This window comes from Micromonospora sp. NPDC049662, assembly GCF_040675055.1.
Classification (GTDB): Bacteria; Actinomycetota; Actinomycetes; order Mycobacteriales; family Micromonosporaceae; genus Micromonospora.
The window spans coordinates 1-115,343 of record NZ_JBFAOC010000015.1 but is presented as its reverse complement, the minus strand read 5'-3'; the positions used below and the strand labels follow the sequence as shown (position 1 = coordinate 115,343).

The 115,343-nt window shown below is 69.9% G+C and carries 99 protein-coding genes and 3 pseudogenes (1 of these 102 running past the window's edge); 56 read left to right on the top strand and 46 right to left on the bottom strand.

Features of this window, described 5'->3' with window-relative positions; translation table 11 throughout:
* Positions 1-1,164, top strand: partial view of a DUF6297 family protein gene (locus AB0J36_RS14730; protein ID WP_357392700.1) — the 3' portion only. 267 nt of this gene lie to the left of the window's left edge; only the last 1,164 of its 1,431 coding nucleotides appear in the window; its start codon lies beyond the left edge, outside the window; it ends in the stop codon at positions 1,162-1,164.
* An 11-nt stretch (positions 1,165-1,175) separates the two neighbouring features.
* Here AB0J36_RS14730 and AB0J36_RS14725 read toward each other — a convergent pair whose 3' ends face one another.
* Positions 1,176-2,207 (bottom strand): PHB depolymerase family esterase, encoded by a 1,032-nt coding sequence (locus AB0J36_RS14725; RefSeq protein WP_363660725.1) that lies wholly within the window; start codon positions 2,205-2,207, stop codon positions 1,176-1,178.
* Positions 2,208-2,452: 245 nt separating this feature from the next.
* Positions 2,453-3,169 (bottom strand): SDR family oxidoreductase, encoded by a 717-nt coding sequence (locus AB0J36_RS14720; RefSeq protein WP_363660724.1) that lies wholly within the window; start codon positions 3,167-3,169, stop codon positions 2,453-2,455.
* A gap of 70 nt (positions 3,170-3,239) precedes the next feature.
* Here AB0J36_RS14720 and AB0J36_RS14715 point away from each other — a divergent pair, with 70 nt between their 5' ends.
* Positions 3,240-4,055: a helix-turn-helix transcriptional regulator gene (locus AB0J36_RS14715; protein ID WP_363660723.1), complete on the top strand. Its 816-nt coding sequence runs from the start codon at positions 3,240-3,242 to the stop codon at positions 4,053-4,055.
* 29 nt (positions 4,056-4,084) lie between these two features.
* Here the strand turns inward: AB0J36_RS14715 and AB0J36_RS14710 are convergent, their stop codons facing one another.
* Both AB0J36_RS14710 and AB0J36_RS14705 read right to left on the bottom strand, forming a co-directional pair.
* A complete protein-coding gene (locus AB0J36_RS14710) occupies positions 4,085-4,687 on the bottom strand; it encodes an MBL fold metallo-hydrolase (protein ID WP_363660722.1) in 603 nt (200 codons plus the stop codon).
* A gap of 54 nt (positions 4,688-4,741) precedes the next feature.
* Positions 4,742-5,350, bottom strand: coding sequence for a hypothetical protein (locus AB0J36_RS14705; RefSeq protein ID WP_363660721.1), 609 nt, complete (start codon positions 5,348-5,350; stop codon positions 4,742-4,744).
* 163 nt (positions 5,351-5,513) lie between these two features.
* Between AB0J36_RS14705 and AB0J36_RS14700 the strand changes: the two genes are divergently transcribed.
* The 3 genes from AB0J36_RS14700 (at position 5,514) to AB0J36_RS14690 (ending at position 7,952) form a co-directional block, all read left to right on the top strand.
* Positions 5,514-6,605: a hypothetical protein gene (locus tag AB0J36_RS14700; protein ID WP_363660720.1), complete on the top strand. Its 1,092-nt coding sequence runs from the start codon at positions 5,514-5,516 to the stop codon at positions 6,603-6,605.
* A gap of 76 nt (positions 6,606-6,681) precedes the next feature.
* Positions 6,682-7,545: a pentapeptide repeat-containing protein gene (locus AB0J36_RS14695; protein WP_357121647.1), complete on the top strand. Its 864-nt coding sequence runs from the start codon at positions 6,682-6,684 to the stop codon at positions 7,543-7,545.
* 164 nt (positions 7,546-7,709) lie between these two features.
* Entirely contained in the window at positions 7,710-7,952 is a 243-nt protein-coding gene (locus tag AB0J36_RS14690) for a preprotein translocase YidC (protein ID WP_357121644.1), read from the top strand.
* Here AB0J36_RS14690 and rnhA read toward each other — a convergent pair.
* A complete protein-coding gene (gene rnhA, locus AB0J36_RS14685) occupies positions 7,949-8,422 on the bottom strand; it encodes a ribonuclease HI (RefSeq protein WP_357172202.1) in 474 nt (157 codons plus the stop codon). The two genes, AB0J36_RS14690 and rnhA, sit on opposite strands and share 4 nt — an antisense overlap.
* A gap of 82 nt (positions 8,423-8,504) precedes the next feature.
* Between rnhA and AB0J36_RS14680 the strand changes: the two genes are divergently transcribed.
* Positions 8,505-9,233: a tyrosine-protein phosphatase gene (locus AB0J36_RS14680; RefSeq protein ID WP_363660719.1), complete on the top strand. Its 729-nt coding sequence runs from the start codon at positions 8,505-8,507 to the stop codon at positions 9,231-9,233.
* Between the two features lie 56 nt (positions 9,234-9,289).
* Complete coding sequence (locus AB0J36_RS14675; protein ID WP_357392692.1) at positions 9,290-10,399, top strand: serine hydrolase domain-containing protein; 1,110 nt, start codon at positions 9,290-9,292, stop codon at positions 10,397-10,399.
* Between the two features lie 10 nt (positions 10,400-10,409).
* On the opposite strand, the gene AB0J36_RS14670 is transcribed toward AB0J36_RS14675, so the two are convergent.
* On the bottom strand, positions 10,410-11,708 hold the full coding sequence (locus tag AB0J36_RS14670; protein ID WP_363660718.1) for a lycopene cyclase family protein: 1,299 nt from the start codon (positions 11,706-11,708) through the stop codon (positions 10,410-10,412).
* A gap of 72 nt (positions 11,709-11,780) precedes the next feature.
* Between AB0J36_RS14670 and AB0J36_RS14665 the strand changes: the two genes are divergently transcribed.
* The 4 genes from AB0J36_RS14665 to AB0J36_RS14650 all read left to right on the top strand — a co-directional run bounded on the left by AB0J36_RS14665 (position 11,781) and on the right by AB0J36_RS14650 (position 15,349).
* Positions 11,781-12,608 carry a metalloregulator ArsR/SmtB family transcription factor gene (locus AB0J36_RS14665; RefSeq protein ID WP_357121630.1) on the top strand — a complete coding sequence of 276 codons (828 nt, stop codon included), beginning with the start codon at positions 11,781-11,783 and terminating at the stop codon, positions 12,606-12,608.
* 334 nt (positions 12,609-12,942) lie between these two features.
* The gene (locus AB0J36_RS14660; RefSeq protein WP_357172197.1) at positions 12,943-13,437 is read left to right on the top strand and encodes a hypothetical protein; all 495 of its coding nucleotides are present in this window, start codon (positions 12,943-12,945) and stop codon (positions 13,435-13,437) included.
* Positions 13,438-13,525: 88 nt separating this feature from the next.
* Positions 13,526-14,137 (top strand): class F sortase, encoded by a 612-nt coding sequence (locus AB0J36_RS14655; RefSeq protein ID WP_357392691.1) that lies wholly within the window; start codon positions 13,526-13,528, stop codon positions 14,135-14,137.
* Positions 14,138-14,242: 105 nt separating this feature from the next.
* Complete coding sequence (locus AB0J36_RS14650) at positions 14,243-15,349, top strand: magnesium and cobalt transport protein CorA (RefSeq protein ID WP_363660717.1); 1,107 nt, start codon at positions 14,243-14,245, stop codon at positions 15,347-15,349.
* A gap of 89 nt (positions 15,350-15,438) precedes the next feature.
* On the opposite strand, the gene AB0J36_RS14645 is transcribed toward AB0J36_RS14650, so the two are convergent.
* Positions 15,439-16,152: an MBL fold metallo-hydrolase gene (locus tag AB0J36_RS14645; protein ID WP_357121618.1), complete on the bottom strand. Its 714-nt coding sequence runs from the start codon at positions 16,150-16,152 to the stop codon at positions 15,439-15,441.
* 97 nt (positions 16,153-16,249) lie between these two features.
* On the opposite strand from AB0J36_RS14645, the gene AB0J36_RS14640 reads away from it, so the two are divergent.
* On the top strand, positions 16,250-16,669 hold the full coding sequence (locus tag AB0J36_RS14640; protein WP_357121615.1) for a YchJ family metal-binding protein: 420 nt from the start codon (positions 16,250-16,252) through the stop codon (positions 16,667-16,669).
* 56 nt (positions 16,670-16,725) lie between these two features.
* Here AB0J36_RS14640 and AB0J36_RS14635 read toward each other — a convergent pair.
* Positions 16,726-17,298 (bottom strand): annotated as a pseudogene (locus AB0J36_RS14635) (MFS transporter); the annotation flags it as partial.
* Positions 17,294-18,754 (bottom strand): annotated as a pseudogene (nhaA, locus tag AB0J36_RS14630) (Na+/H+ antiporter NhaA); the annotation flags it as partial. The pseudogenes AB0J36_RS14635 and nhaA, both read right to left, overlap by 5 nt.
* 139 nt (positions 18,755-18,893) lie before the next feature.
* On the opposite strand from nhaA, the gene AB0J36_RS14625 reads away from it, so the two are divergent.
* From AB0J36_RS14625 to AB0J36_RS14610, 4 genes are read left to right on the top strand one after another with little or no spacing between them, the layout of a single operon-like run.
* Entirely contained in the window at positions 18,894-19,292 is a 399-nt protein-coding gene (locus AB0J36_RS14625; protein WP_357392688.1) for a YbaB/EbfC family DNA-binding protein, read from the top strand.
* The gene (locus tag AB0J36_RS14620; protein WP_357392687.1) at positions 19,279-19,599 is read left to right on the top strand and encodes a type VII secretion target; all 321 of its coding nucleotides are present in this window, start codon (positions 19,279-19,281) and stop codon (positions 19,597-19,599) included. The genes AB0J36_RS14625 and AB0J36_RS14620 overlap by 14 nt, the downstream gene beginning before the upstream one ends.
* 56 nt (positions 19,600-19,655) lie before the next feature.
* Positions 19,656-20,879, top strand: a complete 1,224-nt coding sequence (locus tag AB0J36_RS14615; RefSeq protein ID WP_363660716.1) for a WXG100 family type VII secretion target — start codon at positions 19,656-19,658, stop codon at positions 20,877-20,879.
* Between the two features lie 3 nt (positions 20,880-20,882).
* Positions 20,883-21,113, top strand: coding sequence for a hypothetical protein (locus tag AB0J36_RS14610; protein ID WP_357392685.1), 231 nt, complete (start codon positions 20,883-20,885; stop codon positions 21,111-21,113).
* A gap of 185 nt (positions 21,114-21,298) precedes the next feature.
* Here the strand turns inward: AB0J36_RS14610 and AB0J36_RS14605 are convergent, their stop codons facing one another.
* Entirely contained in the window at positions 21,299-21,865 is a 567-nt protein-coding gene (locus AB0J36_RS14605; protein WP_357392684.1) for an SMI1/KNR4 family protein, read from the bottom strand.
* A 219-nt stretch (positions 21,866-22,084) separates the two neighbouring features.
* Here AB0J36_RS14605 and AB0J36_RS14600 point away from each other — a divergent pair, with 219 nt between their 5' ends.
* Positions 22,085-22,342, top strand: a complete 258-nt coding sequence (locus AB0J36_RS14600; RefSeq protein ID WP_357133142.1) for a hypothetical protein — start codon at positions 22,085-22,087, stop codon at positions 22,340-22,342.
* Positions 22,343-22,387: 45 nt separating this feature from the next.
* Here AB0J36_RS14600 and AB0J36_RS14595 read toward each other — a convergent pair whose 3' ends face one another.
* Together AB0J36_RS14595 and AB0J36_RS14590 are read right to left on the bottom strand one after the other, a co-directional pair.
* The gene (locus tag AB0J36_RS14595; RefSeq protein WP_363660715.1) at positions 22,388-22,639 is read right to left on the bottom strand and encodes a hypothetical protein; all 252 of its coding nucleotides are present in this window, start codon (positions 22,637-22,639) and stop codon (positions 22,388-22,390) included.
* Positions 22,636-22,938 (bottom strand): DivIVA domain-containing protein, encoded by a 303-nt coding sequence (locus tag AB0J36_RS14590; RefSeq protein ID WP_363660714.1) that lies wholly within the window; start codon positions 22,936-22,938, stop codon positions 22,636-22,638. Before AB0J36_RS14590 ends, AB0J36_RS14595 begins: the two co-directional genes overlap by 4 nt.
* A 230-nt stretch (positions 22,939-23,168) precedes the next feature.
* On the opposite strand from AB0J36_RS14590, the gene AB0J36_RS14585 reads away from it, so the two are divergent.
* The 3 genes from AB0J36_RS14585 (at position 23,169) to AB0J36_RS14575 (ending at position 25,024) form a co-directional block, all read left to right on the top strand.
* On the top strand, positions 23,169-24,056 hold the full coding sequence (locus AB0J36_RS14585; RefSeq protein ID WP_357392683.1) for a helix-turn-helix transcriptional regulator: 888 nt from the start codon (positions 23,169-23,171) through the stop codon (positions 24,054-24,056).
* The gene (locus AB0J36_RS14580) at positions 24,049-24,252 is read left to right on the top strand and encodes a DUF397 domain-containing protein (RefSeq protein ID WP_357392682.1); all 204 of its coding nucleotides are present in this window, start codon (positions 24,049-24,051) and stop codon (positions 24,250-24,252) included. The genes AB0J36_RS14585 and AB0J36_RS14580 overlap by 8 nt, the downstream gene beginning before the upstream one ends.
* 268 nt (positions 24,253-24,520) lie before the next feature.
* Entirely contained in the window at positions 24,521-25,024 is a 504-nt protein-coding gene (locus AB0J36_RS14575; protein ID WP_357392681.1) for a hypothetical protein, read from the top strand.
* 358 nt (positions 25,025-25,382) lie between these two features.
* Here the strand turns inward: AB0J36_RS14575 and AB0J36_RS14570 are convergent, their stop codons facing one another.
* The 4 genes from AB0J36_RS14570 to AB0J36_RS14555 form a co-directional block, all read right to left on the bottom strand.
* Positions 25,383-25,637 (bottom strand): hypothetical protein, encoded by a 255-nt coding sequence (locus AB0J36_RS14570; protein WP_357133130.1) that lies wholly within the window; start codon positions 25,635-25,637, stop codon positions 25,383-25,385.
* A 65-nt stretch (positions 25,638-25,702) separates the two neighbouring features.
* On the bottom strand, positions 25,703-26,980 hold the full coding sequence (locus AB0J36_RS14565; protein ID WP_357133128.1) for a serine/threonine-protein kinase: 1,278 nt from the start codon (positions 26,978-26,980) through the stop codon (positions 25,703-25,705).
* A gap of 50 nt (positions 26,981-27,030) precedes the next feature.
* Entirely contained in the window at positions 27,031-29,214 is a 2,184-nt protein-coding gene (locus tag AB0J36_RS14560; RefSeq protein ID WP_357133126.1) for a UvrD-helicase domain-containing protein, read from the bottom strand.
* Positions 29,211-35,639: a DEAD/DEAH box helicase gene (locus tag AB0J36_RS14555; protein ID WP_357392680.1), complete on the bottom strand. Its 6,429-nt coding sequence runs from the start codon at positions 35,637-35,639 to the stop codon at positions 29,211-29,213. Before AB0J36_RS14555 ends, AB0J36_RS14560 begins: the two co-directional genes overlap by 4 nt.
* 255 nt (positions 35,640-35,894) lie before the next feature.
* Here AB0J36_RS14555 and AB0J36_RS14550 point away from each other — a divergent pair, with 255 nt between their 5' ends.
* Both AB0J36_RS14550 and AB0J36_RS14545 read left to right on the top strand, forming a co-directional pair.
* Positions 35,895-38,423: a DUF262 domain-containing protein gene (locus tag AB0J36_RS14550; protein ID WP_357392679.1), complete on the top strand. Its 2,529-nt coding sequence runs from the start codon at positions 35,895-35,897 to the stop codon at positions 38,421-38,423.
* A 62-nt stretch (positions 38,424-38,485) separates the two neighbouring features.
* On the top strand, positions 38,486-39,454 hold the full coding sequence (locus AB0J36_RS14545) for a hypothetical protein (RefSeq protein WP_357133120.1): 969 nt from the start codon (positions 38,486-38,488) through the stop codon (positions 39,452-39,454).
* A gap of 1,039 nt (positions 39,455-40,493) precedes the next feature.
* Here the strand turns inward: AB0J36_RS14545 and AB0J36_RS14540 are convergent.
* Complete coding sequence (locus tag AB0J36_RS14540) at positions 40,494-40,937, bottom strand: NUDIX hydrolase (protein WP_357133118.1); 444 nt, start codon at positions 40,935-40,937, stop codon at positions 40,494-40,496.
* 26 nt (positions 40,938-40,963) lie between these two features.
* The gene (locus AB0J36_RS14535) at positions 40,964-41,377 is read right to left on the bottom strand and encodes a hypothetical protein (protein ID WP_357392678.1); all 414 of its coding nucleotides are present in this window, start codon (positions 41,375-41,377) and stop codon (positions 40,964-40,966) included.
* 58 nt (positions 41,378-41,435) lie between these two features.
* Here AB0J36_RS14535 and AB0J36_RS14530 point away from each other — a divergent pair, with 58 nt between their 5' ends.
* Complete coding sequence (locus AB0J36_RS14530) at positions 41,436-41,786, top strand: hypothetical protein (RefSeq protein ID WP_357133114.1); 351 nt, start codon at positions 41,436-41,438, stop codon at positions 41,784-41,786.
* Here AB0J36_RS14530 and AB0J36_RS14525 read toward each other — a convergent pair.
* The 4 genes from AB0J36_RS14525 to AB0J36_RS14510 form a co-directional block, all read right to left on the bottom strand.
* Positions 41,781-42,809, bottom strand: a complete 1,029-nt coding sequence (locus AB0J36_RS14525; protein WP_357392677.1) for a hypothetical protein — start codon at positions 42,807-42,809, stop codon at positions 41,781-41,783. The two genes, AB0J36_RS14530 and AB0J36_RS14525, sit on opposite strands and share 6 nt — an antisense overlap.
* A 15-nt stretch (positions 42,810-42,824) precedes the next feature.
* Positions 42,825-43,532 (bottom strand): TauD/TfdA family dioxygenase, encoded by a 708-nt coding sequence (locus AB0J36_RS14520; RefSeq protein WP_357133110.1) that lies wholly within the window; start codon positions 43,530-43,532, stop codon positions 42,825-42,827.
* Between the two features lie 19 nt (positions 43,533-43,551).
* Positions 43,552-43,884, bottom strand: a complete 333-nt coding sequence (locus AB0J36_RS14515; protein ID WP_357133108.1) for a hypothetical protein — start codon at positions 43,882-43,884, stop codon at positions 43,552-43,554.
* Between the two features lie 272 nt (positions 43,885-44,156).
* Entirely contained in the window at positions 44,157-47,204 is a 3,048-nt protein-coding gene (locus AB0J36_RS14510) for a type ISP restriction/modification enzyme (protein WP_357392676.1), read from the bottom strand.
* Between the two features lie 524 nt (positions 47,205-47,728).
* Between AB0J36_RS14510 and AB0J36_RS14505 the strand changes: the two genes are divergently transcribed.
* The 3 genes and pseudogenes from AB0J36_RS14505 (at position 47,729) to AB0J36_RS14495 (ending at position 49,293) form a co-directional block, all read left to right on the top strand.
* On the top strand, positions 47,729-47,944 hold the full coding sequence (locus AB0J36_RS14505) for a hypothetical protein (protein WP_357133104.1): 216 nt from the start codon (positions 47,729-47,731) through the stop codon (positions 47,942-47,944).
* A 278-nt stretch (positions 47,945-48,222) separates the two neighbouring features.
* Complete coding sequence (locus tag AB0J36_RS14500) at positions 48,223-48,795, top strand: Scr1 family TA system antitoxin-like transcriptional regulator (protein ID WP_357133102.1); 573 nt, start codon at positions 48,223-48,225, stop codon at positions 48,793-48,795.
* A gap of 303 nt (positions 48,796-49,098) precedes the next feature.
* A pseudogene (locus AB0J36_RS14495) lies at positions 49,099-49,293 on the top strand (DUF397 domain-containing protein).
* 64 nt (positions 49,294-49,357) lie between these two features.
* Here the strand turns inward: AB0J36_RS14495 and AB0J36_RS14490 are convergent.
* The 8 genes from AB0J36_RS14490 to AB0J36_RS14455 all read right to left on the bottom strand — a co-directional run bounded on the left by AB0J36_RS14490 (position 49,358) and on the right by AB0J36_RS14455 (position 63,023).
* Complete coding sequence (locus AB0J36_RS14490) at positions 49,358-49,801, bottom strand: hypothetical protein (RefSeq protein WP_357133100.1); 444 nt, start codon at positions 49,799-49,801, stop codon at positions 49,358-49,360.
* Positions 49,802-49,839: 38 nt separating this feature from the next.
* On the bottom strand, positions 49,840-54,747 hold the full coding sequence (locus AB0J36_RS14485) for a class I SAM-dependent DNA methyltransferase (protein WP_357392675.1): 4,908 nt from the start codon (positions 54,745-54,747) through the stop codon (positions 49,840-49,842).
* A complete protein-coding gene (locus tag AB0J36_RS14480; RefSeq protein ID WP_357392674.1) occupies positions 54,744-57,545 on the bottom strand; it encodes a helicase-related protein in 2,802 nt (933 codons plus the stop codon). Before AB0J36_RS14480 ends, AB0J36_RS14485 begins: the two co-directional genes overlap by 4 nt.
* Before the next feature lie 13 nt (positions 57,546-57,558).
* Positions 57,559-58,611: a serine/threonine-protein kinase gene (locus AB0J36_RS14475; RefSeq protein WP_357392673.1), complete on the bottom strand. Its 1,053-nt coding sequence runs from the start codon at positions 58,609-58,611 to the stop codon at positions 57,559-57,561.
* A gap of 198 nt (positions 58,612-58,809) precedes the next feature.
* Positions 58,810-59,220, bottom strand: a complete 411-nt coding sequence (locus AB0J36_RS14470; RefSeq protein ID WP_363660713.1) for a hypothetical protein — start codon at positions 59,218-59,220, stop codon at positions 58,810-58,812.
* Positions 59,220-60,593: a WXG100 family type VII secretion target gene (locus tag AB0J36_RS14465; RefSeq protein WP_357392709.1), complete on the bottom strand. Its 1,374-nt coding sequence runs from the start codon at positions 60,591-60,593 to the stop codon at positions 59,220-59,222. Before AB0J36_RS14465 ends, AB0J36_RS14470 begins: the two co-directional genes overlap by 1 nt.
* Positions 60,594-60,598: 5 nt before the next feature.
* Complete coding sequence (locus AB0J36_RS14460; protein WP_357133090.1) at positions 60,599-60,931, bottom strand: hypothetical protein; 333 nt, start codon at positions 60,929-60,931, stop codon at positions 60,599-60,601.
* Positions 60,932-61,124: 193 nt separating this feature from the next.
* The gene (locus tag AB0J36_RS14455) at positions 61,125-63,023 is read right to left on the bottom strand and encodes an N-6 DNA methylase (protein WP_357392671.1); all 1,899 of its coding nucleotides are present in this window, start codon (positions 63,021-63,023) and stop codon (positions 61,125-61,127) included.
* 102 nt (positions 63,024-63,125) lie between these two features.
* Here AB0J36_RS14455 and AB0J36_RS14450 point away from each other — a divergent pair, with 102 nt between their 5' ends.
* The 14 genes from AB0J36_RS14450 to AB0J36_RS14385 all read left to right on the top strand — a co-directional run bounded on the left by AB0J36_RS14450 (position 63,126) and on the right by AB0J36_RS14385 (position 77,808).
* The gene (locus AB0J36_RS14450; RefSeq protein ID WP_357392670.1) at positions 63,126-63,686 is read left to right on the top strand and encodes a DUF4352 domain-containing protein; all 561 of its coding nucleotides are present in this window, start codon (positions 63,126-63,128) and stop codon (positions 63,684-63,686) included.
* A 276-nt stretch (positions 63,687-63,962) separates the two neighbouring features.
* Positions 63,963-64,880, top strand: a complete 918-nt coding sequence (locus tag AB0J36_RS14445) for a hypothetical protein (protein ID WP_357133084.1) — start codon at positions 63,963-63,965, stop codon at positions 64,878-64,880.
* Positions 64,881-64,962: 82 nt separating this feature from the next.
* Positions 64,963-67,413, top strand: coding sequence for an AAA family ATPase (locus AB0J36_RS14440; RefSeq protein ID WP_357392669.1), 2,451 nt, complete (start codon positions 64,963-64,965; stop codon positions 67,411-67,413).
* The gene (locus AB0J36_RS14435) at positions 67,410-67,802 is read left to right on the top strand and encodes a hypothetical protein (RefSeq protein ID WP_357133080.1); all 393 of its coding nucleotides are present in this window, start codon (positions 67,410-67,412) and stop codon (positions 67,800-67,802) included. The genes AB0J36_RS14440 and AB0J36_RS14435 overlap by 4 nt, the downstream gene beginning before the upstream one ends.
* Positions 67,803-67,919: 117 nt before the next feature.
* On the top strand, positions 67,920-68,615 hold the full coding sequence (locus AB0J36_RS14430; protein WP_357392667.1) for a DUF6218 family protein: 696 nt from the start codon (positions 67,920-67,922) through the stop codon (positions 68,613-68,615).
* A 9-nt stretch (positions 68,616-68,624) separates the two neighbouring features.
* On the top strand, positions 68,625-69,839 hold the full coding sequence (locus tag AB0J36_RS14425; protein WP_357392666.1) for an exonuclease domain-containing protein: 1,215 nt from the start codon (positions 68,625-68,627) through the stop codon (positions 69,837-69,839).
* Positions 69,840-69,898: 59 nt separating this feature from the next.
* Positions 69,899-70,585 (top strand): hypothetical protein, encoded by a 687-nt coding sequence (locus AB0J36_RS14420; protein ID WP_357133074.1) that lies wholly within the window; start codon positions 69,899-69,901, stop codon positions 70,583-70,585.
* A gap of 233 nt (positions 70,586-70,818) precedes the next feature.
* A complete protein-coding gene (locus tag AB0J36_RS14415; protein ID WP_357133072.1) occupies positions 70,819-71,295 on the top strand; it encodes a hypothetical protein in 477 nt (158 codons plus the stop codon).
* Between the two features lie 28 nt (positions 71,296-71,323).
* Positions 71,324-73,126 (top strand): glycoside hydrolase family 15 protein, encoded by a 1,803-nt coding sequence (locus AB0J36_RS14410; protein WP_363660712.1) that lies wholly within the window; start codon positions 71,324-71,326, stop codon positions 73,124-73,126.
* A gap of 46 nt (positions 73,127-73,172) precedes the next feature.
* Positions 73,173-73,841, top strand: a complete 669-nt coding sequence (locus AB0J36_RS14405; RefSeq protein ID WP_363660711.1) for a response regulator transcription factor — start codon at positions 73,173-73,175, stop codon at positions 73,839-73,841.
* A 43-nt stretch (positions 73,842-73,884) separates the two neighbouring features.
* Entirely contained in the window at positions 73,885-75,036 is a 1,152-nt protein-coding gene (locus AB0J36_RS14400; RefSeq protein WP_363660710.1) for a HAMP domain-containing sensor histidine kinase, read from the top strand.
* A gap of 92 nt (positions 75,037-75,128) precedes the next feature.
* Complete coding sequence (locus AB0J36_RS14395) at positions 75,129-75,623, top strand: DUF2231 domain-containing protein (protein ID WP_357133064.1); 495 nt, start codon at positions 75,129-75,131, stop codon at positions 75,621-75,623.
* Between the two features lie 66 nt (positions 75,624-75,689).
* Positions 75,690-76,526, top strand: coding sequence for an aldo/keto reductase (locus AB0J36_RS14390; RefSeq protein WP_363660709.1), 837 nt, complete (start codon positions 75,690-75,692; stop codon positions 76,524-76,526).
* A gap of 46 nt (positions 76,527-76,572) precedes the next feature.
* Positions 76,573-77,808: a hypothetical protein gene (locus AB0J36_RS14385; RefSeq protein ID WP_357392662.1), complete on the top strand. Its 1,236-nt coding sequence runs from the start codon at positions 76,573-76,575 to the stop codon at positions 77,806-77,808.
* Positions 77,809-78,098: 290 nt separating this feature from the next.
* On the opposite strand, the gene AB0J36_RS14380 is transcribed toward AB0J36_RS14385, so the two are convergent.
* On the bottom strand, positions 78,099-80,168 hold the full coding sequence (locus AB0J36_RS14380; RefSeq protein ID WP_357169322.1) for a phosphocholine-specific phospholipase C: 2,070 nt from the start codon (positions 80,166-80,168) through the stop codon (positions 78,099-78,101).
* Positions 80,169-80,285: 117 nt separating this feature from the next.
* Here AB0J36_RS14380 and AB0J36_RS14375 point away from each other — a divergent pair, with 117 nt between their 5' ends.
* Positions 80,286-81,299 carry an SEC-C domain-containing protein gene (locus AB0J36_RS14375; protein ID WP_357133056.1) on the top strand — a complete coding sequence of 338 codons (1,014 nt, stop codon included), beginning with the start codon at positions 80,286-80,288 and terminating at the stop codon, positions 81,297-81,299.
* Between the two features lie 100 nt (positions 81,300-81,399).
* Positions 81,400-81,885 (top strand): DUF2231 domain-containing protein, encoded by a 486-nt coding sequence (locus AB0J36_RS14370; RefSeq protein ID WP_363660708.1) that lies wholly within the window; start codon positions 81,400-81,402, stop codon positions 81,883-81,885.
* Positions 81,886-81,934: 49 nt separating this feature from the next.
* Here AB0J36_RS14370 and AB0J36_RS14365 read toward each other — a convergent pair whose 3' ends face one another.
* Positions 81,935-85,279 (bottom strand): S8 family peptidase, encoded by a 3,345-nt coding sequence (locus AB0J36_RS14365; protein WP_363660707.1) that lies wholly within the window; start codon positions 85,277-85,279, stop codon positions 81,935-81,937.
* Positions 85,280-85,601: 322 nt separating this feature from the next.
* Between AB0J36_RS14365 and AB0J36_RS14360 the strand changes: the two genes are divergently transcribed.
* Positions 85,602-87,485, top strand: coding sequence for a Xaa-Pro dipeptidyl-peptidase (locus AB0J36_RS14360; protein WP_357133050.1), 1,884 nt, complete (start codon positions 85,602-85,604; stop codon positions 87,483-87,485).
* Positions 87,486-87,494: 9 nt separating this feature from the next.
* Here AB0J36_RS14360 and AB0J36_RS14355 read toward each other — a convergent pair whose 3' ends face one another.
* A complete protein-coding gene (locus tag AB0J36_RS14355; RefSeq protein ID WP_357392658.1) occupies positions 87,495-88,379 on the bottom strand; it encodes a helix-turn-helix transcriptional regulator in 885 nt (294 codons plus the stop codon).
* A 189-nt stretch (positions 88,380-88,568) separates the two neighbouring features.
* Between AB0J36_RS14355 and AB0J36_RS14350 the strand changes: the two genes are divergently transcribed.
* From AB0J36_RS14350 to AB0J36_RS14340, 3 genes are all read left to right on the top strand, one after another.
* Positions 88,569-89,330, top strand: coding sequence for an SDR family NAD(P)-dependent oxidoreductase (locus AB0J36_RS14350; protein WP_363660706.1), 762 nt, complete (start codon positions 88,569-88,571; stop codon positions 89,328-89,330).
* Between the two features lie 292 nt (positions 89,331-89,622).
* On the top strand, positions 89,623-90,510 hold the full coding sequence (locus AB0J36_RS14345) for a DUF1996 domain-containing protein (protein ID WP_363660705.1): 888 nt from the start codon (positions 89,623-89,625) through the stop codon (positions 90,508-90,510).
* 80 nt (positions 90,511-90,590) lie between these two features.
* Positions 90,591-91,190 carry a DUF305 domain-containing protein gene (locus tag AB0J36_RS14340; RefSeq protein WP_357133042.1) on the top strand — a complete coding sequence of 200 codons (600 nt, stop codon included), beginning with the start codon at positions 90,591-90,593 and terminating at the stop codon, positions 91,188-91,190.
* A 22-nt stretch (positions 91,191-91,212) separates the two neighbouring features.
* Here the strand turns inward: AB0J36_RS14340 and AB0J36_RS14335 are convergent, their stop codons facing one another.
* Together AB0J36_RS14335 and AB0J36_RS14330 are read right to left on the bottom strand one after the other, a co-directional pair.
* Positions 91,213-91,947 carry an alpha/beta hydrolase gene (locus tag AB0J36_RS14335; protein WP_363660704.1) on the bottom strand — a complete coding sequence of 245 codons (735 nt, stop codon included), beginning with the start codon at positions 91,945-91,947 and terminating at the stop codon, positions 91,213-91,215.
* Entirely contained in the window at positions 91,944-92,573 is a 630-nt protein-coding gene (locus tag AB0J36_RS14330; RefSeq protein WP_363660703.1) for a TetR/AcrR family transcriptional regulator, read from the bottom strand. Before AB0J36_RS14330 ends, AB0J36_RS14335 begins: the two co-directional genes overlap by 4 nt.
* A 109-nt stretch (positions 92,574-92,682) precedes the next feature.
* On the opposite strand from AB0J36_RS14330, the gene AB0J36_RS14325 reads away from it, so the two are divergent.
* A complete protein-coding gene (locus AB0J36_RS14325) occupies positions 92,683-93,786 on the top strand; it encodes an aldo/keto reductase (protein ID WP_363660702.1) in 1,104 nt (367 codons plus the stop codon).
* Between the two features lie 61 nt (positions 93,787-93,847).
* Here the strand turns inward: AB0J36_RS14325 and AB0J36_RS14320 are convergent, their stop codons facing one another.
* The 4 genes from AB0J36_RS14320 to AB0J36_RS14305 form a co-directional block, all read right to left on the bottom strand.
* Complete coding sequence (locus tag AB0J36_RS14320) at positions 93,848-94,825, bottom strand: alpha/beta hydrolase (RefSeq protein WP_363660701.1); 978 nt, start codon at positions 94,823-94,825, stop codon at positions 93,848-93,850.
* Positions 94,826-94,903: 78 nt separating this feature from the next.
* Positions 94,904-95,809: an acetyltransferase gene (locus AB0J36_RS14315; RefSeq protein ID WP_363660700.1), complete on the bottom strand. Its 906-nt coding sequence runs from the start codon at positions 95,807-95,809 to the stop codon at positions 94,904-94,906.
* Between the two features lie 155 nt (positions 95,810-95,964).
* The gene (locus AB0J36_RS14310; protein ID WP_357133032.1) at positions 95,965-97,164 is read right to left on the bottom strand and encodes a low temperature requirement protein A; all 1,200 of its coding nucleotides are present in this window, start codon (positions 97,162-97,164) and stop codon (positions 95,965-95,967) included.
* A 53-nt stretch (positions 97,165-97,217) separates the two neighbouring features.
* Entirely contained in the window at positions 97,218-98,126 is a 909-nt protein-coding gene (locus AB0J36_RS14305) for an NAD(P)-dependent oxidoreductase (RefSeq protein ID WP_357133030.1), read from the bottom strand.
* A 119-nt stretch (positions 98,127-98,245) separates the two neighbouring features.
* On the opposite strand from AB0J36_RS14305, the gene AB0J36_RS14300 reads away from it, so the two are divergent.
* From AB0J36_RS14300 to AB0J36_RS14290, 3 genes are all read left to right on the top strand, one after another.
* On the top strand, positions 98,246-98,656 hold the full coding sequence (locus AB0J36_RS14300; protein ID WP_357392657.1) for a VOC family protein: 411 nt from the start codon (positions 98,246-98,248) through the stop codon (positions 98,654-98,656).
* 104 nt (positions 98,657-98,760) lie between these two features.
* Complete coding sequence (locus tag AB0J36_RS14295) at positions 98,761-99,180, top strand: PPOX class F420-dependent oxidoreductase (protein ID WP_357133026.1); 420 nt, start codon at positions 98,761-98,763, stop codon at positions 99,178-99,180.
* 117 nt (positions 99,181-99,297) lie between these two features.
* Entirely contained in the window at positions 99,298-100,623 is a 1,326-nt protein-coding gene (locus tag AB0J36_RS14290; protein WP_357392656.1) for a glycoside hydrolase family 18 protein, read from the top strand.
* A 90-nt stretch (positions 100,624-100,713) separates the two neighbouring features.
* Here the strand turns inward: AB0J36_RS14290 and AB0J36_RS14285 are convergent, their stop codons facing one another.
* On the bottom strand, positions 100,714-101,076 hold the full coding sequence (locus AB0J36_RS14285; RefSeq protein WP_357133022.1) for a hypothetical protein: 363 nt from the start codon (positions 101,074-101,076) through the stop codon (positions 100,714-100,716).
* Positions 101,077-101,244: 168 nt separating this feature from the next.
* Here AB0J36_RS14285 and AB0J36_RS14280 point away from each other — a divergent pair, with 168 nt between their 5' ends.
* The gene (locus AB0J36_RS14280; protein WP_357392655.1) at positions 101,245-104,046 is read left to right on the top strand and encodes a M14 family zinc carboxypeptidase; all 2,802 of its coding nucleotides are present in this window, start codon (positions 101,245-101,247) and stop codon (positions 104,044-104,046) included.
* Positions 104,047-104,099: 53 nt separating this feature from the next.
* On the opposite strand, the gene AB0J36_RS14275 is transcribed toward AB0J36_RS14280, so the two are convergent.
* On the bottom strand, positions 104,100-104,900 hold the full coding sequence (locus AB0J36_RS14275; RefSeq protein ID WP_357133018.1) for an SAM-dependent methyltransferase: 801 nt from the start codon (positions 104,898-104,900) through the stop codon (positions 104,100-104,102).
* A 283-nt stretch (positions 104,901-105,183) separates the two neighbouring features.
* Between AB0J36_RS14275 and AB0J36_RS14270 the strand changes: the two genes are divergently transcribed.
* The 4 genes from AB0J36_RS14270 to AB0J36_RS14255 are packed head-to-tail and all read left to right on the top strand — an operon-like array spanning position 105,184 to position 108,596.
* The gene (locus tag AB0J36_RS14270; RefSeq protein WP_357392654.1) at positions 105,184-106,098 is read left to right on the top strand and encodes an ABC transporter ATP-binding protein; all 915 of its coding nucleotides are present in this window, start codon (positions 105,184-105,186) and stop codon (positions 106,096-106,098) included.
* A gap of 1 nt (position 106,099) precedes the next feature.
* Complete coding sequence (locus AB0J36_RS14265; protein WP_357392653.1) at positions 106,100-106,831, top strand: ABC transporter permease; 732 nt, start codon at positions 106,100-106,102, stop codon at positions 106,829-106,831.
* On the top strand, positions 106,828-107,994 hold the full coding sequence (locus AB0J36_RS14260; protein WP_357169297.1) for a sensor histidine kinase: 1,167 nt from the start codon (positions 106,828-106,830) through the stop codon (positions 107,992-107,994). The genes AB0J36_RS14265 and AB0J36_RS14260 overlap by 4 nt, the downstream gene beginning before the upstream one ends.
* Positions 107,991-108,596: a response regulator transcription factor gene (locus AB0J36_RS14255; protein WP_357133009.1), complete on the top strand. Its 606-nt coding sequence runs from the start codon at positions 107,991-107,993 to the stop codon at positions 108,594-108,596. The genes AB0J36_RS14260 and AB0J36_RS14255 overlap by 4 nt, the downstream gene beginning before the upstream one ends.
* 44 nt (positions 108,597-108,640) lie before the next feature.
* On the opposite strand, the gene AB0J36_RS14250 is transcribed toward AB0J36_RS14255, so the two are convergent.
* The 4 genes from AB0J36_RS14250 to AB0J36_RS14235 are packed head-to-tail and all read right to left on the bottom strand — an operon-like array spanning position 108,641 to position 112,894.
* Positions 108,641-109,657: a LacI family DNA-binding transcriptional regulator gene (locus tag AB0J36_RS14250; RefSeq protein WP_357392652.1), complete on the bottom strand. Its 1,017-nt coding sequence runs from the start codon at positions 109,655-109,657 to the stop codon at positions 108,641-108,643.
* 54 nt (positions 109,658-109,711) lie between these two features.
* Positions 109,712-110,551, bottom strand: a complete 840-nt coding sequence (locus AB0J36_RS14245) for a carbohydrate ABC transporter permease (RefSeq protein ID WP_357133006.1) — start codon at positions 110,549-110,551, stop codon at positions 109,712-109,714.
* On the bottom strand, positions 110,548-111,546 hold the full coding sequence (locus AB0J36_RS14240) for a sugar ABC transporter permease (RefSeq protein ID WP_357133004.1): 999 nt from the start codon (positions 111,544-111,546) through the stop codon (positions 110,548-110,550). The genes AB0J36_RS14245 and AB0J36_RS14240 overlap by 4 nt, the downstream gene beginning before the upstream one ends.
* Before the next feature lie 52 nt (positions 111,547-111,598).
* Positions 111,599-112,894, bottom strand: a complete 1,296-nt coding sequence (locus AB0J36_RS14235) for an extracellular solute-binding protein (protein WP_357133002.1) — start codon at positions 112,892-112,894, stop codon at positions 111,599-111,601.
* Between the two features lie 253 nt (positions 112,895-113,147).
* Between AB0J36_RS14235 and AB0J36_RS14230 the strand changes: the two genes are divergently transcribed.
* Positions 113,148-114,773 (top strand): glycoside hydrolase family 43 protein, encoded by a 1,626-nt coding sequence (locus AB0J36_RS14230; protein WP_357133000.1) that lies wholly within the window; start codon positions 113,148-113,150, stop codon positions 114,771-114,773.
* Between the two features lie 14 nt (positions 114,774-114,787).
* On the opposite strand, the gene AB0J36_RS14225 is transcribed toward AB0J36_RS14230, so the two are convergent.
* Positions 114,788-115,343: hypothetical protein (locus AB0J36_RS14225; RefSeq protein WP_363660699.1), on the bottom strand; the 556-nt coding region annotated here is incomplete at its 5' end.

The window sequence follows — 115,343 nt, the reverse complement described above, 5'->3', positions numbered from 1 at the left end:
GGCGCCGGGCTCGTCTGGCGCGGCCTGCGCGCGTTCGGCCCGCTGCTGGTCACCCCGGCCACCCAGAGCTGGGTGACCAGCGCGCCGATCGATCGGCGGGCCTGGCTGGCGCCGCGCCTCGCGGTCCTGGTGGCGGGCGCGGCGGTGGGCACGGCCGCGCTCGGGGTGGCCGTAGCGGCGCTCGGCGGTGTCAGCGACCCGGCGACCCTGGGCTGGGCGGCCGCCGCCGGCGCGGGATGGGGCGCCGCCACGCTGGCGTTCAGCGTCGTCGCCCAGAGCAGCCGGACGGGACGGCGGTGGCCGGCCCTGGCCGGCGCGGTCCCGATGGTGGCCGCGGCGGTCATCACCGCCGTCGTGGTGCTCACCGGCCGCCTCGGCGAGGGACTGCCCCGGCCGTCGTCGACGCCGACCATCGCGCTGGTCGCCGTCGCCGTGCCGCTCGCGGTCGTCGCCACGGTGTTGGCGGTACGCGCGCTGCCCGTCGTCGACCGGGCCACCCTGACCACCGGCGCGCAGTTCGCCAACGCCGCCGCCACGGCCACGATCCTGCTCGACCCGAGCCTGCTGACCGGCCTGGTGGAGAGCCGTCGTTGGCGGCGGGTCGGCCGGGTCCGCAGCAGCCGGTTCCTGCCCGGTCCGGGCTGGTGGGCGTTGCTCCAGGCGGACGTCCGACGACTGCGCCGGCACCCCAGCGCGCTGCTGATCTGGGCGGGTCTCGTCGGTGTCCAGTACGCCGCCGCGCTCGCCCTGCCCGGCCTGGCCGGGGCCGCGCAGGTGGTGTTCGCCTATCTCGCCGTCAACCGGCTCACCGGCGGGCTGCGCGCGGTCAGCCGGTCGGCCGGGCTGCGCCGGGCGCTCGGCGGCAGCGACGCTCTCCTGCGCGGCGTCCACGTGGTGGTGCCGGCGATCGGCGCGGGCCTGTGGTGGCTGCTGACCCTGCCGAGCCTGCCCAGCGTCGACGCCGGCCCGACCTGGCTCGCGCCGACGCTGGTGCTCGGGGTGGTGGCCGCCGCCTTCCGGGCCGGCACCCGCCCGCCGATCGACTACGGCGGCGCGACGGTCAACACGCCGTTCGGAATGGTCCCGGTCGACCTGCTGCGGCAGGGTTCCCGGGGGCCGGCGCTGCTCGCCGTGGTCGTCCTGCTCCAGCTGTTCCTGGGCTGAGGCCGTCGCCGTCAGCCGTCCAGACGGCGGACCATGTTCATGATCGTTTCGAGCTGGGCGCCGCCCTTGATCGGGAAGTTGGTCGCGCCCAGGTAGCCCCACCAGTCCCAGCAGCCGTTGGGGTTGCTCAGCGCCGTGCCGGCCTGCGGATAGAGCACGACCAGGTTGTTGGTGTCCGCGTACTGGTTGAGGTTGGCCCGGTCGACGAACGCCGTACCCACCGACCCGGCCCCCTGCACACAGCCGTGCAGCGCGACCAGCAGCCGGCACGACTGGCCGACCGCGCACGCCGACGGGACGTACGCGTAGCCGTTGGCGTCCATGCTCAACCCGTTGGCCCAGCCGTTGACGGCGAACGTGTTCTGGTCGAAGCGCACGAGCGTGCCGCCCAGCGCTCCCGTGTTGCGCGCGTTGACTCCGCCGAGCAGTTTGCGCAGCAGGGCGTTCTGCGGGTCGGTGCCGCAGTCGTTCAGGTAGGGCGACGCGGTCGCCGTACATCCCAGCGTGCCGTACGGGGTTACCCACGCGTGACCGGCGGCCGAGCCGCTGTCGTACTGCACGCTGGCGCCGAAGCGCTGGTAGTAGCGGACCAGGTCGTCGGTGACGGACTTCTTGACGGCGGTGTCGTTGTTGCCGTGGAACACGTACACCGGGTCACCGGAGAGGTTGCCGACCGGGTCGACCCAGCCGTACGACGCCCAGGTGCGGGTGTACGTCTCCAGCGCCGACACGTTCGTCGGGTAGATGTTGTCACCGCAGCCGTAGAGCGCCTGGGCGACGGTGTTCTGGGAGCAGTAGTAGGGCCCGGCGGCGAAGACGGCCGCGCCCCGGATCCGGGACGAGTAGGCGACGTGCAGCTGGGTGGCCAGGTAGCCACCGGAGGACACCCCGGCCACGTACACCCCGGAGATGTTGTAGCTGCCCAGCGCCCCGGACACCGGTGGCGTGGTGGCGGGGGTGGCGGCCTGGGCGGGGGCCGCGACGGTCAGGATCAGCAGCAGGACGGCGGTCAGGGCGGTGGCGGCTCTGCGCGGTGTGGTCATGGACGCTCTCCTCGGCAGCGCCGGCGGGGGCGTCGACGCGCGCCGAAGCTACCGTGACGTGGACCACACCCGACATGAGCCCGACCGACACGCTTGTCGATGCCGGTGTGTGCGCGGCCCACCCACGAGGGTCGTGGCGACGCGCCTGCCGAGGTTCCATCCGGGCCCTGTCGAGCTGCCCCGGAAATGGGGCATCAGGACCCCCGCGCGGACGGCGTCGGCGAGCGGGCGGCGGCGCCAATGACTCACCAGGGCACGGGCGTTCCGTCCCAGGAGAAGAAGCCACCGGTGGGGCCGTCGTCCGGCAGCAGGGCCAGGCGGAGGGCACCCTGCGCGGCCTCGGCCGGGTCACCGCCGGCAGCGGCGGCCCGGGGGTTGAGATCGGTGGCCCGCAGGCCGGGGGCGAGCGCGTTGACCTTGAAGCCGTCCTCCGCCAGCGTCTGGGCGTACAGGACGGTGAGGGCATTGAGAGCGGCCTTGGACGACCGGTAGGCGGCGGCGGCCCCGCTTCCCGGGGTGAACTGGGGGTTGGGGGTGGTGCTCCAGGTCAGCGACGCGGTGCCGCTGGAGATGTTGACGATGCGCGGACTCGGGGACCGGCGCAGGGCGGGCAGGAAGGCATTGGTCACTGTCACCACCCCGAACACGTTGGTCTCGTAGGTGTGCCGGTACTCCTCGATGCCGGCGCCGGTCGGCGGATCGAGGGACGGCGAGATGCCGGCGTTGTTGACCAGCACGTCCAAGCTGTCGATCTGAGCCGCGGCCTCGGCGACGGCGTCGGGATCCGTCACGTCCAGGATCAGCAGACGGGCTCCGGCTCCGATCTCCTCGACGGCCCGCTGCCCGCGCCCGGGGTCACGGGAGCCCACGTACACGGTGAGACCCTCGGCCGCGAGCAGTCGGGCGATATCCTTGCCGATGCCCTTGTTGGCACCGGTGACCAGAGCTGTGCGTTCATCCATGACGCGAGTCTTCCCTGGTCGGGGGGTGCTCTGTCAGGGACAGCCGGTACCAGGCAGTTCAGGAGGCGACATGGCGAGGCAGGAGCTGGCGCACTACCTGCGGGACCGCCGGGCGGCCCTGCGTCCGGGCGATATCGGCCTGGCGGTGACGGGCACCGACCGCCGCACACCGGGTCTGCGCCGCGAAGAGGTGGCGGAGCTCGCCCACATGTCGGTCGACTACTACACGCGGCTGGAGCAGGCGCGGGGGCCGCGGCCGTCGGCCCGGATCCTGGACGCGCTGGCCCGCGCGCTGCGGCTCACGCCGGCCGAGCGCAGCCACCTGTTCCGCCTGGCCGGTTCGAGCGCGCCACCTGGCGTCAGCGCCGTGCGGCGGGTGCGCCCGCACGTGGCCCGGATGCTGGAGCGGCTGCCGGAGACCGCTGCCATCGTCACGGACGCGGCGTACGACATTGTCACCTGGAATCCGCTGGCCCGAGCACTGCTCGGCGCCGACCCTGGAGGCGGGACGACGAACCTGGCCCGACGCCGTTTCCTGGGCCAGGGGCGGATGTACGAGAGCTCCAGCGCCGAGGAGTTCGGGCACATCGTGGTGGCACGGCTGCGCCGCGCCGCGGACCGCTACCCGCGTGACGCGCAGCTGGCCGCGCTGCTGGCCGAACTGCACGCCGGCAGTGCGGAGTTCCGGCAGATCTGGGCGGCGCGTCCGGTCCACGCTCCCGGGCATCGCACCAAGACCCTGGACCATCCAGCGGCCGGTGCGCTGCGGTTGAACTGCGACGTCCTGCTCGTGCCCGAGGATGACCAGGAAGTCGTCCTGATGACGGCCGACCCCGGATCACCTGCTGCGCGGGCCCTGCGCGGGCTGGCCACACAGGCGATCTGAAACGACGGACGCGCGGACGGCCGCGTCGCTCAGGCGGTGTCGCCCGGGGCGAGGTGGCGGTAGCCGGGGATGGTCTCGGCGAACCAGCCGGCCACACTTGCCAGGCCACGATCGTTGAGCTGCGCGTCGTGGATGGGGTACGCGGCCTCGGCGCCCACCGCGCGGGCGAAGCGGATCGCCTCGTCGAGGCGGAGCCACGACCCCTGGGCGGGCACGAGCAGGGTGTGCACCGGCTCGTCCGGCACGTGCACCGAGTCGCCCGGGTGGTAGAGCCCGTCACCGACCAGATAGCCGAGGTTGGGACAGTCGGGCTGACCCTCGTGGATCACGGTGTGCCGGCCGCCGTGGGCGCTCACCGGGATGCCGGCGGCGGTGAAGCGTTGCCCCGGACGTACCCGGGTGACCGGCAGCGGGGCGAGGTCGGGCAGCCGGGCCCCCTCGGGGGCGTACACCGGCACGCCGAGCCCGGCCAGCCGCAGCACGTCCACGTGGTCGGTGTGCTCGTGAGTGACCAGGACGGCGTCCGCGCCGACCAGCGCGCGCGGCTCGCTCCAGGTGCCCGGGTCGATCACCAGCACCGCGCCGTCCTGCTCGACGCGGACGCAGGAGTGCGTGAATCGGGTGATCCGCATCCGACGACGGTACCCGCGCCCTCGCCCCGGAGTTGACCGTCGACGGCAGCACCGTCACCGCCGTCGCCCCGGTGACATGCGGACGATGTAGAGGAACTGCGCTCCGAACGCCGCGAGCGCGACCGCCACCCCGGCGACGACCATCAGCCAGTGCCAGCCCCCGACCATGCCGAGCGCCAGGGCCACGCCCGACCCGACCAGTGCCGCGTTGACCGCGCCCACGAGCGCGGCCGTGGTGAGCAGGAACTCCCAGCGTCCGGGCCGGGTGCCCACCAGCATCCGCGCCGTATCCGCGCTGTCGTCGGACGCCACGGCGTCGGCGAAGAAGTCGTGCTCACTGGCGAGACGGTGGTGGTAGTAGGCGCGGATGCGCTGGATGCGCTTCATGTCCAGCGAGTTCTCCACGGTGGTCTCCACCAACCGCAGGAACGTCAGCCCGCCGATGATCACCAGGGTCGGCAGCACCGCGCCCAGATAGGGCCGCACCACCTGGTCGTTGCCGGCGGCGAAACCGAGGCCGATCAGGGCCGCCGACAGCACGGACAGGAAGATGGTGGCACGCCCGGTGGCCTCGTCGATCGTGCCGGCGCGGGACGTCTGCAGGGCGTAGTGCTCGGTGTTGAGGACGCTCAACAGCGCCTTCTCGCGTTCCGCGTCGTCCACACCGTCACCTTCCGCGCTCGCCCGACTCCGATACCGTCACCCTACGAGTGGCACAGCGGGCCCGACCGACGAAACCGCCGGTCGCGAACGGGACAGCGAGCGGCAAAGCCGGCACGTATCCTCCGCATCTCGGCGGGCATGGGCCACGACGGAAGGGGACCGGATGCCCAAGTGGGCGGGGCGGGGCCGCCAGCGACGCGCCTTCGTGGTCGGTGGGCCGTTGCTCGGTGTCGCGCTGGTGATGCTGGTGGCCGCCTGGCGCAGTGCCGGCTTCCTCAGCGACCTGCTGCTCAACCTCGGGTCCAGCGTCGTGCTCGCGGCCATCTCGTACGTCATCTTCGATCCGCTGTTCGAAGAGGCCCGCAAAGCCCGGGTGCAGGAGCACCTGAGCTTCGACCAGGCGGCGTTCGTGACGCGCCTGCGCCGCTCGGCGCGCCGGGTCCGCATCCTCGACACCTGGACGATCCTGCTGGAGCAGCGGCACCGCGAGGAGACCTTCGACGCCGTACGCGCGGCGCTCAGCAACGGCGCCCACGTCCAACTGCTCCTGCTCGATCCCGACTGCACGGCCGCGCAGCAACGCTCCGAGGAGTTGGAGCGGCAACGGGTGGACGTGCCGCGCCAGATCCGTACCAACCTGCGGCACCTCGCCGCGTTCTCCGACGGCCTCGATCCGGCGGTGCGACACCGGTTACAGGTACGGCTCTACGACGCGTCCCCGTCGATCCAGCTCTACCAGTGGGACAGTCGGGCGCTGATCTCGTTCTTCCCGATCGGGAAGCTGTCGTTCAACGTGCCCCAGCTCGAGGTCGACATGGACAGCCCGTGGGGCGGATTCGTGCACTCCCGCTTCGAGGAGCTGTGGGAGCACCAGCGGGAGACCTCGAACCTGGACCAGTACTGGTCGGTGACCGTGACTCTGCGCCACGAGGACTCCGACGTCGTCGAAGTGCGCGTGCCCTACGTGACGGTGGAGGGGCAGCACTACGTCGACTGCCGGGCGTTCCGGGTGACCGGCCCGCTGACCGTGCGCGCCGTCCTGCCGCCCCGCCCGGGAGCGATGCCAGCGGTGTTCGCGCTGGCTGAGCCGGCCGACGGCGACCGGACGCCGGCCGCCGTCGTGGCCCGGCACTTCGACCAGAAGTACGGGCACGGCGACGGGCAGCGGGCAGTTCGCCGACTGGTGCCGCCGCCGCAGGGTCCGCGTACCCCCGTTCCTCGTGCCGCGGCGGCCGGCGACACGCACGGAGGGTGACCCGGCTTCGACTCGTCGGGTGCCGGGCGGGACACTGGTGACCGCCCGCGTGCCACCGACCAGGAGGAGTGTGCCCGTGCCGCCCAGCCCCGGGCCGACGCCGCTGCGGGCCGACTGCGCGCGCTGCTTCGGGTTGTGCTGCGTGGTGCCGGCCTTCGCCGCGTCGGCCGACTTCGCCATCGACAAGCCGGCCGGGCGGGCCTGCCCGAACCTGCGCCCGGACCACCGCTGCGGCATCCACCCGGAGCTGCGGGAGCGCGGATTCGCGGGCTGCACCGTCTTCGACTGCTTCGGCGCGGGGCAGCAGGTCGCGCAGGTCACCTTCGGTGGGCGGGACTGGCGGGACGCTCCGGAGACCCTGCCGGCGATGGCCGAGGCGTTCCGGGTGCTGCGTCCGCTGCACGAACTGCTCTGGTATCTCACCGAGGCGCTGTCGCTGGGCCCCTCGGCCGGGTTGCGCGCCGAGCTGGACCGCGCCCGCGTCGAGATCACCGGGCTCACCGAGGGCGATCCGACTCGCCTGCGCGCGGTGGACGTCGACGCGCACCGGGCCCGGGTCAACCCGCTGCTGTCGCGGGCCAGCGACGCGGCGCGCGCTCCCGGGGGCATCGACCGTCGGGGCGCCCACCTCTTCGGCGTGGACCTGCGTCGGACGGACCTGCGCCGGGCCAATCTGCGCGGCGCGCTGCTGATCGGCGCCGACCTGCGGGGCGTGGACCTCACGCTGGCCGATGTCACGGGTGCGGACCTGCGCGGGGCCGACCTGCGCGGCGCGGACCTGCGGACGACGCTGTTCCTGCACCAGGCGCAGCTCGACGCCGCGCGTGGTGACGCGCGCACGGCCCTGCCGGCGACGCTGACCCGGCCGCCGCACTGGACGGCGCTCGCGCTCACACCGGTGCGCGCCCCGGCTGCGAGCCGCCGTGGGCGGCGACGCTGACGACGGTACGAGGTCCGCGTCCGCCGGCTGATCCCGCGCCGGCCGGACACCCCGTCGCCGACAACCCCGGCCGCCGAGCCGGCAGCGGCCGGCGGACGAGGTTTCGTGGGTGACCCGCCGGGTAGCCACCGCCGACGCGGACCGGCACCGACGGGAGGCACGGCGTGGGCTACCGAAAACGCGACGGTGAGCTGCCGGGCGACCCGCAGCACAGCGAGGACGAGGCCGGCCAGGTGCCGTTGGTGCAGGTCGAGACGGACACCGAGGTCCCCGCGCCGGCCGACACCGACGAGCGGCCGGACATCGTGACCGAGGGCGACAATTCGGGTGTCGCCGGGGGCTCGTCCGGCAGCAGCGGCGGCGGGTCGAGCATGCCGGGACACCCCGACGCGACCCGCCGGGGCTAGCGGCTCGCCAGCGCGGCGCGCGCCTCGGTCATGCCCTTGTTGGCCAGACCGTCCGCGCGCTCGTTCTCCGGGTGGCCGTTGTGCCCCTTGACCCACAGCCAGGTGACCTCGTGGCGCTCGCAGGCCGCCTCCAACCGCTGCCACAGGTCGGCGTTCTTCACCGGCTGCTTCGCGGCGGTCCGCCAGCCGTTGCGCTTCCACGACGCCAGCCAGCTCGTGATGCCGTTGCGCACGTACGTGCTGTCGGTGTGCAACTCGACGGTGACCGGCCGGTTCAGGCTCTCCAACGCCTGGATGGCCGCCATCAGCTCCATCCGGTTGTTGGTCGTCGGCGTGGCCTCGCCGCCGCACAGCTCGCGCTCGTGGTCGCCGTAGCGCAGCAGCGCCCCCCAGCCGCCCGGCCCGGGGTTGCCACTGCACGCCCCGTCGGTCCAGATCTGCACGCCCCTGCCGGCCGCCACGTCCACCATGGCAGGCAACCTACCGGGCGGCGACCGTGCGCCGGCCGTTCGGGGCCGGCGCGGCGACATCGAAGGCACTAGGGTCGGCCGGATGGAGCGGCACGTGGCGTTCGACCGTCTGCACAACTTCCGCGATCTCGGCGGTTACCGCACCGACGACGGGCGTACGGTCCGCTGGCGGCTGCTCTACCGCTCGGACTCGCTGGGCAAGCTGGCGGGCGCCGACCTGGACCGTTTCCACGCCCTCGGCGTCGGCACGGTGATCGACCTGCGATATCCGTCGGAAATCGCCGCACGGGGTCGCGCGCCGCAGGTTGACGGGTTGGCCTGGCACAACCTCAGCGTGGAGCACCGCCCCTACAACCAGGCCACGATCGACCCGACGGTGGATCCGTGGCGCCACCTCGCCGACCGGTACGCCGAGGTCGCCGAGGACGGGGCCGCCGAGCTGCGCCAGGCGTTGGAGGTGATCGCCGCCGCCGAGGCACCGCTGGTCTTCCACTGCGCGTCCGGCAAGGACCGCACCGGTCTGCTGGCCGCGCTGCTGCTCGCCCTGCTCGGCGTCGACGAGGAGCAGACCGCCGCCGACTTCGCGCTCACCGAGCTGGCCACCGCGCGCCTCATCGCCGACTGGAAGGCGCTGAACCCCGACCGTGAGCTGCTCTGGCCCGGGTACGGTCGCGCGCCCGAGGCCATCATCCGGCACTTCCTGGCCGATCTGACCGACGCGTACGGATCGGTTGTCGGTTACGCCACCGACCGGCTCGGCGTGGACGAGGCGTTGACCGCCCGGCTGCGTGACCGCCTCCTCACCGGGTAGGACGGTCGCCGAAAATCGCGCGCCGACCGTGGCCCGGTCTGTCAGAGTCGACCGTCGTGGACGGAAACTGGGACGGCCTGCGAGCCGACGTATTAAGCACGATCGACGAGCTGATTGCCGCCGGGCGGGAGTCCGGGGTGCAGGTCGCCGCTTACCTCGACGGCGAGCCGATCCTCGAGGTGCACGCCGGGCCCGCCGACCGGGCCACCGGCCGGGCACTCGCCGCCGACACCCCGATCTGGAGCGTGTCGACCGGCAAGGCCCTCACCGCCACCGTGGTGCACGTGCTGGTCGAGCGTGGCGAGCTGGACTACGACCTGCGGATCGTCGACGTGTGGCCGGAGTTCGGCCGGCACGGCAAGGACGGGGTCACCCTGCGGCACGCGCTCACCCACACCGCGGGTGTGCCCGCCCTGCCGGTGGACGTGACGCCGGAGGACTTCACCGACTGGGACCGGATGTGCGCGATCGTGGCCGACGCCGAACCGATCGCCGCGCCGGGCGCGGTGAAGGCGTACCACGCGTGGACGTTCGGCTGGCTGGTCGGTGAGGTGGTGCGCCGGGTGACGGGCCGGCGCGTCTCGGCGGTGCTCGCCGAGGACGTGGCCGGGCCGCTCGGCGTCGCGGACGAGCTGTACCTCGCGGTACCGGCCGCCGACCTGGACCGGCTGGCCCGGGTCGAGGACCGCAACCTGTCGGCGCTGTTCGACTTCGCGAGCGCCAACCTGCCGAACTTCGACCGGGTCGCCCCGCCCGGCGTCCGTCCAGGCGCGCAGGTCGGCGGCCGGGCCGACGTCCTCACCGCCGAGGTGCCGGCGACCGGCACCATGACCGCCCGCGCCGCGGCGCGGATGCTCGCCGCCCTGATCGGTGAGGTGGACGGCGTCCGGCTGATCTCGCCGACCCGGCTCCGGGCCGTGACGACGCCAGACGGGCCGCCCGGCCCGGAGTGGGTGTTCGGGCAGGAGACGACCTGGGGCCTCGGGTACGCGGTGGACGACGACGGCTCGTTCGGCGCGGCCGGCAGCGGCGGCAGCCTCGCGTACGCCTACCCGGAGCTGGGGTTGACGGTCGCGGCGACGAAGACCCTGCTGGGGGCCGGCGACGGTGACCCGATGGAGGACCTGCGGGTGCTGATTCGCGACGCGGTGTCGGCCCGACGCTGACCGGGTCGGGTCAGTTCTCCGGGTCGGGGACGGGTCGCTGCGGACCGCCCACCACGGCCGCCGGGATGGCCGGAGCCGGACGGGCGGGCCGCAGGCGGTCGCGGAGGCGTAGCGCGGCGTCGCCGGCCGTGGCGGCGATCATCGGCAGGAGCCGGGTCGAGTTCATGATCGCGATCTCCTCGGCCGGGGTGGTGACGCCGTCGAGGAAGCGCAGGACCCGCTCGGCCGGGTTGCGGTCGAAGAGCCGGTCGAAGAAGTCGGGCCCGCCCACGCCACCGGAATCCAGCGCGCGCAGCGCCACCGCGTCCATCCAGCGGTGCCGGGCCGGATAGGCGGGGGCCGGCACCGGCGGCCGGCCGGCGGCGAGCGCGCGGGCCACCTGGTCGGCCTGGCGGTACATGGCGGAGAAGGTGAAGCCGGTGGAGGGCCGGGTCGCGCCACCGGCCGTGCCGAGACGTACGACGCGCGGGGAGGGCCGGGCCGGGAACGGCGCGTCGGTCATCGGGATCACCCCGTTCTCGACCTCGCGGACCCGCAGCCCGTCCGGGTCGAGCCCGAGCAGGTCGCGGTAGCCGGCCAGCGCCGTGTCATAGCCGGCGTCGGTGAGCAGGTCGGGCGAGAACTCGGTGTACTCGACGAGGGCGTACCGGTCGCTCACCGGGAGCACGTAGCCGAAGGAGACACCCCGGGCGGGCTGCGGGGTGCGGAAGTCCATGAGCACCGCCCGCCGCGGGTCGAACACCGGCCGGTCGGCCTCCAGCCACCAGCCACGGAAGTGCTGCAACCAGGTCGTCCGCCCGGCGCGGGCCGGTGGCAGGGGGCGGGAGTCGAGTGCCCAGCCGGCCCGGATCTCCCGCCCGTCGCCGGTGCGCACGACCACCCCGGTCCCGTCGTCGCGGACCACGTCGGCGGGTGCCGCGATCCGCGTCACGTCCAGCCGGCGCTCGGCCTCGGCAGCCCGGTCGTAGACCGGGCCGGAGCGCAGCATGGCGTACCGCAGGGGGGTCAGGTCCAGGACGCGACGCCGCGCGGGCGTGACCACCTCGACCTGGTGCCAGCTCGCGCTGAGCAGCGGGTCGAGGTCGATGTCGGGGTGGCCCCAGAACGCCCAGGTGCGGTCCTGACCGCGCCGACGGACCGGGTCGACGACGGCGATCCGCGGGCCCCGGACGCCGTGCCGGTCCAGCGCGGCGAGCAGCAGCGAGGCGGCGCCCCCGCCGCCGAGCAGCGCGAGGTCGACGTCGAGCCGGGCGGGATCGGTCACCCGCCCCACGCTGCCACACGGTGCGATTCGACCACGCGCCGCCATCGCGTTGACACGCAACCATTTGGTTGCCTATGGTGCACAGGTAACTGTTCGGTTCCCTGTCGAGGGAGAGTCGTGGACGACGCGTTCCGGGCCTTGGCCGACCCCAGCCGGCGTCGACTGCTGGACCGGCTCAACGACCGCAACGGCCAGACCCTGCGGGAGCTCTGCGAAGGGCTGTCCATGACCCGTCAGGCCGTCAGCAAACACCTGTCGGTGCTGGAGGCGGCCGACCTCGTAGCGACCGAACGACGCGGCCGCGAGAAGGTCCATTACCTCAACGCCGCTCCGATAAACGCGATCGCGGACCGCTGGCTCAGCCGCTACGACCGGGAGCGTGCCGCCGCGCTCGCCGACCTGACCACAGCATTGGAGCAACAGCCCATGGAGAGCCCTACGTTCGTCTACACCACGTATGTCGCCACCACGCCGCAACGTCTCTGGGCCGCGCTCACCGAACCGGCGTTCACCCGCCGTTACTGGGGCGGAGTCGCGCTGGTGTCCGACTGGACGGTCGGCGCGCCCGTGCTCTGGCAGGACGCGCCCGACGTCGAACCCCGGGATCTCGGCCAGCGCGTGTTGGTCGCCGAGCCCTACCGACGCCTCTCCTACAGTTGGCACGGCTTCCAGCCGGAACACGCCGAGCACTTCGGCTGGTCCCCCGAGGAGTTGGCCGTCCGACTGGGCGAGCGCCGATCGACGGTCACCTTCGAGATCGAGCCGCACGGGGAGTCGGCCGTCCGGTTGATCGTCCGCCACGACGGCTTCTCCCCGGACAGCGAGATGCACCGGGCCATCAGCGGCCAACTTGACGGCAGCGGCGGCTGGCCGGAGTTGCTGGCCAGCCTGAAGACCCTCGTTGAGACCGGCGAGCCGATCGCCGCGCCGACCCAGGCCGGCTGACGCCTCGCTGATCCAGGCCCCGCCCTCGCCGATCCACGCGCGCGCGATGAGGAGCATTGGCGCCGCCGGAGCCGATACCTCGCCATCGGCCCAGGGGTGACAGCCCGACCGCAGCGGACATCGACCGGAGCACCGACGCCGGTCGGTCCGTGCAGGCCCAAGGGCTGCTCTCCCCCGTCTTCGGGTGGACACGTGACGGCAACGAAGGTTTCTCATTTTCACCTGATCGGGGTCCCAACCCACCTAGTGTTGGGCACACCGGTGCTAGTCACGGAGTTGGCCACCCGAACGACGTCCCACGCAGTCAGCGGACGAAAAGTGAGGGAAGACGCGTATGAAGGTCTCAACAGCACTCTGCTCGGCGGCGCTCGGCGTGGGTCTCGGCACGCTCCTGCTGCCGGGCGCCGCACTGGCCGACACCGTCGTGTCACCGGCCACCACCCCGGTCGGAGGAACCGTCGTGCTCACCGCGACGACCTGCAACCCGAAGTCGGGTGACGTCATCTTCCGGGTCACCGGACCCAACCGCGACGAGAACGTCCGATCCACCACGGCCGCCGCGGGCGGCGGGCTCAGCGCCGAACTGTTCACCGCCGGGTTCACCCTCGGCACGTACACGGTGGCCGCGACCTGCGGCGACGGCAGCTCGGCGGGCAGCGCCACCTTCGCCGTCACCCCGATCGGCGGCGCCCCGGCCGGCTCGGGCGGCGACAACCGGGACGGACGCGACGCGGGCGCGCTCGCCGCCGGAGGCACCCTGCTCGGCACGGCCGCCGCGGGCGCGGTGCTGCTGGTACGCCGACGCCGCCCGGTGTCGACCGTCGCCTGACCGGCGACCGCTCCATCCCAAGAGGTCGGGTGCCCGTGCCGGTACGACCGGCGCGGGCACCCCGACGAGCCCTTACGGAGGTGCGCACGTGTGGTGGCGGCGAAGCCTGCCGGCCGTGGTCGCCCTCCTCGGCGTCAGCGGGCTGGGGCTGATCACGGTTGGCCTCACCGCTGACCCGGAGCGGCCACCCGGGCCGTCGGCTGACGCGCCGACCCGCACCCGTCCCGCGCCGGACCTGGCCCCCCTCCCCCACGCAGCGCCCGTCCGGGTGCGGATCCCCGCCATCGACGTACGCGCCGAGATCGTCGCCGTCGGTGCTGACTCCGCCGGGGTGCTGGAGGTACCGCCCCTGGACCGGCCGACCCTCGCCGGCTGGTACCGGTACGGAGTGAGCCCCGGCGAGACCGGCAACGCCGTCCTGGTGGGACACGTCGACTCCCCCGCCGGCCCGGCGGTCTTCTTCGACCTCGGACGCCTGCGCGCCGGCCAGGAGATCCAGGTCACCCGGGCCGACGCGCGGGTCGCCACGTTCACCGTGGACGGCGTCCACGCGTACCCGAAGGACCGCTTCCCCAGCGGCCTGGTCTACGGCCCGGCGGACGTCGCCGGACTGCGCCTGATCACCTGCGGCGGCCGGTTCGACGACGCGACCGGCAACTACGTGGACAACATCGTCGTCTTCGCCACCCGTACCGCCTGAGGTAAGCGCCCCACTGTCGGGGGCCGGACGCCGCTGGGCAGAGTCCGGTGGCACCATGCCCTGCGAGCGCCGTGGCCGCGACGGTGCGCGGGGAGGGGGCGCGTCGTGGATCAGCGAGCGGTACGGGACCGGGCCGGTCGGGGCGTACGCGCCCTGGCCCGTCGACTGCTCGGCCGTCCCGGAGGCGAGACTCCCGCCCCCCGGCGGTCCAATCCGGACGCCGTGGTCGACTGCGCCGTGTACGTCAAGGGTCGCCGCGAGCCGGGCCGACCGCACTACGACGACGCGTACGCGAGCGCCCGGCGCACCCGCGACGCGTTCGTGTGGCTCGGACTGCACGAGCCGGGGCCGGCGGTGCTCGCCGCGGTGGGGCGCACCTTCGGGTTGGACGAGCTGACCGTCGAGCAGGCGCTCGCCGACGGGCACCGGCCCACGGTGCAGCGGCACGGGCCGGTCACCCTGCTGGTGCTGCGGACCGCCGGGTACGTGGAGCACGCCGAGCTGACCGACACGTCCGAGGTGATCGACACCGGTGACGTGATGGTGCTGCTCGGTGACCGCTTCGCCGTGACCGTGCGGCACGGCGCGGCCGGGGCGCTGCGCGACGTCCGCGCCGACATCGAACGCCGGCCGGCGCTGCTGGCCGCCGGTCCCTGGGCGGTGGCGTACGCGGTCTGCGCCCGCATGGTCGACACGTACCTGGAGGTGGCCGGGCACGTGGAGCGCGATCTGGAACGCGTCGAGGAGGCGGTCTTCGCCCGCGAACGGTCGGCCGACATTCAGCACATCTACCAGCTCAAGCGGGAGGTCGTGGAGTTCAAGCGGGCGGTGCTTCCGCTCCAGACGCCCCTGCGGACACTGCTCGACCCGACCGGCGACGGACCGCCGCGCGCCCTGCACCGCTGGTTCGTGGACGTCGACGGCCGGCTGGCTCGGGCCGTGGACCGGGTGGCCGCGTACGACGATCTGCTCACCTCGATCGTGCAGTCCCGCCTGGCGCAGCTCGCCGTCGAGCAGAACAACGACATGCGAAAGATCGCCGCGTGGGCCGCGATCGCCGCCACGCAGACCGGCATCGCCGGCGTCTACGGCATGAACTTCGATCACATGCCCGAGCTGGCCTGGCGCTACGGTTACGCGGGCGCGCTGGCCCTGATGGCGGTGGCCGCGCTCGCCCTGTACCGCCTGTTCCGCCGCTCGGGCTGGCTCTGACCCCCTCCCCCGCGATCTTGCACTTCCGGTCGCCGACATACACCCTTTGCCGGCAATGCGGGGACAGCAAGTGCAAGATCGGCGAGGGGTCAGGATCGGCGGCGGGCGAGGAAGGCGCGGATCCGTTCCCGGGGCCGGTCGGTCAGCTCCGGGCCGTGGGTGAACGCCGCGATGTCGTACTCCAACTCCCCGAAGACGTGGGCGGTCTGCCGCGTCATCCGGTAGTCGCTGCACAACAGCTTCGGGGCCCAGCGGACGCCGAGCACGTTGAACAGCGCGTCCCCGGTGATCAGCAGTCGGGTCGGCTCGTGCAGCAGTGACACGTGACCGGGCGAGTGCCCGGGGGTGTGCACCACCCGCAGGCCACCGCCGACGTCGAGCACGTCGCCGTCGGCGAGCGGCTGCGCCACCTGGACAGCCGGAAACCGGCCGCCGGCCATCCGGGTGAAGAACCGGCCGCCGGTCACCGCCGGGTCCACCGGTGGGTTGTGGCCGCCCTCGGCGTACGGGACGTCGGCGGCGTGCGCGGCGATCGGCGCGCCGGTACGGCGGGACATCTCGGCCGCCCCGCCCGCGTGGTCGGGGTGCGCGTGGGTGAGCACGATGCGGGTGACGTCCGCCGGCGTCTTGCCCATCGCGGCCAGCCCGCGCACGATCCGGGCCGGGGCCTTGGCCAGCCCGCAGTCGACGAGCGTCACGCTGCCGTCGTCGTCGACGAAGGCGTACGAGTTGACGGCCGAGCGCCCCACGGTGGGGATGCGCCAGACGTTCGGAGCGAGCGACACCGCCGGGGAACGCGTCATGTTGGGGATTCTAGGGGCGATCGTCGACCATCACTGTCCGTCGACGCGTGGGCGACCGGTTCTCACGGCCGGCCGGCGGGTACGGCAGGATGGGCCGGTGGGCAGAGCGGGACGAGGCCGGCGGGCGGACGCGACGACCGGCGGGCGCTGCCCGTGCGGGTCCGGCGGGGCGTACGCCGACTGCTGCGCCCCCGTGCACGGCGGCACCGCCGAGGCGTCGACCGCCGAGGCGCTGATGCGCTCCCGGTTCAGCGCGTTCGCGCGGAACGACACCGGCTACCTGCTGCGCAGTTGGCACTCCGACACCCGGCCGGAACGGCTGGAACTGGACCCGGCACAGCGGTGGACCCGGCTGGAGATCGTCGAGACCGAGCGCGGTGGTCTGCTCGACGCCACCGGCACGGTCACGTTCCACGCCCACTACCGCGAGGCCGGTCGGCCGGGCACGCTGACCGAACGCAGCCGCTTCGTCCGCGCGGACGGTCGCTGGGTCTACCTCGACGGCGAACTGTCCTGACGGCCCCGCCGACCTACGACGACGTCGGACGGCGGGACCGCCGCCGGGCCACGACCTCACCCCGGGCCGCGCGCACCGGCCGCGGCGACGTCGTCACGCACGGCCGCGGGGCGGCGTCGGCGACCCCGCACCACCAGCGCCACCACGAGGTACGCCCCGGCGGCCACCGCGAACGCGACCGCGTTGCCGGCCGCCGTGGCGACCAGCCCGTACCCGGCGTACGTCCCGATGATCAGCACGTCGGTGAGCATCCCGGCCAGTGAGGTGACGGTGGCGCGGCTGCCACCGGTGATCCGGGCCTGTAGTCGCGCGTCGGCCAGGACAGTCGCCAGTTGCGCGGCCGCGAACGCCACCGCGAGCAGCACGAAACCGGCCGGATGCCGGACGAGTGCGCCCCCGGCCAGCGCCAGCGCGACGAGCCCCAGCAGCGCGGCGTAGCCCCGACGGCCGAGCCGTTCGCCCACCGGGGCGAGCAGCCCGCCCACGGTCACGCCGGCCCACAGCAACAGGAGCAGCAGCGGCACCGCCCGCGCGTCAGCGCCGGTGTCCAGGGCCAGCAGCGGCGTGTACTCGTCCAGCGCTCCCCAGTCGGCGGCCACCACGGCGACCAGCAGCACGGCGGCCCGCACGCCCGCAGTAGGGGCACTCGAAGTCGCCGTACTCCACCACCGTCACCGGCGCGTCGAGCGACCCGCGCAGGTGGTCGCGCTCCGGATCCACCGGAAGTTTCAGGTCGACGATGCCCATGGCCATGCCGAGCAGCGCACGGGCGCGGCGGGTCGGCGAGAGCCGGGCGACGATCCGGAACAGCAGCCAGGTGAGGACGGACGCGCCCACCGTCGCGACGAGGATGCCGAGCTTCGCCTCGTCCAGCGCCGGGCCGTGCAGGGCGTGGTTGGCGATCAGGAGCGCCACGGTGAACCCGATACCGGAGACCGTGCCGACCCCCACCACGGCGACCCAGCCGACCGGCGGCCGGAACCGCTCGCCGCTGAGCCGGGTCACCAACCACGAGGTGATCAGGATGCCGACCGGCTTGCCGACGACGTACGCCGCCACCACGCCGAGCGTCACCGGAGACGTCACGGCCCGGCCCAGCAGCTCGCCGTCGATGACGATCCCGGCGTTCGCCAGCGCGAACAGCGGCACGATCACGTAGCTGGCCCACGGATGGTAGAGGCTCTGTAGTCGTTCGTTCGGCGACAGCGCCGCGGTGAGCCCGGCCTGGGCCATCCGGGCGAGCTTGGGGGTGGGCTGCTCCCGGAAGAGGCGGAACTGGTCGCTCGCCCACTGCAGGTCCTTGCGGCCCGGGTCGTACGCGTAGGTCAGCAGCCCCATCAGCAGGCCCACCACGACCGGGTCGACGCCGGACTCCGACACCGCGAGCCAGGCCGCCACCCCGAGCAACGTGTAGAACCACCCGTGCCGGATCTTCCAGACCCGCAGGAGCAGCACCACGGCGAAGATCAGAGCCGCGACGAGCAGCGCCCTCGGCGAGGAGTGCGACGGGTAGGCGACCGCCAGCACCGCGATCGCCACCAGGTCGTCGACGACCGCGACCGTCAGCAGGAAGGCCCGCAGCCGGTCCGAGAAACGCGGCCCGAAGACGGCCAGCGCGCCGAGCGCGAGGGCCGTATCCGTGGCCATCACCGCACCCCAGCCCACGGCGGTCGACCGTCCGGCGTTGATCGCCAGGTAGATCCCGATCGGCAGCAGCATGCCGCCAAACCCGGCCAGCATCGGCAACCACAGCCGACGCCGCTCACGCAGCTCACCGATGTCGAACTCGCGGCGCAGCTCCAGGCCGGCGACCAGGAAGAAGCACGTCATGAGGCCGCTGTTGACCCAGGTACGCAGGTCGTGGGAGACGGGCCAGTCGCCGAGCCGGACCGACAGGCTGGTGCGCCACACCGACTCGTACGACGACGGGTGCAGGTTGGCCCAGAGCAGGGCCACCACGGCGGCGAGCAGCACCACCCGCGCGCCGCCCGTCTCGGTGCGCAGGAACGCGCGCAGCGGGGCGTTGATCCGCCCCTGCCAGGCCGTCCGGGCGGACCACCCCCGGTGCGCGTTGTCGCTCGTCACGGAGGCAATCTTCCTCGGCCGGACCGTCTCCCGGCGCGGATTCGCGATCGTCTCGGGCGTGCACAGAAAGCGACTGGTTGGTAGCGTACCGGTGATCTCGCTGGCGGTGGCCGGCGATGGTCCCCTGGGGAGGGTCAGCATGTGGGCGGACGACGCCGCGCTCGACGCGGCGGAGCGCCGGCTCGACGAGTGGGAGTCGTCGCTCGCCGAACGGGCGGAACGGGCCAAGACGCTGTCGACGCGGATGCGGGAGCTGACCGGCACCGCCCACACCCCCGATCGGACGGTCCTGGTCACCGTCGACTCGGCGGGCCTGCTGATCGACCTGCGACTCGACGAGCGCACCCGGCACCAACCCGCGGCGCGCACCGCCGAGCAGATCGTGCACACCACGAGAGCCGCCCGCTCCGACCTGCTGCGGCAGGTAGCCGAAGTAACCACGGAGTCCCTCGGCGACGACGCGGGCGCGCGAGCCATCATCGACTCCTACCGCACTCGGCTGCACCACGATCCAGGGCCGAACGATGCCCCGCGGTGACGGCATCCAGGTCGACCCCGACGACCTGACCGCCCACGCCGCGCGCCTCGATCGCTGCGCCGGCAGCCTCGACACCGCCCAACAGGCAGGCCAGCACGTCCGGTTGGGCACCGACGCGTACGGGCAGCTCTGCGCACTGATGCCGACACTGCTCGACGGCCTCCAGCGGACCCTGGTCGACGGCATCGGCGTCGCCGCGGGCTCGGTGCGGGACACCGCCGGAAAGCTGCGGACCAGCGCCGACCGCTACCGACACTCCGACGCCCACGCCAAGCACCTGCTCGACGGGGTGCGGCAACGCCCGTGACGTCCAACCCGCTCGTCGCCGCCGCAGCGGACACCCCGCCCAGCGCCTGGGCGGGAGTGTGGATCTGCGAGGACATCGAACTCATCGCGCAGGGCATCCGCAGCGGCAGTTGGATCGACGGCAGCCTCGGCGTCGTGAGCGCCGGCCTCGACGCGCTCGCCTTCGTCTCCGACCCGGTCGGCGCCCTGCTCCAGTACGGAATCGCCTGGCTCATCGAACACGTCAAGCCGCTCAGCGAGGCGCTCGACTGGCTCGCCGGCGACCCGGCGCAGATCACCGCACACGCCCAGACCTGGCGCAACGTCGCCACCTCGCTCCGCGACGAGGCAGCCGAGCTGACCCGGGCCGTCCGCGACGACGTCGCCGGCTGGGGCGGCAGCGCCGGCCCCGCCTACCGCGCCTGGACCGCCGAACAACACCAGGCCATCACCGGCCTCGCCCAGGGCGCCGACACCATGGCCGCCATCACCGAAGGCGCCGCCGGCCTGGTCGCCGCCGTCCGGCTCCTGGTCCGCGACGCGATCGCCACCTGCGTCTCCCGCCTCATCACGTACGCGGGCGAACTCGTCTTCACCGGCGGACTCGCCACACCGCTGGTCGTGGAGCAGGTGACCACGCTGGTCGCGTCGTGGGGGGCGCGGATCGCGCGGATGCTTCGTGCACTGCTGGCCAGCCTGCGACGGTTGATCCCGGAGGTACGCCGGCTCGGCGACCTCATCGAGAAGCTCAAGCAGGCGCTGGGACGACTGCGCGATTCGCCAACTGCGCGGCCGGGGAACGCGGGAGAGGGGGCATCTGGCTTTCATGGCGGCCATACCACTCGGCCTCGTGATCTGGCGGACTATGGTCGGCAGGATCGTTGGGCAGAAGAGGCATACGACGCCATCCGTAGGCAGGATGATGCTGACCTCGTAGCTCGCCAGGTCGCGGATGCCCCCCGCCTTGACGGTTCCCAAGGGTTTTCACGCGAGGAGATAGAACAGATCCGTCGACACATCTTCGTTGACGAGCACCCGATGGACGACTACGCAGGCGGGATCATCCATCAACGATATGATCCGAGCCCGCCCATGGCTGAGGCATGGTTACGCTTGCGACGAGGCGGCGCGTTACCCGAGGATTACGCCCTACTGGAGCACGAACTGGCGGAGCTGCGGTACTACCGGGCACATCCGCAGGCGGCATACCGCGAAGCACATCTTGCCGCCAACCAGGTGTCCAACTGGGAGTCGTCCATACCCAGGCCGACCTACGAGGACTACGCGGACATGGGAGGCTAGGGCATGGGAATGATGGTGACCGCCCGACGTGTCGAAGCGACTGCCGGCGAGGTCCGATACGAGTTCGGCTTGGATGACAGGTTCGACCGAATTCTGACGATCGATCCAAGCACCCTCGACGCCCGTGTCGAAGATGGCGATTTCAACTCGGCCGCCGGCGCGATCACGGCAAAGATCGTGAAGGCCTGGCGGTCCAGCGGCGAATTCCCGACGCGGATGCTGTTCGCAAGCTGACCCCGTCGGCGTGCGCAAGCGGCGGGTGAGTGTCGCTTCAAGCGAGGTCGGCGGGCACCAGGAGTCGCTGGAACGTCCGCCAGAGCGAGCGGGTACCCGGGCTATGTTCACCAGGTCCGACAAGCTCGCCGTCCGACACCGGGCCACACTCTCGTCGTGGCCAACAACGGATGACTTGAAGAGGCCTACATCTCCTCGGTGATGCTGCCATCCGGGTCTATCCGACCGAAGAACACGCGTCGCTCTGTTGGCGGCTTGGCCCTTTCGGCTTCGTACCAGGGCACTATTCGAGCCCATGCCTGAGTCTGCTGCTCGACCTGCGCCTGCAGCCAGTCGGTGAAGCGTGGGTAGCTGATGACCGGCACGCCAACCGTCGTGCCTTCGCAGTAGGACCAGACCTCGGGATCCGGGCCCGCACCCCGGAGGAAGTCGAACTGATAGCCCTGATGCATCAGGATCACTCGATCCTCTGCCGTCCACACGAACGGGACCCGGTTTTCCTCCAACAGCTCGCGAGCGGCTCGACCCAGACCCAGCGCAGAAGGGTAGAACACGTCACTGCCCTGCAAGAAGTGCCCGGCACTGCGCCCCACCAACTCCAGGAACCGCCGGTAGCTCTGGACGAGCGGCACCGCCTGATCGGTCTCGATCTCATCGATCTCGGACTGCGTCAAACCCTGCAACTGCTCACGGGAGGCCGTGACCCCGTCGGCAATCGCTGCCACCAGCCCGAGAACGCGCTCGCCATCCACGCCCCAGCCTAACCCCCGAGTGGGTTGTCGCCCGTCAGGGGGCATTCTCCTCGACCCGGTCGCCTCCCGGTCCGGATTCGAGCGCACTCCTGCGTCACCCGTTCGGCCCGTACTACGGAGGCCGCCCCAACGGATAGCCTGACACTCACCAACTTCGATGTCCTGGTCTCGACTCGGCGCGGAGCACGTGCACTGTGGACGGTGACGGAAGGAGACTCCATGCGCGGACGCAGATGGGCGACGCTGGCGGTGGCGGCGACGCTCGCAATCGGTGGACTCGTCGGAACCGGCGCCGCCGCGGCGGCAGCCGACCCGCAGGGCGGCACACTCCGCGGCGTCTACTCCGATGGCCAGTTCTGCAACAGCTACGGCAGCGAGGGTGCCCGCACCGGCCAGTGGAGCTGGTACTACTGCGAGTACCGCCAGTACGGTCCCAACGCACCCGGGTTCTACTTCCTCTGGACCTTCACGTACTGAGCGTTGGTTCCGCCGCCGGCCCCGCTCGGCCGGCGGCGGCTCCCCTCATCTGCGTAGGCGGCGGGAGCATTCGCCGTCGTGGCCGTCGCGCAGGAGGCAGCGCCGGCCGCCGGGCAGCCGCAGGTCGCAGAAGACCCGGTGGCGCAGGAACTGCTGGTCCTCCTCGGAGACGGTCGTCTCCCCCGGGTCCGTCATCGGCAGCACCAACATCCATCGACCGATGACCCGGGCCAGGCGTTGCGCGGCGGGCAGGTCGGTGGCGACGACGGGCAGGTGGATGACGTACCGCTGGCTCACTGGGCCTGGTCCCGCTCGTTGCGGGCACGGGCCTGATCAGTCTGCCAGCGACGCAGCCCGGCCTTGATCCGGACGGTCTCGCGGCGACTTTCGGCGAGAGCGGCGTAGACGGCGGCCATGTCGGCGGCGACCCGGTCAAGGAAGGCGTACACGTCGTCGGGGTTCAGACCGCGACGTCCGAGCCCGGCCGGCGTGAAGTGGCGCTCACGCACCTGCCACGGCAAGAGACCGGTGTACGCCCCGGAGCGATCGGTCCCACCACCGCTCGCCGCTCTGGGTCGCTCGTTTCTGGCGTTCATGTCTGCCTGCCTTCCTGACGCGGAGGGGCGAGGGTGTTCGGGGAGCACGGCGGCCGTTCGGGGGGACCGGCCGGCCGCCGTGCTTCGATCAGCCTGCGACAGTCCGCATCGGAAATGCAACGTTCAATACCGCGATTTCCCCGTCGTGCATTGACTTTCTTTGCTGAAACGCGTAGGAGTTGCAGGAGCAGGTAACACAGCGTTGCGCCTTGGAACCAGGGAGTGTGCGAATGTCAGACGACATTGGATCGACCGTGCCGCGCCGGCAACTCGGTCGGCTGCTGCGCCAGTTCCGCAACGAAGCCGGCGTGACCCTCGACGCCGCCGCCGAAGCGCTCGAATACAGCCGGCAGAAGATCTGGCGACTCGAATGCGGCCAGGGCTCGGTCCGAGTGCTCGACGTCAAGGCGATGTGCGAGCTGTACGGGGTGTCGCCCGAGATGACCGAGGCAATGCGCGGGCTGGCCGCCGAGACGAAGTCGAAGGGCTGGTGGCACGCGTACGGCGATGCGGTGCCGAACTGGTTCGAGCTGTACGTCGGCCTGGAATCCGCCGCTTCGCGGCTGAGAGGTTTCGACGAATCCCTGATCCCCGGGATCCTGCAAACCAAGGGCTATGCCGACGCATTGTTCCGGCGCGGCAGGATCCTCAGCGACGAAGATAGGGAGCGCGCCGTTCAAGTGCGGCTTCAGCGACAGGCGCTCCTCTTGCGACGGCTCCCGCCAGCGCCACGGTTGGAGTCGGTGTTGTCCGAGGCGGTGCTTCGACGCACGGTCGGCGACCCCAGCGTCATGATCACGCAACTCGACCTCCTACTCAAGGTCTCGGAGCTACCGAATGTCTCCATCCGGGTGCTGCCGCTAGCTGCGGGACCACAGCCAGGTGCCGTCGCTGGCACCTTCATGCTTCTCGACTTCCCGCCGACCAAGGGCGGCCGAGCAGCCCCAGAACCATCGGTGGTCTACAGCGAGTCGCTGACCGGGGCGCTGTACCTCGATAAGCCCGACGAGCTGGCCGCCTACGAACACGTCTGGCGAGGGCTGGATGCGCTGGCCCTCGACGAGGCAGAATCGAAGGACATGATCAAGCAGATTTCCGGGGAGATGCGGCATGACTGATCTGACCGGCGCCGCTTGGCGCAAGAGCACCCGCAGTGGCGACAACGGCGGCGCCTGCGTCGAGGTCGCCACGAACATCCCCGACATCGTCGCCGTCCGCGACTCCAAGGATCCGGCCGGACCGGCTCTCACCTTCCACCCAACCGCTTGGTCCGCCTTCGTCGGCAGCACCCGTGAGAACGCGCTGATCCACTGAACTCAGATGCAGACGCACCGGCGCTAATGACCGTCGCGGCGCAGAGCCACTGATTGTCGCCACCGGGGACCGGTCCCATGCCATTTGCCTCTGCGGGAATTGCGGATCGAGGATCGCGATTAGTCACGGCTGTCCAAAAAGTCGGCGAATACTTGTCGAACATGCGACCTCGGGAATTCGGGCCGGATAGACGACAGCGTGCTTCTTCGCCCACCGGGCTAACCTCCTCTCGTCCGTCCAATAAGGCAGCGAGCCGGAGGTGCATGTCATGTTCATCGTGGCGACCCAGGACCCGAATACCCGCCGTCAATCGGAAGGGGCCGAATCGGGCGCGGCCGCATGGGGTGCGCTTCTGCCCATCGACGCCGGACTCACGCAGGCCGAGGCGGATCGGCAGTTGGCCACCTACCTGGCTGGGGTGCAGGCAGGGGAGCCGCTGTGCATCCGCGCCCACGGCAACGACGAGGAGATCGGTGACGCCGAGGCAGGTGCCAAGGACTGGGGGTGGACCTACAAGAAGCTGGCCCGGATGCTGGCAACCCACCTGACCGCCACCCCGAGCGTGGTCCTGATCCGGTCGTGCGCCGAGAAGGTGACCAACTTTCCCACTCGGATGGCGGTCCGCCTGGAGTCGGACTGGCCGGGCGCGAACCACCTCGACGGAGTGGCCATCTACGGCTACAACCTGTCTGTCAACATCAGCACGCCTGTCCCCTCGCCTGAGCAGCTGACCAAGAACGTCCAGGTCCAACCGGTCGTCGTCTCGCTGTAACGGGCGATCACACCGCGATATTCATCCCGAAGGGCGCTAGGCCGTGTGTCAAGGTCCTCGGTCGAGCCGAGGGGCGGACGGCGGACACCAGAATGAGCGTGATGCCGGTGAGTCATCTTGATGACCCACAGGCATCACGCTCAATGGAGCGGGCGGCTCCGATCCGGCCGGACCACGGGCCCGCGAGCGGCGGTTCACCAGCGGCCGAAACGGCCGGTCCTCTCGGCCTCCGCAGGCCGGCCAGGGGCTTTGACACACGGCCTAGGGGGACGAGGGCAACCTGCCATGACGCCGGTTCATCTGGCTGCCGCGCTGACGGCTTGGTCCGCCTTCGTCGGCAGCGCCCGCGACAACAGGCTCACCCGCTGAAATTGACAAGGCGGTAGCGTCCACCGTCGCGAGTGAGGTCCGGATAGCGGACGGCATGGTGAGCTGGAGCGTCCACGCACATACGCGAGACGACGTGAGTGCGAATCGTGCTCGCTGCGAAGACGCTTCCCCTGTTGATCAGCAGGCGTACGACGTCCTCGGCGGTGAAGCTGCCGTCGATGCTTCGAGCAGCCAATTCGTGAGCTGCTTCAAGCACCTCATCACGACAGGTCCGTGCGAGCATGGCGTCGACCGTATCTTCCGGTGCGCCAACGGTCCACAGGCCAGCAACAGGAACTTGGATGAGGGCTACAGACGAAGCTTGGGCGGGACGAGGCTGTTGCTGGTGACCTGTCCCATCTCGGCGTCACAAACCAACACCTGATGCCAGCACTCCTCAGCAAGATCCTGCTGGCCGCCTGACTGGTCCAGATCGTGGGCCAACGCCGCGAAGGCGCCTCGGGCCCGTTGGAAATCACCTGCCAGCATTAGGAGATTCGCAATGTCTTCGCGCACCGATACTGCGTCAACAGCTAGGAGCTCGCCCTCGTCTTCCGGCAGCGAGTGAAGGGCTCGCTCCAACACTTCGGCAGCCTGCACGAAGAGCTCATTCTCGGCGAGTTGTTGTGCCCGCGCCCGTGATTCCGCAAGCCCTTCCTGAAAACTCTTGGGCGGTGCCGAGACCGTCCGCGCTGTGGCATTGAAGTTTCTCTTGCCGACTCGCTCGGCCGCAAAGCCTGGCATGTCGTCGCCATGAACGAACGGAGTGAGGAGCCGGTGAACCTCGCCCGCCGACGCCGGCCTCTCCGCCGGATCCTTGGCGAGCAGGCAGTACAAGACATGCGCTAGGTCGTCGGGCACATCCGAGCGATATTCGCCGATGATGGGAATCGGCGAATACAGGTGACGACGCATCATGTCTGGCGCGTTCGCCGCCTCGTAGGGAGGGCGCCCGCCGAGCATCTCGAACAGAATGCAGCCCAAGGCGTACAGATCGGCGGCGGGCCCAACCGGTCCGCCCTGCGCTTGCTCGGGTGCGATGTAGGCAGGGGTTCCGAGCGTGCGGCCAGTCGCGGTGAGGCGGGACGCCTCGGTCGGGCTCAGCAGCGCGGCCACACCGAAATCGAGCACCTTGACCACTCCCGCCGGCGTGATCATGAGGTTTTGCGGCTTCAGGTCACGGTGTACGAGAGAGGCGGCGTGTGCGGCCTCGAGCACCGAACAGACCTGCGCGGCAATGACAACCGCCTCACGAAGAGACAGACGCTCCTGCTCGGCGATGTGGTCGGCGAGGACGATCCCCGGCACGAGCTGCATGACGAGGAAGAGGTCTTCACCGTGCACACCCAGGTCGTGCACCGCCGGAACGCCGGGGTGGTCGAGCCTCGCGGTCGCTCGGGCCTCCCGCCGGAAGCGCTTGGCTGCCGTCTCACGCTCGTCCTCCGGCACCTCCGTCTGCCGAAGAAACTTGATGGCCACCGGCCGGTCGAGTCGCTGATCGAAGCCGGCCCAGACCTGACCCATTCCCCCGCGACCGACGGGATACGTCAACTCGTACCGGTCACCGATGCGATCCCCCGCCTGCACCTACGGCCTCCCCTGCATCGCATACCAACCCGCCTGAGCAGGATCGGCGTTCAGGCTAGCTGCCGCTGCACGAGCCGCGCGGTCAGGAACGGGCTCGGCGTGCCGTGCCAGAACACCGCGAGCTCGTCCCGGGCCCGGGTGGCGGCAACGAAGAGCAATGACCGGTCGCGCTGGCGTTCGCGCTGGTAGCGCTTGGGGTCAGCGTCTCGGTACCGGCTGATCATCTGCCGGGGCATCAAGCCGTCGCTGACCCCAGCGATGATCATGCGCTGGTATTCGAGGCCCTTGAAGCGGTGCATCGTGCCGATGTGCACGCCGTCGGGCCGCTTCGGGCCATCCGGCCCGATCTCCACCACCGCCAGGCCGTCACGTTCCAGCTGGCTGATGACGTCAGCGGCCAGGTCCTTGGTCGGAACGCAGATGGCAACCGAGCCATCGACCGGGTTGCCCCAACCGCGCAACTGCTCGACGATCAGATCCCGCTCCTGCGCCCAGGTCGTGGCGCCACGGAATACCGGTCGGCCGCCACGCAGCAGCGACCGGTAACCGGCCAAGTTCTCCTCGCCGCCATCGAGGTCGTCGTACACCTCCCCCGTCATGATCTGCAGAGCGTCGGCGAGGATCTGCCGGGTAGTGCGGTAGCTCAGCGTGAGTTTGGACGACCGCCCGCGGATGTTGACGCCGAGGCTGCCCAACGTGACGTGGTTGTCGTAGATGCGCTGGTGGGTGTCGCCGGTGAGGAACATGTCGTCCGGACCGGGCGCGACCATGGCGCGCAGCATCTTCCAGTGCGCGGCGCTGAGGTCCTGCGCCTCGTCGACCACGACGTGCCGGTAGCGCGGTCGGTAGAACCCGCCGGATGACTCACCTGCTGCGCCCGGGTTCTGGGCGGTGCGGTCCATTTCCAAACGGGCGGCCCGTTGCGCCACCTGTCGCCAGGTCCAGACGCCACGATTCTCCAGCCAGGTGGCGAAGCGCTCGGTCAGCTGCCAGATCTGGTCCCGCTCTACCCGAGTGAGATTGCGGCCCCGGTTAGGGCGGCGGGCCTTGAAGTAGTCCGTCCGCGAGTTGAGCACCTGACCCAGAATCACCTGGGTCCACTCGGCGGCCAGGAACTCCGCATCCCAACCGGTCTCGCCGGTCTCCAACAGAAACTCGTCCCACAGCTCAAGGACACGGTTGTCGTCGACCATCCGGCGTCCGCCACCCGCTTTTGCTTCCGCCACGACCCGGCTGGCCAGGCGGTCGATGTTGACGATGTCGACGCGCGACACCAACTCCTGTCCGCCCAGAGCCATCAGGCGGGTGCGGAGGTCAGCGGCCAGGTTCCGATTGAAGGTCGTCAGCAGGATCGGCTTGTCCATGCCAGGCGGCAACTGCCGTGCGAGGTGAGCTACCCGGTGCAGAGCGACGATGGTCTTGCCAGTGCCGGGACCACCCCCGACCCGTGCCGGGCCGCTGTAGGTGCGCTCGACCAGCTTCCGCTGGGTGGGGTGCAGGAAGATCTGCCAGCGCTCGAAGGCCTCGCCCAGCATCGCCTGCAACGCCTCGTCGTCGGAGGTCACCTGCGTGGCAGGGCGCTCCACTGCCGCCTCGAAGTCCTCGGGGTCGACCGGTTCGTCGGCCCGGACCGGGTCGGTGACCTGCTGAAGCACGTCGTCGTAGGGGGTGCCGTCGAAGAGGGCGAAGAGCACGTCGGTGGTGAGCTGCGGTGCCCGGTCGAGTAGTTCCAGGAGCTGCGCCTCGGTGGTCAACTCGCGGATCTGTGGCAGCAGCGGCTCCGAGACACCGAGATCCAGCAGTTGCATGTCGGTGTAGGTGTCAAAGAGCGGCTTCTGTGCGGGCTCGGGCTCCACCTCCGGCGGCACCACCCGGCCGATGATGCTGTCACCGACGGGCGCCATGTCGACGACCTCGATGCCCCCGGTGATCCGGTTGATGCGGTAGGCGTACCGGCTGAGGTCGTCGTACACCTCGCCACGGTGCTTGACCGCGACGAGCAGGTAGTCGCGCGCGGCGATGTGCAGCAGCAGCGCCCGGTAGTCCTTGTTGACGCGGGCGGACATCAGCCGGGATTCGCTGTTGAGCGCCTTCAGGTTGAGCCCCGGGTTCTCCGGGTTGTGCCGGAACTTGTGCATGAACTCGTAGACCGCTCCGATGTCGGCGCGGGTGAGCTTCATGACCTCCTTGTCTGCGCGGTCCAGCATCCGCAGAGTCGTTGCTCCGGTGCTCATCGGCGTTCTCCCCCGGTCGTCGCCTTGATCTCTGCCGCCAACTCGTCAACCGACCACTCCCGCGCGGTACGGGCGTGCCAGCCCGCGTCCGCGTACGCCCGATCGCGGTCTTCGGTCTCCGGGTCGTCGGACGGGCCGGTCAGCACGATGGCGATCCGCCGGTCGGGCCAGGCCAGTTCGGCTGGCCAGCCCTGGTCGCCCAGCTCGTAGCCGACGATCGGGGCGGGCAGGTCCTGTTGGGCGAGTTGCTGGACGAGTTGGTCGAGAGTCTTCTCGTCCGGGTCGAGGTAGCGCAGGACTTCCCGCCACGGTGACTCCGTGTCGAGGCTCCCGGGCTCGGCGGCCACCGGCTGCGCGACGACGCCGAGCCAGGTGGCCGTCTCCTCGTCGAGCGGCAGCACGCGGTGGGCCAGCACGAGCCCGGTGCCCTCGGTGACGGCCATCGAGGCCGGCTCGAACGTGTCGAGGGTGGACACGGCGAGCTGACCGGCATCGCCGCCACCGTTGCCGAGAAACTGGATGACGTTGCCCCAGGCGAGCCACGCGGCCCAACGGTCCTTGTGGCCCGCCCCGGTCACGGCGGCTGGCAGGTCATCGAGGACAGTCAGCGCGGACCAGGTCGGCAGCGGTTTGCTGCGCCCGTCGACGACGAGGGTCACCGGGCAGTCAGCATTGTCCCGGGCACGGGCGATCATGATTTTGCCTGCGACCGGACCGGGTAGCGGCTCGCCGCGCAGTGCCGCCACGAGCCGCTCCGCGACGCCACCAGAGTCGGTGGCGGTGTTGTCCCGGGCCTGTTTGATCATGCCGGCCAGGGTGGCTTCCGCCCGCCGCTGCCACCGAGTGAGGTCGGGGTCGGCGAGGAAGCGCATCAGCTGCTCGATCGGGTTGACCCAGATGGTTTCCTCGAGCTCATCGGGGTCGGCGCCGGGGAGGAACTGCCGGTACCGCTCCCGGGCCGCCTGCTTGCTGACCCCGCCGTACGGCGTCCATCGCCCCTGCCCGTCGGTGCTGCCCCAGGTCTTGACGTCGTCCCACGTAGCGGCGAAGACCAGGTAGCCATGCGCGCGCAGCCGGGCCCGCTTCTCCACGTCGTCTGCGAGCCGGTTGTACTGGGACGAAGCGTGGTACTTGAAGCCGTCGAGGTAGACGGCCACCTCGGGCGAAGGGGCATCGAGGCGTGTGAAGTGGACGTCGGGGCGGGTGCCGCGAACGGTGTTCTGCAGCTTCATCTGCCAGTGGGTGACGCTCTGACCGTTGTCGCGGACGAACCGCAGGTCGGCGATGCGGGCACCGTCGTGGTCGGTCCGTCGATCGATCCGCAGGCCCGAGTTGGGTGTCTCGCCAAGCGCCAGCAGCTTGGTGAGAAAACGCATCTCCAACTCGCTCTCCACCTGGTGGATCAGCGAGATCTCGTCCGTCCGGGTGCCCTCCTCGACGTCCCAGTTGTCGAGGAGCTTGTCCAGCATCCCCAAGGCCTCGTCGCGGCTCATCAGGGCGAAGTGCTCATTGCGCGCGTGGCGTAGGAGGCAACGGTGACAGACCGCCCTGCCTTCGTGTCGACACGCGCAGTCGGCGATCCGCTGCCGCGCGAGTTCCAGGACCGCGCGAAACTCCCCAGGTTTGGCGAGGCGGTGCAGGTAGCCGGTGCCTTGCGGCTGAGTGTCGTAGACGACCACGAAGTTGCGCGTCCCGTCGCTCTGCCCGTCCGGCATGGTGGCCGACACCGCCTGAAGATGCGCCGGGTCCCCGCCGTACTGCGCGGCGATGCCAAGTCGGATCGCGGCGGCGAACGACGCGATGCGTTCCTGGACCACGGCGGAGGCGGCCGGGATCAGGATGCGCAGCGCCTCGGTCTCCAACTCATGGGCGAGGATCAGGTCGACGTGGGCGTCCGGGGCGGCGGGAGAGCGCCGGTAGGGGCACCAGGGCCGGTGATGCTCAGCGCCCTTCACGACGGTCGACCCGGAGGCCTCCGCGGCGAGTTGTTGGCTCACCCCAGGGGCGCCATCAACCGTGGTCCCGCCGCAGGAGGTGCAGGTGTGGAAGCGGTTGATCCGCACCTCCTCGCCCGCGAACAACTCGGCCGCCCGGTCGTAGCGCTGCGCGCCCAGGTTGAAGTGCCGGATCATCGCGTGCCGGCTGTAGTCGACGCCGAACGTGGCACGGGCGTGCCGCCAGGACGAATCAACCTTGGCCGGGTCCACGTCGACGGCGACGGTGGTCGCGTAGAAACGCCGGTCCCGGTCGTCGCTGTCGTCGCGGATGCGGGCATCGTCGCGCTTGTCGCGGCTGAGCACCCGGGCCGGTTGGAGCACCTGGAAGAGTCGCCCGTGGTCGGCGATGCCCGGGTCCGCGCAGCGCGGGCAGGCGCTGGTGTCCTCCTTGGCGAGGTGGGTGCGGACATAGCCGCACTGGGCGCAGATTCGCCACTGCTCGTACGCCGGCCGGTCCGCCGGACCGACGTCGAGCCCCGAGATCTCATGCTTGTAGCCCCGGACGTAGTAACTGTTGCCGGGAGCGATCTCGACCAATGCCTGCCTGGCGGGGCGGGCGTACTCGCGGAGTTCGCTGTGGAACCGACGGTCGCCGTCGGCCTTGTCCTCCCAGGTCAGGGTGGCTTCGAGGTCGGTTCGACTGTCGATGAGCGCGTAGTTCGGCAGCAGTCCGAACTCGACCATCGTGCCGTGGGCGGCAGCCGAGCTGACCTCGCGCAGCCGGCGACGGACCGCCCCCTCCTCCGCTTTCAACATCTTGATCTCGCGGGCGTGGTCCGGGTCGCTGGGCACGAGCGCGCCTCGGGCGGTGGCGAGTTCCTGCATCCGGCGACGCAGGTCGGCCAACCGGGAGTCCCAGATCTCGTCGGCTTCCTTGACCCGGTGGACGATGCCATCGGCGGCGAACTCGCGCAGTTGGTCGGCGGCAAGTCGCAGAACCTTGTCGCCGAAGAGGGTGAGGAACTCCTCCACCAGTCGAGCGCCGTCGCGACGCGCGGCCTCGGCGAGGCCGGTCAGCCAGCCGGTCGGACCGAACAGCACGTGCGCCCGCCGTGGCATCGGCAGCACCCCGGCGAGACGGCCACGGGCGGCCAGGTCGATCAGGTGGGCGAGGTACTGACGGCGCAGGATCTCCACGGCGGAGAGGAAGCAACCGGGCGGCACGATCTGGCCGGCGATCATGTCGCGCGGATCGGCCAGGTAGTAACGGTCCCGTTCGGTCCTCCCGACCAGGGTCAGCACCAGTGCATTACCGCTCTTGCGGCCGGCGCGGCCCGCCCGCTGAACGTAGTTGGCCGGGCCGTGCGGGAGTGACGCGAGCACCACCGCCGAGAGGGCGCCGATGTCGATACCCATCTCCAGGGTGGGCGTGCAGGAGAGCACGTTCGGGTCGGTGTAGCGCACGCCGTCGCGGAACTGCTTCTCCACCGTCTCCCGCTGAAAGCGCGTGAGCATGCCGGTGTGTTCGCCGGTGACGACCCGGAACACCGGGCTGTCCAGGTAGAGCCGGCGGTAGTAGTCGTCGGCAGCGGTGTCGTCGCGGGCGGCCTGGAGTTGACCCCGGCAGCGGTACTGCCGGCACGGCTGGCCGATCCAGTCGGCCACCCGGTCGGGGTGCTCGGTCTGCTGCCAGTGGCAGGTGTCGCAGCCGACCCCGGCCATCGCGGCGGACGAGTCGTCGAGTCGGGTCACCCGCAGATGGCCGGGCATCAGCCCGTACACCGTGTTGCCGTCCTCGGTGTCGCCGGCGGCGACCACGTCGGCTACGGCGAGGGCCGGCAACAGCCGGCTGAGGAAGCCGGCAGCGTCACCGGATTCGAGACCGAGGCAGCGCGACGTCCAGTCCTGGTACCAGTTGCCCCGCGCGGTGATCACGTCGAACTCCGTGCGGGACTTCGGCGTGGCGAGGAGGAACGCGGGCGCGGACAGCCCCTTCGGGAACGCGGGCATCCCGGCCGGCCGGCCACCCCAGATCTGCCACCGGGTGCCACCGCGCTTCAGGTACGGCACCAGCCACTCGTGGAACACCGCGCCGCGGACACGCAGCCGTTCCAACAGGCCGCGAACGAAGGCGAGGTAGCGGGCGTCGTCCGGCGGCGCCACGGCGAGGTGGCCGGGACCGGTGAGGTGGACATCCCGGCAGATCGCAGCGGCTCGCGTCCGGTCGTCGAGGGCCACCTCGACGGCGACGCTACGGGTCAACTCCAGGGTGCGGCCCTGGCGGGAACGCAGCCCGGTCTCCATCACGGTGGCGAAGACGAGTCGCTCGCTGATCAGCTCCCAGGTCTCCCGGCTGCCGCCGTGCTCACCGGAGAGCAGGCTGTCGACACCGGGCTGGTCGTGCAGATCCGGCGGCACGACGGTGGAGAGGATCTCCGGCTTGGCCGCCTCTTCAATCATCCTGACGAAGAGGCCGTCGAGCCCGATCGACTCTCCGGCCTTCAACCGACCGGCGAGCAGGGAGCGCAGAGAGAACGAGTAGGACCGGTTGGCGACGAAACCGGCGCGGTGCGCGGCGTCCTGGACCGAGTCGTTGAAGAGCAGCGTCTTCTTCTCAGCCTCGTCGAGCTCCCCACCGGTGAAGAGCTGCGTGATCGCCACCGAGGCGAGGGTGGCCAGGCCGGCGCCGAGGAAGCGGATGCCATGGTCCAGCTCGCAGGACGGGCAGCGGTCCTTCTCGGCACCGTCGATGTCGAGGACGTCACCGAGCACGACGACCGCGTCGTCGGTGGGCTCGCGGTCGCGGTGCTCGTCGAAGGGGCGCACCCGACGCCCGTACTCCAGGACCAGCAGACCGCGGGAGCGCTGGCATACCTCGTCGTCGGTCGCGGCGATCAGCGCGCGGACCCGGCGCTTGTCCCGGCCGACGCTGGCCCGGTAGATCTTGTCCGGGTCGGTCTCCAGCTCCTGCGGATCCTTCTCCGGCGACAACGCCATCCAGCCCGAACGACCGCAGTGCCGGCAGTAGATGGCCGGTAACCGTGGGTAGCGGTTGTCGGCCACGACCACGTCGGCGTCGGTGGCGTACGGGTCCAGCTCGCGCGGCGCTTCGCCGTACCAGCCGAAGGCGGCCTGGTGGGAGGTGCCGCGCAGCAGGCGGGAGACGGCGCGTACCCAGAGGTGGGTTTCGATGTTGAGCAGCGGACGGCCGGGAACGTCCGGGTTCTGCGCGACGGAGAGTAGCCCGACGACCCGGGCGAGAGCCTTCGCGGTGACCTCGGCCGGGGTCTTCATCACGCTGCCCCAGCCGGTCGCGTTCTTGCGCGGCAACACGTCGATGATCTCGTCGAGGGTGCACGGCCGCGTCTGGAGTGAGTCGAGCACCGCCTTCGTCAACGGGTGCTGGCGGAGCAGCTCACCCAGTCGCGTCGGGGCGTCAAGACAGCGCTCGCCGACCACCAGCTCCGCGACCTCGGCCATCATCGCCTCGGGGTCGCGGTCGTCGACGGCCGCGAGCTGCTCCGGGCTGGGCAGCGGCAGGCTGAAGTCCTGGCGGGCGACGAACTCGCCGGCCTCGTACCGGTCCTCCCCCACCAGCGACCCGGCGTCGAAGGCGACGCCGAAGACCTGCTCGGCGACCTCACGGATCGCGGTACGCCCGTCCCGGCCGCCGCCCTCACCGAGCGTCGCGGAGGTCGCCACCGGGCAGATCGGCCCCAACGGCCGCTCCGGCTCGTCGAGGTCGAGCGCCGCGGCGAGCCGGCGCAACAACATCGCCACGTCGGTGCCCTGCGCGCCGTCGTAGGTGTGGAACTCGTCCAACACCACGTACGCCGGTTCGGCGCCCTCCCACAGCGGCAGGTCGTCGGCGCGCTGGAGCAGCAGGTCCAACATCTTGTAGTTGGTGATCAGGATGTCCGGCGGCGTGCGCCGCATCTCCGACCGCTTAGTCAAGACATGCGCGTACTCGATGGCCGCGACGTCGCCGATGTACAGACCGGCGGTGACCTGACTGAGCGCCGGGTCGGAGAGCAACTCGTTGATGCGCTGGGTCTGGTCTGTGGCGAGCGCGTTCATCGGGTAGAGCAGGATCGCCTTGACGCCGGCTTTGCCCTGCTGCTTCTCTCGCCGGCAGTGATCGAGCACCGGGATCAGGAACGATTCCGTCTTGCCCGAGCCGGTGCCGGTGGTGATCAGGGTCGGCGTGGCCGCTTTGCCCTTCGTCGACAACCGGGCGAACGCGTTCGCCTGGTGCAGGTAAGGGGTGAAATCCGCCGGGGCCCAGTCGAGGTGCGCCCGCCAGTCACCCTTCGCCGGGCGAAAGGGAGTGCGGATCCGCAGGTACGGGCCGCGGAAAATGCCCTGATCCGGGTGGGAGAGAAAACCCTCCAGACCCTGGCGTATGCCATCCTCGGTCAAGCCGAAAGTGGTGGTCAGGTACTGGGTGAGGGTCCGACGCAGTGTGTCGGCGGCGATGGTCGGCCTCATGAGCGGATCACCGCAGCATGCTACTGCACGCCTTACCTGGGCTGACCTGCGCGACAGCCCGCCAGCGGGGTGAGTCGGATTCGCGACAAATACATTCCAGAGCGGGCGCTGAGCCCGACTCTCACCACGGCTTACATCCGACCAGGCGCACCTACCACCTCACCGGCAGCGGTGAAAGGGTGTACGGCTCTTTGTGATCCGCCTTATGATCGCGTGCCGGAACGGCTCCGGAACGAATGAGGTGACGGCTACCCAATGGTCGCAGCGGCAGAGACCACCCTGCAAGGACTGCTCGAAGGCACAAAGCAGTATCAGGTGCCCCTCTACCAGCGCACCTACTCCTGGCAGGGTCACCAACTGGAGCGGTTGTGGGACGACATCGTCCGACTCGCCGAGGACCGGGTCGAGAACCCGAAAACGACACACTTCATTGGGTCGCTGGTGCTGGCACCCAGCCCCAACAACGGTCCTGCCGGCGTCGGCGTTTTCTTGGTGGTCGATGGTCAACAGCGGTTGACCACCCTGTCCATTCTGCTCTGCGCCATCCGGGACCATCGGGTAGCCACCGAAGACGACAGCCACCGCGACCGACTCACCGGCCAGTATCTGGTCAACCAGTGGGTGCCCGAGCGCCGTCTGAAGCTCGTCCCCACCCAGGCCGACCTCGACGCTTATCTGGCTTGCGTGGACTCCTCGGCGCAGGCCGGTGGGGGTGAGGTCGGCGCTGCGTACAAGTTCTTCCGTGACAGGCTGGCGGCTTCCGCCGACGCGACACAGGTCAAAGGCCTCGAAGATGCGGTGCTCTTCGGGTTAGCGCTGGTCTCGGTGATCGCGCACCCCGACGACAATGTCTATCGAATCTTCGAGTCGTTGAACAACACCGGCCTCAAACTGACCCAAGCCGACTTGCTGCGCAACTACCTGTTCATGCGTCTGCCCGACCGCAGCAAGACCGTGTACGACGCGCACTGGCTGCCGTTGCAGCAGCGGTTCAACTCAACGGAGTTGGAGACCCTGTTCTGGTTGGACCTGGTGCAGCGCGACCCGCGAATCACACAAGGCGACACGTACGCGCGACAGCAGGCGCGGCTCGACCGGCTCGGCACGGAAGATGACATTGAGGCCGAGGTGCGACGGTTCGGTCGTCTCGGTCGGTTGCTGGAAATCATCCTGCATCCCGACAAGGAGCAGGACTCGGACGTACGTTTCCGGCTGGAGCGATTGCACGCCTGGGGCACGACCACCGTCTACCCGCTCCTGCTGCACTTGCTGGACCGTCGCAGCCTGGGCACTGCGACCAGCGCGCAAGTCGCGTCGGCGATGCGGTACGTGGAGAGCTTCCTCGTCCGACGGCTGCTGATAGGCCGAGCCACCGCGAACATCAACCGCAATCTGCTGTCCATCGTCACCGAGATGAACAAGGACCTGCCGGTCGACCATGCGGTACACGCCTACCTGTCGGCCGGCCGCAAGTACTACGCGACGGACGCCGACGTACGCCACGCAGTACGTTCGCTGCCGTTCTACACCAACGGAAGGGCATCTCAGCGTTCACTGGTGCTGCGCTGGTTGGAGGAATCGTACGACAGCAAGGAGCCGGTCTCTCCAGCAAAGTTGACCATCGAGCACGTCCTGCCGCAGAGCATGGGTCCAGAGTGGCAGCGCATGCTCGCTGCGGATCTCGAACCGCACGAGAACGTCGTAGAGGTGCACGACGCTCTGAAGCACACGTTGGGCAACCTCACGCTGACCGGCTACAACGCCGAGTTGGGCAACAGCCCGTTCGCCGTCAAGCGGGTCGACCTCGCAAGGAGCGGCGTACGCCTCACTCGGGACATCGTCGCCTGTGAGCGCTGGGGGCGACCGCAGATCCATGCCCGCGCCGACGCCCTTGCCGAGCGAATCATCAATCTGTGGCCAGGGCCGACCGGACCTACCGTCGATCAGTCCGAGGTCCGCTGGGACCTCATGGAAGCGGCACTCTCGGCAATGCCGTCCGGCTCCTGGACGACCTACGGAGACCTCGCTGCGTTGATCGGCACCGCGCCCCAGCCGGTCGGCAACCGACTACGCGCCGTCCCGGTACCCAACGCCCATCGGGTGTTGCAGGCCGAAGGAACCAAGGCCGGGGGGTTCCGTTGGCCCGACGGACGCATGGAAGACCCGGTCGCAGTGCTCAAAGCCGAAGGGGTCGAGTTCGACCAGCACGGCCGCGCCGATCAGACCCAGCGCATCGACCTCGACGAGTTGGCACAACTGACCGGGCTGGCCCCCGACGAGTTGCCACGCCGGCTGCCCCAGCCTCGACCCGGTGACGGGCAGTCGCTCGCCGAACGCTTCACCGAGCAGCTCGGGGTACTACAAGGCCCGGTCGTTGCCGGAGCCACGCTGACACTGCTCGACCGATGGACCGAGATGGGCGGCACGCTCCTCTACGGCGGCGGAGCGGAAACATCCTGCTTCCTGATGGCCCGCGAACGTGGTCACCGCGACGGCGACATCTGGCCGGTGACCGTTTACCCCAGCGGGAAAGTTGAGGTGGTCTTCCAACACATGTCCAGCCGTCTGCCGTTTGACGCCTTGGCGCTGCGTGAACAGTTCCGGCAACGACTTAATCAGGTGCCCGGCGTGAACATCGCCGCCGCGAAACTCTCACTGCGACCCGGCGTCCCACTGACCGTCCTCGCGGATCACGCAGCCGCTTCGGCGCTTGTGGAGCACTTGCAGTGGTTCTACGACCAGGCCCACCTGTCCGAGCAGGCGGACGAGACGCTCACGGTCTAGCAGGAGGGCAGACGCCTTATCCGATATGTCGACCTGCCTTCGCGGCAATCAAGGTGGTAGTCGTGTCTGCGTTAACCAATGAGGTAAAGACCGCCAAGAGCCCGGTGGCCCGTTGGCTCCGCGCGACGTTTCCGCACCACCACGGCGTACAGGCCGATTACCGAGAGGCCATCGGCCCGGGCCAGGTACTGCCACCCCCGAGCGTTGCGCTCTGGACGCAGGGTGCTGCTATCGATTGGTGGTTGCGGTTCCTGATCGACCCGGCCCCATCAATCGGGCTCGCAGTGACCGGGCTGAGCACGCGGCGAGCGCCGTGCGAACGAGCTGGCCTGGAACTGCTGCACGACCTGGGTGCGGTCGATAGCGACGGCAATCACGTGGGGCCACTCCACCCGGCCCGGTTCAGAGAGCGGTCTGATGAGTGGTGGGCACGGATGTCCTACGCGCTCGCACTCTTGGTCGAGCTGTACCGGGCGGCTCGGGTAGACGAGTCTCGCCTGATGCAACTTGGTCCGGACAGTCGGGCACCCGACCTGCTGGCACTGGCGAACGCCGACGAGGTCGCCGACCTGATTGCAATGCGCGACCTGGCAGTGGGGCACCTGCTACCAGTGCTGCCGGTCGGGCCCGTGGCCACAGGCGCGACCTTCGAGGGCAGCGCCGATCTCAACGCCGACGCCGATCTCATCGTCGGCGGCGTGCTCGTCGACTTCAAGGCCACCCAGGGAAGGGCCCGGCCGGACGGCAGCCGTGCGGTCGGGCTGACGAGGGCCGAAATCGATCAGTTGCTGGGGTACGTGCTGCTGGACTACTCCGATGCGTTCGCACTGCACTCGGTAGCTATCTACACCGTCCGCTACGGACACTATGCCTCGTGGCCGCTGGAGGACTTGTGCGCAGAGCTCGCCGGAAGGCCAGTTGACCTCCCCGCGATGCGGCAGGAGTTCAAGCATCTGGTACGGGTCGAGCTGCCGGTTCATCGCAGGGCGTCGATCGTCGACAGGATCCGGCGGCAGGTCGCCGCCAGTTAGCCAGTCAGCAGTCGAGGACTCATTCATTGGCGGTATGACGTCGGCGGGTCCAGCGGATTTGAGAGCGCAACGCCTAACTCCGATCTCCGTCGAACTCCCGCAGTAGTCAACCATTCGTCACCCCGGCAGGACGAACGGCTACTTCCGAGGCAACGTCACCGCCAATAGCATCGAGTTCCTCGGATGGAGGGACGAGCTTGCGCTCGGCTTTTCTCTGCCAGATCCCGGTCCGACGGCATCGGAGGCGGCGTGGTAATCAGGCGAACTATCAGCGACTGGTACACCAATGCGGAGGGCCGAGGTTCAGCTGATTCCCGGCATGACTGGGAGAATGACGACCAGCCCGACCGTACGCCTGATGTCTGGCTCGACCGCCTCCAACCTGTAAGTCGCGCAGGCTACACCCGCCCCTCAGGCGGATCCGCCTTCAAGGCCGCTCCGGCCAACGCTGGTCTCCTGACCGAACGCAATAGGCGAGACCTGGCAGACGCCGCCCACGATCTCCGGCACCGAATGCCGAACATCAAGGATTCAACGATTGCTCGGCACCTTCGTCAGGACGGGTGGCCCCAGGTCTCTGTTGACCAGATTCGCGCAGCTCTGCGTGCCTATCCTTCTCCGCGTCACAGGCAGCAGTCCCCTGCTCGTCCTCCGGAGGTCCGGAAAACTGCGACGAAGAAGCCTGGCATCGCTACCGTCAGTAGTTCACCCAGCGCGATCAAGCCAACGGGAAGCCCGGCGGCCGCACGAGGCCAACAGAGCCTCGCCGAGGTGGCGCATGCCATGCGTGCGAAGTTTCCGCACCTCGATATGAAGAAGCTGACCAAACACGTACGCGGGCGCGGCTGGCCGATGGCGACCGTCAAGCAGGTGGAGGCCGCTCTTCAGCGACCGCGACCCAAACAGCCGGTCAGCAGCCGGCCGATTGCATCTCGGGCCGTCCGCTCTCCTCAACCAGACACCTGTTTCGCCTGCGGAGTGGTGCCGTCGCTGCTGGGAACCTGCCGCTGCTCCTGACATCACACGAAGCCCGAACTCGTTACGTCGGCAGCTGGCGCGCGTGCCAGCGCTGGATGGTTCGTTTGTAGGGCTCGGGCATGTGCAGTCGCGGCACCTCGTCGTACGCGAAGACGCTGAGCTCTTTGTGTTCGGCCGAGTAGATGAGCTCCTCATCCCCGACGTACGTCGCGCCGAAGCTCACGATGAACACGTGCCGGACCGGCGTGATCATGTAGATCCAGGAGTCGATGATGTCGACCTCGGTGATGGTCAGCCCAAGTTCTTCGGCAACCTCCCGGCAAACACCGTCCTCCGGTGTCTCACCTACTTCGAGCTTGCCGCCGGGCAACTCCCACTCGTCGCGTTCGTTCCGCAACAGCGGCACGCGGCCGCGGTGGTCGACGACCAGCTTGACCGAGATCGGCAACTGGTACTCGAAATACCCCGGGTTCCGCTCGACGAGGTACGGCGGTCGCTCCGTCATGCGGGAAGTCCTTTCGTGGTGCGGCATCAATTAGCGGTCAGCAGCAGAGCAGCGATGTCGTCGGCCCGCTTGAACCGACCACCGCTGCTACCGGGTTCGCTTTCCGCGTCCCGGATCAACTTCTCCAGGTAGTGCAGCCCTCGATCACGCGCATCGGGAATAACCTGAGCCCACGAGCGGTAGATCTCGTAGTCGGTGACCAGCCGGGCGAAGCCGTCAGTGCACAGCAGCATGCAGTCGACGTGCGTCCACTCGCCGACGGCGCTGTGTGGTCGAAGTTGGCGATTCGGGTGCCCGGAGAAGATCGATTCGACATCACCGGCGGTCATCGTGTGCAGCCGACGCTGGTGCATGGCCGCGATGACCCGGTCTGCCTCGCCCTCATCTGTCGCGACCGCCGCGGCTTCGCGTCGGTCGAAGAAGCCGGTCGACAGCAGCACCGGCCGAACGCCGTGGACCACGGCGGTGGCGTCGCCGATTCGAGCGAGGTCGTAGCCGATGCCCTGGTCGACGCAGACCGCGATCGAGCAGGCCGGCTGGCACCCGGCTCACGGGGAACGAGAGTGCTGCCTGCTCGCGGGCTACACCATCGGCAATCGACGTCAGGAGCGCGGCGGCGGTGCCCTGATAGTTGTCTGCGCCAGCCTGAATCAAGCGCTCACCGATGTGGTCAACAAGCCACTGCACATCGCTGTCGGCGGGCAGTGCGGTGTCACCGTACAGATCGGTGGCGCCATCAATGACCCAGGCGAGGGTGCCGCGGTGGCCGACGCGGTCTTCATTCGCCCGCGTTCCACCGGCCGAGGTGATCGCTTCTCCTACCTTCATGGGCTGTCCAAACTCTCATGACATCCACGAGGCTGGCACGAACAAACCGGCCCCGATCATGGCGCATCCGATGACGACCGCCGCGATCACCCGGCGAACGCGGCTGTTGTTGACGAGAGAGAACGTACCGAAAACGACAGCTATCGCGCCGGACGCCACGAGCATGAGACGGAGCCCCTCGACGCCGGTGCTCTGGCTGGCAATGTTGGTGGCTGTGGCGATGAAGGCCACCACGGCCGCCACCAGGCCCAGCAGTTGCAGTTGCTGGCCCTTGAACTCGGTCAACTCGGTGCGGAAGCGGGCATGGGCCTGGGCCCACCGGGCGCGCTCCTGCATCAGATCGATCCGGATCCGGCTCGACTGGTACTGGGTGAGCCGACGCAGGTGGTCCCGGGAATCGCGCGGCTCCAGTTCGATGGCCTGCGCGACGGCGGCCCTGGCCGCCTCGAACTCCCCACGCAGTGCCAGCACCCGGCCTCTCGTCTCGTAGTAGTGGGCGACTCGCCCCTGGGTGAGGGTTACCGCCCGGTCGATGTGCCGCTCCACCTCGTCGAGGTCACGCGCCGGGCCTGGATCCTCCAGGCGTTCGAGGTACTCGACCCAGAACGCCGCCAGCTGATGGGTCACCGCCGCGACGTCAGGCATGGCGGCGACGGCCTGGCGGGAGTATTCGACTGAGCTGCGAAGTGAGGCGAGGTCGCCCTTGGCTCGGGCCACGATCGCGCGGAAGGTGTGGAAGTAGGGCTCTGCCCCAAACTCGTCCTCATGGTCTCGGACGACCAAGGCGTACTCGGCGTGGCGCTCCTCGCGTCGTAGCCGCAGCAGGAGTGCGTAGAGCGCCGCGAAGCGGGACCGGCTGCGATTGGCGTGATCGTCGAGAGCGGCGCGCAGCAGCGGCTCTGGATCGGGGTATGCCTCGACGACGGCCCGGATTGCCTGCGGAAAGGCCGCGTCGGACGGTGGCGGCACCTTCGACAGCGCGGCGACGAGGTGGCTGCGGTCGGGCGCGGAGGACGCCGGCTGGCGCGATCTAGGAACCCGCAATCGAAAACCCCCGGTTCAACCAGGTGTACGGATGGTCGCTGTTGACTCTCGCCAGGAAACGCGCCAGGCTCCGGTCCCCGGTGAAGGCCGTGCGCCCGTGCAAAACCGGTAATTGTGTACGAGGTAACCGTCGCCCGTACCCAGGTGCAGAGTTTGGGCCGTCTCAGCGATCAGGCGACGGGGTGTGACCACGAGGTCCGTGCACCCATTGGTGCTGTACGGGCCGGCGATCCGGTCGTCGCGATAGCGGATGCGGGCGTGGCCGACACTGATCTCGACAACCGCCGGGCCTGGCCGACCGGTTGCCGTCCTCAACCGCAGATCGGCGATCTCGCTATCCCCGACGTGTTGGCGGACGACACCCAGCACTCGTGCGCCGTCGACCAGTGTGGCGTCTCCCCCGGCCATCGCCGGAGTCAGCATGAGGGTGGCGAGCACGCTGGGGGGCTGCGCGTGCAGACTGCGATCGGTATGCGGCGACAGGCCCAGATCGGTGAAGCCGGCCTCGTTTTCGTCCTCTCTCCTTTGCAACCGAGGCTCGATGACGGTCAGTCCGCCGGCCACCTGATGCGGATGGTCGACGGGGACGGTCCAGCGGTCGAGCAGAGCGCGGACCTCGGCGATCGACCCCTGCCGGATCAGGACGACACCGTCTCGGGCGAGTACGCCGGGCATCAGGTCCGGACTCACCTCAGCCTGGCGCCCCGCCTCCACCAGCCGCACACGCCCTGCCTACGCGCCGTCAATCCTCAGGGTCATCGAGATCGGCGGCCGCCGGAAGCTCCGACCGCGCGGGGGGCTTCACCGGGGCCGGCGTGGGCAACGCACCCAGACCTGCTCGGTCCAGCGCCGTGTGCAGGTTGCCGACCAGTTCCTTGAGCACATCTTCCCGGGCCTGGTTGTAGGCCAGTTGTGCGGCCGCCCCAGCGGCGGCTCCGGCACGCTCATAACCGCCCCAGGTGTCCAACCACTCGTAAGAGCCGTTGACACGGCGCATGCGGGCGACCCAGTAGACGGCGCCCTGCTTCCGAACCGTCCAGTAGCTGCCATCGGCCGTGTAGTTCCGGTATGCCATGCCGACCAAGGTATTGATGGAACCCAGCAGGTTGCTTCAGCCGTACGTCCACTTCAGACAGCGGCCGAGCGCCCGGGGACGAGGCCCTTGCGGCGCAGCTACCGGCACCGGTCCAGGCCCGCCAGGTCGAATCCGCCACGGGTGCCCGGGCGACAGCGGCGACCGGACAGAGTGCGCCGCCGGCCTACGTGGCCATCCTGGGCCAGGCAGAGGCACTGGCTACTTCGTGCTGAATTCCGGACCGAGCGCGAGACATGGTCCAACCTAGCCGATCATCGGAAGAGGGGCGGCTGGACATCGATGATCGGCCGTTTCGCTTCATCTGCCGGTGGCAGCATGCCTAAATCCTCAAGCTTTGTCGCCTTCAGAAGAGGTCCATCGAGGATGGCTTTCAGCACGTCGTCCTGCTGCGGCTCGAGGAGCACGCATCCATGGAGCACGGCTAGCAGGTTTCGCAAATCGTCGGTGAAGTCCCACTTACTGGCAACAATTTCGTTCAGTGGGGACGATTTGCGCACGCGGGGCCGCTTGGAGCGGTAGTCGAACCACTTCTTGACGACTTGCGTGCCACAAACGTCATAATCCCAGACTGCTGAGGGGACGGGACCGAGGGCTCCCTCGCCCACATACAGGGTCAAACTGTCCCGGTCGTACGTGATGCTTTCGGGCATGCGGTCCGCCACCCCTGGTACGGGCACGAGGACATCAGGGCGCAGTTCCCGCGGTGGTCCTGGTGGACGGCCAGCCGACGAGCAGACATAACGCTCACCGTGGGTCTGAAGCCAGATCACCCGTTCACCAAGGCCGACTGCCGCACGCCAAAGGTTTGGGTTCAATGTCAACGGGATCCGCACTCCCGGGGTGCGAAGCTCCGATCGAAATCGCGTCGAGAAGCCGGGGTGCGACGCCACGGCGGCAACATAGGCGAAAACGTCTCCGCAGGTAACGTCGCCACCGAGCTGGCGAGAAAGCTGCTCCATCAGACCAGGGGCGATGTTGGGATGATGACCGCTGACGTCACGGTACCGCGGTAGTACCTTGCCTCCATGATGACCCATGTAGTGGTCGTTATCCGGCACCTCTGCGGCGAACACGACGGCCGGTCCGGAGGTCACCGATTCCGCGAACAGTGTCGTCAGATACGTCTGATGTTTTCCGTGTGTAGACCACAGATCGGGACGGGCTCGATCGACAACCCTCCGGTCGGCAATAACATACTGCCGATCGAAGCTCCGGAAAGATACGCGCATGATGGAAACCTGAGGGTCAATATCGCCAGTCAGTGACGCAGGCTGACCGGTGCCGTCGAAGTGCGGCGAGAGTACGACGGCGATTGCCCTATCCTTAGTTTCCTTCATAAGATCTGGCCGTTCCACCACGGGAGCCAGGCTTAGACGGCGCCACCGCTCGGCCAACGTTTCTTCGTCCGGAGCGTAAACCCATGTTCGGTTCGCCTTGATACCTGGCGATTGCCACGGCATCAGGTCGGCGAGCGCGATGCAGTCGTTCCATATGGCCTGCGACGCGGGACGGAAGGGAGCCGACCACTTCGTTGGGCAGTCCAACCACCGACCGCTTGCGGCATTCAGAGCCTGGAGGGCGTCGAATTTTTCTTGCCTGGTCCCGGAGAGGGCAACGTAACGGATTCTGGCGGGTGTTTCCGTATCGGCCGTCTTGGCCCGTCCGAATACGCCGATACACAATGGCTGCTGCACGTCTGGAAAAATGCGTGTCGGCACCTCGGGCTGATGCCCTTCAGGAGATAGATCGATGATCCAACCCCAGTCGGCCTGCCGTCGCAGGTACTCACGCATGCCGGCGAAGCCTGGTCCGGTCGTATAGGCCGATGTGCAAACGAAAGCCACGACTCCCTCCGGGTGCTCAGGATGCGCTTCGAATACCTTCCAGGTGGCCCAGCGCCAAAAGTAGATGTTCAAGTTGTGCAGTTTGAACTCGAGTCTGCCGGTACTGGTGCCTCGAAAAGCGTCGAGCATGCTCGACTTTCCCTTGTTGCTGGCAAGTACGAGCCCTCCCTGGTCCTTGGCGCGTTCGAGGTAGGGCGGGTTGCCGAGAACGACCATGACCCGTTCCTCGGTCTTGACCTTGATTGCTTGCGCCCGGGAGTCAGCAATTGGCCGGTACACGTACGGGCTAACAAGTGTCTCTACGTCAGGATCCTCCAGGGTATCGGTGACGTAGAATCTGACCTTCTCGTCGGCAACCTCCAGTCCCCGCGCTGCGAGATCCTGGTGCAGCCGTAGTTCCGCTACGGCGAAGGGCGCGATCTGGCGTTCAAATCCAACTAAACGACCGAGGAGAGCACGAAGTTCAGCGGGCTCGTCCCCGTGGTCGGCCCTAACCGTCTTCGCTACACGTGCAATGACGCTCAACAGGAAGGTGCCTGTACCCATTGCCGGGTCGACGACCACTACGTCGCGGTCAGCCAGACCTAGCCGTCGGTTCAGCTTGTCGTGCAAGATGCTGTCGACAAACTGGACCATGAAGTCCGCAACGGGCTGGGGCGTGAAGTAGGAGCCACTTCCCCGTCGAACCGCTGGATCGTACAACTCCAAGAAGCGCTCATACAGCTGGTCCGATGTGTCTGTCCGCCAATCTGTCCAGTCACTGGCCTCGATGGCGCGCCGCAGCGTTTGCAGAGCCACGCTGCGCTGCTCAATGCTAGGACCACCGTGGTCCTCGGTGAGGATAGCCAGCGCTCGCCCAACGAGCAGGTGGTTCTTGGCCAGCTCTCGCCCGAGCGTCGGCAGTTCCTTGCCTTCGAACTCGATCCCTGACCGACGCGCCAACAGCAGCCCAAACGTGACGGTCTGCGCGTAGGCGTCGGCGAACAACTCCTCGCTCAGGTGGGGAAATAGCCAGGTGCGCCAGTCGGCTAGATGTTCGCTGAAGAGCCGCACCCTCCCACCGAGTCGCTCTTGACCAAGGGTGTCCAACACCTCGTCGCGCAACAATCGGCAAAGTCGTGCCGCGTCTCGGACCAGATGTTCGAGGCGGCGATGTGGACGTGGACGCCACGCAAGGAAGGCGTGGAGCACGAGCGCCAGGTTGCCGTCGGCGGGCCGAAGGCGTGCACCGGCCCGCTGCAGGTCGCCGTCCATCCGTGCCACTGGCCCCTGCAATTCTCCCCAGCGATACACCGCGAAGGACTGACCATCGCTATACAGAACGTTCGGAAGCAACTGAAGCTGGACCCATTGCCTACGCTCCCGGGCCGTGGGATGCCAACCGTGGCCGGGAACACCCCTGCCCGGCGCCTTGAGTTCCACATACCCGATCGGGGCTCCGTCGACGTCGATCAAGTAGTCAGGGCGGATAGCAAGCTCCGGGAGGCGGACCTCGCCGTGCGCCCTGACCGGGCAGCCAATCGCTTGTCCAGCCGCAACGAGAAGTTCGACCATTGGCGCCCGCAAGGTGTCCTCCCGAGCAGCCAGTCCCCGCTGAAGGACCGGCGCGACGGAGGCACCGAAGTGAGAAACAGCTGCCTCCAGCACGGCGCCGTACGCTTCAGCGGAACCCCGAGGACCGGGCACGTGGGCCGCACTGCGCGTGCGGGCGCTCCTGTCCATGCGCCCTCATCTCGACCGGTGAGTCGTAAACGTGCCGCCACCACCCAGCTCGCCAGGGCTACTCAGAGTCATTGGCCAACCTCCCGCCGTATCGCCACAGCATGCGACAGGCAGCGAAATAGATCAATGGCGACAGTGCACGTCTGACCAACCGCATGATGCCGGTAGGTACGCACGACAGAGAACGGAGGCGCCGAAGGTGACTGGCCCGACCGGCCCGCCGACGGGGCTCACATCAACACCTGATCTTGCACGTCGTGGCGGAACGGGCCTTCACGCTCCTGCCGAAGGATCTGCACACGCGCTTCGGTAAGCAGCAGGCCACCGTCCCTAATGGTGGACTGCTGGAAATCCCGCTGAACGATGAGGCTGAGCTGGTGGCCGAGCTACGGCGGCGCGGCTGCGAGGTGCACCGCGACGACGGCCTGATCAACGTGCTCGACGGCCGCAGCTTCAGCCCGCTGACCGGCTGACCCGACTCCCCGCCTCGACCGCCGGCTCCGGCCGACACACCTGAGCCGGCGGGGAATTCCGATCACCCCGAAAAACATACAGAACCGCCGTTGGTACGCCGACAATCGCCGCGTGGGAATTGCGCGTACATGACTGTTGTCGGGAGTGTCTTGGATGGTCAGACGGGTATCGCTATTGATGCAGTGGCGCCGCCGAAGAATGGCCGATCGGCAACGGTTCCACGTTTCAGCGATGGCGTTGGGATGTAACACCGTGCAACACGGAGAGGGGGTGGCGGATGGCCGACGACATGGGATCGACAGTGCCGCGACGGCAGCTCGGGCGAGCGTTGCGCGAGCTACGCACCGAGGCGCGGATGACGCTGGACGGCGCATCCGAGGCGATGCAGTTCAGCCGGCAGAAGCTGTGGCTCATCGAGACCGGCCTCGGCCCGGTCCGCGCCGTCGACGCCAAGGCCATGTGCGAGCTGTACGGGGCGACCGCCGAGCTGACCGGCGCGCTCACCGCCCTAGCCAACGAGACCAAGGCCAAGGGCTGGTGGCACTCGTACGGCGACGCCATCCCCGACTGGTTCGAACTGCACGTCGGCCTGGAATCCGCCGCGTCTCGGCTGCGCGGATACGACGAGTCACTGATTCCCGGCCTCTTGCAGACAGAGGCGTACGCCAGGGGGGCCTATCAAAATCGAACCGAGATGAGCGAGGACGAGATCGACCAGCTCATCAGCATCCGACTTCAGCGGCAGGGCCTCCTACGGCGACGGCTACCGAAGGCACCCCAGCTCAGCTCGGTGCTCGCCGAGGCGCTCCTGATCAAGCAGATCGGCAGCCGCAGGGTGATGGCCGATTAGCTCCGACACCTGAATGACCTCACTGGCCTGCCGAACATCTCCATCCGGGTCCTGCCACTATCCGTCGGGGCGCACTACGGCGCGCTCGCCGGCCGCCTTCATGATGCTTGACTTCCCTTTGACCAACCGGGTCGTCCCGGAGCCGTCGGTCGTCTACAGCGAGTCGCTGACCGGTGCCCTGTATCTCGATCGGCCCCGAGGAAATCGCCACCTACGAGAAGGTCTGGGGGAGTCTTACGTCCCTGGCTCTCGATGAGCAACAATCGAGGCAACTCGTCAGCAAGATCGTCGAAAAGGTTCATCATGACTGAACTGACCGGTGCCCAGTAGCGCAAGAGCACCCGCAGCGGTGACAACGGTGGTGCGTGTGTCGAGGTCGCCGACAACCTGCCCGGCCTCGTCGCGGTACGCGACAGCAAGGACCCGGCGGGACCAGCCCTCACCTTCTCCCCCGCCGCCTGGACCATCTTCGTTCAGGTCACGAAGTCCGAGCACTGACATGCACGGCGGACGGGAGCGCAGCTGGGCGGACGCGCCGGATGCGCTCCCGTCACGCAATCGGTCAGGAGGTCGCGTCCCCAATCGCTGGCTGAGTCACGTCCTCGAACAACGACCACCGGTTCCGCCACGCCTCCACGTCCTTCGGGTAGATGGCCGTGTGACGGCTTTCCGGGTTACGCGGGCGAACACCGCCGACGCTCGCCATGAACTCGTCGTGCCGCTCGCGCACCCCGGCACGCAGGTCGTCTCCGGGCACGACATAGAAGTCCCGACGTCCCTCGGTCACGTCCACGAGGATGTAGACGTCAATCGACATCGCCGTCATCCGGTCGATGTCCGCGATCATCCAGGTGCCCTGCGCAGCAACCTGCACGGCCGCCTTCCGTCCGTTAATCGTTACGAAGGTCTGCGGACCGTTCAGGCTCGCCGAATAGCCGTACAACAGAGCCGCAGCCACCGCTAGGTGTCGCCCAGCCTGGTGCTTCTGGTGGTTGCTGGGAGCCATCTGCTCTCCTTCGGGGTCGAAGAGGGGTAGCGGGCGGACTACGACGGCTGCCAGCCAGCGTCGATCGAATCCTGAAGCCGCTTAGTGAACACGGCATGCGCCTGCCGGTACTCGGTCTCTCGATCCGCCTTAAAAAACGGCGCCACGTACCCTTCCGGCACCGGGCTCCGCGCCGGATCATCGAGATACGCCAACAACTGCAGAAAATGCTCTTTCTTCTGGCCCACTCCGTATGCGTTGTGGTCTGCCGCGATTTTGCGCCCTCGACTATCGAACCACATCATTGATTCGTAGTCGGCCATGATTGGGTAACGGGACTGATAGATTGACAAAAACTCCGACAACCCCAGTCCCAACCAAGTCGCAACGATGGCATCTATCTCGACTAGCGCGGCCCGTCGCTCCCACTCCGAGCGCAACGGTACCTCCGGCCGCCAAGGCCCGCGATTTGTAAGCAATGGCGTAGTTCCGGGCCAGGCAATTGCCCATTCTTCAGCAGCACCCCATGATGCGTCGAAAAGCTGTTTCCAAAGATCAGAATAGGCGGACGTAAGGCAGTTAAGTTTCAGCGTTCGCAGCAACAGTGCGGGGGCAAGAGGGTGATCACTCGCTGGCGCAGGCATTGCATGTGCCTCTCGAACCTGAAGATCTCCCCGGCCCGCGATGCGGAGCAAGTAGTCGAGAGGAAGCGAAGACCAAAACCCCGCAGCCAGTGCAGTAACTCTGCTGTCGCTGAAGGCCATAGAGTGGACGGTGTGAACGTGGGTCGGACCTGGTGGAATTAGAGCGGCGAACAGGCTTCGCTCATTCCCGCTTGGGATACGCCGCCTCCAGGCCACCCGGTAATGCTCCAGGTAACTCTTTCCCTCGTACGTTTCCTCGGTTGAAACATGACGACCAGTAACTTGATAATTAGTGCGCGGGAGGATGGAATCCGGCAGGACAGGAAGATTGAATGCAGTCCAGTCGCCCTTGCTCCGACAGGCCTCATTCGGCTGCTTAAAGAAGGGGTTGCCTACATGGAGATGAGGTCCCTGTATAACGACTGCGGCCAACGAGGACGGTGTGGTCGTCTGCCATCGTATGACCCCTTCCACCTTCGCCATCTTCTCGTGAAGGCCAGCGCTGATGTGTGGTCGCAGACTCCCAAGCCTCACATCGACTGCGGCAAGCGATTCAATCGCGCGCTGCTCGAACCTGGTAATTGGATACAGAAGTGGGGAAGTATCAGCGGCCGAGTCGTTGCCAAAGATTAACTTTGACCAAACACTAAGAACCGGGAGCGTGACCTCAATTAATCGATCTGAATGAGCCCGAAGGTCCCACTTCCCATCATGCTTGATGCCTGGCAGGGCACCGACACCGTCATGAGCCAGAGAGTCGGCAAGCGTCTTCGGGTCGAATAGCCAACTTGCATGAAGAAACGCAACATTTCTCGGATGCGAGTAGATATGAATTCCGAAACTAACGGGATGACCGATCTCGGGGAATATTGATCGTTCGTTCACGAAGTGCGCATGTAGGCGCAGATGACGATATGCGGCGGCACGAAGATTAGTCTCTTTCGCTCCAACGAAATGCGAATCGGGATGGACTAAGCCAACAGAGCCGCCTTGAGCCAGGCAATCCCAAACTTTTACCATGAATCCACGGTAGAGATCCGGCTGCGTTCCTTCCAACAGTCGGTAGGTAGCAGGGTTGGCGATGAACCTGCTTAGGCCTGAATTGCTCGTCAACTCGTTTAACGCATATCGGAGCGTGCCATCTGAATTCAGAGTGTGGACCTTGCGTTGCCGCCAAACGCCCTCCGTCGCTCTTTCCGCCAGAGCGAACCAAGGATCAACCTCAGCCAAGACGGCATCTTCCCGCCACGTTGGCCGAACCCATGGCGGGTTACCTACCTGAAGGTCAAATCCGCCCTTGCCGAGCGATTGAGCGAAAGTTAGTTCCCAATGGAAGAAGCCCTGCTGTTCGGCGATCTGGTCGACGGCGAGAAGCCAGGGGAAACGATCGGACAGCGTCCACGGTGAGTCGACGCCGATCACGCTGTCGAGCTTGCCCTCGAAATCGCTCATCTCGCTAAGGCTGGTCAGCTTCCGGCCGTAGAACCTCTCGGTGTTCTCGTCAAGATCGCGCCGGCCGATGAGCGCTTCTGCGAACGTCAACCAGTCGTCCAGGTTAGACAGCGGCACCTGCTGGCGGAGCTGTTCCGCCACCGTCATCCGCCGGGTGCCGGTCGCCTTCGTCGGCATCTTCATCTGCTGCGGCTGCACGTTGCCGTAGAGATCCCGAGTCTCGTAGACCACCGGTTCCTCGTACGCCGGTTCGTCCTTGATGTGCGAGACCTGGACGGGCGTGGCCGGGTAGGCCGGGTCGGAGCCGTCGAGTAGCCCGACCTTGTCCAGCGGCCAGAACCACAGCGCGCACCAGACGTCCATCAGTGTCTTAAGCCGCCAATACGGCGTCCCTGGCGCGGTCAGGTCGGCGAGGATCTCGTCCCGGGGCACAGCCTCGGTGACCGGCGGCAGGTCGTCGGCACCCCAGACCGCGATGTCGCGGCGAATCTCCTGTTCGGAGATGGCCAGCCGCTGCTGCACCAGCCCCCACAGGAACTCCACCCGCCGCGCGAGCGCCTGCAACCGCTGGACCTGCGAGTTCTTCCCCTTGGCCGACGGCGTGCGCTTCATCGCTGTACGCCAGGCTTTCAAACGGGCGGTCTCAGCCGGCGCCAACTCGCGGGCCTCCTTCTCCCCCGCGACGGCACCCCAGCCGTCGGCCGGGAGCAGGAAGTGGTGGATGCTGCCCTCGTCGATCGGCCCGTCCCGGAAGGGTTGTTCCTTTGGCGCGGTGGTGAGCCACGACTTGTCGGCGAGCTGCTTCGGTGTGTAGGTCTTGCGCCCGGCGCCGATGAGCGAGTTGCCGCGTTGTAGGTGCAGGCCGAACCAGGGGGCTTGGAGGCCAGCGTGCATGACGTTGAGCCAGAGCGACACCTCGGCCAGCTCGACGGCGGTGCGGTTGAGGTCGACGCCGTAGCTGTTGTGCAGAGCGATGTACGCCTTCACCCGCTGGAGTTCGAGGTGGTAGTCCTCCGGGTCGAGGGTGACGTCCAGTTCCTTCTGCCGGCGGCGCAGGTATTCGGCGGCTACCTGGTTGATCGCCTCGTTGAGGAACGCGCCGGAGCCGAGCGCCGGCTCGCAGATCGTCCAGTCCAGCAGTTCGCGGGCGGGGGTGATGGTGTCGTCCTGGTCGAGCCGGTACTTCAGGGCGAGCTGGACGGTGACCTCGGTCAGCGACTGTGGGGTGTAGTAGGAGGCGCTGGTCTGCCGGTCGCGGCCGGCGAGCCGGTAGACGAACTGGCCCGCCTCGTGGCAGACCCGGCTGCGGACGCCGGTGTACGGGTTCTCCTTGTAGACGAAGACGTTGTCGTCGTACTCGTCGGTCTTGGAGGCCGGGATCATCCACGAGCCGTCCTTCGGGTCGCCGTTCTTGGCGACCTCGTAGAGCTGCTCGGTGGCGACGAAACCGGTGTACGACATCAGGCCCTCGTAGACCGCGCCGAGCTGGTTGATGCCAAGCTGGGCGTACGAGATGAAGCCGCCGCGGCGCTTCTTGCCGCCCTTGGTGAGCATCAGCCGGCGCAGCACCTCGTAGAGGACCTTGTTGCGCAGCCGGGTGTCGATCCTCGGGCCCTCCGGGTCGTCCGGGTCGCTGCCCGGCACGGCGATGAGTCGGCCGATGAGCTCGGTCTTCTCCGGCAGGAACAGGTCCGACTTCATCGGCTCGAAGCGCAGCCCCTCCCCCTCGCTGGCCTTCTCCTCGACGTCTGCGCCGCGGCGCGGCCGGTGCCCCTCGTTGACCATGTGGAACAGCAGGTCGAGTGACTCGTACAGGTGGGTGCCCTCCTCGGCGGAGGGGGCGAGGCGGCGGGAGACGAGGTCACCGAGGCGGGCGAGGCTGTAGCCCTCGACGTACTGGGGGTCGTTGACCGGCAGTACGCCCAGCTCGGGGCGGGCCTCGGCGTAGAGCAGGAACAGGATGCGGTAGAGGTAGCGCAGCGACTCCCGGCCCAGCTCCTTCGCCAGCTCGTCGAGGGCCATCACCTGCTGCGGCTGGTAGCCGGCCCGCCGGATCTGGTCGAGGACCTCGTTGGCGATGAGTTCGACGGAGACCTTCAGGCCCTCGCGGAGTTCGCTGGAGACGCCCACAGCGTGCTGGCGGGAGCCGGCGACCAGGTCGGCGAGGGGTTCCGTGCCACCCTCGGCGGGTGGGCGCAGCGAGTCGGCGCCGAAGAGTGCGGCGACGACGTCTAGTTCCTTGTCGTCGTTGCGGGCGTACGCGGTGTCGAGGCTGACGGCCAGGTAGCGGCCCTCACCCCAGACCGTGCGGTCGGCGAGGGTTACCACGCCACCGCTGAGGATCAGCACGTAGCGGGGCTTCGGGCTGTCGGCGGCGAAGAGCAGCGAGGCGAGCTTGGCGCCCGTCTCGATGGTCTCGGTGCTCGACAGGGTGAGCGGGTCGAGCAGGCGGCCGGCGTCGTCCGGGTCCTGGGCGGCCTCGGTGTCGACCGCCCAGCCGCAGTCCAACGCCACGATGCCGTGCGCGGTGCCCAGCTCGGCGTGCGCGACGTGGACCTCGTACTCCTGGGCGTTGCGCTCGACGGTGATGGTCTGCGGCTGCGGGTCGAAGCCGAGCGCCCGCAGCACGTCCTGGTGCTGCTTGCGCAGCCGCTCCGGGTCGAAGAGTTCGGCGTCGGTCAGCTCGGTCTTGGCGTCGAAGAAAGGCCGGCGCATGCGGCGCAACTGGGTGCGCGGGGTCTGCTCGCCACTCTTCTCCGCCGCGGTCCATCGCTTGATTAAATCGCTGCCCTTGAGGGTGGTCGGCAGGATCTCGGCCAGGTAGTGCGCGGAGAGGTACTCGCCACGATTGGTCAGCGACTCGAAGCTCATGCGGCGTTCTCCTGCGACGGTACGAGGACGGCGAGCACCCGCAGCAGCGGGTCGCCGGTGGTTTCCAAGCGATCGAGCAGGTCGTGCTGCTCCTGGACGGTGGTGTCGACGCGCTGGCGTCGCTTCTCCCGATGCGCGCCGGGCAGCTCATCGAAGAGGCTCGCCTGTTGGAAGGCGCTCAGCTGCTCGCGATATTTGCGCAACGGCTCGGCGTTCGCCTCGGCCCACTCGTCGCGCTTGCCCTCCAGGTACCGCCGGGCCACCTGGACGGCCTCCGGCAGCAGCTCCTTCAGTGGACCGATGGCGATGGCCTCGGCGCGGTTGACCATCGTGGGGCCGACATTGGCCTCCCGCAGCACCTCGTCCATGGCCCGGATGGTTGGCGCGGCGGGGAGATCGGAGACGGCCATCCACTGCACGACGGTGGGTTGGCCGAGGCGGTTGGCGTAGACGCCCTGGATCAGGAACGTGGGTGCGGCCACGTCGGCGGTGAGCACCGGGGCCTGCTGGCGGCCCAGCCGGATCAACACCTTGTCGACCAACCAGTCGACCATCGGGTGCACGTCGCTGAGGAAGGCGATGTCCGGCCACATCGGGGTCTTGCTCTGCCGGGCCTGGTCGAGTTTGCGCTGGGCGAGCGGACGGTCGAAGGTGACCTTGAGCCGCAGGTCCTCGCCCTCCCGATGCGCCCGCAGGTAGGAGCGGGGCAGGTCGGTGAGCCGGTGCACCAGGTCGTGAGGCGCGAGGAACGTCAGCAACTCGTCCTCGCGGCGCAGGTCGATGTGATCCTCGGGGCGGTCCTCGTAGATCTCGTAGAGGGCCGTGTCGACGAAGTCCTGCGTCGAGTCGAAGAGCTTCGGCACCCGGGCCTGCAACACGTCCGACGTCACCGGTGCGGTGCCGACCTCGCCGAAGAGGTCGGCCATCACGTCGACCTCGGCGTGGGCCGCCTCGTAGGACTCGTCCACCGACTTGCCGGCGAGCAGGTCGCGGACCAGCCGGTCCTCCTCGGCCTTGGCGTCGAACTGACCGGTCAGGGCCTCGACGCTGCCGAGGCTGCGGTGCGCGGTCTCCTCACGGTTGAGCAGCTTCTCGGCGACCGTCCGGTCGTCCTTCGCGTCGTCGCGGTCGGAGGTGAGGATCAACGCGCGGAACTGCGGTTGATGCTTCTGCCCGTACCGGTCGATGCGGCCGTTGCGCTGCTCGATCCGGATCAGGCTCCACGGGATGTCGTAGTGGATCAGATGGTGGCACTGCTGGTGCAGGTTGACGCCCTCGGAGGCGACGTCACCTGTGAAGAGCAGCCGGACGTCGCTGCCGGCCAGCTCGAACTCCTGCAGGATCGTCTGTTCGTCCTTGTCGGCCACGCCCCCGTGCAGCACCCGAATCGCGTTCGGCTTGAGGCCGAGCAGCCCGGGGACCACCTCGGCGAGCCACTTGATGGTGGGCACCCGCTCGGAGAAGACCACCGCCCGGGTCTCGCTGCCCTTAGCGACGCCGATCTTCCGCAGCTCGTCGACCAGCCCCTTGAGCTTGCTGGAATCCTGGTCGGTCATCGCCGAGGTCAGCTCCGCGAGCCGGTCCAGCGCCGCCCGCTCGGTGCCGGTGGCCTTCTTACGCCGGTTGGTCACCGTCTCGTGCAACGCACGGTGCGAGGAGAGAAACGACTTCAACAAGGTGTACGGGAAGAGTCGGTGCTGCCCGGTGATCGCCTCGTCGGTCCACTTGCCGGCCAACCAGACATCGGTCAACTCGTCGAAGATCTGCTCCTCGATCGGGGTCGCCGCGCAGTGCAGCGCCTCAGACGGGCCGCGGTCGGCCCAGCGGTCGCCGATCTGGTCGCGTACCTCCGGGCTGATCTTCGTGCGGCGCAGGTAGAGGTGCGCGATGTCGCTGGCCTGATAGTCCTTCTCGTTGGCGATCGCCGCGGGGTCGAGCAGCGAGATCAGCTGGGCAAAGGACTGCTTGTCACCGTTGTGCGGGGTGGCGCTGGCCAACAGCAGCGCGTCGGTCTTCGCGGCCAGCCGGCGGGCCAGCTCATTGCGCTGAGTGCCCTTGTTGATGAGGTTGTGCGACTCGTCGATGACGACCGCGTCCCAGGTCGTGGCATCAAGGTGGTGGCCGAACTGGCCGGCGTCCTTGAGGGTGTCGACCGAGATGATGGCCCGCTTGAAGTAGGTGAACGGGTTACGCCCGGCCGGGATCTCCTGCTGGATGCGCTGGATGCCGGTCGAGTCCAGCCGGACCAGCGGGATCGCGAACCGGGTCCAGAGTTCCCGCTGGAACTGCTCAAGCACCTGCTGCGGCGAGACCACCAGAATGCGCTCACCGCGACCCCGGCGGATCAGCTCGGCGAGGATCAACCCGATCTCCAGGGTCTTGCCCAGGCCGACCACGTCGGCGAGCAGGATCCGCGGCCGCAGGCCGGAGAGCGCCAGCTCCACCGGTCGTTGCTGGTAGGTCAGCGGGTCGAGCAAGAACCGGTCGGCGAGGGCCAACCCGCGCTCGGTACGCGGCAGCGGCGTACGCCGCAGCACGGCTTCCAGGAAGAGGCGGCTCTGCCGGAACCGCGACGAGGTGTCCTGGATGAGGTCCGTCTCCTCGGGCACCAGCGGCGTGATGTCCTCAAGTTTGGTGAAGAAGGTCGCCTCGACGTCCTGCACGAACTCGGAGACGCCGACCGCCTTCACCATCGTGCCGTCTGCGGTGCCGGTCTTGACGCTGCGGATCAACCACTCCTCGTCGCGGACAACGATGCGGGAGCCCGGAGCGAAGGTCGCGGCCTGGGTGGTGGTCATCGGTGGTGCCTTCCTACAGGGTCGAGCGGCGGGCGTACTGGCGGCGCACCTTGTCGACCAGCCACGTCACGTCGGTAGACGCCTTGGCGGGTGGCTGGCGATCGGGCTTGGCCGGTTCCGGAGGGGTCGCATCCTCGATGACCGGCGTGTCCTCCGGGTCCTCTCGCGGATCATCCAGGTCCGGGGGGACCAGCAACTCCGTGCCACCGTCATAGGTGAGGTCGGCGACTTCCTGGCGCAGGGCATGGACGCTCTTGCCGCTGGTAGCGGTGGCGACCGCGAGCAGCCGGGCGCGTACGTCGGTGAGGCCGGGCCGGGCGGTGGGGTCGTAGGCGAGCATCGCGCCGAGCAACTGCACCAGCTCGGCCGGCACCCCGGAGAGGTCGGGAAGATCGCTCGGCTCGCTGATGCGCAGCAGCAGATTCCACGAGTTGGTCGGCGGGTAGAGCCCACGCCCGGTCAGCGCGAAGACCAGCGTCGCCGCAAGCGCATAGACGTCCACCGCCGGGGTGAGGTCCCGCTCTCCCTTGACCTGCTCGGGCGACATGTAGGCGGGAGTGCCGACCAGCGCGCCGGGCTCGGTCAGGTAGTCGTTCCGGTCGATCAGCACCGCCAGCCCGAAGTCGATCAGCTTGGGACCGTCGGGGCCGAGGATGATGTTCTGCGGCTTGAGGTCCCGGTGCAGCAGCTTGACCTCGTGCACCTTGGCGAGGCCTTCGGCGAGCATCGCGCCGGCCATCGCGGCCAACGGCAGGGAGAGCGCCCCTCGGGCGTCGACGTGCTGGCGCAGCGTGGCCCCCGGGACGTACTCCACGGCGAGCCATGCGGGGTCCCCGTACGCATCGGCGCCCTCCAGGCGGGCTACCCGAGAGCCGAAGACCAGCTTCAGGCTCTCGACCTCGGTAGCGAACCGCTCACGCACCGTCGGCGCCTCAATCAGATGCTGCTTGATCACCTTGATGGCGACTCGCTCGGCGGTCGGCGACACCGCGAAGAACACGTCGCCCATCCCACCTGAGCCCAATGGCCGGACCAGCTCATAACCGCCGATTTTGCCCAGCGTCATTCGTCCCCCTCACGAAGACACCCACCGAAGCTGCCCGTCCGCCTGTCAGCTCAACGCCTCGGCGGACGCATGACCGTACAACGTTGAACTTTCATGAGGAAGCGTCCGAACGGCGGTTCTTGTTGGGCGCTGCATTCATGCTTGGTGTGGCACTGAGGTCTAGCGTCGCTGTCCGATTTCCGACTGACGTGCGGCCTGTCAACCGTTCCAGAACATCAGATCGCGCGCCTGCCGCGAACAGGCCGCCAGCTCCGGCACGTCACGCCTAGGGACGACGTAATCCCGCTCACGGATGAGCGCGAGAAAATCCTGTGGCAATGCGATGCGGTGACGTCTTACGTAATAGGCGAGGTCTTTCCTCCAAAGCCAGTCACCGTCAGTCATGACGGTCGAGCCGTTCATTACTTGCCGGGTCGAGTCGAAGGCGTCGTTGGCGACGTCCATCACGTCGATGAGGACATGTCCCGAGGTCAGATAGGCGACCACCCGAGTGCGGTCGGGCAGTTCCTCGTCGGCGATGCTGTCGAAGATGCTCTCCTGCGGCTCGGCAGAGCGGACCGGTCCGAATTCGCGGAACATCCCCGCCGTCTTCACCTGACCGCCGCCCATCAACGCCCGCCGTTCGGATAGAAGGTCTTCCACTCTCCGTTGCCCCGGATCATCGGGGTCTGCCCCACGGGACCATACCGGTCGACACCGACGGCATCGGTCGGAGCCGTCACCTGCACCCCGAGAGCGTCGGCGACCCGTTGCGCCGCTGGTGGCACTCCGGCCTCGGGGTTGACTGCGCCGGTGTGACAGGACACCAGGCGCACCGGGCCACCGTCGTAGTGCGGGTTGGCGCGGATGGCATCGGCGATCTGCTGTGGGTCGGTGAGATTTGCGGGATGATCGGCACCGTCCGCACCCACGAGGCCCGGCCGGAACAGACCTGTGGGTTCACCGTGTACGACCACATCGTGATGGCCAGGGATGGGCGCGACGGCATCGAAATTGCGCATCGTGGCGCTGTCATAGCCGATGGCCGTGCTGTTCGGCCGGTGATAGACCGGGTCCCCCGCTGGGAGATTCGCATCGGGCGGTGGCGGCACCTGAGGATGCGCGGAGGGATCCTCCCAATCCGACCGACGCCCCATCGAGTCGAGATCAGGCTCTCCCCACGGCGCTGTGCGTCCATCGGGTGCGCCGCCGTGCACCGGGTTGACCGGGTCTGTGCGGGCAGCCCGCCGGAGCAGGCCGTTGAGATCGGCGATGAGGTCGCCCATGCGGCTGAGCAGCGGGGTCAGCCGACGCAGACTGCTGATCAGCGCGCTGATCAGCTTGCCGATCCGCGCCGCCCATTTGGCCACCAGGCTGCTCACCTGGGAGATCACCAACGGCGTCGCGATGCCCAGCGTCCCGCCGGCCTCGGCCAGCCAGAGCGGCAATCTGACCGCCAGCACCGAGACGAAGTCCGCGATGAGGTCCCTCACCAGCTCGCGGACCAACGCAACCAACAGGCCGGCGCCCTCCACAAGGGCAGCGATGCCGCCGGCAGCCCGAGCGATGCCCTCCATCGCCCGCACCTGACCCGACATGTGCGCCCGGTATGCCCGTGCCGAGGCGCCCTCCCATTCGCCGAGCTGCGTGGAGACTGCCGCTTGCAGGTCCGCCAGCGCGTCGGTGCTCTGCTTGGCGACGTTGCGCCATGTGTGCGCGTAGGCGTCGATCTGGTCCGGGTCGCCGGCCAGCCAGTCCAGCGGGTCGGACAGCGGCTTGACGTGTTCGAGCAACCAGCCGACGCCCCAACTGATCAGCGACCCGAGCGGATCGAGCACGGTGGCCAGAGCGTCCATCGACGTGGCGACACCACCGATCGTCGAGTCGATCCAGCTGCCCGACTCAATTCCCGACACCGTCTCGGCGACGTCCTCCACCAATCCGAGCCCGGTGTACCACCGGGTCGAGTCCTGGCGTTCGACCACCAACGGGTTGGCCGCCATGTCGGTCACAGCGGCAGTTCCAGCCGGCCGGCCCTGTCGGCAAATCGTCGTGCGCTCGCATCGTCGGTGGCTTCGGTCGAGGCAGCAGCCAATCGCAGGCCGGCCGCCGCCTCGCGCAGTGCTTCAGCGGACTCTCCCAGCGCGGTCGCTGTCCTGTCCGCCACGGGGTCGATCAGACGAGGCAGGAACCCGCAGATCTGGCCGTAGGCGTTCGCGCCCATCTGCACGTACGCCGCCGCCCCACGAGCGGTTGCCATCCTGTCGGCGGCGTCGTCGACCGCGGCGGCGTGGCGACTGACCGCCGAAACCGACATCTGCATCTCCGCGTCACCGGCCACCACTGAAGCCCCGCTCCCAGCGACCGGGCTGCTCGTCACCGGGCTTGGGGAAACGCCTAGCAGAGGCGTCGGTGACCGCCCGTCCGATTCTCGAATCGATGAGCACGGTGTCGTGACCTCCCCCATCGCGCTCGCGGCGTTCCGCTCAGCCCTCCACTGTGCCGCACGATCGCGATGGACGGTGTCCCAGACATCAGGCGCCTGGCCGCAGGACCCCCCGTGCCAACCCGTCTGCGGTGAGTTGCGCCAGCTCCGCCCCGAGCGACGCGGCCTGGCGGATTGCCGACTCGAAGGCGTCCAAGCGCCGAAACGCCTCCCCGTGCGCCCGCTGGTCGTCAAGCGACAGTCGCCGCACCTGCGCCCGTCGGATGTCGAACCGCATCGTCCCCGAGAGGCTCGACGCCTGCTTCTCGTTCGCCGACGTCCGCAGCTGACCGGCCAGGAACCACGGATCCAACGCCGCCGGGTTAGGCCGCAGCAGGTAGAGGTTGCGCCCCAACAGCGCCCCCTCGGTCGTGACCACCCGTGCGGTGAGTTGCCGCGCGATCATCGGCACCACGACGTCCCCTACCGCGAGGGAAATCTCCTGGCCGAACCGGTCGTCGACCCGCCCGGAGGCCTCTACCCCGGCGAGTACGTCCGGCACGGTGAGCACCGGCGGACCGTCCGGTGCGGGTGTGGACGTGCCGGAGCGGACCGGCCCGATCAGTTGCAGGGCCCCGGTCTTGGCCAACTCCCCCACCGTCAGGAACGCGCCGTCCGGCCCCCCGGGCGCGGGCGTGACCTGCGGCAGCAGCGCCGGCAGCTCGCCGAAGATGGCGGCCAGGCGTTCTCTGGTGCGTACCAGATGCTCGCCGGAAGCCTCGCCCACGACGGCGGGTTGCCTGCGGGCGGGGGTGAGGTCGACGTCCTCATCGAGCAGCTCGATGACCGGGACGGCGCGGGCGAACCCGGCCTCCTCGACGTCGCCGTCCGGGGCGGCGGCGAACGCCCGCCACGCGGCCAGCACGCGCGGCGCGGTGTCGCCCAGGTCGCCGCCGGCGGCGTCGATCAGCAGCGCCCGCGCCGGTGGCGGCGCGTCGGTCGCGGCGCGTCGCAGCACCCACAGGTGCAGGGGTACGCCGTGTGGGGCGGCTACGCCGGGCGGGAGGGCGATGACGGCCCGCAGGTGGCCTCGGCGGAGCAGTTCGCCGCGGATCCTTTTGCCGGCACGGCGGCTGGCGACGGTGGGTGGCATCAGCAGGACTGCGTGCCCGCCGACCCGCAGGTGGGCCAGGGCGTGTTGCACCCAGGCCAGCTCGGGTTCGGTGCGGGGTGTGGTGACGACGATCCAGCGAGGGTCGTGGCCGAGTTCGTCGTCGCCCCAGTTGGTGGCGCCGAACGGGGGGTGGCAGACGACGGCGTCGACGGCGCGGCCGGCGAACGCGTCGGCGCGCAGGGTGTCGCCGGGGCTGACCTCCCCGGGTACGTCGTGCAGGGCCAGCCACAGGCCGGCGAGTTCGGCGAGGTCCTCGTCGAGTTCCTGCCCGTACACGGAGGTGCTGCCGGCGCGGACGGCGGCCCGGAGGATCGCGCCGGAGCCGGCGGCTGGGTCGAGTGTGGAGCCGCCGCCGACGTTGGCGAGCCCGATCATCAGGTCGGCGAGGTCGTCGGGGGTGGCGAAGGGGCGGCCGGGCCCGGGGGCGGAGAAGCGCTGCCACAGCTCGTCGAACGCGCCCTGCGGGCCCAATTGGTCGGCCAGGGCGTCGACGTCGGGCAGTAACGGCGCGAGATGCCCGTCGGGGTGGCCGGTTCGGGAGCCGCGTTGTCGGGCCAGCAGCACCGCGCCGACGGCGGCGAGCCCACCGGCCGGGGTGTCGCTGGCGGCGGCGAGGTGTCGCCAGAGCCGGTCGGCGGTGGCCAGCTCGGGAAGTTTGCCCTGGGCGCGTAGCCACTGCTCGACCTGGAGCAGGTCGAACTCGGGGCTCGCCGTCGTCCCGCCCACCGGCGCGGGGAAGTCGGGATGCCGCTTACGCCAGTTGCTGACGGCAGCGCGACCGACACCGGCGAGCCGGGCGATCTCCGCTGCCGTGATGGTCGGGTTCTCCTGCACTCCAAGAGTTTCGCACATCCGTCAAGCACGAGATTGTCCGTTGACACCGTTCTAGGACGATGCTCTTATTGACACCGCAACGCTCACATCAGGAGGACAGCGATGCGCAAGACGACGACTCTCGCCCTGATCGCCACCGGCCTCATCGCCCTGGGCTGCGGCTCCGGCACCGCCGACAAGGCGAGCGACTCCAGCAGCGACAGCAAGGCGAGCGGCACCACCAGCGACGAAGGCGGCGCCAAGGCCGAGGAGAAGCCGGCCAAGACCGCGAAGATCGGTCAGCCGGCCCGGGACGGGAAGTTCGAGTTCACCGTCAAGTCGTCCAAGTGCGGCGTGGCCAAGATCGGCAGCGACATGCTCGGCGCGAAGGCGCAGGGCCAGTTCTGCCTGGTCACGGTCAACGTGAAGAACATCGGCAAGGAAGCGCAGATGTTCGACGGCAGCAGCCAGAAGGCGTACGCGGCCGACGGGACCGAGTACTCCGCCGACACCGAAGCGGCCATCTACGCCAACAAGAACGCCGAGACGTTCCTCAACGACGTCAACCCCGGCAACCAGGTGACCGGCGTCGTCGTCTTCGACATCCCGAAGAACGTCAAGCTCACGAAGCTCGAGCTGCACGACTCACCGTTCTCCGGCGGCGTCGACGTCACCCTCGGCTGACCTCCCCCACCCCCCGGGGCGGGTCTGGACGATCCGCCCCGGCTGTTCACACCATCCCTGTTCACAGAGGGAACCCGGTGATGACCAACCTGATCACACCAGATCTACGCGAGAGCCCCGAGTGTCTGGAGTCGACCGCTGGCACCTCGGCCAACCCTGCGAGTGACGCCTCCAGTGCGAGCACAGCGATCATCACCCCTTCGGACTGACTCGTTGCTCTTTATGGCGGTCCAGCACTCGGCCGTCCCGCTGTCCTTCCGCTCTTTGGAGACGACCATGGCCCTCCTACACCCTTACGGCATCCCCCGCTGCTCGGCGAGGACCGTCCACCTGCGTCGAGCCGTCCGCGCCACCGGCGCCCTGCTCACCACTGCCCTGCTGGCGACGACGCTCACTGGCTGCGGCGACGAGAAGAGCTCCACCGCCACGTCAGCGACCACCTCACCGAGCGCGTCCACCTCACCGAGCGCGTCCGCCTCCCCCAGCGCGTCGCCGACGCCGCCGCCCGACCGGGACGGCGACGGTGTCCCCGACTCGAGCGACACCTATCCCGACGACCCGAAGAACACGCCGCAGCAGCCCCCGGTCAGTCTCGAGTGCGACACGGGTAACGACTGGGATGCGCTGCTCACAGTGCGGCCCGGCAAGGACGGCCGGCCGGACTTCAGTGAGGTGTGGGCGGCGAAGCCGACGGCCTGCGACGCCCAGGCGGAGATCTACCCCGTGACCGACACCGAGAAGGCGGCGCTGAAAACGTCCAAGTACGAGGACGGCAACATCACGACCCTGTACGAGATGTGCGCCGCCGTCGACCCTGAGGACACGTACCTGGAGGCGGACTACGCCGCCAGCAGCGAACAGATCCCGGAGATCAACGGGGCCCTCCTACTCTGTCCCACCTACCCGTACGTGAAGAAATGGCGCGAGGCGGTGAAGCGCGGGCAGGCCGACGTGGACCTGGCAGCCCAGGGTCGGATCTTCAGCGAGGGCACGTTTCGCGTCGGTAAGGAGATCAAGCCCGGCACGTACGTCACCACGGACGTCGAAGGCTGCTACTGGGAGAGGCAGAACAGCTCCGGCGACACGATCGACAACTACTTCACCAACAGCGCCCGCCGAGTGCAGGTGACCATCCGCGCCTCTGACTACGCCTTCAGCTCCGAGAACTGCGGCGAGTGGCGCCCCGCGCGCTGAGCTGAGGCACCCACATCCACCGCCTACCCCGGGCGGGCCGACGAGTCGTCGGTCCGCGGACCCCACACACCTGGAGACGATCATGACCGAGCCTCCGCAGCCCACCACGCCCCTGATCGAGCTGATCTTCGAGCGGCTGGCCGCCGCTGACGTACCGACCGAGACCGCCGAGCTGGTCCTCGCCGCCCTCACCAGCGACGACGACCTGACCGCCGCGCTCGCCGGCGCCCCCACCCGGCTCGACCCCCACTCCCCCATCGGCGACGACTCGGCGGAGCACATCTGGTTGAAGTCGGTGACCGTCGCCGGTTTTCGCGGCGTCGGCCCGGAGCGGACCCTCCAGGTCGACCCCGGTCCGGGCCTCACGCTGGTCGTCGGCCGTAACGGATCCGGCAAGTCCAGCTTCGCCGAGGCCGTCGAGCTCGCCCTGACCGGTGACAGCGCGCGCTGGGCCGACAAGACGAGCGTCTGGCGTACGGGGTGGCGCAACCTGCACAACCCGGACCCGTGCTGGGTCGACGTGGAGCTGCGGGTCGACGGGGTGGCGACGCCGACCCGGGTGCACCGCGCCTGGCCGGTCGACGCGGGGCTCACCGATGCCGAGGTGACGGTCACGAGCGCGCACGGGCGGCACGGGGGCCTCGACGAGCTGGGGCTGGCCCGCCCGCTGGAGCTGTACCGACCGTTCCTCACCGCGGCCGAACTGGGCAAGCTCGCCTCCGGCACGCAGAGCCAGCTCTTCGACGCGCTCTTCGCGATCCTCGGGCTCGACGCGCTCACCGACGCTGATCAGCGTCTGCTACGCGCCGCCCGGCCGCACGACACCACCATCAAGGAGGTACGCGCACAGCGCACCGCCCTGGCCAACGCGCTCGCCGACATCACCGACGAGCGGGCCCAGCGGATCGCCGTACTGCTGCGCGGCCGGGGAGCGGTCGATTTCGGCGCGGTCACGGCGGTCCTCGACGAGCCGGACGAGGCGACCACCGACCGGGAGGTGCTGCTCTGCCGCGAACTCGCCGACCTCGACCCGCCGCCGGTCGACGAGGTGACCCGGCTCGCCGCTCAGCTACGGGAGGCGGCGGACGAGGCGGTGCGGTACGACGGTGGCCGATCCCGGGCCGCGTTGCGCAGCGCCGAACTGCTCCGCCTCGCCCTCGAACAGCACGAGGACGCGGGCGACGGGCCGTGTCCGGTCTGCGCCACCGGCACCCTCGACGACGGGTGGCGTGCCGCCGCCGAATGGTCGCTCACCGAACTGCGGCAGCGCAGTGTCGCCGCCCAGACGGCGGCGACCCGGCTCACGGCTCTGCTGCGGCAGGCGCGCCACCTGATCGACGACCTGGCGGTACCCGAGCAACTCGGGTCGGAGGCCTCGGTCGGCGTGTTGCGCGACGCCATGGCCGCGCTTGCCCGCGTACCCGGGGAGCCTGCCGCGCTGGCCGACCACCTGGCCGCGCGGTACCCGGCCGTAGTGGCGGCGGCGGACGCGGCCCGCGCGTACGCCGAGGAGTTTCTGCGGCAGCGCGACACCGGCTGGCGGGCCGCCGCGGCCGACGTGCGCGAGTGGGTGGCCGCCGCCGGCGGGCTTGCGGCGCGGGAGGCGACCCTGGCCCGGTTGAAGGCCGCGCGCGCGTGGCTGAAGGGGGCGGCTATGGAGATCCGCAACGAGCGGATCGCGCCGTTCGCCGGGCATTCGCAGCGGATCTGGGCTCAGCTACGACAGGAGAGCAACGTCGAGTTGGGTGCGATGACGCTGGAGGGGATCAACAACCGGCGGCGGGTGGTCTTCCCGGTCAGCGTGGACGGCGCCGACAACGGCACCGCGCTGGGGGTGATGAGTCAGGGTGAGATGCAGGGGCTCGGGTTGGCCACGTTCCTGCCGCGCAGCTGTGCCCCGGAGAGCCCGTTCCGGTTCATCGTGGTCGACGACCCGGTGCAGAGCATGGATCCGTCGAAGGTGGATGGCCTGGCCCGGGTGCTCGCGGAGTTGGCCGAGCAGCGGCAGGTGGTCGTGTTCACGCACGACAGCCGTCTGCCGGACGCGGTGAGCCGGCTCGACCTGGGCCGGGCACGGATCATCGAGGTGACCCGGGCGGAGAGGTCGGTGGTGACGCTGCGCGCCGGCTCCGATCCAGTGACCCGCTATCTGAACGACGCCCACGCCCTGTCGCGCAACGACGAGATCCCCGCCGAGGTGCGCGGCCCGGTCGTGGCCGAGCTGTGCCGCTCCGCGGTGGAGGCGGCCTGCGACCGGAGGGTGTGGCGGTCCCGGGTCGCGCGCGGGGTCCCGCACGCCGACATCGAGTCGGCCATCGAGAGCGCCTCGCGTCGACTGGCGACCGTCGTCGCCCTCGCCGCGTTCGACGACGCCGACAAGGGCGGTGACGTGCTCGGCTGGCTCCACCGCCGACACGGGCGTCGGGTCGTCGACGCGTACCAGGCGTGTCGGGAAGGGGTACACGGCGGGTACCAGGCGGACCTGCCCGGCCTGGTCGCGGACGTCCGTCTCCTCGCCGGGGCGCTGTCGTGACCGCGCCAACGCCGCAGCGCTGCCTGGCGGCGGCCGACGAACTGCTACGTGGATCCGGTCTGCTCGGAGCTGCGGCCCTGAGCGCCGGTTGGTGGCCACGGGCCTGCGCCTGCCTGATCCGGCTCGCCCTCGAAGGCGGCGTCGACGCGTACTGGGGGCGGGTGAAGCCGACCGTGGCGGCCTGCCGCCAGGGCCGCGCGAAGCAGTTGATGCTGCGCGGCCGGCTCGGTCCAGGCCCGGAGGTCGCCCGCCGGGTGGCGTTCGCGTGGACGACCCTCTCCGCCGCCACGCACCACCACTGCTACGAGCTGGCCCCCACGGCGACGGAGTTGCGTCGGCTACACGGCGAGGTGAGCACTCTCCTCGCCCGACTTGAACCGACCGCGTGAACTGTTCAGCCACTCGCGTATGGACACAACGCGCAACGGGGTGCCGCTCCGGTTGAGCCGGCGTGACCACGTTGACACCTACTGTGATGCTCCGATGTCGATCATGAGGGACGTGGGATGGCAGAACTTGAGGAATTCGAGAGCGACCTAGCCATACCCGTTGACTACGTGCCCGGTGCCCGTGGTCACGCTGTTCTCGCCGTGGGACCCGACGGCGACGGCACCGAGGCCCTGGCCGTGTGGCGACTCAGCCCGACCGGACGTGCCGGCGGCGCTTGGGTGGTACGCCTCGATGAAGTCGAGCAGGACGACCAGTTCGTTCGCATCATGTGGATGTTGCAGGGGCGATGCCTGGTGGGGTGGGACCGGGAGACTCCGGCCACGATCCTGGACAGGATCGCTCACTTACTACCCAAGGAACTGGTCAGCACGTTGCAGGGGAGCGTGCTGACCATCCCTAAGCTTCTCGCGGAGATCGCTGAGCATCGGTCCGCCTACAGCGAAGCGGTCGACCGTCAGCGTGCGGTGTCGAAGTCGAAGCTTGCTCCGCTCGCCTGGCCCACCGAGGTACCCGATCATGAGGATCTAGCGATCCGGCTCGCGGTGCAGCCCCGTGCCGCCTCGCCGGTAGCGGGGGTAGCGCTGGCCCTGACGTCGGCGGTCGCCATGACCGCTCAGCTATGGCAGGACACCGAACAGGCGCGGTATCGCCGAAAGTACCTACGCACTCTGGGCGAGCCCCAGCCATTGCCTCCGCGTTGGCTGGCTTCCTTGCGTGCTGCCGCCGGCAATTCCGCTCAGGTCACGATCTAAGGAGTCGACGTGTACGCAGTTATCGACCTCGAGACGACCGGCCTGCGTACCAGTTGGCACGACCGGGTGGTCGAGGTCGCCGTCATCCACCTCGACGGCGCCGGGCAGGTGACGCACGAATGGTGCAGCCTGGTCAACCCCGACCGGGATCTCGGTCCACAACTCATCCATGGCATTTCGGCCGCCGAGGCGCGGCGCGCACCAGAGTTCAAGCGAATGGCAGGTCACGTAGCCAACCTTCTGCGCGGGCGGGTGCTGGTCGCTCACAATCTGCACTTCGACGCCGCATTCCTCCTCGCGGAGTACCGCCGGCTGGGGATTGAATTGCCGATCAGCCTGGCGGAGGGGTTGTGCACCATGCGGCTGGCCGGGCACTTCCTTCCGTCAGCCGGCCGTAGCCTGCACGACTGCTGTCGCGCCGCGGGATTGCCGCCCCACCAGGCTCACTCCGCTCTGCACGACGCGAGGGCTGCCGCGAAGCTTCTGACCCGCTATCTGCTGGACGCGGGAACACCACCGCCGTGGACGTCAGTCATTGACGCCGCTGCGGCTGCGCCCTGGCCACCCTTGGCTACCGAAGCAGTGGCGCCGGTGCCACGTCGTGGACTGGGGCACCGCGAGGAGCACTTCCTGGCCCGTCTGGTGGACCGGCTCCCTCGGCTGCGCGAACCGCAGGGTGACGCGTATTTGGACCGGCTCGACAAGGCACTGCTTGACCGGCACATCTCCGCCAGCGAGGCGGACGCGCTCGTCGCCACGGCCGACGAAGTCGGCCTCGCCCGAGTCGACGTCGACCACCTGCACCGCGCCTATCTGGCGAGTCTGGCCGCTGCAGCGTTAGAGGACGGCGTCCTTACGTCGGCCGAACGCAACGATCTGGACCAGGTTGGCTCGTTGCTCGGGCTACAGGTGACGGACGTCGACCATGCCCTCAAGGTCGCTCGTGACGTCGGCGCGGTCCGGCCTCAGACCAAGGGCTGGCGGCTGCAACCCGGTGACGTGGTGGTCTTCACCGGGGCGATGGACCCACCTCGGTGGTCCTGGGAACAGGACGCTCGGGCAGCGGGGCTAAACGTCGGTGACAACGTCACCAAGAAGACTCGACTTCTGGTGGCTGCCGACCCCGATTCGATGTCCGGCAAGGCCAGGAAGGCCCGCGATTACGGCGTTCCGGTAGTTCACCCCATCGCTTTTCAGCGCATGCTCGCCGACCTCGGCCGGTAGGACGCGTCCAAGGAACGAACTCACCAACCAGTACGGCGTCTAGCTAAGGAGTTGAAGGCATGGCAGACGATGTCCCGGATGGACCGGTCCCGGAGGCGGCCGGACGCGGGCAGCGGGTCCTCGACGTGCTGGACAAGGCGATCGCACTGCAGAGCCCATTGGTGCAGAAGAACATCGCCCGGGCCCGTCAGCGGAACCCAGAGGCGACACCGGCCGAGGTGGTCCGCAACCTGGAGCGCATGTACATCAGCGCGTTGACCGGGACGGGCGCTGCCGTCGGCGGAACTGCGGCGGCACCGGGCGTCGGCACGGGCGTCGCACTGGCGTTGTCGGCGGGCGAGGCTCTGTCCTCGCTTCAGCTGAGCGCCCTGTTCGCGCTCTCGATCGCCGAAGTCCACGGAGTCCGCATCGACGAGGTCGAACGCCGCCGAACGATCGTCATGGGGATCATGCTGGGCGGATCAGGGTCGGCCACCATCACCAAGGTAGCCGAGCGCACCGGGCAACACTGGGGACGTCAGGTTGTCGCCAAGGTGCCCGTCGAGACGTTGCGACAAATTAACAAGGTCCTGGGAAAGCACTTCATCACGAAGTTCGGGACCAAGCAGGGGATCATTGTGCTCGGCCGAGTGGCACCGTTCGGCATCGGCGCGGTGATTGGCGGTGGCGCCAACGCTGCTCTCGCCGCTCTGGCCGTGCGGGCAAGTCGTCGCGCGTTCGGCCCACCTCCGCCCTCATGGCCGTGATCGACACCGCTGACGTGGATCGACATGTTGCTTGAGGTAGTGGCATCGATTACCTGTCCCGCTGCCAACTTATGAAGGGACGTCTTGGCGAGCAGGTCGGCCGAACAGGTCCGGTGCCCTATGGTGATAAACCGGACGCCTGGTGGGTGAGCGTCCGGTCGCAGCTCGCGCGCCGTTTCAGCCGAAGGGTGGACCGATGACTGAGCACGCCCGCGACGTCGACGACTGCTGAGATGGACTGGGCCGGATGGGCGTTGTTCGGGTTGGTCGCCACCGCGGCGCTCACCGCGGCGATGATCACCGCTCAACTGGCCGGCCTCACCCGGCTCGATCTTCCTCTGGTGCTCGGGACCTTCGTCACCGCCGATCCCGACCGGGCTCGGGTCGTCGGGTTCTTCCTGCACCTGTGCGCCGGTCAGGGGTTCGCCCTCGGGTACGCGGGCACGTTCGCGCTGTTGTACCGCGCCACCTGGTGGATCGGAGCGCTGCTCGGGATCGTGCACGTCAGCATCGCCCTGACGGTGCTGCTGCCGCTGCTTCCTGGTGTCCACCCCCGCATGGCGTCGCAGCGGGCGGGACCGGCCAGCACGGCGGTGTTGGAGCCACCCGGGCTGTTCGCCCTCAACTACGGCGTCCAGACTCCCCTGGTCACGGCCGTCGTCCACGTCGTCTACGGGGTCGCTCTCGGGGTACTCCTGCAGGCCCGGTGACCCGGCGCTCGTCGCGGGAGCGATCGCCGTGACCGGTGAGCGACCGATCAGCGACTACGGGCTGCTCGGCGACACGCGTACCGCCGCCCTGGTCGCCAGTGACGGCGCGATGGACTGGCTCTGCGTGCCGCGCTTCGACGGTGAGCCCCTGTTCGGCAGGCTGATCGGAGGCCCGGACGCCGGAACGTTCCGGGTCGGCCCGGCGCGGTCGGCCACGGTCCTCGAACGGCGGTACCGGCCGCACACCGCCACCCTGGAGACCACCTGGGCGGTGGGCGGCGGCCGGCTCTGCCTCACCGAGGCGATGGTGGCCGAGGTCAGCGGTCGCCTGCTGCCCACGACGCTGGTCGTGCGCCGGCTGTCGGCCGAGCGGGCGGCGGTCGACGCGGTGGTGGAGTTCGCTCCCCGCCTGGGCGTCCGGCACCGCCGGCCCCGCGTCCAGCACCGGCGTCAGACCCTGGTGTGTGAGTGGGGTGCGCTGGCGGTCGCGCTGGACAGCACGCCCTCGTTCCGGATCGAACCGGGCCGACCCACTCCCCTCACGGTCCGGCCCGGTCTTCCGGTCACCCTCGTGCTGGCCGTGGCCCACCGTGAGCCGATCGTCCACGTCGAGCCGACGGCCGCCTGGGACCTGCTCGTCGCCGACGAGGCCCGCTGGCGCGCCTGGACCGCGGAGATCGACGAGCGGGTGCCCTTCCGGGAGCACGTCGTACGAAGTCTGCTCACGATGCGGCTGCTCACCTACTCGCCCTCGGGCGCGCCGGTGGCCGCGCCCACCACGTCCCTGCCCGAGGATCCGGGTGGGGTACGCAACTGGGACTACCGCTACGTCTGGCCCCGGGACGCCAGCATCGGTGTCAGCGCCTTCCTCAGCGTCGGCAAGGCCGACGAGGCACAGGGCTTCCTCGCCTGGCTGTTGCACGCCAGCCGGCTGCAACGACCACGCCTGCCGGCGCTGCTCACCCTGCACGGCCGGCGCGTACCGGCGGAACGGGAACTCCCCTCATGGCCCGGCTACCGCGACAGCAGGCCGGTACGCGTGGGCAATGCCGCCGCCGGCCAGCACCAGCTCGACGGCTACGGCTGGGTGATCGACGCCGCCTGGGCGTTCGCTCAGGCCGGACACCGCCTGCATGCCGAGACGTGGCGGGCGGTGCGCGGTTTCGCCGACGTGGTCTCCCGATGTTGGCCGGAGCCCGATGCCGGTATCTGGGAGGTACGCGAGCCCGCCCAACACGTCCATTCCAAGCTCATGGGCTGGCTCGCCCTGGACCGTGCCCTGGCCATCGCCGACACGCATCCCCTGCCGGACGGTCAACGTCGACGCTGGCAGCGATCCCGGGACGCCATCGCCGCCGAGGTCCGGACGCGTGGCTTCGACCCGGCGACGGGCAGCTACGTTCGTACGTACGGCTCCCGGGACCTCGACGCGGCTCTGCTCGTCCTGCCGCTGCTCGGTATCAACCGGACCGGCTCACCGCGGATACGCGGCACCATCGACGCCATCGGGGACCGGCTGTCGGCCGGCGGTCCACTGCTCTACCGCTACCCGCCTGGGCGGGACGGCCTCCCCGGCACCGAGGGCGCGTTCCTGCCCTGCTCGTTCTGGCTCGTGCAGGCCCTGGCCCGCACCAGGCGTCGGCGCGAGGCCGTCGAGCTGTTCGAGGCCATGGTCGACCACGCGAGTCCCCTCGGCCTGTACGCCGAAGAGGTGGACCCGGCGACGGGCGCCCACCTCGGCAACTACCCCCAGACGCTGACCCACGCCGCGCTCGTCCAGGCCGCGCTCGCCATCCGCGACGCCCCCGTTGGTGATCCCGGCCCGGTCTGAGGGGAGTTGCACGGCCAGCGCCCCCGCACCCCGTGATACTGGGCCGGTGGAGAGTGCCCGCCCCCGCCTGCTGCTGGTCGAGGACGACCGTGCGCTGACCGCGCTGCTCACCGACCTACTCACCGACGAGGGGTACGAGGTCGACCTGGCCGCTGACGGGCAGAGCGGCCTGCACCAGGCGTTGGCCCGCGACTACCAGCTCATGGTCATCGACCGGGGGTTGCCGGTGCTGGATGGCCTCGGCCTGGTCACCGCGCTGCGCGGACGCGGTGTGACCGCCCCGGTGCTGATGCTCACCGCCCGCGGCGCCCTCGACGACCGGGTGGAAGGGCTCGACGCCGGCGCGGAGGACTACCTGGTCAAGCCGTTTGAGGTACCGGAGCTGCTGGCCCGGCTGCGCGCGCTGCGCCGCCGCCATCAGGACGTGGCGAGCCGACTGCCACTGGGTCCACGGCGCTGGTTGGACGTGGGTAACCGGCGGGTGTTCGACGACGGTCAGGAGATCCCGTTGTCCGCCCGCGAGTTCGCCGTGCTGCGGGCGCTCGCCGGCCGGCCCCTGAAGGTCTTCACCCGGGCGGAGCTGCTCAGCACCGCGTTCACCCATGCCGACGCCCCCGGCAGCGTCGACGCCTGCGTCCATCACCTGCGCCGCAAGCTCGGTCGGGGCGCGATCCGTACGGTGCACGGGCTCGGCTACCGCGTGGGTACGGGCTGACAGCGTGAACGAGGCCCGGCTGACTCGTGCGCGTCGACGCAGCGTGGCCCAGACCGCGGGGGCGATCGGCGTCGTGCTGCTGCTGGTCGGCGCGTTGATGTTCGTCCTCACCAGCCGTCAGGAGTCCCGGGCGCTGAATTCCGAGCTGGGTCAGGTACTCGCCATGGCCGAGGACGTGGACGACCCACCGCCCGGCCAGGTCCTCGCCCAACGGACAGCCGGGACCGACGCGGTCGAGGTGACCCCGAGCGCGTCGCCGGAACTGGTGCGCGTTCTCGACGACGCGCTGCGGCGGCAACCGGGGCGGTTCGACACCGACGCGGGCGACGACCACCCGGTCCGTGTGCTGGTCGCTCATCGGCCCGACGGCAGCCGCTGGGCGGTCGCCGCCGACCTCGCGCCCCTGCGCGAGCGGCAGGGGCAGCTCGGCGTCGCGCTGCTCGTCGCCGAACTGGCCGGTCTGGCCGGAGCGTTGGTGGCCGCCGCTCTGCTCGCCCGCCGAGCCGTCGCTCCCCTGGCCGCCGCGCTGACCCTGCAACGCCGCTTCGTCGCCGACGCCTCGCACGAGTTGCGCACCCCGCTCACCGTGCTGCACACCCGGGCGCAGATGATCGCCCGTCGCGCCCGGGCCCAACCGGTGGAGCAGCTCACCGACCAGCTCGACCAGCTTGTCGCGGACACCCGGGCGCTCGGTGAGGTCGTCGACGATCTGCTGGTGTCGGCTGCGGCCGAGCAGGAACCGCCCCCGGACACCGTCGTCGACCTGGCCGAGGTGGCCCGTGAGGTGGTGGCGAGCATGTCGGCGTACGCGCGGGAGCGGGACGTCGAGCTGCGCGTCGAGGTCGAGGCGACGGCGCCGGTGCGGGGCGCTCAGGTGGCCCTGCGGCGGGCGCTGACCGCTCTGGTGGACAACGCTCTGGGCCACGTGAGCGCGGGTGGGCACGTGCGGGTGCGGGTGCGTCACCGACCGGGGTGCGTCGCCGCCGAGGTCGTCGATGACGGGGTCGGCCTGGACCCGGCCGAGGCGGATCGACTCTTCGAGCGCTTCGCGCATGGCACCGCCGGGACGGGTCGTCGGTTCGGGTTGGGCCTCGCGCTGGCGCAGCAGGTGGCGCAGGCGCACCGGGGCTCGCTCGAGGTGACCGGCGCCCACGGCCGGGGCGCCACGTTCACGCTGCTGCTACCCCTGGCCTGACCTGTCGGGTGCGAATTCGGCCCCGCAAGGACTTCGCAAGAATTCGGCTATAACGTCCCGCGCAGTGACATCCCGAGCGCCGAGGAGATCCTGTGCCTGACACCGTCAATGGCCTGCCGCTGCACCCCCTGGTGGTGCACGTCGTGGTGGTCCTGCTGCCGCTGGCCGCGATCGGCGTCGCCGCGCTGGCCGTCAAACCGTCGTGGCGCGGCCGGTACGGCACGCTCGTCGTCGTGATCGCCGCGCTGGCCACACTCGCTGTGCCGCTCGCCTCCTCCAGCGGTGAGGACCTTGAGCACCGGGTCGGTGACCCGGGGGTGCACGCCCAGCTCGGAGACACGTTGATCTGGTTCGCGATACCGCTGCTCGTCGCCGCCGTGGCGCTGGTCTGGCTGCACCGCCGCACGTCGCGGCCGGCGGAGAACCGGACCGGCACCGCGGGGAAGGTCACCGTGGTCGTCGCCGCGCTGGCCGTGGTCGTGGCCGCCGCGAACCTGGTGCAGGTCTACCGGGTGGGCGACTCCGGGGCGAAGGCGGTCTGGGGCAACACCCCGGCCGCGTCCGCCGGGCACGGCGACGACGACTGAGATTAGCCGGTGCCTGGGCTGCCCAGCCGACGGTGACGCGCCAGTCGTGCGAGTAGGGTCCCGATCATGACGATTCCGCACCTGAGCGCTGCCGACGGCACGACCCTGCCGGCGATCGGGCTCGGCACGTACCAGTTGAACGGCTCGGCGGGCGTCGACGCGATCGGGCACGCGATCCGGGCGGGCTACCGGCTACTCGACTCGGCGGTCAACTACGAGAACGAGGGCGCGGTCGGTCGGGCCGCGCGGGACGCGGGCGACGTCCGCGACGAACTGATCGTCACCTCGAAGCTGCCGGGGCGGCACCACGATCACGACGCGGCGCTGGCCGCGATCGAGGAGAGCGTGTTCCGCACCGGCCTCGACCGGATCGACCTGTACCTGATCCACTGGCCGAACCCGAAGGCCGACAGGTACGTGCAGGCGTGGCGGGCGCTGATCGAGGCGCGTGAGCGGGGTCTGGTGCGGCACATCGGGCTCTCCAACTTCCTGCCGGAGCACATCGACCGACTGGTGGCCGAGACCGGCGTCGCGCCGGTGGTCAACCAGATCGAGGTGCACCCGTACTTCCCGCAGCAGGAAGCGCTGGACTACCACCGGGAGCAGGGCATCCTGGTGCAGGGGTGGAGCCCGCTGGGCCACGGCAACGACCTGCGACAGCACCCGGTCATCGCCGAGATCGCGGCCGCGCACGGCGTCAGCACCGCGCAGACGATCCTGGCCTGGCACGTGGCCCGCCAGGTGATTCCGCTGCCCAAGGCCGCGTCGCCGCAGCGGCAGATCGAGAACCTGGACGTCTTCGACGTCACGCTCACCGACGCCCAGGTCGAGGCCATCACCGCGCTGGGCCGCCCCGACGGGCGGCTGTCAGATCAGGACCCCGCGGTGTACGAGGAGTTCTGACCGACCCGCCACGCCGAACTGTCATCGCGCCGGGAGAGCATGTGTCGTGCTCGACGGACTTGACGACATCGACTGGGCGCGGCTGGGCCACGCCTACGGGGCGGCCGACGACGTGCCCGGCCAGCTACGCGCCCTGCTCTCCCCCGATGCGACCACCCGGGACGAGGCCCTGGGTGAGCTCTACGGCAACGTGTTCCACCAGGGCAACCGGTTCGAGGCGAGCGCCTACGCGGTGCCGTTCCTGCTGGAGATGCTCAGCGATCCGGCCACCCCGGACCCGGCGTCGGTACTCGGGCTGTTGAGCGCCCTCGCCGTCGGGTACGACGAGGGTGTCCTACCCGACGGCTTCCCGGTGGCCGAGTACCGCCGGGCCGCCGAGGGCGGGCGCGCGCTGCTCGCGGCCAAGCCGCCGCCGTGGACCGGCAGCGACGAGACCCAGAAGGAGTACGTCGAGTACCTCTACCTCGAGTCACTGTCGACGACGGATCAGGGCCGACTGTGGGCGTACGTCGCGCTGGCGGCCTACGACGCGGTGCGCGTCGGGGTCCCCTTGTTCCGCGACCTGCTGGGTCACTCCGATCCGGATGTGCGCCTGGTCGCGGCGTACCTTCTCGCCTGGTTTCCCGAGGAGGCCGACGGCAGCGTGTCCGCGCTGGCCCGCGCCCTCGACGCCGCCTCGGGCGTCGCGGCGACGCCCGGCGAGGTGGCCACCATGCTGGTGTCCTCGGGGCTGCTCGGTACCGTGCCGGACGCCCGGTGGCTGACCGATGCGCGCCCGCTGGTCCGTTGGGCCGCCGCGATCGGTCGGACCCGGGTCCTCGGCGCGGCGGCCGACCCGGCGACCGTCGCGGAGCTGGTGGGCTGGGCGTCGGCGGCTTCCGGCGAGGCTCCGGCCGCGCCAGCGGAGGGTGAGTGGGTCCCGTTCCTCGGTGGCGATCTCGGCGGTTACGCGGCGCTCGCCCTGCGCCAGCTCGGTCCGCGGCACGCCGACCACGCGTTCGACGCGCTGCTCGAACGGTTGCCGACCGTCAGCGGCGAACGGTCGTTGACGGCGTTGGGCGCGGCGCTCCCGCTCGCGTTCCCGGACGGCCCGGCGACGGCAGGAACGGCGGCGGACGCCCTCACACCCCGCCAACGTCGGCTCGCGGAGACGCTGAGCCGGTCGGCCGAGCCATGGCTGATCGACGGTCAGAATTTCGGCAACGTCACCGAGCTGGTCTGCGGCTACGGCCTCCCGGGAACGCGGGAGGAGATGCGCGCCTACCTCGCCCGCACTCCGTAGCGGGGCGTCGAGGTCACCCGATTGATCGCTACCGTGGGTGACCTCGGTGGGGGCAGGCACCCGGCCGAGCGTGATGACTGTGTGGCATCAAGATGCCGCTGAGGCATCACGCTCGCCGGGGCACCCGGGCCCCACCGCGGGCCGGGCCCCACCGCGGGCATACGGCCCTCACCGCCGGGCACAAGCCGCCCACCGCGCCGACGCTGTCGGCCACCGCGCCCAGGTCGCCCACCGCCGGCTGCGGCGCGCGCCACCCGGGCCGAGAACGGCCCGGGTAACGCCGACACCAGCTAGACGAGCCCGCCCAGGGCCGGGTCGCTGATGCTGTCCTTGCCGTTCTCGATGTGGCCCGCGCAGCGGTACGTGAAGTCGGGGTCACCCGCGACGGCGACCGTCAGGTCGTACCAGCCGTGCGTGCGGGCCAGCTGCCAGGTGGCGCGCTCGGTGTGACCGGGGCGCAGCGACAGCGTGACCGCCCGCGAGTGGTACCCGTCCCGAACGGTCACCTCGACCCGCTTCGGCCCACGGTTGGTGAGCGTGAGCTCGATCTTGTCGCCCCGCTCGTCGAAGGCGGGCGTGATGTCGAGATCCGAGCGACCGGCGGCGAACCGACGGAAGAAGCCGTTCGGTCCGTGCACCGACAGGTCGTACCCGGAGGAGACCTGCCAGGTGTCGGCCAGGCGCTTGCCCGGCTCGACCGTGTAGCTGCGCGGCACGGCCGTGCTGCCGGCCTGACGGACCTGGAAGACCGCTCCCGCGCCGCCGGTGTTGCGGAACTCGATCCGGAACTCGCCGTCGCCCCGCCGTCCGTCGGCGTGCAGGGCGTACGGGATCGCCCGCGCCGGGCGCACGCCGCGCTCCTGCTTGGGTAGCCGCCCCTCGGCCGGCGGCACCGGCACTTCGTCGGGGTGCCGGACCAGGTCGGCGGGCTTGAAGTCATCGGTGTCCGGCAGCTTCACGTCGCGCGAGCGGTTCGGGTGCCGGAAGTCGAAGGCCGTGGTCAGGTCACCGACGACGGCACGCCGCCACGGGGTGATGTTCTTCTCGACCAGGTCCGGCCGGCCGTGCCCGAACCGCGTCTCCAGGAACTTGATCAGCGAGGTGTGGTCGAAGACCTGCGAGTTGACATAGCCGCCCCGGGTCCACGGCGACACGATGATCATGGGTACGCGGATGCCGAGGCCGTAGGGGCCCGCCGGGTGGTCGGCGTCGCCGGGGAAGATCTCGTTGGTGGTCGGCACGGTCGACTGCCCGTGCTCGCGCGTCTGCGGAGGTGTCGGCGGGACCACGTGGTCGAAGAAGCCGCCCTCCTCGTCGTACGTGATGAAGAGCGCCATCTTGCTCCACACCTCGGGGTGCGAGGCGAGGATGTCGATGACCTGCGAGACGTACCAGGAGCCGTAGGCCGGTTCCCAGTTCGGGTGCTCGGTGTACGCCTCGGGCGCGGTGATCCAGGAGACCTGCGGCAGGCGTCCCGCCTCGACGTCGGCCCGGAAGTCGGCCAGCAGCGCCTCGGGGTCGCGGCCCTGGGTACGGATCTCGGTGCCGGTCTTCGCGCGGTCCGCCAGCGGCGTGCCGGGCTGCGCGTTCTGGTACTGGTGGAAGTAGAGCAGCGAGTTGTCGCCGTAGTTGCCGATGTACGGGTCGTTCGTCCACCCCCAGGAGCCGGCGGCGTTGAGCCCGGTGCCGACGTCCTGGTAGATCTTCCAGGAGATGCCGTTGCGCTCCAGCCGCTCCGGGTACGTCGACCAGTCGTAGCCGGCCTCGGCGTTGGTGATGACCGGGCCGCCGCCCTTGCCGTCGTTGCCGACCCAGCCACTCCACATGTGGTAGCGGTTCGGGTCGGTCGGCCCGATCAGCGAGCAGTGGTAGCTGTCGCAGACGGTGAACGCGTCCGCGAGCGCGTAGTGGTAGGGCAGGTCCTGCCGGGTGTGGTACGTCATCGACGTGACGCCCTTGTTCGGCACCCACCCGTCGAACCGGCCGTCGTTCCAGGCGGCGTGCCCGTCGTTCCAGCCGTGCGGCGGGTCCGGCAGGAAGGTCTGGCCGAGGTCCTTCACCTCGGGGCGGAACGGCAGCAGCTCGTCGGCGCCGTCGGGCTGGTGCCACACGTCCTTGCCCGACGGCAGGGTCACCGGATGCGGGTCGCCGAAGCCGCGCACACCGCGCATGGTGCCGAAGTAGTGGTCGAAGGACCGGTTCTCCTGCATCAGGATGATCACGTGCTCGACGTCCTCGATCGAGCCGGTCCGGTTGTTCGCCGGGATGGCGAGCGCCTTGCTGAGGTCCAGCGGGAGCGCCGCGCCGATCGCGGGAACTCCCATCGCCTTGAGGAACGTACGCCGATCCACCGTGCCCATAACTCCGCCTTTGTGTGCTCTGGTCGAGAAACTGGCGACCGGACGGTATCGGGGGCGGGTTGACGGCAGATGACCATAATTGGACCGGACGGGAGCCCTCCGACGTACCGTGAGATCGTGCCGACGAGAGACGTACTCACCAAGGCTGACCTCGCCGAACTGCGCCGCTCGGCGCTCGGTGCGGCCGACCCGCTCGGTGTCGCGGCCGACCTCGCCGAGGCAGTCGAGCAGGGCCGGTTGGAGGATCCGGACGATGCCGGGGACGCCCTGACGCTCGCCGCCGAGATCGCCCGGATCCGGGCCCGGACCGACGCGGCCCTGCGGTACGCGGATCAGGCGCTGGCGGCGTACCCCTCGGTCGACGACCCCCGGGCGGGCGTGGCCCGCGCGCTGCGGGCCCGGGTGATGTTCCAGGCCGGCGGCCGGGACGACGAGGCGATGGCCGAGCTGACCGCGCTGCGTCCGTTGCTGCTCACGCAGCCCGACGTGCCGGCCTACCTGAGCGCGGCGCTGGACGCGGCCGGTCGGTCGTCGACCGCCGAGACGTGGCTGAGCGAGGCGGTCGGCACACTGCTCGCCGAGCGCGACACCACGGCGGACCCGGAGGTCGGTCCGCCGGACGCCCCCGGTGTGCTGTTCCTGCTGCTGCAACAGCGCCACCGGGTACGCCGCAACCTCAACCTGACGCACGACCGGCAGGACGATCTGGCCGACCGGCTGGAGAACCAGCTCGTCCGCCAGGTCTCGGAACGCCAGGGCGGCGCGTCGGATCTGCTGCTCTGGCCCCGCGACGAGTTCGACGAGCTGCTCGCCGCCCACCCCGAGCTGACCGACGTGTACGGGCCGGACTGGGACGCGCACCGGGCCCGACTGGAGAAGGAGTTGGTACGGCTGACCGGCGCCGGCCGGACCGGGCTGGGCGTGTACCGGGCGACGGTGGCCGGCCTGGACGCGTTCGCCCGTGGACGCGACGGCGACCCGACCGACGCGGCGATCCGGGCCGGCTACGCGGCCGAGGTGTCGGCGCGGCCCGCCGCCCGCGTGCCCTGGCCACCCGAGCGCAACGACGCCTGCTGGTGCGGATCGGGCCTGAAGTACAAGAAGGACTGCCTGCCGCGCTCACGGAGCTGAGTGCTGGCTCCGCGTACGCGACTCTGGGCACGCCCGATCGGTACCGATAGCCTCCATGCCGCGGATCATCGAGATCCGCCATGGCCGGAGGAGTCGCCGAATGTTCGAAGAGTTCCAGGGCATCCCCGCCCACCCGCTCGTGCTGCACGCCGCGGTCGTGTTCGTGCCGCTGCTGGCGCTCCTCGCGATCGGCTACGCGCTCGTCGCGCCGATCCGGCCGCACACGCGCTGGGTGCTGGCGCTGCTCGCGGTGGGCGCGCCCATCTGCGCGCTGCTGGCGAAGCTCACCGGGGACGCCTTCTTCGAGCGGTTGCGCTCGGCGAACCGGGTGACGCCGGAGTTCGTCCCGAAGCTGGAGGCGCACCAGGATTTCGGGGACATGACCCTGTACGCGACGATCGCGCTGGGAATCATGGCGCTGGCCCTGGTCCGCTTCGTCCCGCCGCGCGCCGTCGAGGGCGTACCCGCCAACCGGGCGGTGACCGTGGCGTTGCAGGTGCTGTCGGTGGTGGCCGCCGCCGTCGCCGTGTACTACGTGGTCCGTACCGGCGACTCCGGCGCGAAGGCGGTCTGGGAGGGTCAGTGACGGCGGTGGTGTCGGCCCGGCCGTAGCCGAGCCGACACCACGTCACCCGTCAGCCGGCGTGGTACGCCCGGATGACGGTCTGCTCGATGCCGCTACCGCCGTTGCCGGCGGCCTTCACCCGCAGCGAGACGGCCTGCCCGGAGGCGACCTTCGGCAGGTCGAACCGGTAGTTGTCACCGCTTCCGGTGACCCGGGCCGACTTCCAGGTGACGCCGTCGTCAGTCGACGTCCACACCTGCATCGACGTCACCTTCTGCGCCTTGACGCCGTACGCCTGCCGGACGGTCAGTTCCGCCGGACCGCCGACGGTGTGGTTGTCGTGGTCCATCGGCAGCGCGTAGTCGACCGCGAGCAGCGGCAACGGCACGCGGCCGGTCCCGACCGGCCCGGCGGACCGGAACGTCCAGGACGTGTTGACCTTGGTGGAGATCGGCAGGATGAGGCTGGTGTCGACGTCGAAGGTCAGCCGGTAGTCGGCCATCGACTGCGGCACCGTGAAGTCGGCGATCGGCCGGTCGCTCTGCTCGACCAGCTTGCCGTTGCGATACAGCGACAGCGTGCGCTTCACCCCGATCGCCTCACCCTGCAGGCAGTCGGCGCGCTGGTGCTGGTCGGTCAGCGTCACCATGTCCAGGTGCAGGTTGCCCTGGGTCCGCGACGGCGGGCTGGCGCAGCTCCAGCCGTCACCGGCCGGGTCGTCGTACCAGTCGGAGTGCAGCGGCTGCCGCGCCCAGACCTTGGACTGCTGGCTGCCCGGCCGGTACTGGCGCGGCGCCTCCATGGCCCCCAGTCCGCCGTAGACACCCTGGTCGGCCCAGACGATCTCCGGTGACAGGTACGACGTCCGGTTCGGCGGCATGACGCCCTCGAAGGTCTGGGTCACCGGCACCCCGTCGACAGTCTCACCAAAGCGGACGAACGTGGTGTACATCTCCGGTGAGTCGGTCTGGTGGAACCGCTCGTCGATGCGGGCCAGCCGGGCCTGCTCCGCCCTGGTCACCCGGAACGACGGGTCGGCGGGCACGCCGGCGGTGTACTCGTGCACGATGTTGTAGCGGTACGGCTTCGCGGTACCGGCCGGCGAGTCCATGTTGACGGCCGCCCAGGTGCGCCGCGATCCGATGGTGGGCTTCGGGACCGCCACGCTGCGGATCGCCGTCGCCACACCGAACCCGCTGATCTGGTGCCACCACGGCAGGCCGTTCACCGCGGTCTGGAAGGTGGTGAGGTCGGTCCGGGTGGTCCGGGTGGCCGCCCCGTCGACGGTCGCCGTGACCGGCCGGGCCTGCGCCGGGTCGAGGGTCACGCTCCGGTCGGCACGCACGTCCAGGTCACCTGCGGCGGTGAGGGTGCTCTCCTGCACGTCGCTGTCGACGTAGTAGGCGATCGACGCGCCGAGCACCGAGTACCGCCCGGCCGGCACCCGCAGGGTGAACGTGTCCCCCGGAGTGCCACCGGCTCCGCCGTAGAACAGCAGCGGGTCGGTGAGGTTGGCGACCATGAGGTTGATCCAGGCGTCCGCGCCCTCCCGCAGGCCGGGCATCGGCTTGGTGTGGATCGTCAGGTCGTAGCTGGGCTGCTCGACGTAGAAGCTCACCGGAGTGGAGGCGACCACGTTGCGGCCGGTGCGGGCGGTGACGGTGGCCAGGTAGAGGCCCGGCCGGCTGGCCAGCGCCGCGCGGTTGATCCGCAGCGTCGCCGCCCCCGTCGCGCCCCGCTTGAGGGTCACCCGGCTCGTCGACAGCGACGCCGCGCCGCGCGGCACGCTCTGGCCGTCGTGGTTGACGATCGACACGTCGAGGTCGAGGACCGTCGTGGCCGGGGTGGACCCGCCGGTCCAGCTCAGCTTCGTCTCGCTGGTCCCGGCCTGCGGGTACGCGAACGTGCCGAGGTTGATCACCGGCTGGTCGCTGGTCGGGCCGCCGAGGGCACGGGCCGCGTTGAGGCGGCCGGCTCCGATGGCGTACGGGTCGATGCCGGTCAGCGGGTCGGACGCGCCGACCAGGGCGGCCTTGATCTTCTCGCCGGTCCAGTCGGGGTGCCGCTGGGCGAGCAGCGCGGCGGCGCCGGCGACGTGCGGCGTCGCCATCGAGGTGCCGCTGAGCGACTCGTAGTACCTGTCGATCGGGTCCTGCAGGTTGGTGCCGGCGGCACGGGCCGCGACGATGTCGACGCCCGGCGCGACCAGCTCCGGCTTGGCCGCGTGGTTGTTGATCAGCGGTCCCCGGCTGGAGAAGTCGGCGAGCTTGTCGTCGCGGTCGACGGCCCCGACGGTGAGCGCGGTGGCGGCCGACCCGGGCGAGGAGATCTGCGCGCCGCTGTTGCCGGCCGCGATGACGAACAGCGTGCCGGTCTGCCGGCTCAGGGCGTCGACGGCGAGCGAGAGCGGGTCGCTGCCGTCGTCGGCCTGGCTGCCGCCGAGGCTCATGTTGATGACGTCGGCCCGGGTGGCCGCCCACTCCATGCCGAGGATAATGCCGGAGTCCTCGCCGGAGCCGTGGTCGTCGAGCACCTTGCCGATCACGAGCTGGGCATCCGGCGCGACGCCACGACGCTGACCGTGCGAGGCTGCGCCGGTGCCGGCGATGGTCGAGGCGACGTGCGTACCGTGGCCGTTGTGGTCGACGGCGTCACCGCCCTCGGCGGTGAAGTCGGCCCGCTCGACGACCCGCCCGGCCAGGTCCGGGTGGCTGAAGTCGGCGCCGGTGTCGAGCACCGCGACCCGGGCGCCCTTGCCGGTGTAGCCGGCCTTCCAGGCGTCGGGCGCGTCGATCTGGGTCAGGTTGCGGTCCAGGCCGGCGGGCTTCGCGGCGGCGGGCAGGGCGGTGGCGCGGACCTTGCGGTCCAACCAGACCTTCTTCGCGCCGGCCAGCAGCGAGTTGGTGGCGAGCTTCGCGGTGGCCGGGCTCTTCTTGGGTACGTGGCCGGCCACGGCGCCGATGCTGGAGAGCGTCTGCACGTCGGCGAGCGCGGCCACCCGGGCGGAGGCGGTGGCGGGCTGCACGATGACCGGCAGCTGGGTGGTGCTCTCGTCGTCGTACCCGTCGGCGATCAGGGCGGTGACGTCGAACAGGTCGGGGTCGAGGACCGAGCCGATCTGGGACGCGACGCGGGCGGGGACGACGTGCAGATGCCCGTCGGGGCCGCAGCTCTGGTCGATCACCGCGTTCTCGTCGACCGGCCGGATCGTGACCTGCGGGCAGCCCGAGCCGGTGCTGAGGACGGTCACCACGTCGCCGGTCAGCAGGGTGACGGTGTGCGTCTTGCCGTCGGTCGAGGCGGCGGGTGCGCCGGACCGTTCGATGCCGCCGGCTGTGGCCGAGCCGCCCGGTAGGGCGGTCAGCGTCGTGGCTGTGACGGCGACCGCCATCAGCAACCGGGTTCTCCTGAGCATTTTGCTCCTCGTCTAATGTGGACGAAAGCGCCTCTTCGGACGACTTCCCGCAAGATCATAGGGCTGCGCGACGGATCTTCGGGAGGTCGCGAAGACGGTTTTTTCGTCCACCGAGACAACGTTGCCTGTCATGTGTCGACGGCCCACCTGGTTCGATGTCGATTCGGTTACCGCCGCCGACCCCGATCGGGAGAACGGCCGGAGTCGGCCACCCGAAGGGATCGACGCCGACGTCCACCCGCACCTAGCATGGCGACGAATGGATCTTCGCGACTGGCCCCTGCCGAGACCCGGCAACCAGCCCGACCGAAGGGAGACGCGCGTGCGTCGACCCCGTCATCTGGCACTTCTGAGCGTCGGCGTGTCCGGCGCACTGGTCCTGAGCGCGACACCGACACCCGCAGCCGCCCGCCCCACGGCGTCCGCGCCCACCGGCATCGTCGTGGCCGACGGCATGACCCAACCGGTGTTCTCGCTCGCCGACGCCATCGAGGAGCGGGTGTACGTCCAGACCCCGGTGGACACCGACCACGACGGTCGTCCCGACCGGGTGGCGATCGACATCTCCCGGCCGCGGGAGACCGCCACCGAGGGCTTCAAGGTGCCGGTCATCTTCGAGCACAGCCCCTACCGCAAGGGCACCTGGGGCGACGTGCCGTACCCGAGCGTGCTCGTCGACGACCTGCCGCAGAACGGCCTGACCGACCGCTCCGGCCGGCGTGCGCTCGACGCCGGCACGCAGCGCGCCCAGGCCAAGGCCAACCTGCCCGGCTCGCTGGACGACTACTACGTGCCGCGCGGGTACGCGGTGGTGCTCGGCCAGAGCGTCGGCACCGGTGACTCGGACGGCTGCCCGACCAGCGGTGACCAGGCCGAGACGCTCGGCACCAAGGCCGTCATCGACTGGCTCAACGGGCGGGCCAAGGGGTACGACGCCAACGGCGCCCCGGTCACCGCCGGCTGGACCACCGGCGCGGTCGGCATGACCGGCGTCTCCTACAACGGGACGTTGCCCAACCAGGTGGCCACCACCGGGGTCAAAGGCCTGAAGACCATCGTGCCGGTCTCGGCGATCAGCAGCTGGTACGACTACTACCGGGCCAACGGTCTGGTGGTCGCGCCCGGCACGTTCCAGGGCGAGGACCTCGACATCCTGGCCCAGTACACGGCCGGGCAGGCACGCGCCGAGGGGCAGTGCGCCGACGAGCTGGCGCAGATCACCGAGGAGCAGGACCGGGTCACCGGCGACTACTCGAAGTTCTGGCGCGACCGCGACTACCTCGACGCCCGCAACGTTCAGGCCAGCGTCTTCGTCGTGCACGGCCTCAACGACTGGAACGTCAAGACCGAGCACTTCGCCGGCTGGTGGGACGAGCTGGCCAAGCGCCACGTACCGCGCAAGATCTGGCTGCACCAGGGCGGGCACGGCGGGCCGGGCAGCAGCGCCTCGGTGACCCTGCCCAGCGGGCAGACCTGGACGTACAAGCAGACCGAGAACCGCTGGTTCGACTACTGGCTGTGGAACGTGCGCAACGGCATCATGGACGAACCGACGGCGGTGCTCCAGCGCGAGGACCGGGTTTACACCACGTACGCCAACTGGCCCGACCCGGCCGCACGCGAGGTCGGGCTGCGGTTCGCCGCCACCGACGCCACCGCCCCGGGCACGCTCACCACTGCCAAGCCGCCGAAGGCCCGCATCGAGCAGAGCTTCGTCGACGAGGGACGGACGATCCACCCGGACACCCTGGTCGCCGACCCGGACACGGCCAGCGCCAACCGACTCGCCTACCGCTCCCCCACGCTCGCGCAGAGCGTGCGCATCTCCGGCCGCCCCGAGATGCGGCTGCGGATGGCTATCGACAACAAGCCGGACGCCAACCTCACGGCCTACCTGGTCGACTACGGCCCGGCCGGGTCGACCGCCACGCCCGTCGTGGTGACGCGCGGCTGGATGGACCCGCAGAACCGCGTCAGCGCCGCGCGCACCGCGCCGGTCAAGCAGGGCAAGCTGTACGACTACCGGTGGACCATGGAGCCGAAGGACTACGTCTTCCCGGCGGGCCACCGGATCGGCGTGGTCGTCTTCTCCAGCGATCAGGAGTACACGCTGTTGCCGTTGGGCGGCACCGAGCTGCGGGTCGCCCCGAACGACAGCGAGCTGCGGCTGCCCGTGGTGGGCGGGCGGGGCGTACTCGGTTTCTGATCGACTCCGTCAACGGGTGGGGCGGTCCGACGACGCGTCGGGCCGCCCCACCCGTGTCTGGTCGTCGGCGCTCCCGGTGTGGGCGAGTGCGGCGAGGAGTCGCAGCTTCTCGTCGCTGTCGCTGTCCTTGTCGGGGTAGTAGACGACGAGGATGACGTCCTCGATGGGGAGCTTGTCCCGGTGCAGGCGTAGGTCACCGACGACGGGGTGGTGCACCGTCGTCGTGCCTCCGTCGAGATTGCGGACGTCGTGGCGGGCCCACAGGGTGCGGAACCGCTGACTGGACAGCGCGAGTTCGCCCACCAGCTCGACGAACCGGGGGTTGTCGATGTCGTCCCCGATGGTGGTGCGGAGGGTGGCGATGAAGTTGGCGGTGGCCTTCGTCCAGTCCTGGTGGAAGGCTCGTTCCTCGGGATCGAGCAGGAGCGACCGCAACCGGTTCTCACCGGGCCGCAGGCGCGGGGAGAACGCCACGGCCATCGGGTTGGAGGCCAGCACGTCGAAGGCGCGTCCTTCGACGAACGCGGGGACCTGAAGGTGGGCAAGCAGCTCGTACACGCGCGCCGGTACCTGCTCGGACCGCTTGCGGCGCGGCGCCCGGGGGCGCGCCGCCGCGAGGTCGAGCAGGTACATCCGCTCGATGTCATCGAGCTGCAGGACGCGCGCGAGCGATTCGAGAACCTGCGGTGAGGGGTTCCTGTCCCGCCCCCGTTCCAGCCGCAGGTAGTAGTCGGGGCTGATCCCGGCGAGCAGGGCGACTTCCTCTCGGCGTAGGCCGGGTACGCGGCGCCGGCCGCCGCTCGGCAGCCCTACCTGCGACGGTGAGACCAGTTCGCGGCGGGCCCGCAGGTAGCTGCCCAGCCGGTGGCCGCCGCCCGACTCCTCTTCCCTCATGGTCACCACGGTAGTGCGGCGCGGGTGCCGCAGAGGGGCCCTGGTGGGACCTGGGAAAACCGGGGCCCTGCCACCCCCGCCGGGCTCGGTCAAGACTGGTGATCGCCCTGTTCGGCAAGGACAGCGAGCAGCACCGTCTGCGCCCGCGAGTTTCCGCGTCGGCGCCCTCTGGATCGAAGGGAAGATCTCGTGGATCTCTCCAACCGCACAGTTCTCATGGTCGGCGGCACCTCGGGTATCGGGCGGGAGTTGGCCCGGCGGTTCGCCGCGGCGGGCAGCACCGTGGCCGTTGGCGGTCGCAACCCCGAGGCCCTCGCGGACCTCGCCACGGAAGGTTTCGGCACGTTCGGCATCGACGTCACCGACGGCGCCTCTGTCGCATCCGCCCGGGACGCCGTGCTCGCCCGCTACCCCGAGCTGGACACGGTGGTGACGATGTCGGGTGCCATGCTCCTGGAAGACCTTCGCGACCCTGCGCACTTCGCGGCGGCGCAGACGACGATCGACACCAACCTGGTCGGCACCATCCGGGTCATCGACGCCTTCACGCCGCATCTGGTCGGTCGGGGTGCGGGCACCTTCATCACCGTCACCTCCGGCATCGCCTTCCTGCCGTTCCCGCCCATGCCCAGCTACGCCGCCTCGAAGGCCGGGGTGCACGCCTACTCCGAGGCACTGCGCGCGCAACTCGACGGCACCGGTGTCGACGTCGTCGAACTCGTCCCCCCGGCCGTCGCGACAGCCGGTCAGGAGAAGGTAAACCCGCGCGCGCTGCCGCTCGACGACTTCGCCACCGAGGTCATGCAGCTGCTCTCGGCGAATCCCACCCCGAGCGAAATCCTCGTCAAGGGCGTACACATGCACCGTTGGGCCGAGCGCGACGGCACCTACGCGGACCTCGTCGCGCAGCGCTCGAAGGCTCTGGCGGTGCTTCCCGGTCGCGAACGCTGACACCGTCCGGGGCGGCGGGCACACCCGCTTGGGCATCCTAGGAAGATAGTTCACCGCGCGGCAGCCGGCCGGGCCCTCACCACGGGCCCGGCCGGTGTGCTGTCGTCGTCATTTTTCCAGCAACTGCGGGACGTATTGACAACTTTCGACATCAGGGTGAGGCTTGAACTGCTGAGAGCGCTCTCTCGCACCGGCCCACCGGGCCACCACCAGTCTGGCCAGGGCACACTCCGCTGTCTTCGGCGGCGGCATCGGAGTTGCCCCTGACCCGTCCCCCGACAGGAGTTACCAGATGGACAGGGCCGCACCCCACGTCCCCCGCCGGCTACGCCTCACCGTGGCGATCGGCGCCCTGCTGACCCTCCTCGGCACGTACCTGGTCTCGTCCACCGACCGGGCCGACGCCGCCCCGGTCGCCAACGTCATCCGGGTCGCCGAGTTCCCCGCCGACTGCACGTACAGTCACCGGCTGCCGGACGACCCGATCGTCTTCCCCGGACTGCCGGGGGCCTCGCACATGCACAGCTTCTTCGGCAGCACGGCGACGAACGCCACCACCACCCTGCCCGACCTGGTGAAGTCCACCACCACCTGCAACCCGGCGGTGGACGTCTCGTCGTACTGGGTGCCGACCCTCTACCGCGACAACGTCGCGGTGGAACCGGCCATCGCCACGTTCTACTACCTCGGTGAGGGGGTGCGCTCCGACGTCGTCGCCAACACCCAACCGATCCCGCAGGGCCTGCGGCTCGTCGCCGGCAACGCGAAGGCCACCGGCCCGAACGACAGCATCGCCCGCTGGTCCTGCCTGCACGCCGGTCAGGTGCCACCGTCCAAGGACTTCGTCAACTGCCCGGCCGGCACAATGCTGGAGTCGTACCTGGACTTCCCGCAGTGCTGGAACGGCCGCGACCTGGACTCCGCGGACCACAAGAGCCACCTGGCGTACCCGGTGAACCAGGCCTGCCCGAGCACCCACCCGGTGCACGTGCCGAAGCTGCGGCAGGTGCTGCGGTACCCGGTCAACGGCGACCCGTCGCACTTCCGGCTCGCCTCCGGGCCGGGCTACACGATGCACGGCGACTTCTTCAACGCCTGGCCGACCGCGGAGATGGCTCGCCGGGTCCAGGACTGCATCCGTCCGGTCATCAAGTGTGGACACGACGGCCGACCGATCTGAATCGTCGTACCCGACGGGGACGGCCCGGTCCTGCCGGGTCGTCCCCCGCTCCTCGGGAGGCCGCGCCGGAAGGAGGAGGCATGCGCGTGCAGGTCGCGTTGCTCATGACAGCGGTACTCGCCGCCGGCTGCGCCGGTGGACCGTCGAGCAGCACGGACGAGGCGGCACCACCGCTCTCCACGCCGGCCGTCGCCGCCCCGTCGACCGGCGCGTTCAGCCCCACCGACATCGCCTGGCTGCAACTCACGGCGGCGATGACGCAACGGTTGCTCCCGGTGCTGGACCTGGTGCCCACCCACACCACCGACCCGACCTGGCGCGGGCTGGCCGCGCGGGTCCAGGCGGGCAACCGGGCCGACCTGGCCCGCTCCCGTGACCTGCTCGGCGAGGCCGGAGCGCCGACGACCAACCCGCACGAGGGTCACGACATGCCCGGCATGATCACCGCCGACGAGCTGGCCGCGCTCCGGTCGGCCACCGGGAAGGCCTTCCAGCGGCTGCTCGCCACGCATCTGCGGGCGCACCTCGCGCAGACGGTCAAGATCGCCGCTGCCGAGCAGCGGGCCGGCGTCCACCCGGACACCACGGCGCTGGCCGCGGCCGTGATCCGAGCCGGTGACGGCGATCTCGCCCGTCTCGACCAGCTCGACCGACCACCGGGAACGCCCCGGCCGACCTGACGGTTCGGGCCCGCCGCCGCGTTCAGCTCACCAGCAGCCGGGCGATCGTCGCCGGTTCCGCCAGGTGCGGGAAGTGGCTGCCGGGCAGCACGGTGACCTCGACCTCCGGCAGGACTCCCGTCAGCCAGGCGAGGTAACGAGCCGGCGGCTCGGACGAGGTCACCCAGCGGTAGGGAACTCCCCGCTCCGCGATCGACCGCAGGTCACCGGAGCGCGCGGCGGCGATGTCCTCGTCGGAGGAGTGCAGGATCTCGCCCCAGTACCCCAGCAGCAGATCCGGCCGGGGGTCGGTCGCGGTGGTGACGATCGCCCGCGCCTCGGCCGGCAACGACTCGATGCCCATACCGGCCAGCATGCGATCCCACACCTGCCGCCACTGCGGGCCGCGCAGCGTCGGCTCGGCCTCGCGTACGGCGGCGCCGAACGGGCCGGGCAGCAGGATCTGGTCCAGGTTGACCACGCCCCGCACCGGATAGTGCGCCGCGTAGGTCGTGGCGACGACCGCGCCCACCGAGTGCCCCACCACGATCGGCGTGCCGAGACCCGCCTCGGTCACCCGGGCGTGCACGACCTCGGCGACCTCGGACATCCGGTAGGAGTCCCGCCGGGGCGCGTCGCCGTGACCGGGCAGGTCGAGGGCGAGGATCCGCCGGTCCGGGTCGATCGCCGCCAGCTCGCGCCGCACCGGGTCCCACTGCCTCTTGTCGTAGGTCAGGCCGTGGATCAGGACCAATGGCGGTCGGTTGTCGTCGGTCACTGCGGTGCCTCTTCCCGGTTCGGGTTGCCGCTGCGGCCGGCCCGCAGCGAGTCGAGCGTGAGGTCCAGGGCGGCCTCCAGGTGGTCGACCTCTCCGGTGTTGATCAGCAGCAGGACGCCGCCCTGGATGCCGGCCAGCAGCGCCGCCGCCGTTCGGTGGGCGTCCACCTCGGCAGCGATGTCTCCGGTCGACTGCATGTGCCGGATGCCCTCGGTGATCTTGTCCTGCCAGCGCCACATGAGCCCGGTCACGATCGCCTGCGCGCCCGGCGCGCGCCGACCCGTCTGGCCGAGCAGCCCGTTGAGCGGGCACTTCACGCCCTGCGCGAGGTAGCGCTCGACGAGCCGGTCCCGCCACGCCTGCCACGCCGGCCAGGAGGTCAGATTGCTGAGCATCGGCTCCTGGTCGGTGAGCACCTGGTCGGCCTCGTGCTGGGCCACCGCGAGCAGCAACTCCTCCTTGCCGTCCGGAAAGTAGTGGAAGAGCTGACCCTTGCTGGCGCCCGTGTGGGCCATCACATCTTCCAGGCGTACCTCGTCGACGCCGCGCTCACGGATCTCGGCGGCGGCGCCGGCGACGATCCGCGCCCGGGTCGCCTCGCCCTTGCGGGTCAACGCGCGAGTCATGGCCTCACCCTAGCTCGGGTTTTGGACTTGCAGGTCCATTTCTGGCGAGCCAAGGTCGTGAACGCGCGGCCCGCTCCGAGGACCGCACAGCGACCGGGAGGACGCGACGATGAACCAGTACTACCTGCTCGGACGGTCCGGCCTGCGGGTGAGCCGACTCGCGCTGGGCACGATGAACTTCGGTGTCGACGGCTTCCACGCCGCGTACGGCAAGACCGAGGAGGAGTCCGAGCCGATCTTCCGCCAGTATTTCGAATCGGGCGGCAATTTCGTCGACACGGCGGACTTCTACACCGCCGGGGAGAGCGAGAAGATCCTCGGCCGCCTGATCGACCGGGCCGGTGTCCGCGATCGACTCGTACTCACCAGCAAGTTCACCAACACCATCGACGCGGGCGACCCGAACGCGAGCGGCAACGGCCGCAAGCACATCATCCGGGCCGTCGAGGCGTCCCTGGGCCGACTCGCCACCGACTACATCGACCTGTACCTGCTGCACACCTGGGACCGGATCACCCCGGTCGAGGAGGTCGTGCACACCCTCGACGACCTGGTGCGCTCCGGCAAGATCCGGTACGCCGGCCTCTCCGACGTACCGGCCTGGTACGCGGCCCGCGCGCAGAGCTACGCCGAGGCGCACGGCCTGGCCCCGCTGATCAATCTGCAACTGCCGTACTCCCTGGTCAACCGCGGCGTCGAGGCGGAGTTCGTGTCGATGGCGCAGACCTTGGGCATGGGGCTGACCGCGTGGAGCCCGATCGCCGGCGGCCTGCTCACCGGCAAGTACCGGCGCAGCGGCGAGGGCCTGAGCGGGTCTGGCCGGTTGACCACTCCCAACGCCGGGGGTCGGGAGATCAGCCCCGGCGACTGGCAGGTCATCGACGCGCTGGAGAGCGTGTCCGCCGATCTGGGCCGCAGCATGGCACAGGTCGCGATCAACTGGGTCGCCACCCAGCCCGCCGTCGCCTCGGTGATCATCGGCGCGAGCAGCGCCGCGCAGGTCGCCAGCAACTTCGAGGCGCTCGACTTCGAGATCCCGGCCGACGCCCGTCGCCGGCTCGACGAGGCCAGCGCCCCGAACCTCGGGCTGCCGTACGGCATGTTCACCCCGCAGTACCAGTCCTGGGTGGTGAGTCCGGGTCTCTCCATCGGCGACAAGCCGGCCGGCTACGCCCCGCAGGTCGTCAACGCCGCTGCCGACACCGCGCGGTAGCCACGCGTCGAGGCGGTGTGCCGCTGCTTGCGCGCGGCGCACCGCCGCACCCCAGCGTGGGTCACAACCCTTGGCCGCCCACGGCGGCTGAGGTCGTCGACGCCGAAGAGCCCTCGTAGAGGTCGACGTAGCGCCGCAACACGTCGGCGGCCCGGTCGTCGAGCGCGGTCAGGTCGAGGGTGTTGTGGCGAACCCCCAGCGACTCGGGCAGGGCGTACACCCGCAGGTCGATGCCGTTCGCCCGGGCGATCCGGCGGGGCACCCGCACTGCCGCGGCGGGATCCACCACCGTGTCGAGCGGGCTGATCGCCACGGCCGCGCTCACGAGGCCGGTCCGTCGCGCCGTACGCGGCAGGGACCGCACGATCGTCAGGTACCGTGTGACCGCCGCCAGCGAGTAGCCGCGCGCGGTGACCCGGTCGCGCAGGACGCGCCGCCCGTACAGCGTGATGAGGGGCCGGACCGCGAACGCCGGGGCCTGCCGGGGGCCGAAGAACGGCGACAGCACCAACAGCCGCCGTACGACGTCCCCCCGGGTCTGGGCCAGCCAGGTGGCCAGCACCGCGCCACCGGAGATGCCGACCACGCCCACCTCGTCCCCCAGGCCCGCCGCGACCGTCACGGCCTGCTGGGCGTACGCCGTCAGCTCGCCGGCCCCGACCCGGTGGTGGGCCCGCCGGTCGACGGTGCCGTGGTGCGGGGCCCGCGGAATCCACACGTTGTAGCCCCGGGCGAAGAACACCTCGGCCAGCGCGTCGTACTGCTCCGGCGCCATGGTGTAGCCGTGCAGCAGCAGGACGGCCCGCGCGGAACGCGAGCCGTGGCTCAGCAGACGGCTGCGCGACTCCGGCCGCACCCGCGGATCCGTGGCCTCTGCCGCCGTGGTGCTCTGCGCGGCAGCGGTGGCGGCATCGAAGTCGAGCGGTGACGCCGGTGCGAGCCGCAGCTTCCGGTGCCCCAGCGGCCAGAGGTACAGCCCGGCGACCGCCGCCGCGACCAGCGCCGTCGCGCCGACGACGAGGGTGAGGAACTCCGGCATGGGCAGATCCTGACAGGAGGTGACGTCGGCACGGCCGCGGGGGCGCGCCCCGGTGACCCGGGGCGCACCCTGCAGGGACTACGCGGTCCCGCCCGGCGAGGCAGGCGGTTCGAACAGCACCCGGGCGCGGAGCTGCCGGAATCCGGTGCGTTCCAGCTCCGCGAGCACCGCGACGCGGTGGGCGTCCACGTCGGCGATCACCTCCCGCGCGCCACCGGCGGCGAGCACCCGGACCGCCTCGGTCAGCAGCTCACCGCGCGCCGCGTCGTCGAACAGGCCGAGGTACGCCAGGAGTGGATAGCAGGCGTCGCCGGCCGTGCCGACCAGCCCCACCGGCCGCCCGTCCGCCACGCCGACCCGCCAGTCGTCGGGCGACTCCCCCAGCCAGGCCACCGGATCGGTAGCCAGGTCAACTCCGGCGACGGCACTCGCGATCTCCCTGCCGGTCAGGACGTCGGGCTCGGCGATCCGGGCGACCAGGGCGTTGATCTCCGCCACGTCGACGGGTGGCCGGAAGGTGTAGCGGCCGGAGGTCGCCGGCAGCGGCGTGCCCGTCCACGAGCAGCGCAGCCGCTCACCCACCTCGACCAGGCCGGCGAGCCGGGCCGCCTCCATCGGCGCGCTGACCACGGCCAGCACCTCGGGTCGACGCCGCCAGTGCGCCGGCAGCGCCGCGTAGTAGCTACCGGGACCTCCCAGCGCCTCGTGGGCGGCGTGCAGCAGCGCGGCCCCCACCTCCGGCTCGGCGGCCAGGTCGAACCGCTCCAGCCAGGGGGCGCCGACGGCCCCGGGCGGGAGGAGCCAGGCGGCCCGGCCGACGACCCGGCCGTCGCGCAGGGCGATCCAGGTGGTCTCGGGTCGGTAGCCGCCGCCGGCGATGCCGTCGGCGTACGGGATCTGCCGCAGTTGGGGCAGCGGATCGGTCATGGAGTCGAACAGGTTCTCCTCGCCCGCGACGAGCGGGCGGATGAGCAGACTGGTCATGGCGGACCTCCGGAAAGCGAACGCCCCGGGTCAGATCCGCGCGGACGCCGGTGCGCGGAGGGGGCGCAGAACATCGGACATTGTTCTGACCTCCTCTCGGCTCGACGGCGTGCCGCCACCATACGGGAGGCGCCGTCGGCGTTCAACACCCCGGCTCACAGCGTCGGATTGGTCTGCGCGCCGCGTCGGTGGGCGTGCCCGTCGGCGACGGCGATCCCGGCCAGGATCAGCGCCGCCAGGCCGGTCACGGCGACCGGCGGGAGCAGGACGCTGGGCAGGGCCGCCACCGCCAGCACCGCAGCGCCGACAAACAACATCTGGCAGCGCGGCGCGGACTGGTACCGGCGCTCCAGGAAGCTGCGGCCGATCAGGAACAGCACCGGACCACCGAAGATGATGGCCACCAGCGCCCAGTCGATGGGCGGATGCGGATCCTCGATGACCTGCCCGAAACCGACGGCGGTGCAGATGATGCCACCGACGATGAACAGCAGGCTGTAGCTCGCCAGTCGCGACAGTTGGAGCCCTTCCCCGCCGGCGCTGCCGCTGGCCTGCTGGCCCGGCCCCACGTGGTAGAAGTAGATCCGCCAGAACGAGACCGTGGCGACGAACGCGGACACCAGGACGATGGTCCGCTCGGTCGAGAAGCCCGGGAAGCTGACGGCGGCGCCGGCTTCGAGCACCACCTCGGCCAGCGCGATCATGAAGAACTGGTTGTACCGCTCCGCGAGGTGCACCTCGGACACCGAGACCAGGCTGGCGATCGGCGCGCGGCCGATGCGCGGCACGGGCCAGTTGAAGGCCGCACCGACCAGTTCGATGCCGAGCGCGAGCGTCCAGAAGACACCGCGACCGAGGCCGCCGTCGAGGCCGCCACCGATCCAGAGCGCGCCGGAGACCGCGTGCCAGGTCAGTACCCGGTACGAGAACATCTGCGCCGGATGACCCCGGAGGGCAAACACCAGGTAGAGCGGCCTGCCGAGCTGGATGACGACGTACGTGCAGGCGAAGATCATGCCTCGCTGACCGAACGCCTGCGGCAGCGAGACCGCCAGCACCAGCGTGCCGAACATGGTGGCGAGCAGGAGGACCTGCAGGTCCACCCGGCGCGGGTCGTAGGTGCTGGCCACCAGCGCGTTCAGCGACCAGATCATCCACATGGCCGTGAAGAACAGCAGCGTCTGCCCCGCCTCGGACAGCAGGGTGTGCCGGACGATGGTCAGGTCGTCCGCGACCCGCCCGGCGAGGCGGGCGAGCGCGAAGACGTAGACGATGTCGAACAACAGCTCCAGGACGGTCGCCGAACGCGGGCTCGTGCTGTCGGCCAGCCCGCGCATCCAGGTGCGCGTCAGCATGGCCGCACCCCCTCGTACCGGTTTAGGGAACTTTATCCCGGTACGCCCGCTCGTCAGGCCGGATCGCCCGCAGCGGGCTCGACGTGGTCGCGCCACGAGTGCCGGGGCTCGTAGCCCAGGACCCGCCGCGCCTTGTCGATGCTGAGCAGGGTCTCGTGCTCGCCCAGCTCCTTACGGATCTCGACGCCCGGGTAGACCTCGGCCAGCAGGCTGGCGCTGGAGCGGGTCATGACGGTGTCGGCGTTGGCGATGATGAAGACGTCCGCGCCCGGCCGGTCGTACGCGAGGGCCCGTTCCACCGCCTGGGCGCCGTCACGGGAGTCGATGTAGCCCCACAGGTTCCACCGCCGCGCCCGCGGGTCGGCGTCGAACGACGGGAACGGCGCGTAGTCCTCGACGTCCATCACGTTGGAGAAGCGCAGACCCACCATGACCAGCTCCGGGTCCCACCGGCAGAAGTGCCGCGCCATCTCCTCCTCAAGGGCCTTGTTCAGCGAGTACGTCGACTCCGGCCGGGGCGCGTACTCCTCGTCGACCGGCGCGTACGGCGGTGGGGTGTCGAACGGCAGGCCGAGCACCGTCTCGCTCGACGCCCACACCACCCGCCTGATGCCGGCCGCCCGGGCGGCGGCGAAGACGTTGTACGTCGCGGCGGAGTTGTTCGCGAACGTGACCGCGTTCGACATCAGCCCGGGCGCCGGAACGGCGGCCAGGTGCACGACCGCCTCGATGCCACCGGCGTGCTCGTCCGCGCCCCCGGTGAACGCCTCGACGACCTGCCCGTAGTCGGTCAGGTCGACGAGGAGGAACTCGCCGTCGACGTCGCGGGGGTCGCGCCCGCCCGCACGGTCCACCGCGAGCACGTCGACGCCGACGCCGCGCAGGTGGGCGACCACGGCGCGGCCGAGCTTGCCGGTGGCGCCGGTGACGACGACACGTGCGGGGAGTACGGGATCGCTCATGGAGCCATCCTTACCGGCCCGTTCCGGTGGCCCGCACGCGGGTGCGTACCGGCGACCACCCGCCGCACCGATCAGGAATCGAGAAGTCACCGCTGGTGGCCCTCCCTAGCATGACCAGCATGGACATCACCATTCACACGACCATTCTCCCGCACGTCGACCCGGACGCCTCGGTGGCCTTCTACCGCGACGCCCTCGGCTTCGAGGTCCGCAACGACGTCGGAACGGGCACGATGCGGTGGATCACCGTCGGCCCCGTCGGGCAGCCCGGCACGTCCATCCTGTTGGCGCCCCCGGCCGCCGATCCGGGGATCACCGAGGACGAGCGGCGCACCATCGCGGAGATGATGGCCAAGGGCACCTACGGGTGGATCCTGCTGGCGACCCGGGACCTGGACGGCACCTTCGAGAAGGTGCAGTCCGGTGACGTGGAGGTCGTCCAGGAGCCGACGGAACAGCCGTACGGCGTGCGGGACTGCGCCTTCCGGGACCCCGCCGGGAACATGGTCCGCATCCAGGAACTGCGCTGAGCCCTCGGATCCCCCGCCGCGCCGAACCAGCCGGCATGTCGCCCGACCACCGGCCGTCGGTGCGTACGGTGCAGGGGTAGCTGTTCCACGCGAGGAGGAGACCCATGTCCAAGCCACCGCTTCCCGAGGCCGCGGTCGAGATGCTCAAGAAGCCGAACCCGGCTGTCATGACCACGCTTCGCAATGGTGGTCAGCCGGTGTCCGCCGCGACCTGGTACCTGTGGGAGGACGGCCGGATCCTGGTGAACATGGACGAGAGCCGCCGCCGCCTGGAGCACGTCCGCAACGATCCCCGGGTCTCGCTCACCGTGCTGGACGAGGCTGGCTGGTACACCCACGTGAGCATCGTCGGGCACGTCGCCGAGCTGCGCGTGGACGAGGACTTCACGGACATTGACCGGTTGGCCCGGCACTACATGGGCAATCCCTATCCCCGGCGTGATCGGGGCCGGGTCAGCGCCCTGATCGAGATCGACCGGTGGCACGGCTGGGGGTCGATGAAGGACAACAGCCAGGTCGGTTGACCGACCGGGGCGGCGGTGGCGGACGGGCTGCTCTTGACCGCAGAGCGTGATCGGCTTAACTTCATCAATCAGATAAGTGTCTTTACTAATTCTGTTTGATAAGTCGTGGGAGTGCCGATGCGTCCATTGCGCCACCGCCGCCTCACCGCCGTCGTCGCCCTGGCGGCCCTGCTGATCACCGCCGCCCCGCCCGCCGCCGCGAGCGCCACCGCCAAGCCCGACCGCCAGCCCGGCTACCACCGCGTCGGCTACTTCACCCAGTGGGGCATCTACGGCCGGGCCTTCCCGGTCAAGAAGCTCGACACGTCCGGGGCGGCGAGCCGCCTCACCCACGTCAACTACGCGTTCGGCAACATCAGCGAGGACGGCCGCTGCTATCTGGACGGCGGGCCGGGCGAGGGCGACGCCTGGGCCGACTACCAGCGGCCGGTGCCCGCCGAGGAGAGTGTCGACGGCGTCGCCGACGCCCCCGGCCAGGCCCTCAACGGCAACTTCCACCAGCTCGCCAAACTGAAGGCCAAGCACCCCCAGCTCAAGGTGCTGATCTCGCTGGGCGGGTGGAGCTGGTCGACGTACTTCTCCAACGCCGCCCGCACGGACGCCTCCCGCAAGGCGTTCGTCGCCTCCTGCATCGACCTGTACCTCAAGGGCAACCTCCCGGGCGCGCCGGGCGCCGGAGCGGGCGTCTTCGACGGCGTCGACCTCGACTGGGAGTGGCCCAACTGGGACGGTGAGCCCGGCAACGTCATCCGCCCCGAGGACCGGGAGAACTTCACCAAGCTGCTCGCCGAGTTCCGCCGGCAGCTCGACGCGTACGGTCGCACCACCCGCTCGCACCACCCGCTGACGGCCTTCCTGCCGGCCAACCCGGCCACGATGGACGCCGGCTACGAGGGCCGCAAGATCTTCACGTACCTGGACTTCGCCACCGTGCAGGGGTACGACTTCCACGGCGGCTGGGAGGCCCGCGCCAACCAGCAGTCGGCGCTGCGCGTGCCCACGGGCTCGCCCGACAACCCGGACTTCTCCGTCGAGGTGGCCGTCGACGGGTGGATCGCCCGTGGCGCGCCACGGCACAAGCTGGTCCTCGGCATCCCCTACTACGGTCGCGGCTGGACCGGCGTCACCGGCGGCGGCAACGGCCTGTTCCAGCCGGCCGCCGGGCCCGCGCCGGCCGCCTTCGAGGCCGGGTACGAGGACTACAAGAACCTCAAGAACCTGGCCGGAAACGGCTACACCGTGCACCGCGACCTGCGCGCCGGGCACGCCTGGCTGTTCGACGGTACGACCCTCTGGACGTACGACGACCCGGCCGTCGTGTTGCAGAAGACGCTCTACATCCGACGGGCCGGCCTGGGCGGGGCGATGGTCTGGTCGCTCGACGGCGACGACGACAGCGCCACCCTCACCAAAACGATCGGCCTCGGCCTAACCACCCGGTAACCCCGCGCGGCTCCCTTGATCACTTGATGACCAGCAGTTGCCAGTACCGGTTCCCGAACTGCTCCGCATCAAGTGATCAGGGGGTCGGCCCTACTCCGGGGCCACCGCGCGCACCGCGGCCTCGATGAGCGCCGTCACCTGGTCCATGTCCCGCGCCCGGCGGACGTCCAACTCGGCCGACGATCCGCCGGGTAGAACGAGGTGCACCGTCACGTCCTCGCGGCGGTGGGTCAACCAACTGGCGACCGCCTGGACCAGCACCATGACAGTGCCGGCGTTGCCGATCGCCACCCGCAGCACGTCCGTGCCGTCCGTTGACGTCTCATCGGTCGGCGGTGTCGTGGTCACCCCGTCGCGCAGCCGGTCGTCGGCGCGCAGCCAGGACGCGAGCGAGCGCTGGACATCGACAGACGGACGATCCGGACGAACCGCGATGGTGATCGTCTCCGGCACGTTCTGCCTCCTCCAGGACGACGCTGAGTCACACCACCATCCTGCCAGCCGGTCCCCGACCCGGCATCCCACGCACTCACCGAAGTCGATCAGGCCTTGACCGTCGTGTCGGCCCGTCCATAGGCTCCGGCCACTGCGAGGCTTTCCCCCAAGAAGGGAACCCGAGACATGGCCCCATCGTCGCGTCCGTTCTGGACGGTCCCTCCGAGGCGGTTGGCGGGTGCCGCCGCGATCACGCTCCTGCTCGGCACGACTCCCCTGCTCGGCGGCACCGCACCGGCGAGCGCCGCCCCACCGTCGACGTGCAGCAGCGATCCGACCGCCCGGCTGGGTACCGTCCCGACCCCGGAGGCGACGCTCGGCTTCCCCCTCGGCCTCGGCCAGGAACGGGTCGTGACCAACGACGAGGTCCGTACCTACCTGGGGGCCGTCGACCGCGCCTCCGAGCGGGTCGTCACCGGAGTGCTGGCGGCCAGCGTCCTCGGGCAGCCCCTGCCGTACGCGGTGGTGTCCAACGAGCGCAACGTGCGCCCGTCCGCGCTGCGCAAGATCGCCGACGACGTACGCGACCTGCGTGATCCCCGCCGGACGAGCGCGCGGACGGCCGCCCGTACGGCGAAGGACAGCCCGGCCATCGTCTGGATCACCGCGAACGTGCACGGCGGCGAGAAGAGCGGCACCGACGCGGCCCTCAAGACCCTGTACGAGCTGGCCGCCGGCCTGTCCTGCGAGGTCGCCCGGCGCAACGACAACCTGGTCACCGTCATCGTGCCGACGCAGAACCCGGACGGCCGCGACGCGACCCGGCGGCAGAACGAGTTCGGCTTCGACCTGAACCGGGACTGGTTCTCCCGCACCCAGCAGGAGACCGACGGCAAGCTCGAACTGCTGCGCCGCTATCCGCCGCAGGTGTACGTGGACGCGCACGAGATGGGCGGCCGGCAGTACTTCTTCCCGCCCAACGCCGACCCGATCCACCACGAGATCGCCGGTGAGGCCGTGGACTGGATCAACCGGATCGGCGAGGCCAACAAGGCCGGCTTCGGTTACAACGGCGCCTGCGACGACACCGTCACCACCGAGTGCTACTTCAACTACGACACGTACGACATGTTCTTCATGGGCTACGGCGACACCGTGCCGACCACCGGTTTCGGGGCGGCCGGCATGACGTACGAGAAGGGCAGCGCCTCGGCCGTCGCCGACCGGGTGCAGCAGCAGTTCCACACCCAGTGGTCGACGCTCGGCTGGGCCGCCGCCAACAAGCGTGCGGTGTTGGACGGCTACTTCGACATCTGGACCGACGCGCTGGCCCAGGGCCGGGCGGGCACCCTCGAACCGAACGAGGTGGTGCAGCCCACCAACGAGGTCCAGTTCCCGGTGCCCGACGTGACGATCCGCTCGTACTTCCTGTTGCCCGACCGGCAGCTCGCCGACGTCCGCCGGCTCGTCGAGCGGCTGCGCCGAATGGACGTCGAGGTGTACGAGGTGCAGAAGCCCACCCGGGTGCCCACCGCCCGCGTCTTCGGGGGCCGCAGCGCCACAAACGTCACGGTGCCCAAGGGCGCGTACTGGATCCCCATGGACCAGCCGCAGAAGCACTGGATTCAGGCCATCATGGGCGAGGATCCGTACGTCCCGTTCCCGTACTTCTACGACGTGTCGTCCTGGAGCAACCCGCTGCTGATGGGTGTCTCCACCATCTACACGGTCGACAACGTCCGGCCGAAGGCCCAGTTGGTGCGGGGCATCACCGGCGGCCGGAGCGGGCTGGCGTGGCCGTGGGGCTCCTACACGTACCCGCTGGACTCCGCCGCCGCCGCCGAACTCACCTTCACCCTGCTCGGCCGGGGCATGCCGCTGACCCGTGACCTGGCGACCAACACCGTCGCCGTCCCGGCGAGCAGGGTGAGCCGTACGGTCGACGACCTGGCGAAGGCCGCCGGGGTCACCCTCGCACCGGGCGGACGCCCCACCGGCACCCCACTCGCCCTGCCCGACGTCGGGCTGTTCCAGGGCACCGGCGTCTCCACCACGTCCGGCTCGCACGGCGAGGCCCGCTACGTGCTCGGCAAGCGGTGGGGACTCGACCTGAAGCCGGTCACCACGGCCGACATCAACGACAACACCGAGGCGTTCACCGGACGTACCGTGCTGCTGGTCCCCGACGGCAGCAGCCCCACCGGCGGTCTGACCGCCGCCGGCCAGGCCAACCTGCGCGACTGGATCGCCCAGGGCCACACCTACCTCGGGCTGCGCAACGAGGGCACCCGGCTGGCCCGCGCCGCCGGCCTCACCTCCACCACGGAGAAGACCAGACCGGTCGACTACCTGGTGATCGGCTCACACCTGCGGGTCGACGTCGACACCGACAACCCGGTCGCCCTGGGCCGTCCCGCCGAGGACTTCGAGTTCAACAACAGCGACCCGATCCTCACCCCGAGCAGCACCGGGACGAACGTGCTCAGCTACCCGAGCGGAGACACGTTCTGGGCCAACGGCTACACCGTCGGCGCGGACATCCTCAAGGGCACGGCCGCCGTTGTCGACGAACCCACCGGCGCCGGTCGGGCGGTGCTGTTCGCGTTCAACCCGCTCTTTCGGGCGTACAACGAAAATGGTCTGCACCTGGTGGCGAACGCGCTGCTCTACCCGCCGGGCGCGCCCGACGCCCGACGCGCGCCGGGCGGGGACGCGGCGCGGGCCAGCGCCGCCGCCGCGCCGGTCGCGGCGGACCTGGGCGGCGGCTGGCGGCCGATCACCATCGAGGTCGCGGCGGCCGACCTGCCCCGCGCGCGGGCCGTCGTCGAACGCTTCACCACCGACGCGCGCACGACCGCGAAGGACACCTCGGCGTACGTCGTGATCCCCAACCCGCGGGGCCTCCAGGCCGACGAACACCCCTTCACGAACGATCTGGTACGCGCGCTGCGCGCCGCCGGAGTGCCACTGCGGTCGGTGGTCGCCTGACCGGTTCGCGGCACCGGCCAAGCGCCCGCCCCGGCTGATGTCGGGGCGGGCGCTTACGGTTTGCGGGCCACGCCGCTGTAGCCGGTGCGGGCGACGTCCGCGTCGACGGTGGCCGGCGGCTCGGGGTACGGCCACATGTTGACCAGGCCGGGCGGCTCGAGGACGAAGTCGCCGAAGAACCCGCTGACGTCGACGTGGCTGCGGGGCACGAACGGGGTGTTCGCGCGGGCGTAGATCGCCGAGATGCGGGCCATCAGGTCGGGGTGCACGTCGGTGCTGGCGTGGGACAGCGCGAGGTAGCTGCCGGGGGCGAGCGCGTCGCGGTAGGCCGCCACGATGCGCTGCGGGGCCTGCTCGTCGGGCACGAGGTGCAGCACGAACATCATGAGGACCGCGACCGGGCTGTCGAAGTCGATGGCGGCGGCGACCTCCGGGTGGCCGAGCACCTCGGCGGGTCGACCCAGGTCGGCCTGCACCACCGACACCGTCGCCGCGTCGGCGAGCAGGGCACGCCCGTGGGCGCAGACCACGGGGTCGTTGTCGACGTAGACGACGCGTACGGCCGGGTCGATGCGGTGGGCGATCTCGTGCACGTTGTCCCGGGTCGGCAGCCCCGAACCGAGATCCAGGATCTGCCGCACGCCCTTCTCCTCGACGAGGTGGCGGACCGTACGGGCGATCAGGTCGCGGCCCTGCCGAGCCGCCTCGGGCATCCACGGCGCGACCTGCAACACCATCTCGGCGGCGGCCCGGTCGGCGGCGAAGTTGTCCTTGCCGCCGAGGTAGTAGTCGAACATGCGCGCCGCGTTCGGTCTGTCGGTCTGGAGGTTCACTCCGGGCTCCGACTGCGTCATGGTCGACCACCTCTCCCCCCGCGGAGCCCGCAGCATAGCGTCCACAATGGTTGGCCGGCTCCCCGGCCGTACCCTGATGAGCTTGATGCCGGTGAGTCATCTAGATGACTCACCGGCATCAGGCTCACCGACAGGTGGCCTCGGCCGCTCGTGTCGAACGTCAGTCGCCCAGGCCCGGCTGGCCCGGTGAGCACGCACCGGTTCGCGCCCGGGACAAATGTCCTGGCCGACCGCGTACCGGTGACTCTGCCCGCGCCCCGCGCGCCTGAATAGCGTGACAGGCATGGATGACACAGCCGTACGCCTCGACGGCCTCACCCGGCGGTTCGGTCCCGTCCGAGCTGTCGACGGGCTCGACCTGACCATCGCGCGGGGCAGCACGGTCGCCCTGCTCGGGCCCAACGGCGCCGGCAAGTCCACCACGATCTCGATCATGCTGGGTCTGGACCGACCGGACAGCGGCACCGCCACCGTGTTCGGTCGGCCGCCGGCCGAGGCGGTCCGGGCGGGACAGGTGGGCGCGATGCTCCAGGACGCCGGCTGGGCGTCCAGCGCGACCGTCCGCGAGGTCGTCGACCTGGCTCGGGCGCTCTACCCGCGAACGATGGCCACCGACCAGGTGCTGGCGCTGGCCGGGCTGACCGAGCGTGCCGGCCGCCGCCTCGACAAACTCTCCGGCGGCGAGGCGCAGCGCGCCCGGTTCGCGTTCGCGCTGGCCGGCGACCCGGACCTGCTGGTCCTCGACGAACCCACCGCCGCGCTGGACGTCGCCGCCCGGCAGACGTTCTGGGCGGCCATCGACCGGTACACCACCGACGGGCACACCGTCCTGTTCAGCACCCACCACCTGCACGAGGCGGACGAGTTCGCCGACCGGGTCGTGGTACTCGCCGCGGGGCGGGTCGTGGCCGACGGGCCGCCCGCCCAGATCCGCGCGCTGGCCGGCGGCCGTACCGTCTCCTTCGACCTCGACGGCGGTCCGGTCGACGGCCTCGACGCGCTTCCCGGGGTCCGGTCGGTGCAGGTCCGGGGCGGCCGGGTCGCGCTCACCACCGACGACGCCGACGCCACCGTCCTCGCCCTGGCCGGCACGCGTGGCTTCCAGAACCTGGAGGTCACCACCGCCGCCCTGGACGCCGCCTTCCTCGCCCTCACCGCGACACCGACGACCCGCACCGCGACACCGACGGAGCACTGACGTGCGCGCGTACCTGCGATTCGAACTGCGCCGACTGGCCCGCGACCCACGGCTGCTGCTGTTCACCGTCCTCGCGCCGGTGGTCACGTACCTCATCTTCTCCGGGGTTGGTCCGGACGGCGACCGGGTGGAGGGCGTCGACGCGGCGGTGGCCCTCATGGTCGGCCTGGCCGGCTACGGCGCGGTGGCGGGCGTGCTCTCGGTCGGGTCCGCGGTCTCGCAGGAGCGGGCGTCGGGCTGGCTGCGCCAGCTCCGCGTCACCCCACTGCCCGCCTGGCGGGCGGTGACCGCGAAGGCCCTCGTCTGCACGCTCAGCGGGGTGCCGTCGGTGATCGCCGTCGGCTGCGCCGGACGCCTCGCGCACCACGTCGAGCTGGGGGCCGCGCGGTGGGTCGCGCTGCTGCTGCTGATGTGGGTCGGCACGGTGCCGTTCGCGCTGCTCGGGCTCGCCATCGGGTACGGCCTCAGCCCGCAGCTCGCCCAGCCGGTCAACTTCCTCGCCTTCCTCGGCCTGTCGGTGCTGGGCGGCCTGCTGGTGCCCGTCGCCTACTTCCCCGCCGTGCTGCGTCAGCTGGCACACGCCCTGCCGACGTACCGGTTCGCGGAACTCGGCTGGCGCTCGGCCGCCGGGCTGACGCCCACCCCGTCGGGACTCGCCGTGCTCGCCGGGTGGACGGTGGCGTTCACGGCCCTGGCGGCGTGGGCGTACCGGCGGTCCACCATTCACCGGTGACCCCCGATACGGTGTCCACCATGTCGTCCGGTACGGCTGCTCCCCGCCGGAGGCGGCAAGGGTTCGTGCTCGTCGCCGCGCACACTCTCTGGCTCTGGCTGCTGCTGACGCCCGCCGCCGCGATCGCACACGGGCAGGTGCGCCCCGCCCTGCCGGCGGCGGTGGGGCTGGTCGTCTTCGCGCTGCTCTACCTCGCCCTGGTGGCCGTACCCGTGGCCGACCTGACCGTCCGACCGGCCGTGCACCACGGCGGGCTCGTGGTGTTCGCGCTGCTCGCGGTCGGGCTCGCCGCCGCGTACGCCGGCGGGCCGGAGGGCTGGCTGGTCCTGTTCCTGTACGTCGCCACGGCCGGCGCGGTCGCCTTCGTACGTCCGGCCTGGGGGTTCGGGTGGGTCGGCGGATCGGTCGCCGCCATCGTGGTCATCGGTGCGGCGCATCGGCTGCCGGCCACCGAGACCGCCCAGATGGCGCTGATCACCGTGCTCGGGGGCACGCTGACGTTGGCGTTCGCCCGCACGGCCCGGCTGGTGGAGGAGCTGCGGCGTACCCAACGGGAGCTGGCCCGCACGGCGGTGGAGCAGGAGCGGCTGCGTTTCGCGCGGGACCTGCACGACCTGCTGGGCCATACGCTGTCGCTGGTGGTGGTCAAGGCGGAGGTGGTGCGCCGGCTCGCCCCGACCGATCCGCGGCGGGTCGTCGCCGAGGCGACGGACATCGAGCGGATCGGTCGTACGGCGCTCGCCGAGGTGCGCGAGGCGGTCACCGGCTACCGGGAACGCAGCTTCGCCCGGGAACTCGACGGCGTCCGTACGGTCCTGGGCGACGTCGGGATCACCGTCAGCGTCAGGGGCGGTGACCGGCAGCTCGGGGTGGAGGCCGACGACGCGTTCGGTTGGGTGCTGCGGGAAGGGGTGACGAACGTCGTGCGGCACAGCCGGGCGTCGCGGTGCGACATCGAGGTCACCGCCGACACCGACGAGGCGGTGCTGACCATTCGCGACGACGGGGTGGGTGGCCGGCCGCGGTACGGCAACGGCCTGCGTGGCCTCACCGAACGGTTGGCGCAGGCCGGCGGGACGCTGCACGTCGGCCCGGCGCGCGACGGCGGCCTGCTGCTCACCGCCCGACTCCCCCACGCCCCCACCGGACGGTGGGCGTCGTGATCCGGCTCCTGCTCGCCGAGGACCAGGGCATGATGCGCGGCGCGCTGGCCCTGCTGTTGAACCTCGAACCCGACATCGACGTCGTGGCCGAGGCCGCGACCGGGGCGCAGGCCACGCGCGAGGCTCTTCGGGTACGCCCCGACGTGGCGCTGCTGGACATCGAGATGCCCGACGGCAGTGGCCTCGACACGGCCGCCGCGCTGCGCGACCAGTTACCGTCCTGCCGGGTGCTGATCCTGACCACCTTCGGCCGCCCCGGCTACCTGCGCCGGGCCATGGAGGCCGGCGCCCATGGCTTCCTGGTCAAGGACGGGCCGGTGCAGGAGCTGGCGGTGGCCGTCCGACGGGTGCTGGCCGGCGAGCGGGTGATCGACCCGACGCTGGCCGCCGCCGCCCTCGCGGCCGGCCCGAACCCGCTCACCGACCGGGAGCGCGAGGTGCTGGTCGCCGCCGTGGACGGCGCCACGGTCGCCGACATGGCCGCCGCGCTGCACCTGTCCGAGAGCACCGTGCGCAACTACCTGTCCGCGGCCATCGGCAAGACCGCCACCCGCAACCGCATCGAGGCGGCCCGCACCGCGCGCGCCAACGGCTGGCTCTGAGGCGGCACGGCCCGCGCGGTCCGCTCCGCACGGACCGGCCGGGGTCAGCGCGGTGGGCGGGCGCTGTCGCGCACGACGAGTTCGGTGGCGAGTTCGATGCGCGGGCTCTCGGTCTTCTCGCCTCCGGCGAGCCGCAGTACCGTCCGGGCCGCCAGCATGCCCATCTCCGCGAGGGGTTGGCGGACGGTGGTCAGCGGTGGGGAGCACCAGCGGACCTCGGGCAGGTCGTCGAAGCCGATCACGCTGATGTCGTCGGGCACCCGCAGGCCACGTTTGCGGACCGCCTCGTAGACGCCGAGGGCCATCTGGTCGCTGGAGGCGAAGATGGCGGTGGGTGGGTCGGGCAGGGCCAGGAGCTGCGTACCCGAGGTGAAGCCGGACTCGTGGTAGAAGTTGCCGGGCCGGATGAGGGCGTCGTCGACGGCGATGCGGGCGGCCCCCAGAGCCGCGCGGTAGCCGTCCATCCGGGCTCGGCTGCACATCAGGTGCGGCGGCCCGGCGATGAAGCCGATACGGCGGTGACCGAGGCCGATCAGATACTGGTTGGCGCTCAGGCTGCCCGCCCAGTTGGTCGCGCCGATGGTGGGTGACTCCTGCGGGTCGACGCCAGCGGGGTCGATGATGACCACGGGAAGGTGCAGCCGGCGCAGCTCCGCCTGAAGTGGTGGGTTCACCATCGAGGTCACGAAGATGACGCCCTCGGTGGATCGGGTACGCATGTTGTCGAGCCACTGCTTGGCCGAGGAGATGCGCCAGTGGATGGCGGAGACGACGGTGCCGACGCCGCTGGCGCGGGCGACGTCCTCCACCCCGCGGATGATCTCCACCGCCCACGGGCTGTCCAGGTCGTTGAAGACCAGGTCGATCAGCGCGGCCTCGGTGCGCCTGGCCTGGGTGCGTCGGCGGTAGCCGTGCTGGTTGAGCAGGGCCTCGACGCGCTCCCGGGTATCGGGAGCGACGTCGGTGCGACCGTTGATGACCCGCGAGACCGTGGGCACGGAGACACCGGCCAGTCGCGCGATCATCGCGATGGTGACGTTTCGGCCGTTGTCGGAGCCCACGGTCCGCTCCTTCGTGTGGCGGGGCGTTTCAGGTCGGTCGGTGATCCGGTGTCGTCACCCCTTGACGCTGCCGGTGAGGCCGCCGATCAGTTGACGTTCGGCCACGGCGTAGAAGCCCAGCGCGGGAAGCATGGACAGCACGACGTAGGCGAGCACCCGGGCGGTGTCGTCGGCGTACTGCCCCTGGAACGCCTGGACCCCGACGGGCAGGGTCCACCAGCTCTGATCGCTGAAGACGACCAGCGGGAGCATGAAGTTGTTCCAGCTGGTGACGACGGCCAGGACCGAGACGGTGGCCAACGCGGGGCGGGCCATCGGCAGCAGGACCCGCCAGAAGAACCCGAAGGAGCTACAGCCGTCGAGGACGGCGGCCTCCTCCACCTCGGCGGGGATGGTCCGGAAGAACTGACGCAGGATGATGATGGTGATCGGCAGCCCGAAGGCGGCCTGGGGAAGGATGACGCCGAGCGGGTTGTCCAGCAGGCCGATGGAGCGCAGCAGGACGAACAGCGGCAGGATCGCCACCGCGAACGGGAACATCAGGCCGATCGCGAACAGGGTCACCAGGAACTCGCGGCCCCGGAAGGCGTACCGGGCGAAGACGAACGCGGCCATCGCCGCCGCGGCGACCACGATGAACGTGCTGCTGATGGCGATGAGCAGGCTGTTGCCGAGCTGCCGCCAGAACACGCCGGAGGCGAACAGATCGGTGTAGTTCGACGGCACCCAGGGGTCGGGCAGGCCCAGCGGGTTGGTCGACAGCTGGCCGTTGTCCTTGAAACCACCGATCACACCGAACCAGACCGGCACGACGATGAGCGCGCCGACGCCGATGCAGACGAGGTGCAGCACGATGCTGCGGGTCCGCTGGGCGCCACTGGTCTTGGCGGTCATCGCTGGCCTCCCTGGTTGGTGATCGCGCCCGCGGTGTCCCGACGCAGGACGACGCGCTGGTAGAACAGGGCGAAGACGAGGCTCAGCAGGAACATGATCATGCTGATCGCGCTGGCGTAGCCGACCTCGAACCGACGGAAACCGAACTGGTACATGGTGACGGCCATGGTCTCCGAGGAGTGGATCGGACCGCCGCCGGTGAGCACCCAGACCATGTCGAACAATTGGATGGTGCCGATGACCGACAGGAAGATGCTGATCCGGATCGTCGGCCCGAGCAGCGGCAGAGTGACGTGGCGGAAGGCCTGCCACGCGGTGGCGCCGTCGGTGACCGCGGCCTCGGACAGCTCCTTCGGGATGCCCTGCCGGGCCGCCAGGAAGAGCATCATGTAGAGGCCGAAGTACTTCCAGGACACCACCAGGAAGACGGCGTACAGCACGGTGGACGGGTCGGCGAAGACCGCGCCCGCCTCCGCGCCGAGGAACTTCGAGACCGACTCGCCCAGACCCCGGTTGGGCGAGAACACCAGGGTGAACAGGACCGCCGTGGTGACCTCGGAGAGCACGTACGGCGCGAAGAAGATCAGCCGGTAGGCGGCTCGGCCGCGCAGCGGCTGGTTGAGCAGCATCGCCAGGGCCAGCGCGGCGGGCAGCTGCACGGTCAGCGACAGCAGCACCAGCACGAGGCCGCGCCACAGGTCGCCGCGGAAGGTCGGGTCACCGAAGGCGCGGGTGTAGTTGTCCAGCCCGATGAAGTTCTCCGGCAGCCCGAAGCCGTTCCACTTGTAGAGACTGGCGTAGGCGGCCACCAGGATGGGCGTGATGACCAGCAGCAGGAACAGGGTCAGGGCGGGCGTCAGGAAGACGGCAAGGACGCCACCCCGCCCCGGCCGGGGCTGGCGGCCGCGCCGTCGCGCGGTGCCCGGCCCCGGTGCCGGCGGATCTGTCGCCGTGTCGCCGCGTCCTGGGTACGACACGGTCGATGGCCTGGTCATGCCTGCTCCACTCGGTTTCTATCGCCGGCTACGGATGGGTACGGGGTCACGATCAGACGGTCTTCGCCACCTGCGTGATGTCCTTGAGGATCGCGGCGGGCGCCTTCTTGCCCGCGATGATCTCGGCGACGCTGTCGTTGATCTGCTGCCCGAGCGCGGGCGCGTACGCCTGGTCGAGGTAGAGCTGGAAGCCGGTGTTCTTGGCCAGCGTCTCCGCGACGACCTTGTTGTTCGGGTCGCTGATGGCGTCGGTGGCGTCCTTGACCGTGGGCAGAACCGCGCCGGTCTTCGCGGACCGGCGCTGGTTGTCGACGCTGAGCAGGAACTTCAGGAAGTCGATGGTGGCGGGCGGGGCGTCCTTGCCGACGGCGAAGCCGTTGCCGCCGCCGAACACCTCGGTGGCGGTGCCCTTGCCGCCATCGACGGCGGGGAACGGGAAGAAGCCGAGCTTGTCGCCGATGCCCTTCTTGCTGGTCGAGCTGGATGCCTGTACCGCCGGCGCCCACTGACCCATCAGCTCCATGGCCGCGCCGCCGTTGCCCATGGTGGCGGCCTGCCCGTCCGGGGAGCCGTACTCGGCGCCGAGGAAGCCCTTCTGGAAGGGTTGCAGGTCGACGAGCTCCTTGAGCCGCTCACCCGCGGCGGTCAGGTCGGGGGTGTCGAAGTTCTTGTCGTCGACGGCCTTCTGCAGCGCGCCGACGCCGCCGATGCGCATCGCCAGGTACGACCAGTAGAAGTGGGCTGGCCACTTGTCCTTGCCGGCGATGGCGACCGGGGTGATGCCGGCGGTCTTGAGCTTGCGGACCGCGTCGAGCAGGGCGGTCCAGGTGGTGGGGGGCTCGGTGATGCCGGCGCGGGTGAAGAGGTCCTTGTTGTACCAGAACCCGACCATGCCGATGTCGAACGGGATGCCGTAGATCTTCCCGTCGATCGTGTACGGCCCCATGGCGGCCGGCAGGATGCCGCTGACCAGGTCCTTCACGTCGTCGGTGAGGTCCTTGACCAGACCCGCGTCGACCTGCTGCTTGAGCACGCCGCCGCCCCACGACTGGAAGAGGTCCGGCGGGTCGCCGGCCTGCGTGGCGGTGGTGAGCTTGGCCTTGAACGCCTCGTTCTCCAGCGGCTGGATGGTGAACGTGACGTTGCTGTGCGCGGTCTTGTACTCGTTGGCCATCGCGGCCCAGACCGGCAGCATCGGCTCGGTGTTCTGGATGTGCCACCAGTTGATCGTCTGCGCCGCGTTCGGGTCGCTGGACTTGTCGTCGCCGCTACAGGCGCTGAGCAGGTAGGCGCCGGCGCCGGCGCCGGCGATGCCGAGCAGCGATCGGCGGGAAAGGTGCGCTGTCATGATCCATCCCTTCGGGGACTCACGGTGTGCTCGGACGCCGGCCGAGCCGGCAAGGGTTCGAACCTGGATCTCCGGAACTTTCATTGCTTCGTCGGTATTACCGATCGATGGCCGGGACGCTACGAGCAGTTCCCCCAGCGGTCAAGACCCCTGTCCTATCGCGATAAGACCGGCTACCGTACGAGGGGCTTCCAGTGATCTGGTCCCGCAAGTTTCCGGAAGTTTCACAGCCGCACCGCACAGAGGAGCCCCCGTGTCGACCGACACCGCTGACGTGGCGACCGCTGCCTGGTCGATCCGCAACCCCGTCCTCGCCGGGTTCCACCCGGATCCGTCGATCCTGCGCGTCGGCGATGACTTCTACCTGGCCACCTCGACCTTCGAGTGGTATCCCGGGGTACGCGTGCACCACTCGCGCGACCTCGTGAACTGGCGCCCACTGGGTGGGATCATCACCGACCGCCGCCTGCTGGATCTGCGCGGCTGCGGCGACTCCAACGGGGTGTGGGCGCCCGACCTGACGTACCACGACGGGCAGTTCCACCTCGTCTACAGTGACGTGGCCAGCTTCGCCAGCGGTTACTGGGATCCGCAGAACTTCCTGATCACCGCGCCCGACATCGCCGGGCCCTGGTCCGACCCGGTGAAGCTGCACGGGCGTGGCTTCGATGCCGCCCTGTTCCACGACGACGACGGCACCAGCTGGCTGCTGAGCATGAGCGCGGACTGGCGTCCGGGCCGGGACCGCTTCGGCGGCATCGAGATCCAGCAGTACGACCGGGCGGCGCGGCGCCTCGTCGGCCGACCCCGCATCCTGTTCACCGGCACACCGGTCGGGGTGACCGAGGGGCCGCACCTGTACCGCCACGACGGCTGGTACTGGCTGATCACCGCCGAGGGCGGCACGAGCTGGGAGCACCAGGTCACCGTGGCGCGCTCGCGGGAGTTGTTCGGCCCGTACGAGGTGGACCCGGACGGGCCACTGCTCACCTCGGTGGGCCGCCCCGACCTGCGCCTGCAGAAGGCCGGGCACGGCAGTCTGGTCCAGACCCCCGACGGTGGGTGGTACCTGGCCCACCTGGTCGGTCGCCCCTACTCACCCCTGGGCAACTGTGTGCTCGGGCGGGAGACCGCGATCCAGCGGGTCGAGTGGCCGGACGGTGGCTGGCCCCGCATCCCCGGAGGGGTCCCGGCCGAGGAGGTCGTCGCTCCGGACCTGTCTCCGCACCCGTGGCCCGAGGAGCCCGCCACCGACGGCTTCGACGCCGCCGAGCTGGAATCCTGCTGGTCGACGCTGCGCCGGCCGGCCACCCCGGACTGGGTCGACCTGCGCTCCCGTCCCTCGCACCTGCGCGTGCACGGTGGACAGTCGCCGGTGGGTCGCCAGGCGCCGAGCCTGGTCGCGCGACGGGTCGGGGCGACGCACTGCTCGCTGGAGACGGTCGTCGAGTTCGACCCGATCGACCACCGGCAGCTCGCCGGGATCACCGCGTACTACAACACCCTGAACTGGCACCACCTCTACCTGACCCGTGCCGACGACGGCCGTACGGTGTTGGAGCTGCTCAGCTCCGACAACGGCCGGCGCACCCCGTACCCGGAGCTGACCGTCGACGCCAGTGGTGTCACCCGGGTCGGTCTGCGGGCGGTGTTCGACGGGCCGGTGGTCCGCTTCGACTACGACCTCGGGGCCGGGTGGCAGCGTCTGCCCGTCGACCTGGACGCGACCATCCTGTCCGACGAGCACGCCGCGTTGATCATCGACGGGGAGCCGGCGGCGTGGGGCTTCACCGGCGCCTTCGTCGGGTTGTGGGTGCAGGATCTCGGCGGTGACGGGGTGTACGCCGACTTCGACCACGCCACCTACCGGGAGCACTGACCTGGCGAGGCGCCTCACGGCCGTTGGGCGACCGCGCGCAACTCGCCGAGGGTGGTGCGCAAGCCGTTGCCCGACGCCGTCGCGTCCTCGGTGCGCAGGCCGGTGACGGCCATGGCCGGCGAGCGGGTGGCCGCGACGGCGTCGTCGCCGGACCCGGTGACGTCGAAGATGCCGAAGTCGCCGCTGAGCGTCCGGTACGTCGGCGTCGCGGTCCCCGCGTCCTGGGACAGGTAGAGGACCACGTGCTGACCCACGTCGAGGGTCGACATGTGGGCCATGTCGGCCACCCCGGCGTCGAGGCTGGCGAGCGTGATCGACGCTCCGGGGCGTACCCCGGAATCGGTCCTGGCCCGCAGCACCTCGTCCACCCGGAAGCCGGCGGACGTGACCTGGCCGCGTACCACCAGGTCGGCGGCCTCGGTGAGCTGCTGCACCGTGCCGTACCCGCGCAGCTTTCCGCGGGCCGGCGCGGGCGGCGCGCTCGCCGTCGGCGCGACCGCGCCGCCGGTGGTGGGCGCGGCGGCGGGGCCGGGGGCGGGCGGGGGGGGGGGGCGCGGGCGCGGGCCCCGC

What these genes read in the sequence shown, in the direction of transcription:
- AB0J36_RS14725 (WP_363660725.1), bottom strand. Translation starts at nt 2,207, where the DNA reads ATGACCACACCGCGCAGAGCCGCCACCGCCCTGACCGCCGTCCTGCTG.
- AB0J36_RS14720 (WP_363660724.1), bottom strand. Translation starts at nt 3,169, where the DNA reads ATGGATGAACGCACAGCTCTGGTCACCGGTGCCAACAAGGGCATCGGC.
- AB0J36_RS14715 (WP_363660723.1), top strand. Translation starts at nt 3,240, where the DNA reads ATGGCGAGGCAGGAGCTGGCGCACTACCTGCGGGACCGCCGGGCGGCC.
- AB0J36_RS14710 (WP_363660722.1), bottom strand. Translation starts at nt 4,687, where the DNA reads ATGCGGATCACCCGATTCACGCACTCCTGCGTCCGCGTCGAGCAGGAC.
- AB0J36_RS14700 (WP_363660720.1), top strand. Translation starts at nt 5,514, where the DNA reads ATGCCCAAGTGGGCGGGGCGGGGCCGCCAGCGACGCGCCTTCGTGGTC.
- rnhA (WP_357172202.1), bottom strand. Translation starts at nt 8,422, where the DNA reads ATGGTGGACGTGGCGGCCGGCAGGGGCGTGCAGATCTGGACCGACGGG.
- AB0J36_RS14680 (WP_363660719.1), top strand. Translation starts at nt 8,505, where the DNA reads ATGGAGCGGCACGTGGCGTTCGACCGTCTGCACAACTTCCGCGATCTC.
- AB0J36_RS14670 (WP_363660718.1), bottom strand. Translation starts at nt 11,708, where the DNA reads ATGGCGGCGCGTGGTCGAATCGCACCGTGTGGCAGCGTGGGGCGGGTG.
- AB0J36_RS14660 (WP_357172197.1), top strand. Translation starts at nt 12,943, where the DNA reads ATGAAGGTCTCAACAGCACTCTGCTCGGCGGCGCTCGGCGTGGGTCTC.
- AB0J36_RS14645 (WP_357121618.1), bottom strand. Translation starts at nt 16,152, where the DNA reads ATGACGCGTTCCCCGGCGGTGTCGCTCGCTCCGAACGTCTGGCGCATC.
- AB0J36_RS14625 (WP_357392688.1), top strand. Translation starts at nt 18,894, where the DNA reads ATGTGGGCGGACGACGCCGCGCTCGACGCGGCGGAGCGCCGGCTCGAC.
- AB0J36_RS14620 (WP_357392687.1), top strand. Translation starts at nt 19,279, where the DNA reads ATGCCCCGCGGTGACGGCATCCAGGTCGACCCCGACGACCTGACCGCC.
- AB0J36_RS14610 (WP_357392685.1), top strand. Translation starts at nt 20,883, where the DNA reads ATGGGAATGATGGTGACCGCCCGACGTGTCGAAGCGACTGCCGGCGAG.
- AB0J36_RS14600 (WP_357133142.1), top strand. Translation starts at nt 22,085, where the DNA reads ATGCGCGGACGCAGATGGGCGACGCTGGCGGTGGCGGCGACGCTCGCA.
- AB0J36_RS14590 (WP_363660714.1), bottom strand. Translation starts at nt 22,938, where the DNA reads ATGAACGCCAGAAACGAGCGACCCAGAGCGGCGAGCGGTGGTGGGACC.
- AB0J36_RS14585 (WP_357392683.1), top strand. Translation starts at nt 23,169, where the DNA reads ATGTCAGACGACATTGGATCGACCGTGCCGCGCCGGCAACTCGGTCGG.
- AB0J36_RS14580 (WP_357392682.1), top strand. Translation starts at nt 24,049, where the DNA reads ATGACTGATCTGACCGGCGCCGCTTGGCGCAAGAGCACCCGCAGTGGC.
- AB0J36_RS14575 (WP_357392681.1), top strand. Translation starts at nt 24,521, where the DNA reads ATGTTCATCGTGGCGACCCAGGACCCGAATACCCGCCGTCAATCGGAA.
- AB0J36_RS14570 (WP_357133130.1), bottom strand. Translation starts at nt 25,637, where the DNA reads ATGCTCGCACGGACCTGTCGTGATGAGGTGCTTGAAGCAGCTCACGAA.
- AB0J36_RS14560 (WP_357133126.1), bottom strand. Translation starts at nt 29,214, where the DNA reads ATGAGCACCGGAGCAACGACTCTGCGGATGCTGGACCGCGCAGACAAG.
- AB0J36_RS14555 (WP_357392680.1), bottom strand. Translation starts at nt 35,639, where the DNA reads ATGAGGCCGACCATCGCCGCCGACACACTGCGTCGGACCCTCACCCAG.
- AB0J36_RS14550 (WP_357392679.1), top strand. Translation starts at nt 35,895, where the DNA reads ATGGTCGCAGCGGCAGAGACCACCCTGCAAGGACTGCTCGAAGGCACA.
- AB0J36_RS14540 (WP_357133118.1), bottom strand. Translation starts at nt 40,937, where the DNA reads ATGACGGAGCGACCGCCGTACCTCGTCGAGCGGAACCCGGGGTATTTC.
- AB0J36_RS14530 (WP_357133114.1), top strand. Translation starts at nt 41,436, where the DNA reads ATGCCCTGGTCGACGCAGACCGCGATCGAGCAGGCCGGCTGGCACCCG.
- AB0J36_RS14515 (WP_357133108.1), bottom strand. Translation starts at nt 43,884, where the DNA reads ATGGCATACCGGAACTACACGGCCGATGGCAGCTACTGGACGGTTCGG.
- AB0J36_RS14500 (WP_357133102.1), top strand. Translation starts at nt 48,223, where the DNA reads ATGGCCGACGACATGGGATCGACAGTGCCGCGACGGCAGCTCGGGCGA.
- AB0J36_RS14490 (WP_357133100.1), bottom strand. Translation starts at nt 49,801, where the DNA reads ATGGCTCCCAGCAACCACCAGAAGCACCAGGCTGGGCGACACCTAGCG.
- AB0J36_RS14485 (WP_357392675.1), bottom strand. Translation starts at nt 54,747, where the DNA reads ATGAGCTTCGAGTCGCTGACCAATCGTGGCGAGTACCTCTCCGCGCAC.
- AB0J36_RS14480 (WP_357392674.1), bottom strand. Translation starts at nt 57,545, where the DNA reads ATGACCACCACCCAGGCCGCGACCTTCGCTCCGGGCTCCCGCATCGTT.
- AB0J36_RS14475 (WP_357392673.1), bottom strand. Translation starts at nt 58,611, where the DNA reads ATGACGCTGGGCAAAATCGGCGGTTATGAGCTGGTCCGGCCATTGGGC.
- AB0J36_RS14470 (WP_363660713.1), bottom strand. Translation starts at nt 59,220, where the DNA reads ATGGGCGGCGGTCAGGTGAAGACGGCGGGGATGTTCCGCGAATTCGGA.
- AB0J36_RS14465 (WP_357392709.1), bottom strand. Translation starts at nt 60,593, where the DNA reads ATGGCGGCCAACCCGTTGGTGGTCGAACGCCAGGACTCGACCCGGTGG.
- AB0J36_RS14450 (WP_357392670.1), top strand. Translation starts at nt 63,126, where the DNA reads ATGCGCAAGACGACGACTCTCGCCCTGATCGCCACCGGCCTCATCGCC.
- AB0J36_RS14445 (WP_357133084.1), top strand. Translation starts at nt 63,963, where the DNA reads ATGGCCCTCCTACACCCTTACGGCATCCCCCGCTGCTCGGCGAGGACC.
- AB0J36_RS14440 (WP_357392669.1), top strand. Translation starts at nt 64,963, where the DNA reads ATGACCGAGCCTCCGCAGCCCACCACGCCCCTGATCGAGCTGATCTTC.
- AB0J36_RS14430 (WP_357392667.1), top strand. Translation starts at nt 67,920, where the DNA reads ATGGCAGAACTTGAGGAATTCGAGAGCGACCTAGCCATACCCGTTGAC.
- AB0J36_RS14420 (WP_357133074.1), top strand. Translation starts at nt 69,899, where the DNA reads ATGGCAGACGATGTCCCGGATGGACCGGTCCCGGAGGCGGCCGGACGC.
- AB0J36_RS14415 (WP_357133072.1), top strand. Translation starts at nt 70,819, where the DNA reads ATGGACTGGGCCGGATGGGCGTTGTTCGGGTTGGTCGCCACCGCGGCG.
- AB0J36_RS14390 (WP_363660709.1), top strand. Translation starts at nt 75,690, where the DNA reads ATGACGATTCCGCACCTGAGCGCTGCCGACGGCACGACCCTGCCGGCG.
- AB0J36_RS14380 (WP_357169322.1), bottom strand. Translation starts at nt 80,168, where the DNA reads ATGGGCACGGTGGATCGGCGTACGTTCCTCAAGGCGATGGGAGTTCCC.
- AB0J36_RS14370 (WP_363660708.1), top strand. Translation starts at nt 81,400, where the DNA reads ATGTTCGAAGAGTTCCAGGGCATCCCCGCCCACCCGCTCGTGCTGCAC.
- AB0J36_RS14365 (WP_363660707.1), bottom strand. Translation starts at nt 85,279, where the DNA reads ATGCTCAGGAGAACCCGGTTGCTGATGGCGGTCGCCGTCACAGCCACG.
- AB0J36_RS14355 (WP_357392658.1), bottom strand. Translation starts at nt 88,379, where the DNA reads ATGAGGGAAGAGGAGTCGGGCGGCGGCCACCGGCTGGGCAGCTACCTG.
- AB0J36_RS14345 (WP_363660705.1), top strand. Translation starts at nt 89,623, where the DNA reads ATGGACAGGGCCGCACCCCACGTCCCCCGCCGGCTACGCCTCACCGTG.
- AB0J36_RS14340 (WP_357133042.1), top strand. Translation starts at nt 90,591, where the DNA reads ATGCGCGTGCAGGTCGCGTTGCTCATGACAGCGGTACTCGCCGCCGGC.
- AB0J36_RS14330 (WP_363660703.1), bottom strand. Translation starts at nt 92,573, where the DNA reads ATGACTCGCGCGTTGACCCGCAAGGGCGAGGCGACCCGGGCGCGGATC.
- AB0J36_RS14325 (WP_363660702.1), top strand. Translation starts at nt 92,683, where the DNA reads ATGAACCAGTACTACCTGCTCGGACGGTCCGGCCTGCGGGTGAGCCGA.
- AB0J36_RS14320 (WP_363660701.1), bottom strand. Translation starts at nt 94,825, where the DNA reads ATGCCGGAGTTCCTCACCCTCGTCGTCGGCGCGACGGCGCTGGTCGCG.
- AB0J36_RS14315 (WP_363660700.1), bottom strand. Translation starts at nt 95,809, where the DNA reads ATGACCAGTCTGCTCATCCGCCCGCTCGTCGCGGGCGAGGAGAACCTG.
- AB0J36_RS14310 (WP_357133032.1), bottom strand. Translation starts at nt 97,164, where the DNA reads ATGCTGACGCGCACCTGGATGCGCGGGCTGGCCGACAGCACGAGCCCG.
- AB0J36_RS14305 (WP_357133030.1), bottom strand. Translation starts at nt 98,126, where the DNA reads ATGAGCGATCCCGTACTCCCCGCACGTGTCGTCGTCACCGGCGCCACC.
- AB0J36_RS14300 (WP_357392657.1), top strand. Translation starts at nt 98,246, where the DNA reads ATGGACATCACCATTCACACGACCATTCTCCCGCACGTCGACCCGGAC.
- AB0J36_RS14295 (WP_357133026.1), top strand. Translation starts at nt 98,761, where the DNA reads ATGTCCAAGCCACCGCTTCCCGAGGCCGCGGTCGAGATGCTCAAGAAG.
- AB0J36_RS14290 (WP_357392656.1), top strand. Translation starts at nt 99,298, where the DNA reads ATGCGTCCATTGCGCCACCGCCGCCTCACCGCCGTCGTCGCCCTGGCG.
- AB0J36_RS14280 (WP_357392655.1), top strand. Translation starts at nt 101,245, where the DNA reads ATGGCCCCATCGTCGCGTCCGTTCTGGACGGTCCCTCCGAGGCGGTTG.
- AB0J36_RS14275 (WP_357133018.1), bottom strand. Translation starts at nt 104,900, where the DNA reads ATGACGCAGTCGGAGCCCGGAGTGAACCTCCAGACCGACAGACCGAAC.
- AB0J36_RS14270 (WP_357392654.1), top strand. Translation starts at nt 105,184, where the DNA reads ATGGATGACACAGCCGTACGCCTCGACGGCCTCACCCGGCGGTTCGGT.
- AB0J36_RS14245 (WP_357133006.1), bottom strand. Translation starts at nt 110,551, where the DNA reads ATGACCGCCAAGACCAGTGGCGCCCAGCGGACCCGCAGCATCGTGCTG.
- AB0J36_RS14240 (WP_357133004.1), bottom strand. Translation starts at nt 111,546, where the DNA reads ATGACCAGGCCATCGACCGTGTCGTACCCAGGACGCGGCGACACGGCG.
- AB0J36_RS14235 (WP_357133002.1), bottom strand. Translation starts at nt 112,894, where the DNA reads ATGACAGCGCACCTTTCCCGCCGATCGCTGCTCGGCATCGCCGGCGCC.